Origin of the sequence: Pseudomonas sp. IT-P395 (assembly GCF_949767675.1) — a bacterium.
GTDB lineage: Bacteria > Pseudomonadota > Gammaproteobacteria > Pseudomonadales > Pseudomonadaceae > Aquipseudomonas.
Map to the genome: position 1 here is coordinate 57,094 of NZ_CATKPW010000060.1, position 115,343 is coordinate 172,436.

The 115,343-nt window shown below is 58.6% G+C and carries 93 protein-coding genes and 1 tRNA gene (2 of these 94 only partly in view); 62 read left to right on the plus strand and 32 right to left on the minus strand.

The window, feature by feature from the left end:
- Positions 1-820 carry the 5' portion of a nitric oxide reductase transcriptional regulator NorR gene (gene norR / locus ACM6IN_RS26950; RefSeq protein ID WP_414917012.1) on the minus strand. The gene continues 740 nt to the left of window position 1, outside the view, so 820 of the gene's 1,560 nt are visible here — the first part of the coding sequence; it begins with the start codon at positions 818-820; its stop codon lies off the left edge, out of view.
- A gap of 164 nt (positions 821-984) precedes the next feature.
- Here norR and hmpA point away from each other — a divergent pair, with 164 nt between their 5' ends.
- The 9 genes from hmpA (at position 985) to ACM6IN_RS26995 (ending at position 10,020) form a co-directional block, all read left to right on the plus strand.
- Positions 985-2,166: an NO-inducible flavohemoprotein gene (gene hmpA, locus ACM6IN_RS26955; protein ID WP_414917013.1), complete on the plus strand. Its 1,182-nt coding sequence runs from the start codon at positions 985-987 to the stop codon at positions 2,164-2,166.
- Between the two features lie 216 nt (positions 2,167-2,382).
- The gene (locus ACM6IN_RS26960) at positions 2,383-2,943 is read left to right on the plus strand and encodes an ester cyclase (protein ID WP_414917014.1); all 561 of its coding nucleotides are present in this window, start codon (positions 2,383-2,385) and stop codon (positions 2,941-2,943) included.
- Between the two features lie 25 nt (positions 2,944-2,968).
- Positions 2,969-3,478 carry a disulfide bond formation protein B gene (locus ACM6IN_RS26965; protein WP_123376543.1) on the plus strand — a complete coding sequence of 170 codons (510 nt, stop codon included), beginning with the start codon at positions 2,969-2,971 and terminating at the stop codon, positions 3,476-3,478.
- A gap of 825 nt (positions 3,479-4,303) precedes the next feature.
- On the plus strand, positions 4,304-5,245 hold the full coding sequence (gene cyoA, locus ACM6IN_RS26970) for a ubiquinol oxidase subunit II (RefSeq protein ID WP_007916947.1): 942 nt from the start codon (positions 4,304-4,306) through the stop codon (positions 5,243-5,245).
- A 3-nt stretch (positions 5,246-5,248) separates the two neighbouring features.
- A complete protein-coding gene (cyoB, locus tag ACM6IN_RS26975) occupies positions 5,249-7,279 on the plus strand; it encodes a cytochrome o ubiquinol oxidase subunit I (protein ID WP_007916945.1) in 2,031 nt (676 codons plus the stop codon).
- 3 nt (positions 7,280-7,282) lie between these two features.
- On the plus strand, positions 7,283-7,906 hold the full coding sequence (gene cyoC / locus ACM6IN_RS26980) for a cytochrome o ubiquinol oxidase subunit III (RefSeq protein ID WP_007916943.1): 624 nt from the start codon (positions 7,283-7,285) through the stop codon (positions 7,904-7,906).
- The gene (cyoD, locus tag ACM6IN_RS26985) at positions 7,906-8,241 is read left to right on the plus strand and encodes a cytochrome o ubiquinol oxidase subunit IV (protein WP_127929689.1); all 336 of its coding nucleotides are present in this window, start codon (positions 7,906-7,908) and stop codon (positions 8,239-8,241) included. The genes cyoC and cyoD overlap by 1 nt, the downstream gene beginning before the upstream one ends.
- Positions 8,242-8,252: 11 nt before the next feature.
- Positions 8,253-9,140 (plus strand): heme o synthase, encoded by an 888-nt coding sequence (gene cyoE / locus ACM6IN_RS26990; protein WP_007916939.1) that lies wholly within the window; start codon positions 8,253-8,255, stop codon positions 9,138-9,140.
- A 388-nt stretch (positions 9,141-9,528) separates the two neighbouring features.
- On the plus strand, positions 9,529-10,020 hold the full coding sequence (locus ACM6IN_RS26995) for a RidA family protein (RefSeq protein ID WP_034156086.1): 492 nt from the start codon (positions 9,529-9,531) through the stop codon (positions 10,018-10,020).
- A gap of 313 nt (positions 10,021-10,333) precedes the next feature.
- Here ACM6IN_RS26995 and ACM6IN_RS27000 read toward each other — a convergent pair whose 3' ends face one another.
- The 3 genes from ACM6IN_RS27000 to ACM6IN_RS27010 form a co-directional block, all read right to left on the minus strand.
- Positions 10,334-11,035 carry a hypothetical protein gene (locus ACM6IN_RS27000; protein ID WP_007949995.1) on the minus strand — a complete coding sequence of 234 codons (702 nt, stop codon included), beginning with the start codon at positions 11,033-11,035 and terminating at the stop codon, positions 10,334-10,336.
- Positions 11,036-11,169: 134 nt separating this feature from the next.
- Complete coding sequence (locus ACM6IN_RS27005; RefSeq protein WP_414917015.1) at positions 11,170-11,574, minus strand: GNAT family N-acetyltransferase; 405 nt, start codon at positions 11,572-11,574, stop codon at positions 11,170-11,172.
- 54 nt (positions 11,575-11,628) lie between these two features.
- Positions 11,629-12,534, minus strand: a complete 906-nt coding sequence (locus tag ACM6IN_RS27010) for a LysR family transcriptional regulator (protein WP_007916933.1) — start codon at positions 12,532-12,534, stop codon at positions 11,629-11,631.
- A gap of 102 nt (positions 12,535-12,636) precedes the next feature.
- Here ACM6IN_RS27010 and ACM6IN_RS27015 point away from each other — a divergent pair, with 102 nt between their 5' ends.
- Complete coding sequence (locus ACM6IN_RS27015; RefSeq protein ID WP_414917016.1) at positions 12,637-13,806, plus strand: aspartate aminotransferase family protein; 1,170 nt, start codon at positions 12,637-12,639, stop codon at positions 13,804-13,806.
- Between the two features lie 6 nt (positions 13,807-13,812).
- Here ACM6IN_RS27015 and ACM6IN_RS27020 read toward each other — a convergent pair whose 3' ends face one another.
- The 4 genes from ACM6IN_RS27020 to ACM6IN_RS27035 all read right to left on the minus strand — a co-directional run bounded on the left by ACM6IN_RS27020 (position 13,813) and on the right by ACM6IN_RS27035 (position 17,530).
- A complete protein-coding gene (locus tag ACM6IN_RS27020; protein WP_081498753.1) occupies positions 13,813-14,016 on the minus strand; it encodes a prevent-host-death protein in 204 nt (67 codons plus the stop codon).
- A 205-nt stretch (positions 14,017-14,221) separates the two neighbouring features.
- Complete coding sequence (locus ACM6IN_RS27025; protein ID WP_414917017.1) at positions 14,222-16,141, minus strand: alkaline phosphatase D family protein; 1,920 nt, start codon at positions 16,139-16,141, stop codon at positions 14,222-14,224.
- Between the two features lie 71 nt (positions 16,142-16,212).
- On the minus strand, positions 16,213-16,956 hold the full coding sequence (locus tag ACM6IN_RS27030; RefSeq protein ID WP_007916928.1) for a hypothetical protein: 744 nt from the start codon (positions 16,954-16,956) through the stop codon (positions 16,213-16,215).
- Between the two features lie 115 nt (positions 16,957-17,071).
- Positions 17,072-17,530 (minus strand): hypothetical protein, encoded by a 459-nt coding sequence (locus tag ACM6IN_RS27035; RefSeq protein WP_414917018.1) that lies wholly within the window; start codon positions 17,528-17,530, stop codon positions 17,072-17,074.
- A 25-nt stretch (positions 17,531-17,555) separates the two neighbouring features.
- On the opposite strand from ACM6IN_RS27035, the gene ACM6IN_RS27040 reads away from it, so the two are divergent.
- Positions 17,556-18,302, plus strand: a complete 747-nt coding sequence (locus tag ACM6IN_RS27040; protein WP_414917019.1) for a hypothetical protein — start codon at positions 17,556-17,558, stop codon at positions 18,300-18,302.
- Between the two features lie 45 nt (positions 18,303-18,347).
- Positions 18,348-18,716, plus strand: coding sequence for a PH domain-containing protein (locus tag ACM6IN_RS27045; protein WP_007916917.1), 369 nt, complete (start codon positions 18,348-18,350; stop codon positions 18,714-18,716).
- Between the two features lie 12 nt (positions 18,717-18,728).
- On the opposite strand, the gene ACM6IN_RS27050 is transcribed toward ACM6IN_RS27045, so the two are convergent.
- Entirely contained in the window at positions 18,729-19,058 is a 330-nt protein-coding gene (locus tag ACM6IN_RS27050) for a hypothetical protein (RefSeq protein WP_095048374.1), read from the minus strand.
- 92 nt (positions 19,059-19,150) lie between these two features.
- Positions 19,151-19,235: transfer RNA gene (locus tag ACM6IN_RS27055), tRNA-Leu, on the minus strand.
- A 107-nt stretch (positions 19,236-19,342) separates the two neighbouring features.
- Between ACM6IN_RS27055 and queA the strand changes: the two genes are divergently transcribed.
- The 6 genes from queA (at position 19,343) to ACM6IN_RS27085 (ending at position 25,446) form a co-directional block, all read left to right on the plus strand.
- Positions 19,343-20,407: a tRNA preQ1(34) S-adenosylmethionine ribosyltransferase-isomerase QueA gene (gene queA / locus ACM6IN_RS27060; protein WP_007916915.1), complete on the plus strand. Its 1,065-nt coding sequence runs from the start codon at positions 19,343-19,345 to the stop codon at positions 20,405-20,407.
- A 14-nt stretch (positions 20,408-20,421) separates the two neighbouring features.
- Entirely contained in the window at positions 20,422-21,537 is a 1,116-nt protein-coding gene (gene tgt, locus ACM6IN_RS27065) for a tRNA guanosine(34) transglycosylase Tgt (protein ID WP_162130185.1), read from the plus strand.
- Positions 21,538-21,580: 43 nt separating this feature from the next.
- Positions 21,581-21,919, plus strand: a complete 339-nt coding sequence (gene yajC / locus ACM6IN_RS27070) for a preprotein translocase subunit YajC (RefSeq protein ID WP_007916913.1) — start codon at positions 21,581-21,583, stop codon at positions 21,917-21,919.
- A 64-nt stretch (positions 21,920-21,983) separates the two neighbouring features.
- Complete coding sequence (secD, locus tag ACM6IN_RS27075) at positions 21,984-23,852, plus strand: protein translocase subunit SecD (RefSeq protein WP_077574432.1); 1,869 nt, start codon at positions 21,984-21,986, stop codon at positions 23,850-23,852.
- Between the two features lie 9 nt (positions 23,853-23,861).
- On the plus strand, positions 23,862-24,776 hold the full coding sequence (secF, locus tag ACM6IN_RS27080; RefSeq protein ID WP_038362953.1) for a protein translocase subunit SecF: 915 nt from the start codon (positions 23,862-23,864) through the stop codon (positions 24,774-24,776).
- Positions 24,777-24,897: 121 nt separating this feature from the next.
- Positions 24,898-25,446 (plus strand): glycine zipper 2TM domain-containing protein, encoded by a 549-nt coding sequence (locus ACM6IN_RS27085; RefSeq protein WP_007916907.1) that lies wholly within the window; start codon positions 24,898-24,900, stop codon positions 25,444-25,446.
- A 249-nt stretch (positions 25,447-25,695) separates the two neighbouring features.
- On the opposite strand, the gene suhB is transcribed toward ACM6IN_RS27085, so the two are convergent.
- Entirely contained in the window at positions 25,696-26,514 is an 819-nt protein-coding gene (gene suhB / locus ACM6IN_RS27090) for an inositol-phosphate phosphatase (protein ID WP_016773320.1), read from the minus strand.
- 145 nt (positions 26,515-26,659) lie between these two features.
- Between suhB and trmJ the strand changes: the two genes are divergently transcribed.
- The 21 genes from trmJ to ACM6IN_RS27195 all read left to right on the plus strand — a co-directional run bounded on the left by trmJ (position 26,660) and on the right by ACM6IN_RS27195 (position 45,599).
- Complete coding sequence (gene trmJ, locus ACM6IN_RS27095) at positions 26,660-27,430, plus strand: tRNA (cytosine(32)/uridine(32)-2'-O)-methyltransferase TrmJ (RefSeq protein WP_007916903.1); 771 nt, start codon at positions 26,660-26,662, stop codon at positions 27,428-27,430.
- 3 nt (positions 27,431-27,433) lie between these two features.
- Positions 27,434-28,210, plus strand: coding sequence for a serine O-acetyltransferase (gene cysE / locus ACM6IN_RS27100; RefSeq protein ID WP_007916901.1), 777 nt, complete (start codon positions 27,434-27,436; stop codon positions 28,208-28,210).
- A gap of 246 nt (positions 28,211-28,456) precedes the next feature.
- Complete coding sequence (gene iscR, locus ACM6IN_RS27105; protein WP_003227911.1) at positions 28,457-28,948, plus strand: Fe-S cluster assembly transcriptional regulator IscR; 492 nt, start codon at positions 28,457-28,459, stop codon at positions 28,946-28,948.
- Positions 28,949-28,995: 47 nt separating this feature from the next.
- Positions 28,996-30,210 (plus strand): IscS subfamily cysteine desulfurase, encoded by a 1,215-nt coding sequence (locus ACM6IN_RS27110; RefSeq protein ID WP_095048352.1) that lies wholly within the window; start codon positions 28,996-28,998, stop codon positions 30,208-30,210.
- A gap of 101 nt (positions 30,211-30,311) precedes the next feature.
- Positions 30,312-30,698, plus strand: a complete 387-nt coding sequence (gene iscU, locus ACM6IN_RS27115) for a Fe-S cluster assembly scaffold IscU (RefSeq protein WP_007916892.1) — start codon at positions 30,312-30,314, stop codon at positions 30,696-30,698.
- Positions 30,699-30,732: 34 nt separating this feature from the next.
- Positions 30,733-31,056, plus strand: a complete 324-nt coding sequence (gene iscA, locus ACM6IN_RS27120; RefSeq protein ID WP_003227904.1) for an iron-sulfur cluster assembly protein IscA — start codon at positions 30,733-30,735, stop codon at positions 31,054-31,056.
- 8 nt (positions 31,057-31,064) lie between these two features.
- Positions 31,065-31,586 (plus strand): co-chaperone HscB, encoded by a 522-nt coding sequence (hscB, locus tag ACM6IN_RS27125; RefSeq protein WP_007916889.1) that lies wholly within the window; start codon positions 31,065-31,067, stop codon positions 31,584-31,586.
- A gap of 51 nt (positions 31,587-31,637) precedes the next feature.
- Complete coding sequence (hscA, locus tag ACM6IN_RS27130; RefSeq protein WP_007916887.1) at positions 31,638-33,503, plus strand: Fe-S protein assembly chaperone HscA; 1,866 nt, start codon at positions 31,638-31,640, stop codon at positions 33,501-33,503.
- Positions 33,503-33,844 (plus strand): ISC system 2Fe-2S type ferredoxin, encoded by a 342-nt coding sequence (gene fdx, locus ACM6IN_RS27135; protein WP_007916885.1) that lies wholly within the window; start codon positions 33,503-33,505, stop codon positions 33,842-33,844. The genes hscA and fdx overlap by 1 nt, the downstream gene beginning before the upstream one ends.
- 14 nt (positions 33,845-33,858) lie before the next feature.
- Positions 33,859-34,059 carry a Fe-S cluster assembly protein IscX gene (gene iscX, locus ACM6IN_RS27140; RefSeq protein WP_047599296.1) on the plus strand — a complete coding sequence of 67 codons (201 nt, stop codon included), beginning with the start codon at positions 33,859-33,861 and terminating at the stop codon, positions 34,057-34,059.
- Between the two features lie 87 nt (positions 34,060-34,146).
- Entirely contained in the window at positions 34,147-34,572 is a 426-nt protein-coding gene (ndk, locus tag ACM6IN_RS27145; protein WP_007916882.1) for a nucleoside-diphosphate kinase, read from the plus strand.
- 28 nt (positions 34,573-34,600) lie between these two features.
- A complete protein-coding gene (gene rlmN, locus ACM6IN_RS27150) occupies positions 34,601-35,749 on the plus strand; it encodes a 23S rRNA (adenine(2503)-C(2))-methyltransferase RlmN (protein WP_414917020.1) in 1,149 nt (382 codons plus the stop codon).
- A gap of 12 nt (positions 35,750-35,761) precedes the next feature.
- Positions 35,762-36,520, plus strand: a complete 759-nt coding sequence (gene pilW, locus ACM6IN_RS27155) for a type IV pilus biogenesis/stability protein PilW (RefSeq protein ID WP_007916880.1) — start codon at positions 35,762-35,764, stop codon at positions 36,518-36,520.
- Positions 36,520-37,563: a helix-turn-helix domain-containing protein gene (locus ACM6IN_RS27160; RefSeq protein ID WP_007916871.1), complete on the plus strand. Its 1,044-nt coding sequence runs from the start codon at positions 36,520-36,522 to the stop codon at positions 37,561-37,563. Before pilW ends, ACM6IN_RS27160 begins: the two co-directional genes overlap by 1 nt.
- Positions 37,564-37,566: 3 nt before the next feature.
- Positions 37,567-38,676 carry a flavodoxin-dependent (E)-4-hydroxy-3-methylbut-2-enyl-diphosphate synthase gene (ispG, locus tag ACM6IN_RS27165; protein WP_003227888.1) on the plus strand — a complete coding sequence of 370 codons (1,110 nt, stop codon included), beginning with the start codon at positions 37,567-37,569 and terminating at the stop codon, positions 38,674-38,676.
- A 37-nt stretch (positions 38,677-38,713) separates the two neighbouring features.
- Complete coding sequence (gene hisS / locus ACM6IN_RS27170; protein ID WP_007916867.1) at positions 38,714-40,003, plus strand: histidine--tRNA ligase; 1,290 nt, start codon at positions 38,714-38,716, stop codon at positions 40,001-40,003.
- 41 nt (positions 40,004-40,044) lie between these two features.
- Positions 40,045-40,686: a YfgM family protein gene (locus ACM6IN_RS27175; protein ID WP_095112383.1), complete on the plus strand. Its 642-nt coding sequence runs from the start codon at positions 40,045-40,047 to the stop codon at positions 40,684-40,686.
- Entirely contained in the window at positions 40,679-41,830 is a 1,152-nt protein-coding gene (gene bamB, locus ACM6IN_RS27180) for an outer membrane protein assembly factor BamB (protein ID WP_038362973.1), read from the plus strand. Before ACM6IN_RS27175 ends, bamB begins: the two co-directional genes overlap by 8 nt.
- A 136-nt stretch (positions 41,831-41,966) precedes the next feature.
- Positions 41,967-43,436 carry a ribosome biogenesis GTPase Der gene (gene der, locus ACM6IN_RS27185; RefSeq protein WP_007950048.1) on the plus strand — a complete coding sequence of 490 codons (1,470 nt, stop codon included), beginning with the start codon at positions 41,967-41,969 and terminating at the stop codon, positions 43,434-43,436.
- A 235-nt stretch (positions 43,437-43,671) separates the two neighbouring features.
- Positions 43,672-44,820: a pyridoxal phosphate-dependent aminotransferase gene (locus ACM6IN_RS27190; protein ID WP_414917021.1), complete on the plus strand. Its 1,149-nt coding sequence runs from the start codon at positions 43,672-43,674 to the stop codon at positions 44,818-44,820.
- A complete protein-coding gene (locus ACM6IN_RS27195; RefSeq protein ID WP_007916858.1) occupies positions 44,808-45,599 on the plus strand; it encodes an amidohydrolase in 792 nt (263 codons plus the stop codon). Before ACM6IN_RS27190 ends, ACM6IN_RS27195 begins: the two co-directional genes overlap by 13 nt.
- A gap of 154 nt (positions 45,600-45,753) precedes the next feature.
- Here ACM6IN_RS27195 and leuA read toward each other — a convergent pair whose 3' ends face one another.
- The 4 genes from leuA to ACM6IN_RS27215 all read right to left on the minus strand — a co-directional run bounded on the left by leuA (position 45,754) and on the right by ACM6IN_RS27215 (position 51,129).
- Entirely contained in the window at positions 45,754-47,433 is a 1,680-nt protein-coding gene (gene leuA / locus ACM6IN_RS27200; protein WP_007916856.1) for a 2-isopropylmalate synthase, read from the minus strand.
- Positions 47,434-47,896: 463 nt separating this feature from the next.
- Positions 47,897-48,718, minus strand: coding sequence for a peptidoglycan DD-metalloendopeptidase family protein (locus ACM6IN_RS27205; protein WP_414917022.1), 822 nt, complete (start codon positions 48,716-48,718; stop codon positions 47,897-47,899).
- A gap of 3 nt (positions 48,719-48,721) precedes the next feature.
- A complete protein-coding gene (gene xseA / locus ACM6IN_RS27210) occupies positions 48,722-50,101 on the minus strand; it encodes an exodeoxyribonuclease VII large subunit (RefSeq protein ID WP_042704978.1) in 1,380 nt (459 codons plus the stop codon).
- Between the two features lie 140 nt (positions 50,102-50,241).
- Entirely contained in the window at positions 50,242-51,129 is an 888-nt protein-coding gene (locus tag ACM6IN_RS27215) for a LysR family transcriptional regulator (RefSeq protein ID WP_414917023.1), read from the minus strand.
- 100 nt (positions 51,130-51,229) lie between these two features.
- Between ACM6IN_RS27215 and ACM6IN_RS27220 the strand changes: the two genes are divergently transcribed.
- From ACM6IN_RS27220 to guaA, 4 genes are all read left to right on the plus strand, one after another.
- Entirely contained in the window at positions 51,230-51,997 is a 768-nt protein-coding gene (locus tag ACM6IN_RS27220; protein WP_414917024.1) for a sulfite exporter TauE/SafE family protein, read from the plus strand.
- A gap of 184 nt (positions 51,998-52,181) precedes the next feature.
- Positions 52,182-52,730 (plus strand): sugar ABC transporter ATPase, encoded by a 549-nt coding sequence (locus tag ACM6IN_RS27225; RefSeq protein ID WP_038363001.1) that lies wholly within the window; start codon positions 52,182-52,184, stop codon positions 52,728-52,730.
- Positions 52,731-52,847: 117 nt separating this feature from the next.
- The gene (gene guaB, locus ACM6IN_RS27230) at positions 52,848-54,317 is read left to right on the plus strand and encodes an IMP dehydrogenase (RefSeq protein ID WP_007916845.1); all 1,470 of its coding nucleotides are present in this window, start codon (positions 52,848-52,850) and stop codon (positions 54,315-54,317) included.
- A 99-nt stretch (positions 54,318-54,416) separates the two neighbouring features.
- Positions 54,417-55,994 carry a glutamine-hydrolyzing GMP synthase gene (gene guaA / locus ACM6IN_RS27235; protein ID WP_007916833.1) on the plus strand — a complete coding sequence of 526 codons (1,578 nt, stop codon included), beginning with the start codon at positions 54,417-54,419 and terminating at the stop codon, positions 55,992-55,994.
- A gap of 75 nt (positions 55,995-56,069) precedes the next feature.
- Here the strand turns inward: guaA and ACM6IN_RS27240 are convergent, their stop codons facing one another.
- The 4 genes from ACM6IN_RS27240 to treR all read right to left on the minus strand — a co-directional run bounded on the left by ACM6IN_RS27240 (position 56,070) and on the right by treR (position 65,578).
- Positions 56,070-59,207 (minus strand): membrane-targeted effector domain-containing toxin, encoded by a 3,138-nt coding sequence (locus ACM6IN_RS27240; protein ID WP_414917025.1) that lies wholly within the window; start codon positions 59,205-59,207, stop codon positions 56,070-56,072.
- A 157-nt stretch (positions 59,208-59,364) separates the two neighbouring features.
- On the minus strand, positions 59,365-61,437 hold the full coding sequence (locus ACM6IN_RS27245) for a TerD family protein (RefSeq protein WP_414917026.1): 2,073 nt from the start codon (positions 61,435-61,437) through the stop codon (positions 59,365-59,367).
- Between the two features lie 248 nt (positions 61,438-61,685).
- Complete coding sequence (locus ACM6IN_RS27250) at positions 61,686-64,772, minus strand: membrane-targeted effector domain-containing toxin (protein WP_414917027.1); 3,087 nt, start codon at positions 64,770-64,772, stop codon at positions 61,686-61,688.
- Between the two features lie 101 nt (positions 64,773-64,873).
- Positions 64,874-65,578: a trehalose operon repressor gene (gene treR, locus ACM6IN_RS27255; RefSeq protein ID WP_034156275.1), complete on the minus strand. Its 705-nt coding sequence runs from the start codon at positions 65,576-65,578 to the stop codon at positions 64,874-64,876.
- Between the two features lie 235 nt (positions 65,579-65,813).
- On the opposite strand from treR, the gene treP reads away from it, so the two are divergent.
- From treP to tadA, 7 genes are all read left to right on the plus strand, one after another.
- Positions 65,814-67,256 carry a PTS system trehalose-specific EIIBC component gene (gene treP, locus ACM6IN_RS27260; protein ID WP_123376530.1) on the plus strand — a complete coding sequence of 481 codons (1,443 nt, stop codon included), beginning with the start codon at positions 65,814-65,816 and terminating at the stop codon, positions 67,254-67,256.
- A 117-nt stretch (positions 67,257-67,373) separates the two neighbouring features.
- Positions 67,374-69,023 (plus strand): alpha,alpha-phosphotrehalase, encoded by a 1,650-nt coding sequence (gene treC / locus ACM6IN_RS27265; RefSeq protein WP_414917028.1) that lies wholly within the window; start codon positions 67,374-67,376, stop codon positions 69,021-69,023.
- Between the two features lie 106 nt (positions 69,024-69,129).
- On the plus strand, positions 69,130-70,353 hold the full coding sequence (locus ACM6IN_RS27270) for a maltoporin (protein WP_007916821.1): 1,224 nt from the start codon (positions 69,130-69,132) through the stop codon (positions 70,351-70,353).
- A gap of 63 nt (positions 70,354-70,416) precedes the next feature.
- Positions 70,417-72,945 (plus strand): phosphoenolpyruvate--protein phosphotransferase, encoded by a 2,529-nt coding sequence (gene ptsP / locus ACM6IN_RS27275; protein ID WP_414917029.1) that lies wholly within the window; start codon positions 70,417-70,419, stop codon positions 72,943-72,945.
- A gap of 2 nt (positions 72,946-72,947) precedes the next feature.
- Positions 72,948-73,238, plus strand: coding sequence for a PTS transporter subunit EIIB (locus ACM6IN_RS27280; RefSeq protein ID WP_007916817.1), 291 nt, complete (start codon positions 72,948-72,950; stop codon positions 73,236-73,238).
- Between the two features lie 117 nt (positions 73,239-73,355).
- Positions 73,356-74,732 (plus strand): multicopper oxidase family protein, encoded by a 1,377-nt coding sequence (locus ACM6IN_RS27285; RefSeq protein WP_007916816.1) that lies wholly within the window; start codon positions 73,356-73,358, stop codon positions 74,730-74,732.
- Positions 74,732-75,232, plus strand: coding sequence for a tRNA adenosine(34) deaminase TadA (gene tadA / locus ACM6IN_RS27290; RefSeq protein ID WP_095112372.1), 501 nt, complete (start codon positions 74,732-74,734; stop codon positions 75,230-75,232). Before ACM6IN_RS27285 ends, tadA begins: the two co-directional genes overlap by 1 nt.
- Positions 75,233-75,699: 467 nt before the next feature.
- On the opposite strand, the gene cmoB is transcribed toward tadA, so the two are convergent.
- The 6 genes from cmoB to ACM6IN_RS27320 form a co-directional block, all read right to left on the minus strand.
- Positions 75,700-76,656: a tRNA 5-methoxyuridine(34)/uridine 5-oxyacetic acid(34) synthase CmoB gene (cmoB, locus tag ACM6IN_RS27295; RefSeq protein ID WP_122599061.1), complete on the minus strand. Its 957-nt coding sequence runs from the start codon at positions 76,654-76,656 to the stop codon at positions 75,700-75,702.
- Positions 76,653-77,396, minus strand: coding sequence for a carboxy-S-adenosyl-L-methionine synthase CmoA (gene cmoA / locus ACM6IN_RS27300; protein ID WP_007916813.1), 744 nt, complete (start codon positions 77,394-77,396; stop codon positions 76,653-76,655). Before cmoA ends, cmoB begins: the two co-directional genes overlap by 4 nt.
- 206 nt (positions 77,397-77,602) lie before the next feature.
- A complete protein-coding gene (locus tag ACM6IN_RS27305) occupies positions 77,603-78,241 on the minus strand; it encodes a lysoplasmalogenase (RefSeq protein ID WP_177321078.1) in 639 nt (212 codons plus the stop codon).
- Positions 78,242-78,243: 2 nt separating this feature from the next.
- A complete protein-coding gene (locus ACM6IN_RS27310) occupies positions 78,244-78,636 on the minus strand; it encodes a protease inhibitor I42 family protein (RefSeq protein WP_007916811.1) in 393 nt (130 codons plus the stop codon).
- Positions 78,637-78,901: 265 nt separating this feature from the next.
- Positions 78,902-81,319, minus strand: coding sequence for an endopeptidase La (gene lon, locus ACM6IN_RS27315; RefSeq protein ID WP_007916809.1), 2,418 nt, complete (start codon positions 81,317-81,319; stop codon positions 78,902-78,904).
- A gap of 738 nt (positions 81,320-82,057) precedes the next feature.
- Entirely contained in the window at positions 82,058-82,510 is a 453-nt protein-coding gene (locus ACM6IN_RS27320; RefSeq protein WP_414917030.1) for a hypothetical protein, read from the minus strand.
- A gap of 539 nt (positions 82,511-83,049) precedes the next feature.
- Here ACM6IN_RS27320 and ACM6IN_RS27325 point away from each other — a divergent pair.
- Positions 83,050-83,238, plus strand: coding sequence for a hypothetical protein (locus tag ACM6IN_RS27325; protein ID WP_414917031.1), 189 nt, complete (start codon positions 83,050-83,052; stop codon positions 83,236-83,238).
- A gap of 65 nt (positions 83,239-83,303) precedes the next feature.
- Here ACM6IN_RS27325 and ACM6IN_RS27330 read toward each other — a convergent pair whose 3' ends face one another.
- From ACM6IN_RS27330 to ACM6IN_RS27340, 3 genes are all read right to left on the minus strand, one after another.
- Positions 83,304-83,669: a DUF6124 family protein gene (locus ACM6IN_RS27330; RefSeq protein ID WP_007950222.1), complete on the minus strand. Its 366-nt coding sequence runs from the start codon at positions 83,667-83,669 to the stop codon at positions 83,304-83,306.
- A gap of 523 nt (positions 83,670-84,192) precedes the next feature.
- Positions 84,193-86,604: a glucose/quinate/shikimate family membrane-bound PQQ-dependent dehydrogenase gene (locus tag ACM6IN_RS27335; protein WP_414917032.1), complete on the minus strand. Its 2,412-nt coding sequence runs from the start codon at positions 86,602-86,604 to the stop codon at positions 84,193-84,195.
- Between the two features lie 219 nt (positions 86,605-86,823).
- Complete coding sequence (locus tag ACM6IN_RS27340) at positions 86,824-88,185, minus strand: carbohydrate porin (protein ID WP_414917033.1); 1,362 nt, start codon at positions 88,183-88,185, stop codon at positions 86,824-86,826.
- Between the two features lie 300 nt (positions 88,186-88,485).
- Here ACM6IN_RS27340 and ACM6IN_RS27345 point away from each other — a divergent pair, with 300 nt between their 5' ends.
- Positions 88,486-88,716, plus strand: a complete 231-nt coding sequence (locus tag ACM6IN_RS27345; protein ID WP_007916799.1) for a VF530 family DNA-binding protein — start codon at positions 88,486-88,488, stop codon at positions 88,714-88,716.
- A gap of 1 nt (position 88,717) precedes the next feature.
- The gene (locus ACM6IN_RS27350) at positions 88,718-89,350 is read left to right on the plus strand and encodes a Pr6Pr family membrane protein (protein ID WP_414917034.1); all 633 of its coding nucleotides are present in this window, start codon (positions 88,718-88,720) and stop codon (positions 89,348-89,350) included.
- 92 nt (positions 89,351-89,442) lie between these two features.
- Here the strand turns inward: ACM6IN_RS27350 and ACM6IN_RS27355 are convergent, their stop codons facing one another.
- Positions 89,443-90,231, minus strand: a complete 789-nt coding sequence (locus ACM6IN_RS27355) for a siderophore-interacting protein (RefSeq protein ID WP_414917035.1) — start codon at positions 90,229-90,231, stop codon at positions 89,443-89,445.
- Entirely contained in the window at positions 90,228-90,803 is a 576-nt protein-coding gene (locus ACM6IN_RS27360; RefSeq protein ID WP_123376522.1) for a PadR family transcriptional regulator, read from the minus strand. Before ACM6IN_RS27360 ends, ACM6IN_RS27355 begins: the two co-directional genes overlap by 4 nt.
- A 509-nt stretch (positions 90,804-91,312) precedes the next feature.
- Between ACM6IN_RS27360 and ACM6IN_RS27365 the strand changes: the two genes are divergently transcribed.
- The 5 genes from ACM6IN_RS27365 (at position 91,313) to ACM6IN_RS27385 (ending at position 96,977) form a co-directional block, all read left to right on the plus strand.
- Positions 91,313-91,804 (plus strand): CS1 type fimbrial major subunit, encoded by a 492-nt coding sequence (locus ACM6IN_RS27365; RefSeq protein WP_007916792.1) that lies wholly within the window; start codon positions 91,313-91,315, stop codon positions 91,802-91,804.
- 112 nt (positions 91,805-91,916) lie between these two features.
- Positions 91,917-94,439 (plus strand): TcfC E-set like domain-containing protein, encoded by a 2,523-nt coding sequence (locus ACM6IN_RS27370; protein WP_414917036.1) that lies wholly within the window; start codon positions 91,917-91,919, stop codon positions 94,437-94,439.
- Positions 94,440-94,443: 4 nt separating this feature from the next.
- The gene (locus ACM6IN_RS27375) at positions 94,444-95,652 is read left to right on the plus strand and encodes a hypothetical protein (RefSeq protein WP_414917037.1); all 1,209 of its coding nucleotides are present in this window, start codon (positions 94,444-94,446) and stop codon (positions 95,650-95,652) included.
- Between the two features lie 44 nt (positions 95,653-95,696).
- A complete protein-coding gene (locus tag ACM6IN_RS27380) occupies positions 95,697-96,440 on the plus strand; it encodes a molecular chaperone (protein ID WP_414917078.1) in 744 nt (247 codons plus the stop codon).
- Between the two features lie 33 nt (positions 96,441-96,473).
- Entirely contained in the window at positions 96,474-96,977 is a 504-nt protein-coding gene (locus tag ACM6IN_RS27385; protein ID WP_042704860.1) for a CS1 type fimbrial major subunit, read from the plus strand.
- A gap of 218 nt (positions 96,978-97,195) precedes the next feature.
- Here ACM6IN_RS27385 and ACM6IN_RS27390 read toward each other — a convergent pair whose 3' ends face one another.
- Complete coding sequence (locus ACM6IN_RS27390) at positions 97,196-102,319, minus strand: dermonecrotic toxin domain-containing protein (RefSeq protein ID WP_414917038.1); 5,124 nt, start codon at positions 102,317-102,319, stop codon at positions 97,196-97,198.
- Between the two features lie 192 nt (positions 102,320-102,511).
- A complete protein-coding gene (locus tag ACM6IN_RS27395; protein WP_414917039.1) occupies positions 102,512-105,655 on the minus strand; it encodes a transglycosylase domain-containing protein in 3,144 nt (1,047 codons plus the stop codon).
- Between the two features lie 86 nt (positions 105,656-105,741).
- On the opposite strand from ACM6IN_RS27395, the gene ACM6IN_RS27400 reads away from it, so the two are divergent.
- The 4 genes from ACM6IN_RS27400 to ACM6IN_RS27415 form a co-directional block, all read left to right on the plus strand.
- Positions 105,742-105,897 (plus strand): hypothetical protein, encoded by a 156-nt coding sequence (locus ACM6IN_RS27400; RefSeq protein WP_414917040.1) that lies wholly within the window; start codon positions 105,742-105,744, stop codon positions 105,895-105,897.
- A gap of 283 nt (positions 105,898-106,180) precedes the next feature.
- Positions 106,181-109,780 (plus strand): hypothetical protein, encoded by a 3,600-nt coding sequence (locus ACM6IN_RS27405; protein WP_414917041.1) that lies wholly within the window; start codon positions 106,181-106,183, stop codon positions 109,778-109,780.
- A 643-nt stretch (positions 109,781-110,423) separates the two neighbouring features.
- Positions 110,424-114,017: a hypothetical protein gene (locus tag ACM6IN_RS27410; protein WP_414917042.1), complete on the plus strand. Its 3,594-nt coding sequence runs from the start codon at positions 110,424-110,426 to the stop codon at positions 114,015-114,017.
- Between the two features lie 305 nt (positions 114,018-114,322).
- Positions 114,323-115,343 carry the 5' portion of an amino acid permease gene (locus ACM6IN_RS27415; protein ID WP_414917043.1) on the plus strand. It continues 401 nt past the right edge of the window, so only the first 1,021 of its 1,422 coding nucleotides appear in the window; its start codon is at positions 114,323-114,325; the stop codon falls past the right edge of the window.

Genomic DNA, 115,343 nt, shown 5'->3' on the forward strand with positions numbered 1-115,343 from the left:
CGCCGGTGAAGGCGCCGCGCACGTGGCCGAACAGTTCGCTTTCTACCAGCGTATCCGGCAACGCGGCGCAGTTGAGGCTGATGATCGGTTTGTCGGCGCGCGGTGAGGCGGCGTGGATCGCTTGGGCGACCAGTTCTTTGCCGACGCCGGTTTCGCCGGTGATCAACACGGTCAGATCGCTGCCGCCGACCAGATTGATTTCCTCAACCAGTTTTTTCAGCGCCTTGCTCTGGCCGATCATCTCGCGGTTTTGCTGGCCGCTGGCCTGACGATAAACCTCGGCGCGCTGGTGTTCGTCTTCTGCGCGATTGGCCAAGCGTTGAATGCGTTCGGCGGCGTTGACCGTGGCCGAGGCGAGGCTGGCGAAAGCTTGCAAGGCGTCGAGTTCGATCGGTTCGAATCGCTCGGGGTCGAGGGCGTCGAGGGTGATCAACCCCCAGAGTTTTTCATCGACAAATAAAGGACAGCCGAGGCAATCGTGAACTTCGAGGTGTTCGTCGAGGCCGTCGACCAAACCGTCGTAAGGATCGGGCAAGTCGCTGTCGGCGGCGAACCGCGTCGGCCCGGCGCCGCTCAGCAGAATCTCGAAGCGCGGGTGCTCGCTGACTTTGAAGCGCCGGCCGAGGGTGTCGGTGCTTAAACCGTCCACCGCCAGCGGCACCAGGGCTTCGCCGTCGAGGCGCAACAACGCCGCCGCATCGCAGGGCAGCAAGGCGCGCATGGCTTCGAGCAGGCGTCGGTAGCGCTCGCCCTCGGGCAGTTCGCGAGACAGGTCGGAGACGAGAGGCAGCAGGGCGGTGAGCAGGGATTTGGCGGTCATGGTCTTGTAGTCAAAGAGACAAGATGTAGTCGGGATGACTATAAATGTAGTTGAGTCTTTATGACTACGATATTTTCAAGTTGTTGATTTATATAGATAAATAAGTTGGCACGGAACCTGATAACTCTAAAGTAACTTTTCAAGAAAGCTCAGGAGTCATGCTTATGCTTAGCGTCCAGGATCGTGCCATCGTCAAATCCACCGTGCCTCTGCTGGAAAGCGGCGGTGAAGCGCTGATCACGCACTTCTACCGCATGATGCTCTCTGAATACCCGGAAGTTCGCCCGCTGTTCAACCAGGCGCACCAGGCCAGCGGTGACCAGCCCCGCGCCTTGGCTAACGGCGTATTGATGTACGCGCGGCACATCGATCGGCTCGACCAGTTGGGCGATCTGGTGGCGAAAATCATCAACAAGCACGTCGCCCTGCAGATCCTTCCGGAACACTACCCGATTGTCGGTGCCTGCCTGCTTCGGGCGATTTCCGAAGTGCTCGGCGAAGAGATCGCCACACCGGAAGTGATGAGTGCCTGGGGCGCGGCGTATGGCCAGTTAGCTGACATCCTGATCGGCGCCGAAACCGCGATCTACGACCAGAAAGAACACGCCGTCGGCGGCTGGCGCGGGGCGCGGGAGTTCATCGTCGCGGCCAAGGTCGAGGAGAGTGCGGAAATCATTTCGTTCTACTTCGAACCGGCAGACAAAGGCTCGATTCTGGCCGCCGAACCGGGCCAGTACATCGGCATGAAGCTGATCCTCGATGGCGAAGAAATCCGCCGCAATTACTCGCTGTCGGCGTTGGCAAACAACGGTCAGTACCGCATCAGCGTCAAACGCGAACCGGGTGGCCGTGCGTCCAATCACTTGCACGATCAACTGCAGGTTGGCGCCAGCATCCAGTTGTTCCCGCCATCGGGTGAGTTCACCTTGGCTGCGAGCGACAAACCGTTGGTGCTGATCAGCGGCGGCGTTGGCATCACGCCGACTCTGGCGATGCTCGAAGCCGCGCTGGAAACCGAGCGGCCGGTGCACTTTATCCACTGCGCGCGCAATGGCCGCGTGCATGCGTTCCGTGACTGGATTGATGAGCTGGCGGCGCGTCATCCGCAACTCAAACGTTTTTACTGCTATGCCGAAGATGACGGTGTCAGCCCGGCGGCGGACAAGGTCGGGATGCTGGATCAGGCGTTGCTGGGCGAGTGGTTGCCGGCTCAGCGTGATGTGGATGCTTACTTCCTCGGGCCGAAGGGTTTTATGGCGGCGATCAAGCGGCATTTGAAAGCGCTGGGTGTACCGGAGCAGCAGAGCCGTTATGAGTTCTTCGGGCCTGCAGCGGCTTTGGAGTGATCTGAAACCGGGTTGCCTTCATTCGCGAGCAGGCTCGCTCCCACAGGATTTGTGTTCGGCGCAGATCAATGTGGGAGCGAGCCTGCTCGCGAAGGCCGTTACGCGGTGCTGATTCTTAAAAAGTGTTTAAAGGTTAATCATTTCTTAACCGGTTTATCGTTTATTCCCCGATGCTGATGATAGGCGCTCGTTCGTTTACATGATCAGGATTGCCCCATGTCGCACTTCGCCTTCGCTCGTCGTTTCAGTTTTGCAGCCATCGGTCTTTCGGCCGCGTTGCTGGCCAGCCCGTTTGCTTCTGCCGAATCTGCCTTGATAAAACCGCAGACCCTGATCGTCGATCAGAGCCTGCCCAAGGCGCAGGTCGAAGCCATGGAATTGGCCGCGCGGCGTTATGGCAGTTTCTGGAATTCCGGTGAGGAGGCGCTGGCCACGGCGGCGTTGTCGCCGCAGTTTGTCGACCAGACGCCACCCGAGGGCCGGGTGCAGGGGCCGACCGGGCCGTTGCTGGCGTCGAAGTTCTTTCGCACGGCGGTGCCGGACTTGAGTTGCGACATCGAGCAAATGATCATCGCCGGTGATCGCGTGGTGGTGCATCTGCACTTTCGCGGGCACTTCAGCGGTACGTTCAAGGCTCTCAAAGGGCGGGACCAGCGTGTAGACTTCCGGGCAACCGATATCTATCAGATTGATAACGGTCGCATTGCGGCCAATTGGCATATCGAAGACAACATCAGCTTGATGGCGCAACTGCACGCGCAGCCGCCGGCCAGCTGAACCATGGACTTACAAGGGAAACGCGATGAGCGAGGAAACGATTCGACTGGGACGTGAACGGCGCTTTCTGGTGCTGCTGGGCATTATCTGCCTGGCTCTGATCGGTGGTGCGCTGTACATGCAGATCGTGCTCGGTGAAGCACCGTGCCCACTGTGCATTTTGCAGCGCTATGCGTTGTTGTTGATCGCGTTGTTCGCGTTCATCGGCGCGGCCATGCGCAGCCGTCGCAGCATCACCGTATTCGAAGTGCTGGTGGTGCTTTGCGCGATTGCCGGGGCCGGTGTGGCCGGGCATCACGTGTACACCCAGTTCTATCCGGCGGTGAGCTGCGGCATCGATGTGCTGCAGCCGATTGTCGATGATCTGCCATTGGCGAAAATCTTCCCGCTGGGCTTTCAGGTCGACGGTTTCTGCTCCACGCCTTACCCGCCGATCCTCGGTCTGTCGCTGGCGCAATGGGCACTGCTGGCGTTCGTGCTGGTGGTCATTCTGGTGCCGCTGCTGACCTCGCGTAACCGAAAAGCACTGCGCTGAGTCAACTATTCGGCAGTCTGGCCGATACAGAAAACGCCCCGATTTGCGGATCAGCCAATCGGGGCGTTTTGCATTTCAGAGTGTTTGTGAAAACACCGTGACGGACGGCAAGGGAGGGTGCGGCAAGTGTGCGACATGTTGTCACACGCGCCGTGTCGCAGGGCTCCTCAGTGACGCGGAATCGGCCGTTGTTACAAAAAAGGATTGGTCTGATTCGGGGTTTTTCGGCTTTAGCACGCGAGTGCCAGAGCAGGCAGTTTTAACAAGCGCTGGCAGATGGCCAAAAGCCTTGGGTTATCGGGGCTTGCGCTGTTTCAGCGTTCGGAAAAAGCCTTCAGAGCTGTCTGAACTGACGCGGGTACACCTACAATTTTTGGTGTTTTTGTTGAGAATCTATTTCGATAACATGCGGAACTTTTGCAAAAATGGCGATGGATTGTTGCTCGAACGGATAAAAATTATTTCGGGATAAGACATGGTGTATAGGGCGCTACCTATCTACAATCGCCCGCACTGAATTCCCGGCACTGTTCAGCCTTTATTAAGGAGGCGAGCAGGAAGTCGGGTGTCGAGTGAGTCGCAAGGCTTTCAAGACACCCAGGTGTCGGTGCCTTCCAACTTTCCGCACCAAATGGAATTGGTCTGTAACAAGGCCTTTGACCACGAATTCGAATAAGAACTGACCGCTGTCCCAGGTTTTGTCGAGCGTCTGACGCGCGACGGGCGGCCCTTATTCAATCCAAAGAAAATGCCAACCCTTGGCAGGGTGAAGTGTTGGCGATCAAAACCCAACTGCATTGCGCAAGCTGCTTTAGAGGTCGTGAGATGAGTAAAAACAGGTACCCCAGATTACTAGGCCTAGTGCCGCTGCTCGGCACGTTGTTGCTGGGAGGCTGCAACATGACCTTGCTCAATCCAACGGGCCAGGTTGGCCTGGAACAGCGAAACCTGATCATCACCGCGACCCTGCTGATGCTGTTGGTCGTCGTGCCGGTTATCGTCATGACCTTCCTGTTCGCCTGGAAGTACCGCGCGTCGAACAAGAACGCCGTCTACACCCCGAAATGGTCGCACTCGACCAAAATCGAAGTGGCAGTCTGGACCATCCCGGTCCTGATCATCATTGCCCTGGGTTACATCACCTACATTTCGACCCACGAACTGGACCCGTATCGTCCGATTCAATCCGACGTCAAGCCAGTGACCATCGAAGTCGTTGCGCTGGACTGGAAGTGGCTGTTCATCTACCCGGAACAAGGCATTGCCACGGTCAACAAGATCGTGTTCCCGGCGCACACGCCAATCAACTTCAAGATCACCTCTGACGCTGTGATGAACTCGTTCTTCATCCCGGGTCTGGGCGGCCAGATCTACGCGATGGCGGGCATGCAGACCAAACTGCACCTGATCGCTGACCGCAACGCTGAGATGGACGGTATCTCCGCCAACTACAGCGGCGCGGGTTTCACCGGCATGAAGTTCAAAGCTATCTCCACCACTCAGGAAGATTTCGACGCCTGGGTAAGTGAAGTCAAGAAGTCACCTAAACAGCTTGATCAAGCTGAATACGCGGCCCTTGCCAAACCGAGCCAGAACAACCCAGTCGAGCTCTACTCCTCGGTCACGCCGAACCAGTTCCAGATCATCGTCGACAAGTACGAAGGTATGAAGCCGGGCAAGCCGCTGAAGCACGAGAAGAAAGAGAAAGAAGTGGCGGCCACGGAAATTGACTCGAGTTCGCATTCAGCTGCCGGGGCAGAGGAGTAAACGATGTTTGGTAAATTAAGTTGGGAAGCAGTCCCATTCCACGAGCCGATCGTGATGGTGACCATCGCCATGATCGCCCTCGGTGGTCTGGCGCTGTTCGCTGCAATCACCTACTTCAAGAAGTGGACGTACTTGTGGACCGAGTGGCTGACTTCGGTCGACCACAAGAAAATCGGCGTGATGTACATCATCGTCGCCATGGTCATGCTGTTGCGCGGCTTTGCCGACGCCATCATGATGCGTACCCAGTTGGCCATGGCCACCGAGGGTTCGCCTGGCTACCTGCCACCTGAACACTATGACCAGATCTTCACCGCTCACGGTGTGATCATGATCATCTTCATGGCGATGCCATTCTTCACCGGCCTGATGAACCTTGCAGTGCCGCTGCAGATCGGCGCGCGTGACGTTGCGTTCCCGTTCCTGAACTCCCTGAGCTTCTGGCTGCTGGTGTCCGGCGTTGTGCTGATCAACCTGTCCCTGGGCGTTGGCGAATTCGCCAAGACCGGTTGGGTTGCCTATCCACCATTGTCGGGTCTGCAATACAGCCCTGGCGTGGGCATGGACTACTACATCTGGGCGCTACAGCTATCCGGGTTAGGTACGACGTTAACGGGGGTTAACTTCCTCGCGACCGTACTGAAAATGCGTACCCCTGGCATGAAACTGATGGACATGCCGATCTTCACCTGGACCTGCACCTGGGCAAACGTTCTGATCGTGGCTTCGTTCCCGATCCTGACCGCTACCCTGGCACTGCTGACCCTTGACCGTTACATGGATTTCCACATTTTCACCAATGAACTTGGTGGCAATCCAATGATGTACGTCAACCTGTTCTGGGCCTGGGGCCACCCTGAGGTTTACATCCTGATCCTGCCGGCATTCGGCATCTTCTCGGAAGTGATCTCGGCCTTCACCGGCAAGAAACTGTTCGGCCACCACTCGATGATCTACGCTTCGGGCGCGATCTCGGTACTGGGCTTCATGGTTTGGCTGCACCACTTCTTCACCATGGGTTCGGGTGCCAGCGTCAACGCCTTCTTCGGTCTGGCGACGATGCTGATTTCCATCCCGACGGGTGTGAAGCTATTCAACTGGCTGTTCACCATCTACCAGGGCCGTCTGCGCTTCACCAGCCAGGTTCTGTGGACTCTGGGCTTCATGGTGACCTTCGCCATCGGCGGCATGACCGGCGTACTGCTGGCCATCCCGGGTGCTGACTTCGTTCTGCACAACAGCCTGTTCGTGATCGCGCACTTCCACAACGTGATCATCGGCGGTGCGGTATTCGGTTACATCGCTGGTTTCGCGTTCTACTTCCCGAAAGCGTTCGGCTTCAAGCTGCACGAAGGCTGGGGTAAAGCAGCGTTCTGGTTCTGGATCTCGGGCTTCTTCGTCGCGTTCATGCCGCTCTATGCACTGGGCTTCATGGGCATGACCCGTCGTCTGAACGCTACCACCAACCCTGAGTGGGTACCGTACCTGTACGTTGCCATGTTCGGTGCGGTGATGATCGCTGTGGGTATTGCCTGCCAGCTGATCCAGCTCTATGTGAGCGTGCGTGACCGTAACAAGCCAGAGAACGTTTGCGATCACGGTGACCCGTGGAATGCACACACCCTGGAATGGTCGACCTCGTCGCCACCGCCGTTCTACAACTTTGCTGTGCTGCCTAAGGCTGACTGCATCGACCCGTTCACTGAAGCCAAGGAAAACGGTACTGCGTACCAGCGTCCGGCCAAGTACGAGCCGATCCACATGCCGAACAACACCGCCACTGGCGTGGTGATGGGCGCACTGTTGACCGTCTTCGGTTTCGCGATGATCTGGCACATCTGGTGGTTGGCGATCGCCAGCCTGGCCGGCACCGTCATCTACTTCGTGATCCACGCTGCACGTGACGACCAGGGCTATATGGTTCCGGTTGAAACGATCGAGCGTATCGAAGCCGAGCAGCACAAGCGTCTGGTCGCGGCAGGGAAAATCCCGGCCGGTGCCACCCGTGTTGAAACCTCGTTGGAACAGGCTTAAACCATGTCGAACTTAGTGACCAATGTTGGACACGCCCATGGTGACCATGGGCACGATGACCATCACCACGATTCGGGCGAGATGACCGTATACGGTTTCTGGCTCTACCTGATGACCGACTGCATTCTGTTTGCGTCGATCTTCGCGGTGTACGCAGTACTGGTAAACAACGTCGCCGGTGGCCCGTCGGGCCACGACATCTTCGAACTGCCATACGTGCTGGGCGAAACCGCTCTGCTGTTGTTCAGTTCGATCACCTACGGCTTCGCCATGCTGGCGTTGTACAAAGGCAAGAAGCAGGCGGTCCTGGGTTGGTTGTTCATGACCTTCCTGCTCGGCGCAGGCTTTATCGCCATGGAGATCAACGAGTTCCACCTGCTGATCTCCGAGGGCTTCGGTCCTAGCCGTTCCGGCTTCCTGTCCGCGTTCTTCACCCTGGTCGGTACCCACGGTCTGCACGTGTCGGCGGGTCTGATCTGGATGGGCATCATGATGTACCAGGTCAACAAGCACGGCCTGACGGCGACCAACAAGACCCGTCTGAGCTGCCTGAGCCTGTTCTGGCACTTCCTGGACGTGGTGTGGATCTGCGTATTCACCGTTGTTTACCTGATGGGGACTCTGTAATGGCTAATGCACACTCCCATGACAGCCATGATGCTGGCCACGGCAGCGCAAAGTCGTACGCCATTGGCTTCATCCTGTCGGTGATCCTGACCGTCATCCCATTCGGTCTGGTGATGTACCCGAGCCTGCCGAAAGCCACCACGCTGGCAATCGTTCTGCTGTTCGCAGTAATCCAGGTGATTGTTCACCTGTATTACTTCCTGCACCTGGACCGTTCCATTGCTCAGCGTAACAACGTGATTGCATTCGTCTTTACGGCGATCGTGATCGTGCTGCTGGTTGGCCTGTCGTTGTGGATCATGTTCAGCATCCACACCTACATGATGGCGAAGTGAGGTAAGACCCGATGTCGCTCAAGCACTTTATCCAAATCACCAAACCGGGGATCATTTTCGGTAACGTGCTTTCTGTGGCAGGCGGGTTCTTCCTGGCCTCGAAAGGGCATGTCGATCTGGCGGTGTTTCTGGCTGCCATGATCGGTACATCCCTGGTTGTTGCCTCCGGTTGCGTGTTCAACAACTGCATCGACCGCGACATCGACCTGAAGATGGAACGCACCAAGAACCGGGTGCTGGTGCAGGGCTTGATCTCCCTGAAACTGGCCCTGGTCTACGCGACCATCCTTGGTGTTCTCGGCGTTGCGTTGTTGTACAAGGTGGCCAATCCGTTGGCCGCTTTGTTCGCGGTGATCGGCTTCATCATCTACGTCGGCTTCTACAGCCTGTACCTCAAGCGCAAGTCGGTTCACGGCACGCTGGTGGGCAGTCTGTCGGGCGCCATGCCGCCAGTGATCGGTTACGTCGCCGTAACCAACAGCTTCGACATGGCCGCGCTGACGTTGCTGGTGATGTTCAGCCTGTGGCAGATGCCGCATTCCTACGCCATCGCGATCTTCCGCTTCAACGATTACCTGGCCGCATCGATTCCGGTGCTGCCAGTGAAGCGCGGGATTCAAGTGGCCAAGAAGCACATCCTGCTCTACATCCTGGCGTTCCTCGTAGCGACCTTGATGCTGACCTTCAGCGGTTACGCCGGCATGAGCTACCTCGCCGTCGCCGCGGCCATGGGCATGTACTGGTTGTACATGGCCTGGACCGGCTACAAAGCGGTGGATGACACGGTCTGGGCACGCAAGCTGTTCGTGTTCTCGATCTTCACCATCACTGCGTTGAGCGTCATGATGTCCCTGGACTTCAAGGTGCCCGCAGAGCTGCTGCTGACGTACGCGCCGTAAGGCTCAAAGGCTTGAAGAAAAACCCCGCACATTGAAAGATGTGCGGGGTTTTTTGTTGCCTGGCGTAAAGCCCCTCATCGGAACGCCGCCCGCCCAGCCCTCTTCCAGAGGGAGAGGGGGCCGATCGAGTTGTCTCTAGTCCACCGCCGACCTGCAAAGTCGTGGCGATTATGGATTCGGTAAAGTGCGTTCAGGTCGGTGTATGTCGTCAATATCCTGCGTTCGGTTCCCTCTCCCTATGGGAGAGGGCTAGGGTGAGGGTTGCGAGTGGAGTTCAAAACCCCTAGATTTGGATCCAACCCCGACAGTGATAGCACCAAGCCATTTTTTCGGTGTTTTACTGCCGTGATTCGAGCTTCTTCATGCACTGATCAAAAGGCTGGGCGAAATGACTGAGAGGATGACCTGCGACGAGCGTTTTATTGCCCTGGCCCAAGAGCTGAACTACGACATCTATGGTGAGAACACCGCCGGCGGCAATTACGCGCCGCTGATCCGTCATCATGATGAGCTGTACATCAGCGGCATGGTGCCGCGCACCCACGGCAAGATTCAGTATCCCGGTCGGGTTGGGCTGGAGTTGACCCTCAAGGATGCCCAGGCCGCCGCCAGCATCAGTGCAATGCGTTGCCTGGCGCTGATCGTCGATGCGGTGGGTTCGCTGGACAAGATCAAGGCGTTGTTGCGGGTGACGGTGTATGTGAAGTCGACGCCGGACTTCGTTGATCTGAGCGAAGTCGCCAACGGTGCCTCGGACGTGTTCAGTCATGTGCTCGGCGATGCCGGCCGGCACACGCGCACCACGGTCGGTGTGTATCAGTTGCCGAAGAACGCAGCGATTGAAGTGGACATGATTGTAGCGTTGCATCCTTCGGCTTGAGGGTGGTTTAGCGGTTTGCCCTCACCCTCACCCTCACCCTAGCCCTCTCCCTCGGGAGAGGGGACTGGCCGAGGTGTCTTGCGCTATACATCGACCTGAGAGGCCGAGGCGATTGTGGATTCGGCACAGTACTTTCATTTCGGTATGCTTCTTCAATATCCCCAAATCAGCTCCCTCTCCCTCGGGAGAGGGCTGGGCGGGCGGCGTTCCGATGAGGGGCGAGGATTTTCGCCTTCTCACAAATCCCAAGCCGGACAACAAAAAGCCCCGCCTGAATCTCAGTGCGGGGCTTTTTCGTACAGCGGCTGCGCTATTACTGCGCGGCGATGCTGTAGCCATCAAACGCAGTCTGCTGCTGCAGTGCGGTAATGATGTTCTTGCGGTTCACTGCCTGTTCGGTACCCGCATTATCAACGAAGACTTCGCTTTCCAGCTCCGCTTCTTCGCCTTCACCAACGAAGGTGAAACCGAGGAACTCCAGCGCTGCACGGTCAACGTTCAGGCGCGAGCGTGGCGTGCGCAGTGGCAGGGTCACGCTGATGCCGTCCTTGCTGATGGTGAAGATTTCGACTTCTTTCTTCTTCGCAGCCTTGCTCTTGCCGCCGCTCGGATTGCTGATCGCCTGATGGGTCTGGTTCAGCACTTTCAGCGCGAGGCCGTAAACGATTTCCTGGAACGCCGGATCGTCCTTGAAGCTGGACAGGATGCGGCCGATCGAGAACTTGCTGCTGAGGTCTTCAAGGGCGGCGAGGTCGGCGGCTTCGGCGTCTTTCAGCGCCTTGAGTTCGCCCATCAGCTCGTAGGCCTTGTCGTCATCGAAACTGTCGTGAGCCTGACGGATCGCCGCGCGCAGCTCGCGGATCTGGTCGCTTTCGCGGGTCGACTGGAACGCGTCCAGGACCATCTCGCTGATGATTTTGGCTTGTGGCAGGTGTTGTGAAAGATTGATGGAGTTTTCGTATTCCGCTTTGGACGATTCGGTGACTACGGATTCAGCGGTGTTGAAATCGGACATTGAAATTTCACTACTTTTTTAACTTGAGTGGAGATGAGAAAACCGAGGGCTTTTTCAGGCCGACTAATTTAGGGGAGCGCGGCGGCGTTGTCACGGAGCAACGGTCTGCCGGTCGAGTTTTTTCCCGGCGTGCACTATTTCCGGCGCGGCCGTTCCATGGCAATCACCGAGGTCTCAAAACCCAGGCTGGCAAAAAAAGCCTCCGCGCCCTCGCGTCCGGCGCGCAGCACCCACGTAATATCGGGGTTGCCGCCCATGATGTGCTCGACCAGTGCGCGGCCAATCCCTTCACGCCGATGCTGGTCATCGACCACCACCATCGACAGGTAACCGTTGGACAAACCATCGCTGATCCCGCGAGCGAAGCCGATGATCTGCCCACCCTGGACGGCAACGGCGGTGCGCTGAGAGTTGTCGATCAACTGGGCGAAGTATTCAGCTGAACCGGTGCGATGGCTCCAGCCATGCTGCCCGAGAAACTGCCTTACCGATTGCGTTTCGGCGGGCAGCAAATCACGTACGTTGGGTGTGTTGTTCATCTGCTGTTCGAGTCCTTGTCAGCAATTTTTCATGGAAGAGCAGCGTAGGCAGCGTCAGGATTTCCCCCACGTCTGCATCGCAAACTCCACGAACCGGCGCAATTTCGGCAAACGATAACGATCTGGCGCGTAGAGCAGATGCATCGGTCTGCTGGGTGGCTGGAAATCGGCCACGACCTTCACCAGTCGGCCTTCGCGCAGGTCTTGTTCCACCAGCGCATCCGGAAGCATCACGATGCCCATGCCGGTGCGGGCCGCCTGGTGCAGCCCGGCGGAGCTGTTGATCAGCATAGGCCCGCTGACGTCGACCATGATCTCCCCATCGGGACCACTGAGACGCCAGCGCTTTTCCACCGATTGCCAGTCGTCGCCCGCGGGATAGGCGAACGACAGGCAGTCGTGTTGTTGCAGGTCTTCCGGGGTTTTCGGCATGCCCCGCCGGGCGACATAGTGCGGCGAGGCGCACACGGTCAGGGTGTAATCGATCAAAGGCCGGGCGATCAGGTTGGACTGCTCGAAATTGCCCAGCCGGAACGCCACATCCAGGCCACTCTCCAGTAGATCGGGACGGCTGTTGGTCAGCACCACGTCGAGTTTGACCTGCGGGTACAGCAAGGAAAATTCACTGAGCGCCGGGGCCAGCCGTTCAACGCCGAACGTCAGCGGCGCGGTGAGGCGCAGCATGCCCCGGGGTTGATCGAGGGTCTGCTCGGCGAGGCGTTCGGAATCGGCGACCAATCCCAACACTTCCAGACAACGCTGGTAGTAAACGCTGCCGAATTCAGTGAGCCGCTGACGGCGGGTCGTGCGTTGCAGCAGTTGCACGCCCAGCCGTTGCTCCAGCGCGCGCAGATGATTGCCGACCATGGTCGTCGACAGGTCGCACTGCAACGCGGCCGCCGTCATGCTCCCGGCTTCGACGACTTTGACGTACACGCTCATCGACTGGAACAGGTCCATTATCAAGCTCAGCTTTTAAATGAATGAAGTTTTCCCGAGTTTATCCAGTTTCGCTGGCTAACCATACTGCCAGCACACCGACCTGCACTGGAGTTTGAAGTCATGACCGCCGCCCTGATGAACACCTACCAACCACTGGCCTTGAGCTTCACCAAGGGCCTGGGCACTCGCCTGTGGGATCAGGCCGGTCGCGAATATCTGGATGCGGTGGCCGGTGTGGCGGTGACCAACGTCGGCCACTCACACCCGCGGATCGTTTCGGCGATCAGCGAGCAGGCCGGGTTGCTGCTGCACACGTCGAATCTGTACAGCATCGACTGGCAGCAACAACTGGCCAAACGGCTGACTGAGCTGTCGGGCATGGAGCGCGCGTTTTTCAATAATTCCGGTGCCGAGGCCAATGAAACAGCGCTGAAACTCGCGCGTTTATACGGCTGGCGCAAAGGCATCGAACAGCCGCTGGTGGTGGTCATGGCCAACGCGTTCCACGGCCGCACACTCGGCACCTTGTCGGCCAGCGATGGTCCGGCGGTGCGTCTGGGGTTCAATGAATTGCCGGGGGATTTCCTCAAAGTGCCATTCGGTGATCTCGCAGCGCTGCAGCAACTGCAGCAAAAACACGGCGAGCGCATCGTGGCGATTCTGGTCGAGCCAATCCAGGGCGAAAGCGGTGTGCAGATCGCGCCACCCGGTTACCTTAAAGCCCTGCGCGAACTGTGTAATCGCCATGCGTGGCTATTGATGCTCGATGAAATCCAGACCGGCATCGGCCGCACCGGGCGCTGGTTTGCGTTTCAACATGAAGGCATCGTCCCGGATGTCATGACCCTGGCAAAAGGGCTGGGGAATGGCGTGCCGATCGGCGCTTGCCTGGCTCGGGGCAGGGCGGCGGATCTGTTTACGCCCGGCAGCCATGGCAGCACCTTCGGCGGCAATCCACTGGCGTGTCGGGTCGGTTGCACGGTGCTGGACATCATCGAAGAACAGGGCCTGCTGGAAAATGCCAGGATTCAGGGGGAACGGCTATTAACTCGCCTGCGCGCAGAGCTGGCGGACAATCCCAATGTGCTGGCGATTCGTGGTCAGGGTTTGATGATTGGCATCGAACTGAAACAACCGGTGCGTGATCTGACCCTGATCGCCGCGCGGGATTATGGACTGTTGATCAACGTCACGCGGGGCAAGACGATACGGCTGCTGCCACCGTTGACGATTGATGAGCGTGAGGTGGAGATGATTGTCAGAGGTGTGGGATGTGTCGTTCAGTCGTGACGATTTTCACTCTTCGATCAAATGTCTGACTTTGGCTTTTCCTGCGCGCATTTCGCCGATCGATCTGATCAACCGCTCGGCGTTTGCGGGTGAGCGCATCAAGTAGGCTGTTTCTTCGAGTGTGCTGTTCTCGCCAGGAGGCATCATCACGACAGGCTCAGATTCTTGCCGGGATTGCGAAGTTAGCTCTCGATCCTCGCTGGATGCCAAGAACGTATGGAGGTGAGTACAGGATGACAAGGCGACACCTACTAGTGGTTGTTTCGCAGAAGGGTTGCTGCGAGCACGTTCAGTATCACTTAAGAACCCTGGAGACGTTTCTGAGACGTCTGTAATCCTTGTCCACTGTCTCGGGCAGTGAGAAACCGCCGCGTTGTCGGGATCTGGTATTTCCAATGTAGGAAAAAACTTGTGGCTAGTCCGGATAATCCGCCAGATCCGGCGCCAGCATCCGCGTCTTCGCCTTGCCATTCGAATTGTGCTGAATGATCTCGCGCGGCTGCCCCTGTTCATTGAAAAACACCTGACCGATCCCCGCCGAATTCCATAAGCGTTCACCTGCCTCAGCATGTTCCGGCGTGTAGGGCACGATGCGCATGCTGCGGCGTTTGGTAAACCAGTTCAGCGGGGAGCGTGGCGAATAGAGCCAGCGGTTGAGGCGGTCGAACCATTCCAGCAGGCTTTTCGGAAACTCGTTCTTGATCCCGCTGCTGGTGATCTGCCAGATCCGCGGCCCGGCCTTGCGGTGTCGGATAAGCACTTCGTAGACGAAGGAATAATGCACGTCGCCGGACAGCACCACGTAGTTACCGGGTGTGCGCGAGTGGCGGAAAATATTCAGGATCACTTGCGCGGCGCCGCGATGGGCCATCCAGTTTTCCGCGTCGACCAGCAGCGGATAACCGCACCAACTGAAGACCTTCTGCACGGTTTCAATCAGCTTCACGCCGAAGATCGGCGCCGGAGAAACGATGATCGCTGACGGATGATCAAGCAGCTCCTGTTGCAGTTCGCTCAGCGCCTCCCAATCGAGCAGGCCCGACGGTTGCTTGAGCGCCATCTCACTGCGCCAGCGGCGGGTACGGGTGTCGATGACCACCAGCGCCGGACTGGTTGGCAGTACGAAATGCCAATGCTGAAAGCGCAGCAGGTCATCGATCAAATCGTCCTGCACCGGTCTGTCGAGATACTGATCATCACCGCTGGCGCTAAGGCTCAGGGTTTTCTCCAATACCTCTTTGAACGCATCGGGATTATTGCCCCAGCCCTGACACAACATATAGGCGATCAACGCGTTGCCTATAATGCGTTTGGAGAACGGATGGCCGTAGGCCGTTTCCTCCCATTGCGCGGACAGGTTCCAGTCATCGGTGATGTCGTGATCATCGAAAATCATCAGGCTCGGCAAATGCGCCAGCGCGCGGGCGACCTTGCCCAATCCAGTCTTGAAGGCATCAATGCGAGTCTGTTCGAGGGTGTAACGCTTGAGGCGTTCCGGCGTCAGTTCGGGTGCTTGCGGATCGATCAGCGACCAGGCGGTCGGCGACCACACCAGCAGGTACATCGCCATGACTTCGGCGAACGTCACCAGATGATTGTCAGCACTGCTGCTGGTGAAAATCGGCTTACGCGCACCGCCGAAAAATCGCTCGCGCAATGTCTCGTTGCTTTCCAGCGCCGGTAACAAATCCGCACGGTGGTAGTAACTGGCCGGGTGTTTGTAGAGCTTGGCGCTGTCGCTGACCACGGCACCTTCGAGGTGTTCGTCGAACAGGCCAAGGCGTTCGATCAAGGCATGAATCGCTCGCAACATCGGGCCGGCCACGTCGTCGGCGTAGACCTGATCGCCGCTCATCATCAACAGGGCGGGGCGTTGTTGCGGATCGGTTTCCGTCGCCAGCAATTGGTCGACGCAAAGCAATCCATCCGTCGCCGGGTGATGCGGCTTGCGGCAAGAGCCATGCAGCAGTTGATCGATCCGCGAGCGCATGACGAAGTTCGGGCTGGTTGCATCGCCGTACAGCAAATGCGCCGCCCAGTCGGCGATGCCCTCTGCATTGTCGATCAGCAGGTCGTAGTCGATACGTGTGTCGCAGGGCAGGGCGTTGTCGAGAGCAACATCGATGAGATGGACAAATGCCTGACGACCTACCGGAATGACGGTGCATTTCCCGGCGTCGAGAGGAATGTCTCCTACACCTTGCAGGCGCAAGGTCAGCGCCAGTGGCCGCGTGCCGACCAGCCACATGACCACGCGCGTCGGCTCCAGCCGTCGCAACAGCGGGCCGGCCAGGACAGGAGGCAGCGGGATCAGGTCAGCGGGTGTCGAAAACATCGAGGGCAAAGCTCAAGGCGCACAGGCCGGCGATGATAGCGCAGCCGGCGCCTTGATCCCTTAAATGAGGCTTAAGAATCGATCTTCTTCAGCTTCAGATCGAGCAGTCGCCACGCGGCTTTGTCAGTATCTCTGCCGTCTACTTGCTGAACGGAACAGTCAGAACTGTAGCTGACATGGTCGCCCAACATGTTCAGAGCGGTGACGGTGCTGCTGATGGTATAGGTCTGATCCTTGAACCGTTGGCTGCTCGCGCTCTTGGCGCTGGCGATCGCTGTCGACGCTGAAAAACGCATGGCACTTTTGATAATAGGGTCGCAAATCATGAACGCCATCAGGGATCTGTCCGCGTCCGGATGGTTGCCGGCCAGTCGGCGCGAAACTTCAAAATCGTTGCGCACGTTGTCCTTGAAGTTCTTCTCCTGGATTAATGCGGTCAGGCGCTGGCTGTAGTTCGGTAGAAGTGCGGACTCGGGCGGCGAAGGCTCGTTCTGTGGTTCGCTGGCGACATAGGTCGTAAGGTTGTCGGAGTTCTCAGGTGAGGACGCGATCGCAGCCATGGGCTCCATTGCCTTTTCTAATTCAGGCATGAGTGCCGCCGCGGCGCTCTGCGTCTCGCTGCTCTGCGTTGTCCTCGGCGCGGCCGACGGAAACAGCGACAACGTGATCGACAGCACCACCATCGCGACAATGAAGCCGCCCGCTGCGCCAACGATGTTGCCGTAGAAGATATTCCAGCTGCCACGGTTCTTGACCACCCAGCGCCACATGAACCCCCAAACCGCGACAATCGCCAGAAAACGCAGAAACTCCATTTGATCCTTTCCTTAAACCTTCCAAACCTGAAATCAACGCACGCCCAAGGTGAACGCTGAGAATGGCCGGCAAGATAACAAAACAGACGTGAAATGGCAGTGACGATAGCGGTGCTCAGTGAAAATTAAGCGCGAAAAACGCCAGCGTCGTCACACCCGCAGCCAGCCCACAGATACCGGCGAAAAGTTGCCGGGCAAACGGATGCTCTGGCCGAGGACGCCTGACCAGCCACATCCAGACACCCGCCAGCACACCGAACGTGGTGATTATTTGCAACACGCTACTGGCCAGGTTCTCAGTTGCAGGAGGCACGTGCGCCGGGAAAAGTCCTGCACAGACCACCGAAAAAATCATTGCGACGATGAAGCCGCTGGCGGCACCCGCCAGGTTGGCAAGGATCAGGTTCCAGGCACCACGGGTCTGCACGACCCAAGCCCAAACGGCTCCCCAGACGAAAAAGTACAACACGGCCATCAAGGTGTTTCTCCCTCTGAAAATCGATTCCATCGAGGCGCTGGCGACCTCGTTACTGGCAGTGGACGGCAAGATAGCAAAATAGTAGCGTCGCGCCACTGCCCATCTCCGTAACGGACTACCCATGCCAGTCAGTACCCACTGTTTGCGCCTGCTCTGCGCAATCACACTCACCGCTGCAATGGCCCCAGCATTCGCCGCCGTGCAAGAGCATCCGGAAAACAGCTGGAAGTACTACGCCGGTAACTGCCAGCGCGTGCTGGAGAAAATGGCCGACGTGCAAAGCGGCCGCACCACCGCCTACGACGTGATGTTCGCGCTGGAAAGCAACCTGCAGACCATGAATGAACACCGCTCCAACCTGACGCCCAATCACTTGGGCTCGCGAGAATTCGCCGAATGCGAAAACTTCGCGGGCCAGGCTGAATCAATCATTGCCCAAGGCAAAGCCGAGTTCGCCGCAAAAATGCAAGGTGCTGCGGAGGAAGGCCGCATCGCCCACCAGAATTCCCCCGCCTACCAACGCGCCCGCGCCCTCGGCTACAGCGACGTCGGTGATATATCTTTCCTGAAACTGCACGAAGACACCGACGGCGAAGCACGCCTGAAAACCATGTTGATCACCGTCGACGAAATCTGCGGCCAATACTTCCGCGCCACGCAATATGTGAAGCCGTATGTGATCTATACCGTCGGGCCTTCGGACGGCGGCTGTGGCGAAGTTAAACGTGTCGCTGTGGTTGGCGGCCGATCAGTGGATAAGGGCGATTACATTGATGAGAGGGGCGAGTTTCAGTATCTGGGCTGGAAAAAACTTGTCGGCGCCGACGGGTTCCCAACCGATATCCGCGTGCTGAAAGCCCGTCGTTGAAACTAAGAAATACCGGGATGTTTTCTTGAAGATGAGGATGGACAGATGATCGACTTCAACAACAAAGGCTTCTTCAAACTCAAGCAGAACGATGAGTACGCCGAACGCGTAACCGCGCTGTTGCTGGACGGTGAAGAAGTGATCGACTCTTACAAGGCCATGCGTGACGGCGTGGTGTTTACCAACAAACGCATCATCGCCGTCAACGTTCAGGGCATTACCGGCAGCAAGAAGGATTTCACTTCCTTGCCGTACAAGAACATCGTCGCCTACTCCGTGGAAACCTCTGGCACCTTCGATCTGGATTCGGAGCTGGAGATTTACTTTTCGTCACTGGGGAAGGTGAAGTTCGAATTCACCGGGAAGACGTCGATGGTGGAGATCTCCAAGTACATCTCGAAGCATCTGCTGTAACGCCTCAGCCCATTACAAGATGTCTTTCAAATAGCCCTTGAGCGCGAGGAGCGGCTGATCCAGCTGCTCCAGCGAACGCGCCTCGCTGAACTCGGCTGACAACTTCTGCAACTCCCGCCCCAGCGGTTTCTCGACACCGCCCAAGGCGTCCATCGCCAAGCTTAGGCATTCGTTCATCTTGAACTGAATGGTCTCGACATCCCCACGCCGCACCAATAGTTCGAAAATGTCTTTCTGGTAATCACCCATGACCATGTCGTCCCGCAAAATCGGGCTAAGGCCTTCTTCCTCGTAAGCGAGTTTGAGGGAGAAAAGGGCGACTGTTTCCAGTGACGTTTCCATGGGGTGACCTTTGTGGGATCTCGCGGGACGGCCAGCGGCACTTTCCGGCAGACGAAAAAAAAGGCCTTGCTAAGCAAGACCTTTCTTAATTTTGGTGCCCCGAGGGAGACTCGAACTCCCACTCCTTTCGAAAACGGATTTTGAATCCGCCGCGTCTACCAATTCCGCCATCAGGGCTCAATGGCGGCGAAGTATAGAGATGAGATTACCGTCGGTCAATCAGGTACATAGAGAATTTTCGATATTTCCGCTAGACTTTCCGGCCCTGCTAGACGAACCCCATCATGCGCGTTGCTGACTTTACTTTCGAGCTCCCTGATTCGCTGATCGCCCGCCACCCTTTGGCCGAGCGTCGCGGTAGTCGCCTGCTGACCCTTGACGGGCCGAGCGGCGCCCTCGCACACCGTCAATTCACTGATTTGCTTGAGCATTTGCGCCCGGGCGATTTGATGGTGTTCAACAATACCCGGGTGATTCCGGCGCGGCTGTTCGGGCAGAAAGCGTCCGGCGGCAAGCTGGAAATCCTCGTTGAGCGGGTGCTCGATACGCACCGCGTGCTGGCCCATGTGCGTTCCAGCAAGTCGCCGAAGCCGGGTTCGAAGATCCTTATCGACGGTGGTGGCGAGGCAGAAATGCTTGCGCGTCACGATGCGTTGTTCGAACTCGGCTTCGCTGAAGAAGTGTTGCCGCTGCTCGATCGCGTCGGGCACATGCCGTTGCCTCCTTATATAGACCGCCCGGACGAAGGCTCGGATCGCGAGCGTTATCAGACCGTGTACGCCGAGAAACTCGGTGCGGTGGCGGCACCGACGGCGGGGCTGCATTTCGATCAGTCGCTGATGGAGGCGATTGCCGCCAAGGGCGTCGAGACCACGTTCGTTACGCTGCACGTGGGCGCGGGGACGTTCCAGCCGGTGCGCGTCGAGAAGCTTGAAGATCACCACATGCACACCGAGTGGCTGGAAGTCGGCCAGGATGTGGTCGATGCGGTCGCGGCGTGCCGTGCGCGTGGTGGTCGCGTGATTGCCGTCGGCACCACCAGCGTGCGCTCGCTGGAAAGCGCCGCGCGCGATGGCGTGCTCAAGCCGTTCAGTGGCGATACCGATATCTTTATCTTCCCGGGCCGACCGTTCCATGTGGTCGATGCCCTGGTGACGAATTTCCATTTGCCGGAATCGACGCTGCTGATGCTGGTTTCGGCATTTGCCGGTTATCCCGAGACCATGGCTGCCTACAAGGCTGCCGTCGACAACGGTTACCGCTTTTTCAGCTACGGTGATGCGATGTTCATCACCCGTAATCCCGCACCTACTGCCCCTAAAGAAACCGGCCCAGAGGAAACAGAATGAGTCGCGAATGTCGCATGTCCTTTGAACTTCTGGCCACCGATGGCAAGGCCCGACGTGGTCGTCTGACCTTCCCGCGTGGCACCGTCGAGACCCCGGCGTTCATGCCGGTGGGCACTTACGGCACGGTCAAGGGCATGTTGCCGCGTGACATCGTTGCCACCGGCGCAGAAATCATTCTCGGCAACACCTTCCACCTGTGGCTGCGCCCTGGCACCCAGGTGATCAAGGAACACGGCGACCTGCACGATTTCATGCAGTGGAAAGGCCCGATCCTCACCGACTCCGGTGGTTTCCAGGTCTTCAGCCTCGGCGCGATGCGCAAGATCAAGGAGGAGGGCGTGACCTTCGCCTCTCCGGTCGACGGTGCCAAAGTGTTCATGGGCCCGGAAGAATCGATGCAGGTGCAGCGCGACCTCGGCTCCGACATCGTGATGATTTTCGACGAATGCACGCCGTACCCGGCCGACGAAGACGTCGCGCGCGTATCGATGGAACTGTCGCTGCGCTGGGCTCAGCGTTCGAAAAATGCTCACGGTGACAACACCGCCGCATTGTTCGGCATCGTTCAGGGTGGCATGCACCAGGATCTGCGCATGCGCTCGCTCGAAGGCCTCGACAAGATCGGTTTCGATGGCCTGGCCATTGGCGGTCTGTCGGTGGGCGAGCCGAAGCACGAGATGATCAAAGTACTGGATTATCTGCCGGGCATGATGCCGGCTGACAAACCTCGTTACCTTATGGGCGTTGGCAAACCGGAAGATCTGGTTGAGGGTGTGCGCCGCGGTGTGGACATGTTCGATTGCGTGATGCCAACCCGTAATGCCCGCAATGGGCATCTGTTCATTGATACAGGCGTGCTGAAGATCCGTAACGCGTTCCATCGCCATGATGAATCGCCGCTGGATCCGACCTGCGATTGCTATACCTGCCAGAACTTCTCCCGCGCTTATCTGCATCACCTGGACAAGTGCGGCGAAATGCTGGGAAGCATGCTCAATACCATCCATAACTTGCGCCATTATCAGGTGCTGATGGCTGGTTTGCGCGAGGCTATTCAACAGGGTACATTGGCCGCCTTTGTCGATGCCTTCTACGCCAAACGCGGGCTCCCCGTTCCGCCTTTGGACTGAGTTTTCTGACCCCAAGATTCAACATTTGCAACTGGAGTGCTAAATGAGCTTTTTTATCTCTAACGCCATGGCTGACGCGGCTGCACCGGCTGCTGCCGGCCCAATGGGCGGCGGTTTCGAGTGGATTTTCCTGGTCGGCTTCCTGGTCATCTTCTACCTGATGATCTGGCGTCCACAGGCCAAGCGCGCCAAAGAGCAGAAGAACCTGCTGAGCAGCCTGCAGAAGGGCGACGAAGTGGTCACCACCGGCGGCATCGCTGGCAAGATCACCAAAGTGGCCGATGACTTCGTGGTTCTGGAAGTTTCCGACACCGTGGAAATGAAGTTCCAGAAAGGCGCCATCGCCGCCACGCTGCCAAAAGGCACGCTGAAAGCGATCTGAAGCAACAACTTCTACTCAATCGACGGGGCGCGCAAGGCGCCCCGCGTTCATAACGGGCGGCGTGATGCTGAACAAATATCCTCTGTGGAAATACATTCTGATCCTGGCGGTGCTGGCGATCGGTCTGATTTATTCCGCTCCGAATCTATACCCCGATGACCCGGCCATTCAGGTCAGCGGTGCAAGCACTGCGCTGCAAGTCAATCAGGCTGATCTGGATCGTGTGAGCACTGCGCTCAAGGAGTCCGGGATCAACGTCAAGGCAGCCACGCTGGCCGCCAACGGCAAGGGCGGTCTGATCCGTCTGAGCAAGGCTGAAGATCAGCTGCCGGCCAAAGACGTTGTGCGCAAGGCATTGGGTGACGACTACGTTGTCGCGCTGAACCTGGCACAGACCACCCCGCAATGGCTGCGCAACCTGGGCGCGCACCCGATGAAGCTGGGTCTGGACTTGTCCGGTGGTGTGCACTTCCTGCTGGAAGTGGACATGGACAAAGCCCTCGATGCACGCCTGAAAGTTTACGAAGGCGACGTCAAGAGCCTGCTGCGTAAAGAGAAGCTGCGCTATCGCAGTCTGCCGCAACTGGGCGGTGCCATTCAGTTGGGCTTCAGTGATGAAGACTCCCGCGAACAGGCCCGTGCACTGATCCGCAAGAACTTCAACGATTTCGACATTGTTCCGGCCGACCTCAACGGTCAACCGGTGCTGCGTCTGGCGATGACCCCGGCCAAGCTGGCGGAAATCCGTGAATACTCCATCAAGCAGAACTTGACCACGGTACGTAACCGCGTCAACGAGCTGGGTGTTGCCGAACCGATCGTTCAGCGTCAGGGCGCCAACCGCATCGTGGTTGAGCTGCCGGGCGTGCAGGACACTGCCGAAGCCAAGCGTATTCTCGGCAAGACGGCCAACCTTGAGTTCCGTCTGGCTGCTGAGCCGGGTGCTTCGAAAGCCACCTCCGAAACCTTCGAGTTCCGTGAGGGCAATCGTCCGCCAGCACAGATCGAACGTGGTCTGATCATCACCGGTGACCAGGTCACCGACGCCAAGGCCGGCTTCGGCGAGCACGGCACGCCTGAAGTGAACATCCGTCTGGATGGTCACGGTGGTGAGCTGATGAGCCGCGCTACTCGTTCGAACGTTGGTCGCAGCATGGCGGTGATCTTCATCGAACAGCGCCCGATCACCACTTACACCAAGCAAGTGGTCGATGGCGTCGAGAAAGACGTTGCGGTGCAAACGTTCAAAGAAGAGAAGAAGATCATCAGCCTGGCGACCATCCAGTCGCCGCTAGGTGCTCAGTTCCGCATCACTGGCCTGAACGGTCAGGGCGAATCGTCTGAACTGGCGCTGCTGCTGCGTGCCGGTGGTCTGGCCGCACCGATGTACTTCGCTGAAGAGCGCACCATCGGCCCGAGCCTGGGTGCTGACAACATCACCAAAGGTATCGATGCGTCGCTGTGGGGCATGCTGTTCGTGTCGCTGTTCATCATCGCCATCTACCGCTTCTTCGGCATCATCGCCACTGTCGCACTGGCGGTGAACATGGTGCTGCTGCTGGCCTTGATGTCGCTGCTGGGTGCAACGCTGACCCTGCCGGGTATCGCCGGTATCGTGCTGACCATGGGTATGGCGGTCGACGCCAACGTGCTGATCTTCTCGCGGATTCGTGAAGAGATCGCCGCCGGCATGACCGTGCAGCGTGCAATCAACGAAGGCTTCGGCCGGGCATTCACCGCGATTCTCGACGCCAACCTGACCACGTTGTTGGTCGGCGGGATTCTCTTTGCCATGGGCACCGGCCCGGTCAAAGGTTTCGCAGTGACCATGTCCCTCGGGATCTTTACCTCGATGTTCACGGCCATCATGGTGACCCGCGCAATGGTCAACCTGATCTTCGGCGGACGTGACTTCAAGAAGTTGTGGATTTAAGGGGCTGCCATGTTACGTACAATCAACTTCATGGGCGTTCGCAACTTCGCGTTCGGCGTCACAGTGTTTCTCACGTTGCTGGCTATGTTCAGTGTCGTGACCAAGGGTATGAACTGGGGTCTGGACTTCACCGGCGGTACGCTCATCGAGCTGACCTACGAGCGTCCGGCCGATGTCACCAAGGTGCGTGAGGAGCTGGTGACTTCGGGTTACCACGAAGCCATCGTGCAAAGCTTCGGTGCAACCACCGATCTGCTGGTGCGCATGCCGGGTGAAGACCCGCAGCTGGGTCATCAGGTCGCGCAAGCGCTGCAGAAGCTTGGCGGTGACAACCCGGCGACGGTCAAGCGTGTCGAGTTCGTCGGCCCGCAGGTCGGTGAAGAGCTGCGCGATCAGGGCGGCCTCGGCATGCTGCTGGCGCTTGGCGGCATCCTGATCTATCTGGCTTTCCGCTTTCAGTGGAAGTTCGCGGTCGGCGCCATCGTTTCGCTGATTCACGACGTGATCGTCACCATTGGTATCCTGTCGTACTTCCAGATCACTTTCGATCTGACTGTACTGGCGGCGGTGCTGGCGATCATCGGCTACTCGCTGAACGACACCATCGTGGTATTCGACCGGGTTCGTGAGAACTTCCGTGTCCTGCGCAAGGCAACGCTGATCGAGAACATCAATATCTCGACCACGCAAACCCTGCTGCGGACCATGGCGACGTCGATCTCCACCTTGCTGGCGATTGCGGCACTGCTGTTCTTCGGCGGTGACAACCTGTTCGGCTTCTCGATCGCGCTGTTTATCGGTGTTCTGGCGGGTACCTACTCGTCGATCTACATCGCTAACGTGGTGCTGATCTGGCTGAACCTGACCACCGAGGATCTGATTCCTCCGGCCAACACCGAGAAGGAAGTCGACGACCGTCCATAACGGCCATCGTTTTCCCGGCTGTCAGCCCAAGAAAGGCGCGAGTTGAACTCGCGCCTTTTTTTATGCTCCAAGGCTGGGAGAAGCGCGGGCGCGTCCCGCATGTGATGGTCAGGAGGTTCATGTGAACAAGTCGTTGCTGGTTGGTGCGGTATTGGGTGCTGTCGGTGTGACTGCCGGGGGTGCTGTTGCCACCTACAGCCTGGTTAAAAGCGGCCCTGAGTATGCGCAAGTATTGGCCGTTGAACCGGTTAAAACACAGATCAAGACTCCACGTGAAGTGTGCAAGGACGTGACAGTGACTCGTCAGGCACCGGTAAAAGATCAACACCAGATTGCCGGTACCGTCGTCGGTGCGCTGGCAGGTGGTTTGCTGGGTAATCAGATTGGCGGCGGCACCGGCAAGAAAATTGCCACGGTAGCCGGTGCGGTCGGTGGCGGTTATGCGGGTAACAAGGTGCAGGAAGGCATGCAGGAGCGTGACACCTACACCACCACGCAAACCCGCTGCAACACAGTCAATGACATCAGCGACAAAGTCGTCGGTTACGACGTGCGTTACTCGCTCGATGGCAAGGAAGGCAAAGTGCGGATGGATCGCGATCCGGGCAACCAGATTCCGGTCGACAAGGAAGGCAAGCTGATTCTGTCGCAGAATGAGCCGGCTCAGTAAAGAGCGACTGTTTTAACAAGAAGCACCCTGCGGGGTGCTTTTTTGTGCCCGCCATTTAGGCTGCACAACAAATCCCCTGTAGGAGTGAGCCTGCTCGCGATAGCTATTCATCATTCAATGCAGGTGGTGGCTGATACACCGCTATCGCGAGCAGGCTCACTCCTGCATTGGTCCCGTGGTGTGGCAGGTGACGAATTCCAGGCATAAAAAAAGCACCCCGACGGGTGCTTTTTTCGTTTCGCGTGAAGCTTAGCGCTTCAGCGAAGCCGGCAGGTGCGGCTGGATCGCCGTCAGGACTGCCTTGAAGCATTTGGTGTTGCCGGCAACGATATGGCCTTTTTCAAGGAAGTCGTGACCGCCGGTGAAGTCGCTCACCAGGCCGCCAGCTTCTTGAATCAGCAGGGCGCCTGCAGCCATGTCCCACTCGGACAGACCCGATTCCCAGAACGCGTCGAAACGACCGGCAGCAACATACGCCAGGTCCAGGCTGGCCGAACCGGCGCGGCGGATGCCGGCAGTCTGGCCAACCAGGGCGCGGAACATGCCCAGGTAGTTGTCGAGGTTGTCCATCTGATCGTCACGGAACGGGAAACCGGTACCCAGCAGGGCGCCGTCGAGGCTGGTGCGACCGCTGACGCGCAGGCGACGACCGTTCAGTTGAGCGCCGCGACCACGGCTGGCGGTGAATTCTTCCTGACGAACCGGGTCCAGAACCACTGCGTGTTCCAGGCGACCGCGGTATTTGCAGGCAATGCTGACAGCGAAGTGCGGAATGCCGCGCAGGAAGTTAGTGGTGCCGTCCAGTGGATCGATGATCCACAGGTACTCTTCGCCTTCGATGCCGGTACCGGCGTGCAGGCCGGTCTCTTCACCTTGGATCGAGTGATTCGGGTAAGCCTTGCGCAGGGCGTCGATGATTTTCTGTTCAGCGGCGCGATCGACCTCGGATACATAATCCTTGGCGTCTTTTTCGTCGACCTTGATGGTATCCAGGCGCTCGATGGAGCGGAAGATCAGTTCACTGGCGCTGCGGGCGGCGCGCAGCGCGATATTCAGCATGGGCTGCATGGATGTGTCACCTAAGGTTGTTAAAGAAAGCCGCGCATTCTATCAGAACTTTTCTTCAGGTGAAGGACGCTGTTCGCTTTCATAGCTTAACGGTAGGCTGTTCTGTAAGATTTGCACCCCTTTCCTGTGTCCGAGAGCGCCTCCCTTGCTGCAGAACATTCGTGTCGTCCTGGTCAATACCAGCCACCCCGGCAACATCGGCGGGGCCGCGCGCGCCATGAAAAACATGGGTCTGTCGCGACTGGTGCTGGTCGAACCGCGGGTCTTCCCGCACCACGAAGCCGACGCTCGTGCTTCCGGTGCCGGTGACATCCTTGAAAATGCGCAAGTCGTCGCCACTTTGGAAGACGCCTTGGTCGGCTGCAATCTGGTGCTCGGCACCAGCGCCCGTGACCGGCGTATTCCTTGGCCGCTGCTGGATCCGCGCGAGTGCGGCACCAAAGTGGTCGAGGAAGCCGGGCAGGGCGCTGAAATCGCCCTGGTGTTCGGTCGCGAAGATTCCGGCCTGACCAATGAGGAGCTGCAGCGATGTCACTTTCACGTGCACATCCCCTCCGACCCTGAGTTCAGTTCGCTGAACCTTGGCGCGGCGGTGCAGGTGTTGAGCTACGAAGTGCGCATGGCTTGGCTGGCCGCCCAAGGTCAGCCGAGCAAGATCGAGAAAGAAGAAGTGGCTTCGGTGAAAAGTGCCGAGCTGGCGACCATGGATGAGCTGGAGCGATTCTATGAGCATCTGGAGCAGACGCTGGTCGCCATCGAATTTCTCGATCCGGAAAAACCACGGCACTTGATGGCGCGCCTGCGCCGGTTGTACGGACGCAGCTCGGTGAGTCGGGCGGAAATGAATATTTTGCGTGGCATCCTCACGGAAACCCAGAAGGCGGCCCGTGGCGAGCTTCTTAAGCGGAAGGACTAAATGATGTTTGAGCGTTTGCGTGAAGATATCCAGAGCGTATTCCATCGAGACCCGGCGGCGCGTAACGCTTTTGAAGTCCTGACCTGCTACCCCGGCATGCATGCGATCTGGATTCATCGATTGGCCGGCATGCTGTGGCGCAACGAACTGAAATGGCTGGCGCGGCTGGTGTCGAACTTCGGCCGCTGGCTGACCGGGATCGAGATTCATCCGGGGGCCAAAGTCGGTCGTCGCTTCTTTATCGACCATGGCATGGGCATCGTTATTGGTGAAACCGCCGAGATTGGCGATGACGTGACCATTTATCAGGGCGTGACCCTGGGTGGCACAAGCTGGAACAAAGGCAAACGCCACCCGACGTTGGGTGATGGTGTGGTTGTCGGTGCGGGCGCCAAGGTGCTTGGTCCGTTCACCGTCGGCGCCGGTGCCAAGGTTGGTTCCAATGCCGTGGTGACCAAGGAAGTACCGCCGGGCGCCACTGTTGTCGGTATTCCTGGACGCATCATCGTCAAGTCCGACGAAGAGCAGGATGCCAAGCGCAAGGCCATGGCCGAGAAGATCGGTTTCGATGCCTACGGCGTCAGCGAAGACATGCCTGACCCGGTGGCGCGCGCCATCGGTCAGTTGCTCGATCACCTGCAAGCGGTGGACGGACGGCTGGAAGGGATGTGCGGCGCGCTGAAGGATCTGGGCAGCAATTACTGTGCGAAAGATCTGCCTGAGCTGCGTGAAGAAGACTTCGCCTGCGTCAAAGGCAAAGACGAGTCCAAGGCCAGCTAACGCCCCCTGTAGGAGCTGCCGAAGGCTGCGATCTTCTGATCTTGCCTTTCATAAGATCAAAAGATCGCAGCCTTCGGCAGCTCCTACACAGGCATCCGTCAACCGGTGTGCCATTAGGCCGCAGAGCCTGCTATCATTCGCGCGCTCTTTTGCGGGTAATCCTGACTAAAGTACTAGGTCTTAAAGTTGACTTAAATACTCGGGAATTGCATACTCGCCCCATTCTGAACTCCGTGGTAACTGTCCATGCGACTGACTACAAAAGGCCGATACGCCGTGACCGCCATGCTTGACCTGGCGTTGCACGCGCAGCACGGGCCCGTGTCCCTGGCCGATATCTCCGAGCGCCAAGGCATCTCCCTGTCCTACCTCGAACAGCTGTTCGCCAAGCTGCGCCGCAGCAATCTGGTTTCCAGCGTTCGCGGCCCGGGTGGCGGCTACCAGTTGTCCCGCGACATGCAGGGCATCCAGGTCGCCCAGGTGATCGATGCAGTAAACGAATCGGTCGATGCCACCAAATGCCAGGGCCAAGGCGATTGCCATTCCGGCGACACGTGCCTGACCCATCATCTGTGGTGCGATTTGAGCCTGCAGATTCACGAATTTCTAAGTGGTATCAGCTTGGCTGATCTTGTGACTCGCCGTGAGGTGCAAGAAGTAGCCCAGCGTCAGGACCAGCGCCGTTGCAACAGCAAGGCGCCACGCCTGGACAAGATTGAAGCGTCCGCCGTCGAATGACAGCCAAAGAGCTAGCGGCACGCCAGCCCTGATTTAGGAGATAGTCCATGAAATTGCCGATTTACCTTGATTACTCTGCGACCACCCCGGTTGATCCGCGTGTTGCGCAAAAGATGAGTGAATGCCTGCTGGTCGACGGAAACTTCGGTAACCCGGCGTCCCGTTCCCACGTGTTCGGCTGGAAGGCTGAAGAATCGGTGGAAAATGCGCGTCGTCAGGTGGCTGATCTGGTCAACGCCGACCCGCGCGAAATCGTCTGGACTTCCGGTGCCACCGAATCCGACAACCTGGCAATCAAGGGTGCGGCGCATTTCTACGGTTCCAAGGGCAAGCACCTGATCACCTCCAAGATCGAGCACAAGGCTGTCCTCGACACCATGCGCCAACTGGAGCGTGAAGGTTTCGAGGTCACCTACCTCGAGCCGACCGAAGACGGTCTCATCACTCCGTCCATGATTGAAGCTGCACTGCGCGAAGACACCATTCTGGTCTCCGTGATGCACGTGAACAACGAAATCGGCACCGTCAACGACATCGCAGCGATCGGCGAAATGCTCCGCGCCAAGGGCGTTCTGTTCCACGTCGACGCCGCTCAGTCCACTGGCAAGGTCGAGATCGACCTGCAGAAGCTGAAGGTCGACATGATGTCGTTCTCTGCCCACAAAACCTACGGCCCTAAAGGCATCGGCGCGCTGTACGTCAGCCGCAAGCCGCGTGTGCGCATCGAAGCGACCATGCACGGCGGCGGTCACGAGCGTGGCATGCGTTCCGGCACCCTGGCGACCCACCAGATCGTCGGCATGGGTGAAGCGTTCCGCGTAGCCAAAGAAGACATGGCGGCCGAAAACGTCCGTATCAAAGCCTTAAGCGACCGTTTCTACAAGCAGGTCGAGCATCTGGAAGAGCTGTACGTCAACGGCAGCCTGACCGCCCGCGTTCCGCACAACCTGAACCTGAGCTTCAACTACGTTGAAGGCGAGTCGCTGATCATGGCGCTCAAGGATCTGGCGGTATCGTCCGGTTCGGCGTGCACCTCGGCGTCGCTGGAGCCTTCGTACGTACTGCGCGCCTTGGGCCGCAACGACGAACTGGCACACAGCTCGATCCGCTTCACCTTCGGCCGTTTCACCACCGAAGAAGAAATCGACTACGCCGCGCAGAAAGTCTGCGAGGCCGTTACCAAGCTGCGCGCTCTGTCGCCGCTGTGGGACATGTACAAAGACGGCGTCGATATCTCGAAAATCGAGTGGGCGGCACACTAAATATAGAAGCCGCCAGATACAGATCCTGTAGCGACGCGGCAGTTTACGCAGCGCAGTTGCAGGGTCTCAAGAGCGGCCCTGATGAGTGAGGATTGAGAATCATGGCTTACAGCGAAAAGGTCATCGACCACTACGAAAACCCGCGCAACGTCGGCAAGATGAACGCGGAAGATCCTGATGTCGGCACCGGCATGGTCGGCGCTCCGGCGTGCGGCGACGTGATGCGTCTGCAAATCAAGGTCAACGACGCCGGCATCATCGAAGATGCCAAGTTCAAGACCTACGGCTGCGGTTCGGCTATCGCTTCCAGCTCCCTCGCCACCGAGTGGATGAAGGGCAAGACCCTGGACGAAGCAGAAACCATCAAGAACACTCAGCTGGCCGAAGAACTGGCCCTGCCGCCAGTGAAGATTCACTGCTCGGTACTGGCTGAAGACGCTATCAAAGCGGCTGTTCGCGATTACAAGCAGAAGAAAGGCTTGATCTGACTTTCTGGATTTGGCGACGAGTAAGGAGTCACCGATGGCTATCAGCATGACAGAAGCGGCTGCTCGACACGTGCGGCGCTCCCTCGACGGGCGCGGCAAAGGTGAAGGGATTCGTCTGGGTGTTCGCACCACAGGCTGTTCCGGCCTTGCCTACGTGCTGGAGTTTGTCGACGAGGTGGTTGCAGAGGATCAGGTGTTCGAGAGTCACGGCGAAAAAGTGATCATCGACCCGAAAAGCCTGGCTTACCTGGACGGCACCGAGCTCGATTTCGTCAAGGAAGGGTTGAACGAAGGCTTCAAGTTCAACAACCCCAACGTACGCGGTGAATGTGGCTGCGGCGAAAGCTTCAACATCTGAGGCTTGTCGTGGGTATTCCTTGTCATTTCGCTTTATTCGAGCTGCAACCGGGTTTCCGTCTGGATCTCGAGCAGTTGGCCACGCGCTATCGTGAGTTGGCGCGCGGCGTTCATCCTGACCGCTTTGCCGACGCTTCCGAGCGTGAGCAGCGGTCGGCACTCGAGCAGTCTGCGCGGCTCAACGACGCCTATCAGACGCTCAAGAGTCCGGCCCAGCGCGCACGCTACCTGCTGACCATCAGCGGGCATGAAGTGCCGATGGAAGTCACGGTCCACGACCCCGAGTTTCTTCTGCAGCAGATGCAATGGCGCGAAGAGCTCGAAGACCTCCAGGACAGTGCCGATCTCGACGGCGTCGCAGTGTTCAAGCGGCGCCTGAAAGTGGCTCAGGAAGAACTCAATGAAAGCTTCGCAGCCTGTTGGGATGATGCAGCGCAACGTGAGCAGGCCGAGCGCCTGATGCGGCGCATGCAGTTCCTCGACAAGCTCACCTACGAAGTGCGCCAGTTAGAAGAGCGCCTCGACGATTAACCCAGTGCCGCTCCGGTCGCACGCCTGATATACAGATAAGTCCTGATCACGATGGCCCTACTGCAGATCGCCGAACCCGGCCAAAGTCCTCAACCGCACCAGCGTCGTCTGGCTGTGGGGATCGACTTGGGCACTACCAATTCGCTGGTCGCTGCGTTGCGCAGTGGTCTTTCCGAGCCGTTGGCTGACGCAAACGGGCAGGTCATCCTGCCGTCCGCTGTGCGTTACCACGCCGATCGCGTCGAAGTTGGCGAGTCAGCCAAGCTGGCCGCCGCTTCCGATCCTTTGAACACCGTGCTGTCGGTCAAGCGCTTGATGGGTCGTGGTCTGTCCGACGTCAAGCAATTGGGCGAGCAACTGCCATACCGCTTTGTCGGTGGCGAATCGCACATGCCGTTCATCGACACCGTGCAAGGCCCGAAAAGCCCGGTCGAAGTCTCCGCCGATATCCTCAAGGTCCTGCGTCAGCGCGCTGAAGCAACCTTGGGTGGCGAGCTGGTGGGTGCGGTGATCACCGTTCCTGCTTACTTCGACGATGCTCAGCGCCAAGCCACCAAGGATGCGGCGAAACTCGCCGGTCTGAACGTGCTGCGTCTGCTCAATGAGCCGACCGCTGCCGCTGTGGCGTACGGTCTGGATCAACACGCTGAAGGCCTGGTCGCTATTTATGACCTGGGCGGCGGCACCTTCGATATTTCCATTCTGCGTCTGACTGGCGGTGTTTTTGAAGTGCTGGCCACTGGCGGCGACAGCGCGCTGGGCGGCGATGACTTCGATCACGCGATTGCCGGCTGGATCATCGAGAGCGCGGGCTTGTCCGCCGATCTCGATCCGGGCGCACAACGCAATCTGCTGCAAACCGCTTGCGCGGCCAAAGAAGCCCTGACCGATGCGTCCAGCGTTGAAGTGGCCTATGGCGACTGGAAAGCACCGCTGACCCGCGAAGCCTTCGATGCGCTGATCGAGCCAATGGTCGCGCGCAGTCTGAAAGCCTGCCGCCGCGCCGTTCGCGACTCCGGCATCGAGCTGGAAGACGTGCACGCCGTGGTCATGGTCGGTGGTTCGACTCGCGTGCCGCGTGTTCGCGAAGCCGTTGCCGAAGCCTTCGGTCGTCAGCCTTTGACCGAAATCGATCCGGATCAAGTGGTGGCCATCGGTGCCGCGATCCAGGCCGATACCTTGGCTGGCAACAAGCGCGATGGCGGTGAACTGCTGCTGCTCGACGTGATTCCGCTGTCCCTGGGGCTGGAAACCATGGGCGGTCTGATGGAAAAGGTGATTCCACGTAACACCACCATTCCCGTCGCTCGCGCACAAGATTTTACGACTTATAAAGACGGCCAGTCGGCCATGGCGATCCACGTCCTGCAGGGTGAGCGCGAGCTGATCAGCGACTGCCGCTCGCTGGCGCGCTTCGAATTGCGCGGTATCCCGGCGATGGTCGCCGGTGCAGCGAAGATTCGCGTGACCTTCCAGGTCGATGCCGACGGTCTGCTCAGCGTTTCCGCCCGTGAACTGGGTTCAGGCGTTGAGGCAAGCATTCAGGTCAAACCGTCCTACGGTCTGACCGACGGCGAAATCGCCAAAATGCTCAAGGATTCGTTCCAGCACGCCAATGACGACAAGGTCGCCCGCGTTCTGCGTGAGCAGCAGGTCGATGCCCAGCGTCTGATCGAAGCGGTGCAGGGCGCTCTGGAGGCGGATGGCGAGCGTTTGCTCGACGCCGAAGAGCGCATGGTTATCGACTTGCAGCTGCAGGAATTGGCCGAACTGATGAAAGGTACCGATGGTTATGCCATCGAGCAGCAGACCAAGCGTCTGTCGCAAGTGACCGATGCTTTTGCTGCCCGCCGCATGGATCTGACGGTGAAAGCTGCTCTGTCGGGGCGCAATCTGAATGAAATCGAGGATATCTGATGCCGCAGGTCATTTTTCTGCCCCACGAGAAGTTCTGCCCTGAAGGCATGGTTGTAGAGGCTGCGCCCGGCACATCGATTCTCGAACTGGCCCACGAACACCACATCGAGATGGAAAGCGCTTGCGGCGGTGTCTGCGCTTGCACCACCTGCCACTGCATCATCCGCGAGGGTTTCGACTCGATGGAAGAGGCCGACGAGCTGGAAGAAGATTTCCTCGATCGTGCCTGGGGTCTGGAAGCGCAATCGCGTCTGGCTTGCCAGGCTATCGTTGGTGAAGAAGACATCACCGTCGAAATTCCGAAATATTCGCTTAACCATGCGGCCGAAGCGCCGCACTGACTGGTAAGACTGTCATGAGCTACGGTTGGAATGATGTTCAACGTATTGCAGAAGAATTGGCTGAAGCCAAGCCGGGTGTAGATCCGTTTTCTGTCAATTTCGTCGATCTGCAGCAATGGATCAAAGAGCTGCCGGATTTCGACAACACCTCTGGCCGTGTCGGCGAGAAGGTGTTGGAAGCGGTTCAGACGCTCTGGGCCAAAGAATTGGACTGATCGTCTCGCAGGTTAGGCAATACCCAAGAACCCGCGTATAATTCGCGGGTTTAATTTTTCGCAAATTACCGTTTCTGGAGTTACACCATGGCTGTTCAACGCACTTTCTCCATCATCAAGCCTGACGCTGTTGCAAAAAACGTCATCGGCGAAATCACCACTCGTTTCGAAAAAGCCGGCCTGCGCGTTGTAGCTTCGAAACTGAAGCAACTGTCCAAAGCTGAAGCTGAAGGCTTCTACGCTGAGCACAGCGCTCGTGGTTTCTTCGGCGACCTGGTTGCTTTCATGATCTCCGGTCCTGTTGTTGTTCAGGTTCTGGAAGGCGAAAACGCTATCGCTCTGAACCGTGAGCTGATGGGCGCTACCAACCCTAAAGAAGCTGCTGCCGGCACCATCCGCGCTGATTTCGCTGATTCCATCGACGCCAACGCTGTTCACGGTTCGGACTCCGAAGCCGCAGCTGCTCGTGAAATCTCGTACTTCTTCGCAGCTACTGAAGTAACCACTCGCTAAGCATTGGCTTAAGAGTGAAGGTGAATCCATGACTACATCGACTGTAAAAACCAACCTGCTGGGTCTGACTCAACAGGAAATGGAAAAATTCTTCGACTCAATCGGGGAGAAGCGTTTCCGTGCCGGTCAGGTAATGAAATGGATTCACCACTTTGGCGTCGATGATTTCGACGCCATGACGAACGTCAGCAAGGCCTTGCGCGACAAGCTCAAGGCTATTGCTGAGGTCCGTGGTCCGGAAGTGGTCAGCGAGGACATCTCCAGCGACGGCACCCGTAAGTGGGTGGTGCGCGTGGCGTCCGGCAGTTGCGTCGAGACCGTATACATTCCCCAGGGCAAACGCGGCACTCTGTGCGTTTCGTCCCAGGCAGGCTGTGCCCTGGATTGCAGTTTCTGCTCCACCGGCAAGCAAGGCTTCAATAGCAACCTCACCGCCGCCGAAGTCATCGGCCAGGTGTGGATTGCCAACAAATCTTTTGGCAGTGTCCCGGCAACCGTCGACCGTGCCATCACCAACGTGGTGATGATGGGCATGGGTGAGCCATTGCTGAACTTCGACAACGTCGTCGCCGCCATGCATCTGATGATGGATGACCTCGGCTACGGGATCTCCAAGCGCCGCGTGACCCTGTCCACGTCGGGTGTGGTGCCGATGATCGATGAGCTGGCCAAGCACATCGACGTGTCCCTGGCGTTGTCCCTGCACGCACCAAATGACGCATTGCGTAACCAATTGGTGCCGATCAACAAGAAATATCCGCTTAAGATGCTGCTCGAGTCGTGCCAGCGCTACATGTCGTCTCTGGGCGAGAAACGTGTGCTGACCATCGAGTACACCTTGCTCAAGGACATCAACGACAAGGTCGAGCACGCGGTGGAAATGATCGCGCTGCTGAAAGATATCCCGTGCAAGATCAACCTGATTCCGTTCAACCCGTTCCCGCATTCCGGGTACGAGCGGCCGAGCAACAACGCGATCCGTCGTTTCCAGGATCAGTTGCATCAGGCCGGTTTCAACGTCACTGTGCGCACCACCCGTGGTGAAGACATCGACGCTGCATGTGGTCAATTGGTAGGGCAGGTGCTGGATCGCACCCGTCGCAGCGAACGTTACATCGCCGTGCGTGAGTTGAGCGCCGACAGCGATCTGGCACAGAACGCCGCGAATACTAACTAAGAGAGGATCTCTATGTCCCTGCGCTTTGCGCTGCTGTTGCTGTTGGCCAGCCTGTGTGCTGGTTGTGTCCTGTCGGGTGACTACAACCCGATGAAGACCAGCAAGGGCCGCGATGAAGCGCGGGCTGCCTACGTGCAGTTGGGGCTGGGGTACTTGCAGCAAGGCATGACCGAACGGGCCAAGGTGCCGCTGAAGAAGGCGCTGGAAATCGACGGTTCCGATCCTGACGCCAACGCGGCCCTCGGGCTGGTGTTTCAGTCCGAAATGGAGCCTGAGCTGGCCGACGAACACTTCCGCAAGGCTTTGTCCTCCCGTCCCGCCGATGCGCGCATCCTCAACAACTACGGCAGTTTTCTCTACGAACAACAGCGTTATAAAGAAGCCTACGAGCGTTTTGAACAGGCCGCCGCCGATACCCTGTATCCTGAGCGCTCGCGTGTGTTCGAAAACCTCGGCATGACGGCGGCGAAGCTCGGGCAGCGTGATCTGGCGCAGCAGCAGCTGGAAAAAGCGCTGCGTTTGAACCGCCAACAACCACGCGCATTGCTGGAAATGGCTGAGTTGTCCTTCGAAGACAGGCATTATGTGCCCGCGCGTGACTATTACGACCGTTTCAGCCTGCTGACCGAACAAAATGCACGTAGTCTATTGCTCGGCGTTCGGCTGGCAAAAGTGTTTGAAGATCGCGACAAGGCCGCCAGTTATGGCCTGCAATTAAAACGACTCTATCCCGGTACGCCGGAATATCAGCAATACCTGTCGGAGCAATGATGAAAGCGGCGCATCCCGAAGTTGTAGCAGCGAATCGCGTTAACCCCGGTGAGACCCTGCGCCAGGCCCGCGAAAGCAATGGCTGGTCGCTGGCCGAAGTAGCCCTCAAGCTCAACCTCACTGTGACTTCCCTGAGCAATCTTGAAGCCGGCGCTTTCGACAAGTTGCCGGGGCATACCTTCGCTCGCGGTTACATTCGCGCCTATGCCAAATTGCTCGGCATGGACCAGACCGTCCTGGTTCAGCAGTTCGACCAGTCCACCGGCACCGACTCCCAGGGCAGCAATGTTCACGCCCTTGGCCGTATCGAAGAACCTGTACGGGTCTCCCACACTATTTTGCGTATTGTCAGCCTGCTGTTGCTGATTGCGGTCATCGGCGGCGGTTTCGTCTGGTGGCAGGATCAGACGTCGCTGCGCACCAAGGACCTGACGTCTCTGGCGCCTGAGCACGTTGAAGTCGAAGGTGCTGACGGCACCACCCAGATTCACCCGATCGACGAGCCGGAAGACCAGGCTGTCGAGGAGAACCAGTCCGACAGCTCGACTGCGTTGGCATTGCCTCAGTCTGAAACCACTGCTGAATCGACTGGCGCAGAAGCTGCTGCCCCGGCAACTGCTCCAGCGGCACCGGTTGCACCGGCTGTAACGCCGACCGCTCCGGTTCATACGCCAGCCCCGGTTGTCGCCAATCCGGCCACTCCTGCGCCAACCGTTCCAGCTACCCCAGCACCAACCGTTACCGCTCCAGTCGTTGCTGCTACACCGGCACCAGCCGCAGAAGCGGCCGCTCCGGTGGCCGGCGATGGTCAGGTACAACTGCAGTTCAGCGCCGATTGCTGGGCGCAAGTCACCGATGGCCGTGGCAAAGTACTGTTCAGTGGTCTGAAGCATAAAGGCGATAATGTGACCGTCAGCGGCAAGCCGCCGCTCGCCGTGCGTCTGGGCGTTGCCCGTGCTGCACAGGTCAGCTACAACGGCCAGCCGGTCGATATCGCTCCGTTCACCAGTGGCGAGACTGCTCGCCTGAAGTTGGGTCAATAAGTCATGCACGGCGAATCTCCAATCAAACGTCGCGTTTCGCGCAAGATCTGGGTCGGCAACGTACCGGTGGGCGGCGACGCGCCGATCGCGGTGCAGAGCATGACCAACAGCGACACCAATGACGTCGCCGCCACTGTTGCGCAAATCAACCGTCTTGAAGCTGCTGGCGTCGACATCGTCCGCGTCTCGGTGCCGGACATGGACGCCGCCGAGGCGTTCGGCAAGATCAAGCAACTGGTCAAAGTGCCGCTGGTTGCCGACATCCACTTCGATTACAAGATCGCCTTGCGCGTAGCCGAGTTGGGCGTGGACTGCCTGCGCATCAACCCGGGCAACATCGGTCGTGAAGACCGTGTTCGCGCGGTCGTCGATGCAGCGCGTGATCGCGGCATTCCGATCCGCATCGGCGTCAACGCCGGTTCCCTGGAAAAAGACCTGCAAAAGAAATACGGCGAGCCGACCCCGGCTGCGCTGGTCGAATCTGCTTTGCGTCACGTTGAACACCTCGAACGCCTGAATTTCCAGGACTTCAAGGTCAGCGTGAAAGCCTCCGACGTGTTCATGGCCGTCGAAGCCTACCGCTTGCTGGCGAAAGAAATCGTTCAACCGCTGCACCTGGGCATCACCGAAGCCGGTGGATTGCGTTCGGGCACAGTGAAATCCGCCGTGGGCCTAGGTATGCTGCTCGCCGAGGGGATTGGCGATACTATCCGCATCTCGCTGGCGGCCGACCCGGTCGAGGAAGTGAAGGTCGGTTACGACATTCTCAAGTCTTTGCATCTGCGTTCCCGTGGCATCAACTTCATCGCCTGCCCGAGCTGCTCGCGGCAGAACTTCGATGTGGTGAAAACCATGAACGAGCTGGAAGGGCGTCTTGAAGACCTGCTGGTGCCGCTGGATGTCGCGGTGATCGGTTGTGTGGTCAACGGCCCCGGCGAAGCCAAGGAAGCCCATATCGGCTTGACCGGCGGCACGCCAAACCTGATTTACATCGACGGCAAGCCGTCGCAGAAACTGACGAATGACAATCTGGTGGACGAGCTGGAAAAGCTGATCCGCCAGAAAGCGGCCGAAAAGGTCGAAGCTGACGCTGCGGTTATTGCGCGCGGCTGAGCCTGACTGAAGCGCCGAACGAATTTAAGGATTTAAAGTGAGCAAGTCTCTGCAAGCCATTCGTGGCATGAACGACATCCTGCCCGAACAGACCCCGCTGTGGCGTTATTTCGAGGGCACTGTTGCGCGTCTGCTGGATAACTACGGTTACAAGCAGATCCGCATGCCGATCGTCGAGTTCACCGAGCTGTTCAAGCGCTCGATCGGTGAAGTGACCGATATCGTCGAAAAAGAGATGTACACCTTCGAAGACCGCAACGGCGACTCTCTGACCTTGCGTCCGGAAGGCACCGCTGCATGCGTGCGTGCAGTGCTTGAGCACGGCATCACCGGCGGCGGCCAGGTGCAGAAACTCTGGTACATCGGCCCGATGTTCCGCCACGAGCGTCCGCAGAAAGGTCGTTATCGCCAGTTCCACCAGATCGGCCTGGAGGTATTCAACCTCGACGGTCCGGACATCGACGCCGAGCTGATCATCATGACCTGGCGCCTGTGGGGCGAGCTGGGTATTCGTGATGCGGTCAAACTCGAACTCAACAGTCTGGGCACCAGCGAGTCCCGTGGGCGTTATCGTGAAGCGCTGGTCGAGTACCTCTCGGCGCATCATGACAAGCTCGATGAAGACAGCCAGCGTCGCCTGAAAACCAACCCGCTGCGCGTGCTCGACACGAAAAATGCCGACACTCAAGCGGTGCTGGTCGATGCGCCGAAGATGGCCGACTACCTCGATGACGAATCCCGTACGCACTTCGAAGGTTTGAAAGCGCGTCTGGATGCTGTCGGCATTCCATATGTGCTCAACCCGAAGCTGGTGCGTGGCCTCGACTACTACAGCAAAACCGTTTTCGAATGGGTCACCGACAAGCTCGGCGCCCAGGGCACTGTCTGCGCTGGCGGCCGTTACGACGGGCTGGTCGAGCAGATGGGCGGCAAGCCGACCACCGGTGTTGGTTTCGCCATGGGCATCGAGCGTCTGGTGCTGATGCTGGAAACCCTGGAGCAGATCCCGGAAGAAATCTCCCGTCAGGTTGATGTCTATCTGTGTGCCTTCGGTGAAGAAGCCGAGCTGGCTGGTCTGGCTCTGGCTGAACGTGTTCGCGATCAACTTCCAAACCTGCGTCTGCAAGTCAATGCCGGCGCTGGCAGCTTCAAAAGCCAATTCAAGAAGGCCGACAAGAGCGGTGCGCTGTACGCACTGATCCTCGGTGACGACGAAATGGCCCAGCAAGTGGTAGGTTTCAAACCCCTGCGTGGCCAGGGCGAACAACAAAGCATTGCCTGGGATGCGCTCGCCGCTCACCTGGCCACCTGCGTCGTGCAGGGTTGAAGCTGTCCAAACAGCCGATTTAGCGATTAAGGAGTATTGGGGTGTCGAGTACCGAAGACGAACAGTTGGCGGATTTGAAGGACTGGTGGACACGCAACGGCAAACCTCTGGTCACCGGCGGCCTGTTGGCGCTGGTCATCGTGTTCGGCTGGCAGGCTTATCACAAGTATCAGAGCAACCAGTCGCAAGGCGCCTCGGTGCTCTATCAGCAACTGCTGGAAACCACGCTGACGCCTGATGGCAAGCCTGATGCCGCCCGCGTTGCGGACCTGGCCGGCAAGCTCAACAGCGAATTCGGCGGTTCTGCCTACGCGCAGTACGGCAGCCTGTTCGTCGCCAAAGTGGCGGTCGACAGCGGCAAGCTGGACGACGCCGCGACCGAACTGAAAGCCATCGTCGACAAACCGGCCAACCCGGCGCTGGGCGAAATCGCCCGTCAGCGTCTGGCGCAGGTACTCGGCGCGCAAAACAAGGCTGACGATGCCCTGAAACTGCTCGACGGCGATGCCGACCAAGCGTTCCTGGCCACTCGCGAAGAACTCAAGGGCGACCTGCTGGTGCAGCTGGGCCGCACCGATGACGCGAACAAGGCGTATCAAAAAGCCAAGGCGGCACTGTCGGATGAAGCGGCGGTCGGTGGCCTTCAAATCAAGCTCGACGACCTGGCCAAAGGGGATGCGTGACGTGATCCGTTGGAAGCATGCAGCATTGCTGGCTCTGGCCCTTCTGGCCGCGGGTTGCAGCAGCAACAGCAAGAAAGAATTGCCACCGGCTGAACTGACCGACTTCAAAGAAGAAGTGGTTCTGCACAAGCAGTGGAGTCGTTCGATCGGTGACGGTCAGGGCGAAACCTACAACATGCTGGTGCCGGCGATCGACGGTGACACCATCTACGCGGCCGATGTGACCGGCGTGGTGATGGCCATGGATCGCGGCAATGGCGATGTGAAGTGGAAACAGGATCTTGAACTGCCGGTCTCCGGCGCCGTGGGCGTGGGTTACGGTCTGGTTCTGATCGGTACGCTGCGTGGCGAAGTCGTTGCTCTGGACACCAGCAATGGTGAAGAGAAGTGGCGTGCACGCGTCAACAGCGAAGTGCTCGCGCCGCCGGCCAACAACGGCGACGTAGTGGTGGTGCAGACTCAGGACGATCGTCTGATCGGTCTGGATGCCTCCACCGGTACTCAGCGCTGGGTGTACGACAGCACTCCGGCCGTTCTGACCCTGCGTGGCACCAGTGCACCGCTGGTCACCAACCGCCTCGCGGTGGCTGGCCTGTCGACCGGTAAAGTGGTCGCTCTGGACATTTCCAACGGCGTGCCGGTCTGGGAACAACGGATCGCAATTCCACAGGGTCGTTCGGAACTGGAGCGCGTGGTCGACATCGACGGCGGTCTGCTGCTGTCCGGCGGCACCCTGTACGTTGCCAGCTACCAGGGTCGCGTTGCGGCACTGGACCTGGAAAGCGGTCGTCAACTCTGGCAGCGCGATGCGTCGAGCTACGCCGGTATCGCTCAGGGTTTCGGCAGCGTTTACGTGAGCCTGTCCTCGGGCACCGTTGAAGGCGTCGACGAACGTTCGACCACAGCATTGTGGAGCAACGATTCGCTGGCCCGCCGTCAACTGTCGGCTCCGGAAGTGTTCTCCAGCTATGTTGCAGTGGGTGACCTGGAAGGTTATCTGCACCTGCTGAGTCAGGTTGACGGTCGTTTCGTCGGCCGCGAGCGCATCGACAGCGACGGCCTGCGTGCCCGTCCGCTGGTGGTGGGTGACACGATTTATGTATATGGCAACAGCGGCAAACTGGAAGCCCTGACCATCAAGTAACAACTATGCTTGGGGTTAAACCCCCAGGCGGCCCCGGATTCATGGGGCTTGCAGCGCTAACAGGCGTTGCCCCGAGCACCAGCCGCTGCCTCGCAGCGGCTTTTGTATTTTCTGAAATAACGAAGTGGAGAGCCGCATGGTTCCCGTAATCGCCCTGGTGGGCCGACCGAACGTCGGCAAGTCCACCTTGTTCAACCGCCTGACCAGGACTCGTGACGCCATCGTCGGCGACTTGTCCGGTCTGACCCGTGATCGCCAGTACGGTGAGGCCAAGTGGCAAGGGCGTTCCTACATTCTGGTCGACACCGGCGGTATCTCCGGTGACGAGCACGGTATGGACGAAAAAATGGCCGAGCAGTCGCTGCTGGCCATTGAAGAAGCAGACGTTGTACTGTTCCTGGTAGATGCCAAGGCCGGTTTCACCGCCGCCGACCAGATGATCGCCGAACACCTGCGCAAACGTAACAAGCGTTCCTACGTGGTTGCCAACAAGGTCGACAACATCGACCCGGAAATGGCCCGCGCTGAATTCGCTCCGCTGGGTATGGGCCACGCGATCCCGATCGCCGGTGCTCACGGCCGTGGCATCACCCAGATGCTGGAAATCGCCCTCGGTGATTTCCCGAGAGACGAAGAAGAGCCGGAAGAAGGCGAAGAAGAGATCGTTGCCGAAGGCGAGGAAGCCAAGCGCATTCCTGGCCCAAGCGAAAAAGACGGGATCAAGATCGCCATCATCGGTCGTCCGAACGTCGGCAAGTCGACCTTGGTCAACCGCATGCTCGGTGAAGACCGGGTTATCGTTTATGACCAGCCCGGCACCACGCGTGACAGTATCTACATTCCGTTCGAGCGCAATGAAGAGAAGTACACGCTGATCGACACCGCTGGTGTGCGCAAGCGCGGCAAGATCCACGAAGAAGTCGAAAAATTCTCCGTGGTCAAAACCCTGCAAGCGATCAAAGACGCCAACGTAGTGATCTTCGTGATGGACGCCCGCGAAGGTGTGGTCGATCACGACCTCAACCTGCTCGGTTTTGCCATCGAATCGGGTCGCGCGCTGGTGATCGCGATCAACAAGTGGGACGGCATGACGCCGAGCGAGCGCGACTATGTGAAGGTCGAGCTGCAGCGTCGTCTGTTCTTCGTTGATTACGCAGACATCCACTTCATCTCGGCCCTGCACGGCACTGGCGTGGGCAACCTCTACGCTTCGGTGCAGAACTCGTTCAAGTCGGCGGTCACCCGCTGGCCGACCAACCGTCTGACCCAGATTCTCGAAGACGCGGTTGGCGAGCACGCGCCGCCGATGGTCAACAACCGCCGGATCAAGCTGCGTTACGCTCACTTGGGTGGTGCGAACCCGCCGATCATCGTGATCCACGGTAACCAGATCGAGAAAGTGCCGAAGTCGTATGTGCGCTATCTGGAGAACACCTACCGTCGTGTGCTGAAGCTGGTCGGTACGCCGATCCGCATCGAGTTCAAGGGCGGCGAGAACCCGTACGAAGGCAACAAGACCACGCTGACCGACCGCCAGGTCAACAAGAAGCGTCGTTTGATGTCGCACCACAAGAAAGCTGACAAGAAGCGCCGCGACAAGAAATAAGGTCGCTGGCTGTTGATCGTTCCCATGCTCCGCGTGGGAATGTATTCCGTGACGCTCTGCGTCACATAAGCGGCGGACGCAGAGCGTCCAAGGCTGCATTCCCACGCAGAGCGTGGGAACGATCAACGTGAGAGAAGGGTGCCATCCGGCGCCCTTTTTTTATGGGCGCCGGATGGGCTATCCTCGGGCTCTCCCGCGCCGTCGTCAGAGCCGGGTGTTGAGCAGGGAACCCCCGATGATCACCAGTAAGCTGCCGAATGTCGGCATCACGATTTTCACGCAGATGTCTCAGCTCGCGGCGCAAACCGGCGCGATCAACCTGTCCCAGGGTTTTCCTGATTTTGACGGCCCGCAGGCGTTGCGTGATGCGGTCGGTAGACACATTGCCAGTGGCCACAATCAGTATTCGCCGATGACTGGCCTGCCGGCACTGCGCGAACAGATTGCAGCGAAAATCGCTCGCAGCTATGGCGTGCAGGTCAATGCCGACAGCGAAGTGACCGTGACGCCGGGCGCGACCCAGGCGATCTTCTGTGCGATTCAGGCGGTTATCCACAGCGGCGACGAAGTCATCGTGTTCGATCCGTGCTACGACAGCTACGAGCCGGCCACAGAGTTGGCGGGCGGTCGTTGCGTGCATGTGCAGCTGAACCCGGACGACTTCTCCATCGATTTCGACAAACTCGCAGCGGCCCTGAGCCCGCGCACGAAAATGATCGTCATCAACACCCCGCAGAACCCGAGCGGCGCATTGATCAGCCGTGCCGAGCTGGATCAACTGGCGGCATTGATCCGTGGTCGCGACATTTATCTGATCAGCGACGAAGTCTACGAACACCTGGTATTTGACGGCGTACCGCACGTTAGCGTGCTCGCCCATGAAGAGTTGTATCAACGCGCCTTCGTGGTCAGTTCGTTCGGCAAGACCTACCACGTCACTGGCTGGAAAACCGGTTACGTCGTCGCGCCACCAGCGCTGACGGCCGAGCTGCGCAAGGTGCACCAGTACGTCAGTTTCTGCGGCGTTACGCCGTTGCAATACGCGCTAGCCGATTACATGGCTGAACACCCGGAGCACGTCGAAGAATTGCCGGGTTTCTATCAGGCCAAGCGCGATCTGTTCTGCGATCTGCTGGCGCCGTCGCGCTTCAGTTTTACCCGAGTCACCGGCACCTATTTTCAACTGGTCGATTATTCGCAGATTCGCCCCGACCTGAACGACGTCGAGATGGCGATGTGGATGACCCGCGAGCACGGCGTGGCGAGTATTCCGGTGTCGGTCTTCTATCAGAATCCACCCGAAGGCCAGCGCCTGGTGCGTCTGTGCTTCGCCAAACGCGAGGAGACGCTGCGAGAAGCGGCGGCGAAACTATGCGTGATCTGAGTGCGTTACCCGATCTCAACCTGGCGCTGATCCAGACCAGCCTTGCCTGGCATGACCGCCAGGCGAACCTCGAGCATTTCGAGCTGTTGCTGGAGCAGGCGCGCGGGGCGGATCTGATCATCCTGCCGGAAATGTTCACCACCGGATTCTCCATGGAATCCGAAACCCTCGCGGAAGCCGAGAACGGCCCGACCAGCAAATGGCTGCGGGTTCAGGCGGCGAAGCTTAATGCAGTCATTACCGGCAGCGTGATCATTCAGGCCGGCGACGGCAGCCATCGCAATCGCCTGCTGTGGGCGCGGCCGGACGGTGAAGTGCTGCATTACGACAAGCGTCACCTGTTCCGCATGGCCGGCGAGCACAACCATTACACCCCTGGCGAACGTCAGGTGCAGTTCGAACTCAAGGGCTGGCGTATCCGTCCGCTGATTTGTTACGACCTGCGCTTTCCGGTGTGGAGCCGCGATGCGCAGGACACTGATCTGCTGCTGTACACCGCCAATTGGCCGGGGGCGCGACGGTTGCACTGGAACCGACTGTTGCCTGCTCGGGCGATCGAGAACCTTTGCTATGTGGCGGCGGTGAACCGCGTTGGCACCGACGGCAAGGGCTTCGCGTATACCGGAGACAGTCAGGTGCTGGATTTCCAGGGGGAAACCTTGCTGGCGGCGGGGGAGGCGGATGGTGTGTTCAAGGTGGTTTTGGAAGCGGCGCCACTGGCGGCGTATCGCGAGCGCTTTCCGGCGAATCTGGATGCTGACACGTTCGAGTTCACCTGAGGCAGCCGATCGTTCCCACGCTCCGCGTGGGAATGCAGCCCGTGACGCTCCGCGTCCCTTGAGGCATTCCCACGCGGAGCATGGGAACGAGCGCATCAGGCAAAAAAAGGCCCCGGAGTTCGCACTCCGGGGCCTTTTACATTTCAGCGGTCGATTACGCTGCTTTCGCCTCAGGCTGGCTCAGCGAGCGGTTCAACGCGCTGAACAGCGCCTTGAAGCTCGCGGTGGTGATGTTTTCATCGATACCCACGCCGTGCACTGCACGTTCGCCGTTCACACGCAGTTCGATGTACGCCGCTGCCTTGGCGTTGGTGCCCGCGCCGATGGCGTGTTCGTTGTAGTCCATGATCTCCACCGGAATCGGCAGGCCGGCGACCAGTGCTTCCAGTGCACCGTTGCCTTTGCCGCGCCAGTGCAGGTTGGTTTCGCCCTGACCTTTGCTGGCCACTTCCACTTCGACGGCGCTGTTGCCGTTTTCTTCCTGCAGGCGATGGCTGACCAGCGCGTAAGGGGTGTTGGCTTGCAGGTATTCGCTGATCAACAGCGAGTGGATCTGCTTGGCGGTCATCTCCAGACCGAGACGGTCGGTTTCACGCTGCACGACCTGGCTGAATTCGATCTGCATGCGACGTGGCAGGCTGATGCCGTATTCCTGCTCCAGCAAGTAGGCGATGCCCCCCTTGCCCGATTGGCTGTTGACGCGAATCACTGCCTCGTAGCTGCGACCGATATCGGCCGGGTCGATCGGCAAGTACGGGACTTCCCAAAGCGCGTCTGGTTTCTGCTGGGAGAAGCCCTTGCGGATCGCATCCTGGTGCGAGCCGGAGAACGCGGTGTGCACCAGGTCGCCAACGTACGGGTGACGCGGGTGAACCTGAATCTGGTTGCACTCCTCGACCACTTTGCGCACGCCGTCGATGTCGGAGAAGTCCAGCTGCGGGTCGAGACCCTGGGTGTACATGTTCAGTGCGACGGTGACGAGGTCGACGTTACCGGTACGCTCGCCGTTGCCGAACAGGCAGCCTTCGACGCGATCGGCGCCGGCCATCAGGCCCAGTTCGGTAGCCGCAACGCCAGTGCCACGGTCGTTGTGGGTGTGCAGGCTGATGATCACGCTGTCACGGCGGTTGATGTTGCGGCCGAACCACTCGATCTGGTCGGCGTAGACATTCGGCGTTGCGCACTCAACGGTGGCGGGCAGGTTGAGGATCATCTTGTGCTCAGGCGTCGGGTTCCACACCTCGATCACCGCGTCACAGACTTCCTTGGCGAATTCCAGCTCGGTGGCGCTGAAAGTTTCCGGCGAGTATTCGAAAGTCCATTCGGTGTCCGGCTGCATCGCCGCGTATTTGACGAACAGCTTGGCCGCGTTCACCGCGATTGCCTTGATGCCGTCCTTGTCCTGGTTGAAGACGATGCGACGGAAAGAAGGCGAAGTGGCGTTGTACAGGTGAACGATGGCTTTCTTCGCGCCGCGCAGCGATTCGAAGGTGCGCTCGATCAAGTCTTCACGGCCCTGGGTCAGCACCTGAATGGTGGTGTCGTCCGGGATGTGGCCTTCTTCGATCAGGGTACGCACGAAGTCGAAGTCGGTTTGCGAAGCGGCCGGGAACGACGCTTCGATTTCCTTCACGCCGACTTGCACGAGGGTTTTCCAGAAGCGCAGCTTCTTCACCGCGTCCATCGGCTCGATCAGCGACTGGTTGCCGTCGCGCAGGTCGGAGCTGCACCAGATCGGCGCGGTGTCGATGGTTTTCGACGGCCAGGTGCGATCCGGCAGATTGATGACAGGAAACGCGCGGTATTTCGAAGACGGATCTTTGAGCATGCTCATCGGGAAATTCCTTATTGTCTGGGCCGAAAAGAGGCGGCCTGCCGGTGTTACGAATGTTCTGGGAAAAGCGTGGGACGAGGCGCAGCGATTCAGCCTGGCAGTCGTGCGCTGACAAGGCACAGGCTGCGGTGCTGGCGAAGCTGAATGAGGGTGTGAGAGGTTTTCATGCCTTCAACCCTAACCGCGAGGGGAGAGGATGGCAAGCAGTCGGAAAAAATTGAGAGGAATACTCGGAAAGAGAGTTTTGGCGGGATTTTATTGCGCTGGAGATCGCTGATCGTTGTGATATTTGCGCGAGGTTTGATTGGGGCGCAATCGGGGGTGATGGGGCTCAGGGGTGTTTGAATACAGCATAAGCCGCCATCGCGAGCAGGCTCACTCCTACAGTTGATCGTGTTCACAACACCAGTCCAATGTAGGAGTGAGCCTGCTCGCGATGAGGCCTTAAGCTTCGCTCTATTTTTTAAGGTTGAAACGCACCAATGAAAATCGCCGGATCCACCCGCGCATCATTCAGGCTGACATTCCAGTGCATGTGCGGCCCGGTCGCCCGGCCAGTCGCGCCGACTTTGCCGACCACGGCTCCGCGCGCCAGTTGATCGCCAACCTTCACATCAATCTTCGACATATGGCAGAACATGCTGATAAAGCCTTGGCCATGGTCGACAAACACCGTGTTGCCGTTGAAGAAGTAGTTGCCCGTGAGGATCACCTTGCCCGCCGCCGGGGTCTTGATCGGCGTACCCGCCGGCACGGCAAAGTCGAGGCCGGCGTGGGGATTGCGCTCTTCACCATTAAAGAAGCGGCGCACGCCAAACTTGCTCGACAACGGCCCATTAACCGGTTTGTCCAACAGCAGATTACTCGGCGTGTTCGGGCTGAAGCTGCGGTAAGCCTTGATCTGTTCAGCCAGTTCACCCTCGATGCGCTTGAGGTTCGACTGATCCGGATTGACCTGCTGCTTGTTCTTCAGAGTAATGCGCTGTTCCGGGTACTTCTTGCTACCCACGGTGAACGGCAGATTACGCCCGCCACTGCTGATCTGTTGCGCACCCGGCTTTACCGTCAACGGCACGCCGACAATCGCCAGCCAGTTGTTCTGTTCCTTGACCACCAGCACCGGTTTGCCCTGATAGGTGGCTTTCGGCGCCTGCGCGGCCGCGCCCAGATCAACCACCGCGACGCCGCCCGGCACCGGTTTGTTCAGCAGCCGGGTGATGTAACTGTCTGCGTGGGCGTTAAAGGTCAGACAGAGCAAAAACAGTGGAGCCAGAAAACGCGACATTGATCAGTCCAGTAAAGAGAGGGTGACAGGCGTCAGGTGATTGTCCTCGACGCGCACTTGCAGTTCGCCTTCGCCGAGTTTGGCTTTGAGACGCTGGCCGGTGTGGGTTTGCGCGGCGTTGCGGATCGCCTGGCCGCGCTCATCCAGCAGAATGCTGTAACCACGCCCGAGCGTTGCCAGCGGGCTGACCACATGCAGCGTCTGCATTTGGCTGTGCAGTTGCAGGCGACGGTTTTTCAGGCCTTCGCGCATGGCCCGGGGCAGACGTTCGGCGAGGCTGTCGAGGCGCTGACGCAACATCGCCAGTTGCCGTCCCGGATGTTGCCCGGCGAGACGGGTTTCCAGGCGGATCAAGCGTTCGCGGCGAGTGTTGAGATGACGCTCGAAAGCGCGGCGCATGCGCATGTCCAGATCATCCAGACGCTGAGCCTGCTGGCGCAGACGTTCGCCGGGATGACGCAAGCGACGGGCCATACCTTCCAGGCGCAGGCGATCACGCATCAAGCGATCGCGCATACGCATCACCAAGCGGCGATGCAGGCTTTCGACCTGACGGATCAAGTGACTGGAATCGGGCGCGAGCAACTCAGCGGCGGCGGACGGCGTCGGTGCGCGCACGTCAGCGACAAAGTCACTGATCGACACATCGGTTTCGTGACCGACGGCGCTGACAATTGGCGTCACGCAGGCATCGACGGCGCGGGCCACGGCTTCTTCGTTGAAGCACCAGAGATCCTCCAACGAGCCGCCGCCACGGGCGAGGATCAGTGCGTCGAAACCACGGGCATCGGCCATTTTCAGCGCGCGGACGATTTGCGCGGTGGCTTCGCGGCCCTGTACGGCAGTCGGAATCAGCGTCAGTTGCACCTGCGGCGCACGCCGGCGGAATACGCTGATGATGTCGCGAATCACCGCGCCGGTGGGTGAACTGATGATACCGATGCGCTGCGGATGCGCGGGCAGCGGCACTTTGCGTTCGGCACTGAACAGGCCTTCGGCGCTGAGCTTTTCTTTCAAGGCATCGAAGGCCAGACGTAGCGCACCGTCACCGGCAGGTTCGACGGTGTCGAGGATCAGTTGATAGTCGCCACGGCCTTCAAACAACGAAACCTTGCCACGCACCTTCACCGCCAGGCCGTCCTTCAACGCCTGACGCACTCGCGCGGCGTTCTGCCGGAACAGCGCGCAACGCACCTGCGCGCCGCTGTCCTTGAGGGTGAAGTAGATGTGACCGGACGCCGGGCGGGCGAGGTTGGAAATTTCGCCTTCGACCCAGATGTTGCTGAACACGTCTTCGAGCAACACCCGCGCGCGGCCGTTGAGTTGGCTGACGGTCAGGACTTCACGGTCCAGGCCAAGTCTTGCAAAGGGATCTTTAATCATGGGGCGCAGTTTAAAGGCATTTGCTGATCAATCTCCATGAATCACCACAAATCCCCTGTAGGAGTGAGCCTGCTCGCGATAGCGGTATGTCAGGCAATAAGGAGGTGATGGACAGATTGCTATCGCGAGCAGGCTCACTCCTACAAGGGATTGGTGAAAGTCTGGAGGAAGTGTTGGATCAGCGGGGTGGGATCCTGTCGATAGGCGAGGGCGACGGTGCTGTGGCAGTCGGGATCGGTCAGCGGCAGAAATCGTACGCCGCTCGGGGCGATGTCCTGCATCGATTCCGGCAGCAGGGCGATGCCGAAACCGGCCTGGATCAACTGCAATTGCGTGGTCTTGCGCGACATCACCCGCGCCGCTTTCGGGAAGAAACCCTGACGCATACACAGGTCGGCACACAGGTAACTCAAGCCGCCGCGTTGCGGGTGCGGAATGGAGATGAACGCTTCGTCCTTCAGTTGTGCCAAATCGACACGTTCAGTGTCGGCCAATCGATGATCCATCGGTACCGCCAGCAGCAACCGTTCAGTAAACAGCGGGACAATCTGAATACCTTCGCGCTGGCGCAACACGGGCAGGCGCAGCAGGCCGATATCGAGGCGTCCTTCGGCCAACTCTTTCAGTTGCGCCTCGGAAGACAACTTGCCGATATCCAGTGACACGCCAGGCTGTTGCTGCAGATACGCACCGATTTCACCGAGCAAACGTCCGCTGATCGACACGGTGCTGGAGTGGCTGAGGCGCAATGTGCCGAGCTGACCGTTACCGACTTCAGTGGCCATGGCACTGGCCTTGCTCAACTCATTGAGCAGATTTCTGGCGCGCGGCAAAAACGCCTCGCCTGCCGCTGTCAGGCGAGGCTGGCGCGCGGTTCGTTCGAACAGTGGTGTTTGCAGCCGCGTCTCCATGTCCTTGATCTGCCGGCTCAGCGCCGATTGCGCAACAAACAACCGTTCGGCTGCCGAACTGAAGCTGCCGCACTCAGCGATTTCGACGAAGTAACGCAGTTGACGGGTTGAAAGCATCAGGCATGCCTTTTTGAGATGGGTGGGCGATTTTTAAGATATTAGTCGCAACCCTCGGCGCTGGCTAAAGTCATCACAGGCTTATTAAGGAAGCAGATCAATGAGCGTGGCCGGGTTGTTGAGTGAGTGGGCGTGGGGCCCCGGCGGTTGGGCGGTGATCGGGCTGGGGATCGCCCTGGCCTATATCGTGTTCGGCATTGCCGGGTTTGGCACGGCGCTGGTGGCGGGGCCGATTCTGATTCTGTTCATGCCGTTGTCGAAAATCGTGCCGTTGCTGGTGCTGCTGGATTTTGTTGCGGCGTTCGGCAATCTGCTGCCGTCGCGGCGGGATGTGGCCAAACCCGAGTTGCTGCGGCTGCTGCCGTGTATGGCAGTCGGTTGCACGTTGGGGGTGATTTTTCTGCTCAACCTCAAATCCGATGTGTTGCTGTTGTTGATGGGGTTGTTTATCAGCGCCTATGCGATTTACAGCTTGTGGGTGAAGGCGCGGCCAACGCAATTGTCGACGGCATGGGCGGTGCCGATGGGGACGGTGGGCGGGTTGTTTGGGGCGCTGTTTGGCAGTGGCGGGTTTCTTTATGCGATCTATCTGAATAGTCGGCTGCCGAAGGATGCGGCGCGGGCCACGCAAAGTGCGTTGATCAGTTGCAGCACGGTGGTGCGTTTGAGCCTGTTTGCTATCGCCGGTGTATATGCCGAGCTACCCTTGTTGATGCTGGCGCTGTGTCTGTTGCCGGCCATGGCGCTGGGGTTGTGGATCGGGCGGCGATTGACCATGCGCCTGTCGCGCGAGGCGTTTGTGCGATTGGTGACGTGGCTGGTGCTGGCGAGCGGGCTGGCGTTGATCGGGCGCTACCTCAGCACTTGACCGGATTTTGTCAGGGATTAAGCTGCCGGCCGCACTGACGCCATCGCGGGCAAGCCCGCTCCCACAGGTTTCTCTGGTGTACACAACATTTGTGACCGAACGAGATCCCTGTGGGAGCGGGCTTGCCCGCGATGGCGGCGGAGTGAGCACCGCAGAATTTCCATTTGACGTCGCAGGCTGCACCATGAATTCGCAAAGCATCATCGTCCCGAAAATCTCCACCCTGCCGGTCCACGAACCCCGGGCGCGGGCGATCGTGCGCTGGCTGGTGCGCAAGAACATCATCAAAGAAGAGCTGACCACCTGTGGCCGCACCGGCAACCGCATGGCTTACGCGATTGCCGATGGCGCCCGTGCTGTGGTCCTGCACCCGCAAGCCTTGCCATTCGGTGAGCCGATCAACGGGCTGGAGATCGTCACCAAGCGCTGCATCTACACGCCGGCCAAGGGCTTCCTCGAAGAAGCTGGTTGCGCCGAGTGCCGTCGTGAAGTCGGCGAAGCACTGTTCGAAAGCCTTGAAGACTGGTTCCCGGGCCGCACCGACAACTTCACTTGCCCGGAATGCGGGCACGAAGATGACATCAACGGTTTTCTGTTTTTGCAGGAATGCGCGTTCTCCAACCTTGGTTTCATCTTCAATAACTGGCTGGAGGCGGGCTTCAAGCAAAGCTTTATCGATGAGTTCGCCGATTGGCTCGATCAACCTGTCTCTTGGGTCAAGGTGGAGCTGTAGGGGCGGGGATTTCCCGTACATCAGCAACATTGATATTAAGCTGAGTTTTACATTGAACAGCAGGGGGTGTCTGACTATAATGGCGCGCTTCCATTTTCCCGCTCGGGAGCCCCCGCGATGCTGCGTATCAGCCAAGAAGCTCTGACATTCGACGACATTCTCTTAGTGCCTGGTTATTCCGAGGTACTTCCTAACGAAGTCAGTCTCAAGACCCGCCTTACCCGTGGCATCGAGCTGAACATTCCTCTGGTTTCTGCTGCAATGGACACCGTCACTGAAGCCCGTCTGGCAATCGCCATGGCTCAGGAAGGTGGCATCGGCATTATCCACAAGAACATGACCATCGAGCAGCAAGCTGCCGAAGTGCGTAAGGTCAAGAAGTTCGAAGCCGGCGTCGTCAAGGATCCGATCACCATCGAGGCTGATGCCACGGTTCGTGATCTGTTCGAATTGACCCGCATGCACAACATTTCCGGCGTTCCGGTTCTGCACGATGGCGACCTGGTCGGCATCGTCACTTCCCGTGACGTACGTTTCGAAAGCCGTCTGGAAGCCACCGTCCGTGAAGTGATGACGCCCAAAGAGCGTCTGGTCACGATCAAGGAAGGCGCGAGCAAGGACGAAGCACGCGAACTGCTGCACAAGCACCGCATCGAGCGCGTGCTGATCGTCGACGACAAATTCGCCCTCAAAGGCATGATGACCGTCAACGATATCGAAAAAGCCAAAGCCTACCCGCTGGCCAGCAAGGACGATCAAGGTCGTCTGCGCGTGGGCGCTGCTGTCGGTACCGGTAAAGACACCGGTGACCGCGTCGCAGCCTTGGTCAACGCTGGTGTGGACGTCGTGGTAGTCGATACCGCACACGGTCACTCCAAAGGCGTGATCGACCGTGTTCGCTGGGTCAAAGAGAACTTCCCTGAAGTGCAGGTGATCGGCGGCAACATCGCCACCGGCGCCGCTGCCAAGGCTCTGGCCGAAGCAGGCGCTGACGCAGTCAAGGTCGGTATCGGCCCTGGCTCGATCTGCACCACCCGTATCGTCGCCGGTGTCGGCGTCCCACAAATCAGTGCTATCGCCAACGTTGCCGCTGCCCTTGAAGGCACTGGCGTTCCGTTGATCGCCGACGGCGGCATCCGTTTCTCCGGTGACCTGTCCAAGGCCATCGTCGCCGGTGCTTCCTGCGTGATGATGGGCTCGATGTTCGCCGGTACTGAAGAAGCGCCGGGCGAGATCGAACTGTTCCAGGGCCGTTCGTACAAGGCGTATCGCGGCATGGGTTCGCTGGGCGCCATGTCCCAGGCTCAAGGCTCCTCCGACCGTTACTTCCAGGACTCCTCGGCAGGCGCCGAGAAACTCGTTCCGGAAGGCATCGAAGGCCGTGTTCCTTACAAAGGCACCCTGAGCGCGATCATTCACCAGTTGATGGGCGGTCTGCGTTCCTCGATGGGTTACACCGGCAGCGCCAACATCGAAGAAATGCGCACCAAGCCTGAATTCGTGCGGATCACCGGCGCGGGCATGGCCGAATCCCACGTTCACGACGTGCAGATCACCAAAGAAGCGCCAAACTACCGCGTAGGTTGAGCCTTCAAGCAATAAAGTAAGCAACCGGGGCTGTTTGATTCAGCCCCGAGTTGTTTCTGAATCACGACTGTTTCTGAACGACTTAAACGAGACTGAATCATGGCCCTCGATATTCACGCTCACCGCATCCTGATCCTCGACTTCGGTTCGCAATACACCCAACTGATTGCCCGCCGCGTGCGTGAAATCGGTGTGTACTGCGAACTGCACCCGTTCGACATGGACGAAGATGCGATCCGCGAATTCGCTCCTAAAGGCGTCATCCTCGCCGGCGGCCCCGAGTCCGTGCACGTCGCCGACAGCCCGCGTTGCCCACAGGCCGTGTTTGACCTGGGCGTACCGGTTTTCGGTATCTGCTACGGCATGCAGACCATGGCCGAGCAACTGGGCGGCAAGGTTGAAGGTTCCGAACTGCGTGAGTTCGGTTACGCCCGCGTTGACGTGGTTGGCAAGAGCCGCCTGCTCGACGGCATCGAAGACCACATCGACGCTGACGGCCTGTTCGGCCTCGACGTGTGGATGAGCCACGGTGACAAGGTCACCCGGATGCCGGAAGACTTCCACATCCTCGCCAGCACCCCAAGCTGCCCGATCGCCGGTATGTTCAACGACGACCGTGGCTACTACGGCGTGCAGTTCCACCCGGAAGTGACCCACACCAAACAGGGCGGTCGTATCCTGTCGCGCTTCGTCCTCGACATCTGCGGCTGTGAAGCCCTGTGGACGCCGTCGAAGATCGCTGAAGACGCCATCGCCAACATCCGCGCACAAGTCGGCACCGACAACGTGCTGCTGGGTCTGTCCGGCGGCGTTGACTCCTCGGTTGTTGCTGCGCTGCTGCACAAAGCCATCGGCGACCAACTGACCTGCGTCTTCGTCGACAACGGCCTGCTGCGTCTGCACGAAGGCGAGCAAGTGATGGCCATGTTCGCCGAGAACATGGGCGTCAAAGTGATCCGCGCCAACGCTGAAGAGCAGTTCCTCAACAACCTGGCCGGCGAAGCCGACCCGGAGAAGAAGCGCAAGATCATCGGTCGCACCTTCATCGACGTCTTTGATGCCCAGTCGAACAAACTGGAAAACATCAAGTACCTCGCTCAGGGCACCATCTACCCGGACGTGATCGAGTCGGCTGGCGCGAAAAGCGGCAAGGCCCACGTGATCAAGTCGCACCACAATGTGGGCGGCCTGCCGGAAGAGATGAACCTGAAACTGGTCGAGCCACTGCGCGAACTGTTCAAGGACGAAGTCCGTCGTCTGGGTCTGGAACTGGGCCTGCCGTACGACATGGTCTACCGTCACCCGTTCCCGGGCCCGGGCCTGGGCGTGCGTATCCTCGGTGAAGTGAAAAAGGAATACGCCGACCTGCTGCGTCGTGCCGACCACATCTTCATCGAAGAACTGCGCAAAGCCGACTGGTACCACAAAGTCAGCCAGGCGTTCGTGGTGTTCCAGCCAGTGAAATCGGTTGGCGTTGTTGGCGATGGCCGTCGTTACGCTTGGGTGGTTGCCCTGCGTGCCGTGGAAACCATCGACTTCATGACCGCGCGTTGGGCTCACCTGCCTTACGAACTGCTGGAAACCGTCTCCGGCCGTATCATCAATGAAATCGAAGGCATCTCCCGCGTCACTTACGACGTGTCGAGCAAGCCGCCGGCGACCATTGAGTGGGAGTGATCCCGCTGCAGGTTGATTAACGAAAAACCCTTGGCCTGAAGCCAAGGGTTTTTTCGTTTCATACCCTGAAAACAGTCAGCTGGGCAAGCGACTTTGCAGGGTCAAGCCGATCTCTATCAAGCGCTGGGATAACGCGCCGAGGTCACGGAACATGATGCCGCTGATCCGCGGCATCGTCTGTGCCCAGATGTAAACCTGACCGTCCCTTCTGCGATTCACCATTGTTCGAACAATATTGCTGGCACTGTCGCGACGCACGAGTGTGTATGCATTTTGCGTTTTTTCGAACATGAACATGCCGTTGCGATTCAGCAGTGTGTTCACTGTTGCCTCAGTCCATTGCGGTTCAGGTGCTGCGATCTGCAAGCGCAGATCAGCGTATAAGACGTCGGAGGAGTTGCGCGTCGTTGCCCCGTTATCAAACGGACCTCGAGCGACTTCCAGTCCCGGGTCGACTCTGATGTCAGCCACTTCGGTGGACGCCACTTCTTCGATCCGTAAACCGATGCCGCCTCTGAGTTCGCTGATGCCTGGCAGATTTCTGAAGGTATTGGTGTTCGTTGCGTCGACCAGGGCAACCCATTTCCCTGGTTTGTTGAGGAGATCGTCACCCCACATGATTTGATTGGCGAGCCGGGCGTGGATCATCTGCTCTTCGATCGAAGTCAGCGGTACCTTCAACTTGTAACTGTGCGCGACTTCAAGCCCATGGGGCCGGATGCCATTGGCCTGAGCAGCCTTGATCAGTTCAAGGATGTTGAATCGTTCATCAGGGTCGGTACCCAGGCTGGACAAGTAGCCTCGAAGATCCTCTGACATCTCTCCCGAGCGGTAAAAGTCATTGAGATCTTCCTGGGCAAAATCACTCAGCAAACCACGTACGTATAGTGTGCGGATATGCCGTGAAAACGTCGGCATGTTTTCGATCATGAAACGCATACTGGCGATGCGATCAAGTGTTTCGCCGACGACCAGCCCATCGGTATTGGCAAAGATGCGATCAATCAACTCAGCGGCCTGCATCTCGGCGTCGATTTGCGGGATGACTGGTCGTGCGGGCAGGTTGGTCCAGTTCAGTTCTGAGTAATACTCTTTGGCCTCGTTTAGCATGGACGTGCGTCTGTCGCGGAAATAGGCTGCATACGTATCGGTAGTTGATGATTTACCCTGGTTTGCACTGGCAAGCTCGACGGAAGTCTCGGGCAAGTTCATTGCCCATCTTTTCATTTTCGCCAGGTCCATTCCGATGATGTCGTTGAGAGGAGTAACCAGGCGCAACGGCCGCGCAACCGGTGAAACCGGTTCGACGAGGGGAAGCTCCGCGGACGGCGTGGCCGGATCCGGGGCCGAGGACGAGGTCAGGTCAGTGTCCAGGAAACACGCCTTGCCCACGCATTGGCCTCCTCCCCTGAGACGCAGCGCGGGTATGCGTTCCCACTTGCCGCTACTACCGAAGCGTACTGGCAACGAGTAAGCGAACTGATTGGGCCGCTCGGGATTGACGATGGCCCAGTTGCCGGCGTCTTCGGAGTCGGCAAAATAGCGCACGTAGTACGCGGCACCCTCCATTTCGATGGCATGGCCCGGCTCCTTGTCCAGGCGGTAAATACCCTCATATTTGCCTGGCGCTGCTTCTACAGAACGCTGTGCCAGTAACTCGTTGCATCGATATTTGGCAGGAATCTTTGGAAAAGACGAACCCTGGCGCGCAGCAGCCGTGGCCAACTGCTGGCTGGATGCGAGGGTCGTCTCGATGGGGATTTCGTTTGCCAGCTCAACGGCCGCCTCTGGATCAACCGCCGTGACTGGCGGTAGATCCCGAGGCGGCAAGAATGGTGGTTCAGGCGAAGTGAGCTCGATCAACCCGCGCATTTCTTCAGCTTCAGCAAACTCCACCTGTGGGCCCACTTCAAGTTGTGGGCCAGTGCTGATCAGAAACGGAATGTTGAACACAATGTCGATCGCGTTGAGCACTGCGCCGGTGACACCGGCTTTGCGTTCGGTTGGCGTAGTGCCGTTGACGGCCTGATCGATGTTCAATCCCATGTTCGCGATGCTCGCGCCAATCAAAGGCAACGCCACAGGCCAGCCCACTGCTGCCATCGGACCGAATACTTTCAGACCGGCACTCAAATAACCGATCCAGAGTTTTTTGCGCAGGGCACTGTTGGAAGTGAGCGCCAGATGCGCCTCGGCAACCATGCTCGTGCGTGTCGACTCGCTCAACCAAGTGAATGCGTCACCGCTGATCGCGACGTTGCTGCTATTGATCATTCGGTGATCGCTGTGGCCCCAGGTGCTCACCAGACGGTTCATCAGGTCGGTGAGGTTTTCGGTCATGTGATTGCGCTCAGCCAGCGGGAAATGCTTGAGAAAGGCCGTGCGCTTGTCCTCTGAATTCATCTGCTCAAGCATCCACCAGTGCAGATCCGTTTCATTGTCCATCAAGAGGAATGACTGGGCTTCGCCTGGCAAGTAAAGGGTCTGCCTGCCACTGTCTTCCACCAGACGCAGCGCATTGGAGGCTACCTGGCCATCGAGATCCAGCGCCCGCACTTCAGCACCGACCGGGTGCAACGCTTGCAGCATTTGCAAGGTAACGGGCCAGGTGACGGGCCCGATAACCGAGGCGACGACGCGCTGAAAATCAGTCCCGTCAAGGTCACCCTGTTGCAGCGCCTGCACCGCCAGGCTGAGAAAGTTGCACTTTGCCAAGGCGCGGAAGTTATCCGACGAGGTTTGCCAGAATGTCGTCAGTTGACCTGTGTAGCGCGCGCTGAAGTCGACGTCCCAGAACGCTTTCAGAACATCGCTGCCAAGCAACCGTACTTCATTGCTCTGATTGAAGTTTTCCGCCTCCGGGCCATCCGAATAGAAGCCGCAGTAAAGGCCAAGCAGGTCTGCGTTGTCTTGATCAGTCGCACGAAAGCGATGGATCACCAACTGCGTGAGGGTGAGCGTTTCGTAAGGCTTTTCGAGCAAATGTTCCCAACCCGTGAAGGTCAGCGCGCTGCTCTGCGCCGTTTTGAAACGGTGGAAGTAAACCCGGTCGGGATCGAGGCCGAACAGGCCTTTGTCCGCCAGGAGTTCGTTGGCGACTTGCCGGGCTGCATCGAGCAGACTCGGGCAAGTCTGCACGATCGTCGTGGCAATCGCTTTGAGGGCAGTTTTGTCCGCTGCGTTTGGCAGGAGACGTCGTTCGGGGGAGGTCATGCGTTCTTCATCCTTGAGAAACAAAGACCGAGCATGACCGATTCGCTCAAGGGGAGTGCACTAGCCGGCTACCGCATATTGCCCACTATTGATAATTGAGTGGGGGTGATGGAGGAGGACTGTTTGTCCGGCGTCCTCCAGGCACTTGTCGCCGGTATCAAAGATATTGGGATCGAATGAGATCTGTATCGAACGGCGTCAGCCCTTGATCTGGCGCAAACACTGCCTCTGCCTGCTGCGGCGAATCCACTCGTTCTCCCCGCGCTCGAGCATGTAAGTCGAAAAGTGTTTCCAGATCCGGGCGTGGTGTATGCACCAAGGCCCGCAGCATCAACGATACCCCGCTGAGGTTTTTGTCGACGTTGTTCCACCGGGGAGATGAAGTAAGCCCCAGATCGGCCCAAATCATGCGTCGTTCCTGCAAGTCCATCACGAATGGCAGACAAATCACTGTATCGGAGGCGATATCGATGCGATCGACCACGGAGCGCGGTTCGAATACTTCACCCGACGCCGTATCAGTGCGCGCCATCCAGCCAGCGAAGCATTCCGGAAGATCGCAATACGGCTGCTGAGTAAAAGAGTTGATGGACGTGACGACATAGCGGATACCTTTCTCGACCAGAACATCAAGGTCGAGGTCGATGAACTCCGAAGCCCCGTCGGGCGCATCGACGATGTCGCCGCTGTGGTAGCCGCCGTAACCCTTCAGGTTGTAGTACGCGACCGTATCTTTGAATACGAAATTGGCGTCGAAAAATGCGGCGGACAAGTCGATGTCCGTACGGGCACGACCGTTCTTCCACCACAGGAACAGGCGAATGAAACGTGTGTCGGGCATTGGCAGCCGACAGCCCCGAACCAGCGTACGTAGCGATTTCGATGCGGCGCGCTGCGCCAGCGGAACCTTGTATTCGTGTAGTGCTGGATCGATGTAACAGCGGCCTAGCGGCGGCAATGACGCAAAACGTTGTACGAGCGCGTCCTCACAGATGCGGGCTGCACGCGCCAATACTTCAGGTGTGAGAGGTTCGCGTCGATCCTTGATGGCATAGACTTTTGCGAATGAACCTTTCGGTGTGAACGCCCGCAGGGGCAAGGGGCGCGGGGCGCGAACCTGGACCAGTACCTGCAACAGGACAGGCGAGGACACCTGTTCTGCAACCGCCTCGAACGCGTCGAGTATCGAGTCTGCTTCCGTCGCGCGGCGCAGGGTCACGTCTAGTCTTCGTGCGAACTCACCGGGACGGCTTTGTAACAGGAGCGTGAGCGCGGTGATGTCACGCTGGGCCAGCAATCTTTCGACACGTGAATTAAATGTGATGGGCGGTTCGTTACGGCGCGCTGCCGTGATAACGGCTAGAGCTTGTGGGTACTTATCGCCGTAATCGCCGGGATGCAGTACTTCAGCCAGACGTTTCCAGCGCTCAGCATGGCGCATCACGTCTTCTGCTGCGTTGGGTATGTTATCGAGCAGGCGCAATAATAGACGGCGCATCGAGCGCTTCATTGCTTTGAAGCGTGTCGTAGCTGTCGTCAGCGACACGTCTCCGCCACTCAACGCGACCGCCAGTCGTAGCACATCAGTTGCTGTTTCGACGTTTCGCTGCAGGAATGCGTCCACACGTGCATCGCTGGCGACATACCGAATCAGCGCGCCGCCAACCTGTGCACGGATTTCCCGGAACGCAATGGTCTCTGGCAGCAGACGGAACACATCGCTTTTGTACTCTCGGATAAACCAGACGACATCGGCCGTTTCCTCCTCAGAGAGCGAGGTGCGCGATGAAACCAGCGGCTCAAGCAGTGACTCGAATTCAGCGACGCCTCCCGGTTCGATAACGCGGGAAATGAAGTTGCCTTCCAGCATCGGAGGTCGAGCGTGTTCAGTCGCTGGTAATCGCCAAAGCGTGAGGTAGTGGATGACGGCGTTAAGGTACAGCTCCGCCTCGGAGGCCGCTAGAACATGCTCTGGAAAGTCTGGATAAAACGGCCGGTGGTGCACGTGAGCACCAGTCTGCCGGCGAAGCACTCTGATAATATCGCGCAGCCAGTACTTGAGTTCTGTGGCTGACAACATGCCGGTTTGCTCGATCAGAGGCTCTGACAGTACGCATCGGAACGCCGCGACTTCCTGGACAGCCGACGCGACCTGGGCGCGCGTAGCACCGCCAGAACCCATCGGGACGTGAACTTTGCTGCGGCGACGCAGGAACAGCTCCTGATTCATACTTGAATTTCTCCTTTGATCGCCGTCATGGACGAGCTGCAGCATCGTGTCTACAGCAGATGTAAAAACGCCTGCAAGAAGCAGGCGCAGTGTGGAGAGCGAAACCCCTAGGTCATAGGAGGTTTAGAAGGAAGGTGTTCCATAGCCACGCCGGCATTCTACGTAAGGTTGTCTTTGTTTGGCAGGTGGTTGCCTGTTTCAACGGTAACAAGCTGCTTCGGCAGAAGATTGGTTAATACCGATCAGCCTCAATCAGGAATCCGGCTACGCAATATCAGCCCGGTATCGGACAACCGTTGCGACATGTCTTTAAGGTCGGCGAACTCAATGTCATTCACCCGCTGCCACGCAGGTCGGTGGAGAGAGACCTTGCCGTCACTCAATCGAGATATCGGAGTGCGCTGGAGCATGCCCTGTTTGCTGCGGTGGATCAGGGTGTAGCTGTCGCCCGCTTTTTCGAACAGATACATGCCGCGCCGGTACAAAAGATTCTCCAACGTCTCCTCGCTCCAGACCAGCTCGGGTGCCTGAACTTTCAAGCGCAAGTCGGCGCGAAGCAGATCCGGATTTCCTTGCCTGACAGTGCCACCGGGCGAGCTGCCGCGTGGCACTTCAATACCCGGATCGACATCCACACCCAGCTCTTCACCAATGCCGACTTCATCGATTCGCAGACCGATTGCTCCTTTCAATTCACTGATGCCCAGCAGTCCTCTGAAGGTATTGGTGTTGTGAGCATCCGTCACTACGATCCATTTTCCCGGGCTGTTGAGGTAGACGTCGCCGGTCATGATGTCGTTTGTCAGATAGGTGCTCATCATCTGCTCGTCGACGGAGGGCAGCGGGGTTTTCATTTTGTAGCTGGCGGCGCAGTCGATCGCCTGGACCCGAACGCCGTTCGCTCGCGCGACCTGGACCAGTTCCAGTGGGTTGAATCGACTGGCGGGATCGGTGCCCAGGCTGCTCAGGTAAGTGCGCAAATCAACGGTCATGTTGCCGCTGGTGAAGTAGCGGTTCAGCTCAACCTGAGCGAAGTCACTGAGCAGCCCACGCATGTAGAGGGTTTTCGCGTGGCGGGCCAGTGCCGGCATGCTTTCAATCAGAAAACGCAGGCTGGCGATGCGATCAAGGGTTTCTCCCACCACTAGCCCTGAAGCACTTTCAAAAATGCCATCGACAAGATCGGCCAGCGGCATCAGACGGCTGATTTCGGGGATTGCCGGACGCGCAGGCTGGATGATCCACGGCAGATTCTTGAAAAAGCCTCGGGCCGAACCTTGCAGCAGCTTGCGTTTGCCGGCGGCATACAATTCGAACGGGTCATCCATGCCAAAACCGCCTTCTCCGTCGGGCTGCAACTGGGCATGGGTTTCGTTGAGGTTCAACGCCCAGCTTTTAATGGAACGGCGCACCGGCGGATCGATGTCGTAGGCGCTGGTTACAGGACGCGGGGGGCGCGATGTCGAGGGTTGCAGTTCTTCCGCCGGTGGAGCGGCCGCCTCGGGTGATACAGGTTCGAAGGTGTCGAGTTCGAGATCCGGGGTGCATTGTTTGCCCATGCACTGGCCGCCACCTTTGAGGCCCAGGGCTGGCATCCGCTCCCACTGCCCTTCGCCATTGAGGCGGATCGGCAAGGCGTGAACAAGCTGGTTGGGACGCTCCGGGTCAACGATTGCCCAGTCGCCACCGCCGCGAGAGTTGGCGAAGTAGCGGACATAGTACGGAGTGTCATTCATCAGAACGGCATAGGGCGGATCAGAGTCGAGACGGTACACGCCGTGGAATTTCCCGTATCCCTCGCCGAGTGCCGCGCCATCGAGCAGTTCGTTGCATTGATAGCGTTCGGGCACCGGGGGCCGTGGGGCGTTCTGCGCCGGAATCAGCGTCGTTTCATCGATATTTGGCACGGTGATGTCGAGATCGTCCGGCACCATGATCTGCAATGGGGGGGCGGCTTCGGCGGAGGGATTCAAGGCTTCGCTGTACTCGGCCATTTCTGCGGCCTCTGCCGCTTCTACCTCGGCGCCCACCTCCAGCATCGGCCCGGTGCCGATCAGCAATGGAAGATTGAATAACAGATTGATGCCACTCAATACCGCACCCAATACGCCCGCCTTGCGTTCGGCGTTGCTCTTGCCGTTCTGCGCCTGATCGATATTCAGGCCCATGCTGGCGATGGTCGCGCCTATGACCGGCAACGCCAGCGGCCAACCGACAGTGGCCATCGGTCCAAACACCTTGAGGCCTGCACTCAAGTAGCCGATCCACAGTTTTTTGCGCAGATCACCATTGGACGTCAGCGACAGGTGAGCTTCAGCAAACATCGCCTGACGTGTGGTGTCGCGCAGCCAGCTGAATGCATCATCGCTCAGCACCTGGTTTGTGCGGTTGATCAGGTGATGGTCGGCCCGGCCCCAGGTGGCCACCAGGCGATTCATCAGATCGGTAATGTTCTCGCTCATGTGCTGACGATCGGCGAGGGCAAAATGATTCAGGAAGGTCGCGCGGCGTTTTGCGTCGTTCAGCTGATCCAGAACCCACCAATGCAGGTCCGCCGGCGTTTCCTTGACCACGAAGGCTTCGGCTTCACTGGGCAGATAGATAATCTGCCGGCCGGCGGGGTCGACGATGCGCAGCAGCTGCGTGGCGACGTGCCCGTCAATGTCGAAGGCGCGTACCTCCCCCGTTGCCGTGTGGCTCGTGTGCAGCATGCTCAGGGTGACCGGCCAGCTTACAGGCCCCACCACCGAGTCCATCAGCCATTGAAAGTCACTGCCGGTGAGCTGCCCAAGATCCAGGGCCTGTACCGCACGGCTAAGGAAATTGCACTTGGCCAATGTGCGGAAGTCGTCAGCGTGGCTGTTCCAGAAGTCCGTCAGAGTGGCGGTGTAGTGACCACTGAAATCGAGGCTCCAGAACGCGTTCAAGACCTCGTTGCCGTGCAGGCGCACCTGATTTTTCTCGTCGAAATTCTCGCCCTGCGGACCTTCGGTGTAGAAGCCGCCGTACAGATCGAGAAGATCAGCGTTGTCCTGGTCGGTGGTGCGAAAACGATGAATCACCAACTGTGTCAGGGTCATCGATTCGTAGGGTTTTTCGCGGATGTGCTCCCAGCCGGTAAACGAGCGGGTGCTGCTTTGGGCGGTCTTGAAACGGTGGAAATAAACCTGATCCGGATCAAGGCTCGACAAGCCTTTGGCTTCCAGCAGATCACGGGCCGCTTGATGGGCGGCGTCCTGCAGACCGGGGCAGTTCTGCACGACGGTATAGGCGATTCGCTTCAGCGCCGCTTTGTCTACCGCGTTTGGCAGAGGACGTGGTTGGGTGGCGTACATGCTTTCTCCATCCTTGAGAAATGAGAGCCGAGCATGGCCGATTCGCTCAAGGGGAGTGCACTACATATGTACCGCACACGATCGTTGGAAATGTGCCGGGGTCAGCGCCGAGCCACGTCGGAAAAGTAGAACTTGTCGAGGGTGTGCCGTGATTCGGTGTACTCGAACTGCCGACCGTCCTGAAGAAAGGTCTGGTTGCTGACCACGATCACATGGCTCTGGCCGTCGAGATCCAGGTGCAGTTGATCGTCCTTGCTGCGCGGCACGGCTTCGATGGTGCGTTGGGCGTAGGCAATCTGTAACTGCAATGTCTGTTCGATATGCGCATAGATCGACTGTTCGGCGATGTCGAGGGACAGGCCGGGAATCACTTCGCTGACAAAGTGGTTGATGTCGAGGATGACCCGTTTGCCGTCGATCCGCCGCACACGCTTGATACGGGTGATGAGGCTGCCGGGTTCGGCGTGGATGTGCTCGAGCAGGGCGCCTTCGAGCGGGATCTGGCTCAGCTCGACCACTTCGGTGCTGACATCGTTGCCCAGGCGCGGGTAGGTCTCTTGAAAGCTGACGATGCCACCGAGCTGAAACTCGATCGGGTTGGTCGAAAGCACGAAGGTGCCTTTGCCGTGGATTTTCTGCGCAAAGCCACGCTCTTGAAGTAATTCGATGGCCTTGCGCACCGTGCCACGGCTGGCCTGATAGCTGTCCATCAGTTCGGTTTCGGAAGGCAGGCGGGCGCCGCGCTCCAGGCGTTCAGTCGTGATGCTGGCCAGCAGATCGCTATAGATCTGGTTGTATTTGCTCATGGGTAGGCTCGGTGCCGACTGTGCTCAAAGCTTCGAACCTTAAGGCCAGGGTAGGGCTTTGTCCATGTGGACGATGGAAATCACCTTAGGGCTGAGTAGGAAAATTCGTCTTCGGTCTGGCAGGAACATACATAAACAAACTCGTCTGTACGAGTTGTTGCATTAACTCGTACAGACGAGTATTTTTCGCTTCGGCGTGCTGCCAATAACAACAATCCATAGCGGAAGAACTAGCATGAGCCACGACTACCCGAATATCGCCAGGCAATTGCTGCAAAGCCTCGGCGGCAGCGACAACCTCGAACAGGCCGCCCATTGCGTCACGCGGTTGCGACTGGCCCTGAAGGACCCGAGCCTGGTCGACACTGCCACGCTCAATCAGATCGATCTGGTCAAGGGCTCGTTCTTCACCGGTGGTTTGTATCAGGTGGTGATCGGTCCGGGCGAAGTGGAAAAGGTCTATGCCGAACTGCGTCGCCAGACCGGTCTCGCGGCCTCGACCATCGCTGACGTCAAACAGAAAAGCGCCGAAAAGATCAACGCCATGCAGCGTCTGGTGCGGGTGTTCTCCGACGTATTCATGCCGATCCTGCCAGCACTGATCATTGCCGGCCTGCTGATGGGCATCAACAATCTGCTCGGTGCCAAAGGCATGTTCATCGAAGGGCAGACCCTGCTCGATGCCTACCCGAAACTCGACGGGCTGTGGAGCCTGATCAATCTGATGGCCAACACCTCGTTCGTGTTTTTGCCGGCGCTGGTGGGCTGGTCGGCGGCCAAACGTTTTGGCGGCAGCGAGATCCTCGGCATCGTGCTCGGCCTGATGCTGGTGCATCCGGATCTGCTCAACGCCTGGAACTATGGCAAGGCCGTGGCCGGGCTCGACGGGCAGCAGTTGCCGTACTTCGACATTCTCGGGCTGTTTCAGGTGGAAAAAGTCGGTTATCAGGGGCAGATCCTGCCGATTCTGCTGGCCGCCTACGTGATGAGCGTCATCGAAAAATGGCTGCGGGCGCGCGTGCCCAACGCCATTCAATTGCTCGTGGTGCCGATCACCACCATCGTCGTCACCGGCGTGCTGGCGCTGGCAGTGATCGGCCCGGTGACCCGCCACATCGGCATCTTCATCACCGAAGGGCTGGTCATGCTGTTTGATCTGGCGCCGATGGTGGGTGGAGCGATTTTCGGTCTGCTGTATGCGCCGCTGGTGATCACCGGCATGCACCACATGTTTCTCGCGGTCGATCTGCAATTGATCTCGACCCAAGGCGGCACCTTCATCTGGCCGATGATCGTCATGTCCAATCTCGCCCAAGGCAGCGCCGCCCTAGCGGTGTTCTGGATGACCCGTAATGCGCGGGACAAGAGCATGGCGTCGACCTCGGCGATTTCCGCCTACTTCGGGATCACCGAGCCGGCGATGTTCGGCGTCAACCTGCGCTACAAGTTTCCGTTCTACGCCGCGCTCACCGGCTCGGCGCTGGGCTGTGTGTTCCTGTCGCTGAACAAGGTTCAGGCCTCGGCCATCGGCGTCGGTGGCCTGCCGGGATTCATCTCGATCATTCCGCAGTACATCCCGATGTTTGTGCTCGGGATGCTGATTGCCATGCTCGTGCCGTTTGTTCTGACCTGTGCACTGAGCATGAAGATTGTCCGCCCCGGTTATCGGGTTGCCTGAATCGATCTGTAGGAGCTGCCGAAGGCTGCGATCTTTTGATCTTGCCTCTCAAAATCAAAAGATCGCAGCCTTCGGCAGCTCCTACAGAGCTCGTAAAATTCAAGAGGGAAATGTGCCATGCAAGACTGGCAACGTTCGGTGATCTACCAGATCTATCCGAAGAGCTTTCATAGCCACGCCGGCAACCCGACAGGTGATCTGCTCGGTATCGTCGCCAAGCTCGATTACCTGCAGTGGCTGGGTGTCGACTGCTTGTGGATCACGCCATTCCTGCGTTCGCCGCAACGCGACAACGGCTATGACATCAGCGATTACTACGCCATCGATCCGAGCTACGGCAGCATGGCCGACTGCGAATTGCTGATCGCCGAAGCGGGCAAGCGCGGAATCAAGCTGATGCTCGACATCGTGGTCAATCACACCTCGATCGAACACGTATGGTTCCAGCAGGCGCGCAGCAGCCTCGACAACCCTTACCGTGATTTCTACATCTGGCGCGATCAGCCGAACAACTGGGAATCCAAATTCGGTGGTTCGGCCTGGGAGTACGAAGCCCAGACCGGTCAGTATTACCTGCACCTGTTCGACCACACCCAGGCCGACCTCAATTGGGACAACCCCAAGGTGCGCGCTGAAGTGTTCCGGATGATGCAGTTCTGGCGGGACAAGGGCGTGGGTGGTTTTCGTCTGGACGTGATCAATCTGATCTCCAAGCCGGAGGACTTTCCCGAAGACCGCAGCGATGGCCGGCGCTTTTATACCGACGGGCCGAATGTCCACGCGTACTTGCAGCAGATGCACCGCGAAGTCTTCGAGGGGCACGACCTGATCAATGTCGGCGAGATGTCATCGACCAGCCTCGAACACTGCATTCGTTATTCGAATCCGCAGTCTAAAGAGCTGTCGATGACCTTCAACTTTCATCACCTGAAAGTCGATTATCCGAACCTGCAAAAGTGGGTGCGCGCCGACTTCGATTTCCTTCAGCTCAAGCAAATCCTGTCCGACTGGCAGACCGGCATGCAGGCCGGTGGCGGCTGGAACGCGCTGTTCTGGTGTAACCACGATCAACCGCGAGTGGTCTCGCGTTTCGGCAATGACGGCGAGCACCGCGAACGCTCGGCGAAGATGCTCGGCACCGCGCTGCATTTTCTCCAGGGCACGCCGTTCGTGTATCAGGGCGAAGAGTTGGGCATGACCAATCCGGGGTTCGAATCGATCGAGCATTATCGCGATGTCGAGACGCTGAACATCTTTCGCCTCAAGCGCGAAGCCGGCAGCAGTGATGCCGACAACATGGCGGCAATCAAGCAGAAATCCCGTGATAACGGCCGTACGCCGATGCACTGGGACGCCGGGCCGAACGCCGGTTTCAGCAGTGTCGAGCCATGGATCGGAGTGCCGGCCAATGCCGCGCAGATCAACGTCGCCAGGCAGCTCGATGACCCCGATTCGGTACTCCATCACTACCGCAATCTGATTGCACTGCGTCGCCGCGAATCGTTGATGACCGAGGGGGTGTACCGACAATTACTGCCCGAACATCCACAAGTCTGGGCCTATGTACGTGAAGGCAGCGCCGAGCGTTTGTTGGTGGTGAACAACTTCTACGGGACAACCTGTGAAGTGGAATTGCCGGCGACGGTCATCAGCGAGTCAATGAGCCAGCGCCCGTTGATCAGTAACTATCCGGACGGGCCGTTGCGCAAACGCCAGGTGACGTTACGGCCTTACGAGTCCTTCGTTCTGCACCTGATCGATCCCTGATCCTTAACTAAAAAAACAGCTTTCAAAAAAACACGCAGAGCATTGCGCGGGGGATTTCTGCGCGCCGAATTCATGCAACCAGACAATAAAAACAATGGGGTGGCTTATGAAAACAACAATAAATCGCAGCCTTGCAGTCGCAGGTTTTTGCCTGGCCTTACCGCCGACTTCACAAGCGCTGGAGTTTGGCGGCTATTTGCGCAGCGGCGTCGGCACGTCGGTCAACAGCAGCGGTCAGTCGTGCTTCCAGTTACCGGGGGCGCAGACCAAATATCGTCTGGGTAACGAATGCGAGCAATACGGTGAGTTGGAGTTGCGTCAGGATCTGTACACCCTCGACGACGGTTCGGTCCTGAGTGTCGATGGCATGGCTTCGCTGTATAACCGTTACGACCGCAGTCCCACATTCAAAGATGACAACGGCTCGATACGCTTGCCGCAGGCCTACGCACAGTGGTCGGCGATGCCCGCGCTCAATGGCGGTTCTCTGTGGGCCGGGCGCCGTTACTACAAGCGCAATGACATCCATATTTCCGACTTCTACTACTGGAACCAGAGCGCCACCGGGGGCGGGATCGAGGACGTATTGATCGGCGACCTGAAGTACAGCTACGCCTTTTCGCGCAAGGACAACCTGTACCAAAAGGACTACATCAATCGGCACGACTTCAACGTCGCCGGGTTCAAGACCAACCCTGGCGGTGAGCTGGAGTTCGGCTTGAGTTATATCGACAAACCCGACAGCCGCGATGCCCACCGGGGCTGGGCGATCACCACGCAACATGTGCAGACGGATTTCCTCGGCGGCAAGAACAAACTCGCGCTGCAATACGGTGAGGGGCCGGGCACCGGGCTGGGTTATACCGGCAACGTCAAACTGGACGACAGCAACAAGAGTTACCGGATCGTCGAATTTTTCGACTGGCAAGTGACGCCGCGTTTCGGTGGCCAGATTGCGGCGGTGTACCAGAAAGACATTCGTCCGGACGGTGTCGACCAGAACTGGATCTCTCTGGGTGTGCGTCCCGCCTACGCGCTCAGCGAACACTTCAAACTGGTCACCGAACTGGGCCACGATCAAGTTGAAGCCCCGGGTGGCACGCGCAAACTGAGCAAGTTCACGTTTGCCCCGACCTGGTCGCCCAAAGGCCCGGAGTTCTGGGCGCGACCCGAGGTGCGTCTGTATTACACGTACGCCACTTGGAACGAGGCGGCGAAACGTGCGGCCAACCAACTGGCCAAAGGCTCGGCACTCTCCGATACCGGCGCCTTCGGCAGTGCTCGTCACGGTGCGAATGTCGGATTGCAGGTCGAATACTGGTGGAAATAAGCGATGCTGATGGAGCGTCGCGCTCCATGGGCACTTCAAAGCATAAAAACTGCAGGTGACGTCATGGCCACACCCCAACCATTGCAACTGCTGGCTCCCTTGTCCGGTGTCCTGATGGCGCTTGAGCAAGTGCCCGATCCAGTGTTTTCCGGGCGCGTGATCGGCGACGGTCTGTGCATCGATCCGACCTCATCGACCTTGTGCGCGCCTTTGGCCGGGGTCATCAGCAACGTGCAGGTCAGCGGGCATGCGGTGAGCATCACCGATGAGCATGGCGTACAGGTGTTGATGCATATCGGCCTGGATACGGTGAACCTCGGCGGGCAAGGCTTCACCCGTCTGGTCGAAGAGGGGCAACGGGTTGCCGCCGGGCAGGCGCTGATCGAGTTCGACGCCGACTACATTGCCCGACATGCGCGCAGCCTGATGACGTTGATGTTGGTGGTCAGCGGTGAGCCGTTTACCTGGCTGGTCGCGTCGAGCGGGCGGGTCGAAACAGGTCAGCCGTTGCTTGAGCTTGTCAGCGCACAGGCGATCAGTGAAGAGACAGTCGCGGCAGACAGTCCAGCGCGGTTTTCACAGCCGTTGAAACTGCCCAATCCCAACGGTCTGCATGCGCGCCCGGCAGCGGTGTTCGCGCAAGCGGCAAAGGCTTTCGCGGCAAAGATTTACCTGCATAAACAGCAGGCTCAGGCCAACGCCAAGTCTCTGGTGGCGATCATGGCGTTGCAGACCGCGTTCGGCGACAGCGTGCAGCTCAGTGCGGTGGGCGAAGACGCTGACGCGGCAATCGATGCGCTGACCCGGTTGTTGGCCGCAGGCTGCGGTGAAACGGTGACGGCGGCGGCGCCTGTCGAGGTGGTGGAAACCGAGGTTCTGGCTCTTCTGCGTGGCGTCTGCGCGTCACCCGGTTCGGCGTTGGGCCAAGTGGTGCAGATCAGCGAACCGGTGTTCGACGTCAGCGAGTTCGGCGGCGGAGCAGACCTGGAGCGTGTGGCTCTCGCCAATGCCCTGATCGAAGCGGATCTGGCCTTGCAGCATTTGCGCGACACCGCGACGGGTGAGGCTGAAGCCGAGATCTTCAAGGCGCATCAGGAACTGCTCGAAGACCCGGGCCTGCTCGATCAGGCCCAGGCATTGATCAGTGAGGGCAAAAGTGCGGCGTTCGCCTGGCGCGCGGCCACTGAAGAAACTGCGGCGATGTTTCGCCAACTGGGCAGTGCGTTGCTGGCCGAACGGGCGGCGGACCTGACCGATGTCGGACGTCGCGTCCTCAAGTTGCTACTGGGTATTGGCGAGCAGGCGCTGGAGTTGCCGCAAGGATGCATTCTGATCGCCGATCAACTGACGCCGTCGCAGACCGCCGGCATCGATACCAGCAAGGTGCTGGGCTTCGCTACGGTCGGGGGCGGCGCGACCAGTCACGTGGCGATTCTCGCCCGTGCCTGTGGTCTGCCATCGATCTGCGGGGTGCCGGTGCAGATGCTCGCGCTGAGTAACGGCACTCCAATATTGCTCGATGCCGACAAGGGTGAATTACATATACATCCCGACCCTGGGGTCGTCGGGCAGTGGCAGGCTCGATACGCACAACAGCGTCAACGCCATGAGCATGAACTGGCCAGCGCAACGCTTGCGGCACGGACCCGTGACGGCCATCACGTCGAGGTGTCGGCCAACGTCGCCTCGTTATTGGAAACCGAGCAGGCCATGGCCCTCGGCGGTGCGGGCGTCGGCCTGCTGCGTTCGGAGTTTCTCTATCTGGGCCGCAACCACGCGCCGAGCCATGACGAACAGGTCGCCACTTACAGCGCTATCGCTCGCTGTGTCGGGCCTGCGCACAATCTGGTGGTGCGCACCCTCGATGTCGGCGGCGACAAACCGCTGGCCTATGTGCCGATGGACAGCGAAACCAACCCTTTCCTTGGCGTGCGCGGCATTCGTTTGTGTCTGCAGCGTCCGCAGCTACTGCGGGAGCAGTTCCGGGCCATGCTCGGCTGCTGCGATCTGACGCGTTTGCACATCATGTTGCCGATGGTCACGCAACTGTCGGAGCTGCGTCTGGCGCGGCAGATGCTCGACGAGGAAATCCTCGCGCTAGGCCTGACGCAACGGCCGAAACTGGGGATCATGATCGAAGTGCCGGCGGCGGCGTTGATGGCGGATCTGTTTGCACCGCTGGTGGATTTCTTCTCGATTGGCACCAATGACCTGACGCAGTACACCCTGGCGATGGATCGCGATCACCCGCGTCTGGCCAGTCAGGCGGACAGTTTTCATCCCTCGATATTGCGCCTGATCGCCACGACCGTGAAGGCGGCACACGCCCATGGCAAATGGGTCGGCGTGTGCGGGGCGATGGCTTCGGAACGTCTGGCGGTGCCGCTGTTGCTGGGGTTGGGTGTGGATGAACTGTCGGTGAGTGTGCCGATGATTGCACCGGTCAAGGCAACGGTGCGCGAGCTGGAACTGGCGGATTGTCAGGTCATCGCGCAGCAGGTGCTCGGTCTGGAAAGTGCCGGGCAGGTGCGTGAGGCGTTGCAGCTGTTTCATGAGGCAACCGTCGATACTTTACGGGTTCTGGAGAACTGAACATGTTCGATCAATTGCAGAAGGCATTCTGGAAAGCCCTGACCCCGGATCTGGTGGTGGATACACCCGCAGCGGCGGCCGAACCGAGTGACGGATTGAGCAGCGACATTGTCGCGGCGCTGGGGGGGGTGGATAACCTCCAGTCCCAGCAACCGCTGGCGTTGACGCGGGTACGGGTGGTGTTGCGTGATGTGTCGCACATGGACCCGAACGCGTTGAGCGCCGCCGGTGTCGCGGGCGTGATGCCTTTGGCGGACGGCGTGGTGCACCTGATTACCGGGCTGCGATCTTAAGCCGGCAGGTGATGTGCGGCCTCAGGTCGCCCTTACTGTTTCTCAACCGCAGGTGTATCGTATTCGCCTTTTGCAGGCTTTCAGGGCCTGCTGCTGATACGTGAGGTAGTTGAGTTCATGTCCTTTACCCGTCGCCAAATCCTCGGTGGCCTGGCCGGTCTTGTTGTCGTTGGTGTCGGGGCGGGGGGCGCGTCGCGTTATTGGCTCGGCAAAATGGCCGACGCCGAGGCGGGCCATGACTATGAACTGATCGCCGCACCGCTGGACGTCGAATTGGTGCCGGGGCACAAGACCGAGGCCTGGGCATTCGGCCCGTCGGCGCCTGGCACCGAGTTGCGTGTGCGCCAGGGTGAATGGCTGCGGGTACGTTTCATCAACCACTTGCCGGTGGCGACGACCATTCACTGGCACGGCATTCGTCTGCCGCTGGAAATGGACGGCGTGCCGTACGTGTCGCAGCTGCCGGTGTTGCCGGGCGAGTACTTCGACTATAAGTTCCGCGTGCCGGATGCCGGCAGTTACTGGTATCACCCGCACGTCAGCAGCAGCGAAGAGCTCGGGCGCGGGCTGGTCGGGCCGTTGATCATCGAAGAGCGCGAGCCGACCGGTTTCAAGTACGAAAAGACCTTGAGCCTGAAGAACTGGCACATCGATGACGAAGGCAATTTTGTCGAATTCAGTATTCCCCGTGAAGCGGCGCGTGGCGGTACGGCGGGGCGCTTGTCGACCATCAACGGTGTGCCGACCCCGGTGATCGAACTGCCGGCCGGGCAGATCACCCGGGTGCGCTTGCTCAACCTCGACAACACGCTGACTTATCGCATCAACATTCCCGGCGTCGAAGCGCAGATCTATGCGCTGGACGGCAACCCGGTCGAACCGCGCCCGTTGGGCAAGGAATACTGGCTCGGCCCGGGGATGCGTATTTGTCTGGCGATCAAGGCGCCGGCGGCGGGCGAAGAATTGTCGCTGCGCAACGGTCCGGTACGTCTGGGCACCCTGCGTTCGGTGGCCAATACCGACGCGCCGAGCGACTGGCCAAAAGCGCTGCCGGCCAATCCGGTGGCAGAACCGGACCTGGCCAATGCCGAGAAACTCAACTTCAATTTCGAATGGGTCGGCTCAGTGTCGGTCAACGTCGACAATGGTCGGCCGCCGAGCCTGTGGCAGATCAACGGCAAGGCCTGGGACATCACCGACAAGACCTGCGCTGACCGACCGATTGCCAGCCTGAAACTGGGGCAGAGTTACATCTTCGAATTGAAGAACATGACCCAGTATCAGCACCCGATCCACCTGCACGGCATGAGTTTCAAGGTGATCGCGTCGAACCGGCACAAGATTATTCCATACTTCACCGACACCTATCTGCTGGGCAAGAACGAGCGCGCGCAAGTGGCGCTGGTGGCCGATAATCCGGGGGTGTGGATGTTCCATTGCCACGTGATCGACCACATGGAAACCGGCCTGATGGCCGCCATCGAGGTGAAGTGATGCGCCAGATTCGCCCCGCGGCCATCATCGACCGCAGCCGTGACCAAGACTTCATGCGTGAAGCGCTGACCCTCGCTGCACAAGGCGCAGCGATCGGCGAAGTGCCGGTGGGGGCAGTGTTGGTGCAGGACGGCGAGATTATCGGGCGCGGCTTCAATTGCCCGATCAGCACCAGCGACCCGAGTGCCCATGCAGAAATGGTCGCGATCCGTGCGGCGGCGCAGGCGGTGGATAACTATCGCCTGCCGGGCAGCACGCTGTATGTGACGCTGGAGCCGTGCAGCATGTGTGCAGGCTTGATCGTGCATTCGCGGGTGGCGCGGGTGGTGTATGGCGCGCTGGAGCCGAAGGCGGGGATTGTGCAGAGTCAGGGGCAGTTTTTTACCCAGGGTTTTCTCAACCATCGAGTGCTATATGAAGGCGGGGTTTTGGCCGAAGAGTGTGGCGCCGTGCTGACCGAATTCTTCCGTGCTCGCCGAGCAAAAAGCCCCTCACCCTAACCCTCTCCCAGAGGGAGAGGGGACTGACCGAGCTGGATGGGCGAGGTCCGTCGACCTGAGATTCCGAGTCGAACTCACGTCTTGAAAAGCTCAACGATCAGCCCCCTCTCCTTGGGAAGAGGGGACTGACCGAGTTGGATGGGCGAGGTCCGTCGACCTGAGATTCCGAGTCGAACTCAAGTCTTGAAAAGCTCAACGATCAGCCCCCTCTCCTTGGGAAGAGGGGACTGACCGAGCTGGATGGGCGAGGTCCGTCGACCTGAGATTCCGAGTCGAACTCAAGTCTTGAAAAGCTCAACGATCAGCCCCCTCTCCTTGGGAAGAGGGGACTGCCGAGTTGGCTGGGCTAAGTCCGTCGACCTGAGATTCCGAGTCGAACTCAAGTGTTGAAAAGCTCAATGATCAGCTCCCTCTCCTTGGGGAGAGGGCTGGGGTGAGGGGTGGGCTCACCGCGGTGATTGGTCGGATTACTTCTTCGCGACAATCACCGCGCGCATCGGCGCCGGCAATCCTTCGATGGTTTTGCTGTGGTCCTCGGGATCAAGGAAATCACTCAGCGACTGATACTTCATCCACTCAGTCCCGCGCTGTTCTTCCACCGTTGTCGTGCTCACATCCACGCAGCGAATATCGCTGAACCCGGCACGACGCAACCACAACTCCAGCGCCGGCACCGACGGCAGGAACCACACGTTACGCATCTGCGCGTAACGGTCTTCCGGCACCAGCACTTGATGCTTGTCGCCTTCCACCACCAACGTTTCCAGCACCAGTTCACCGCCCTTGACCAGGCAATCCTTCAGCGCCAGCAAGTGCTCGATCGGCGAGCGACGGTGATAGAACACGCCCATCGAAAACACGGTGTCGAAGCCTTCCAGGTTCGGCGGCAGGTCTTCAAACGGGAACGGCAAGTGCCAGGCATTCGGCTCGGACAGGTAACGCTGCACCGCCTGGAACTGGCAGAAGAACAACCAGTTCGGATCGACCCCAATCACACTGTTCGCGCCAGCACCGAGCATGCGCCACATGTAGTAGCCGTTGCCGCAACCGACGTCGAGGATGCGTTTGCCTTTCAAATCCAGATGCGGGGCGACGCGCGACCATTTCCAGTCCGAACGCCATTCGGTGTCGACGTGCACACCAAACAAGTCGAACGGCCCTTTGCGCCACGGCGACAAACCCATCAATGCAGTACGCATCTGCGCACGGGTTTCGTCGTCGCAATCGGTGTCGAGTTTCAGGCCATTGAGCAGATCGATTTCGCTCGGCTGAATTTTCGGCAAGGCATCCAGCGCACTTTGCCAGCGCTCCAGATCGCCGTGACCTTTCTCCATTTTCTTGTCGAGTTGCGCCTGCAGGGTGTTGGCCCATTCGGCCAGCGGTGTGCCGGCCAGACGACGGGCGAGGGGGGACAGATCAATCATGGCAAGGCAATCAACGAGGCAAAGTTAAGACACTGGAACCACGGCACGACTTTCGAGAACCCGGCGGCCAACAGGCGTTCGCGGTGTTCTTCGAGGCTGTCGGGCTTCATGACGTTTTCGATGGCGCTGCGTTTCTGGGCAATCTCCAGTTCGCTGTAGCCGTTGGCGCGTTTGAAGGCGACGTGCAGATCGGTGAGCAGCGCGTGTTCTTCGGCATCGTTGAAGCGCAGCTTCTCCGAGAGGATCAGCGCGCCGCCCGGCAGCAGCGATTGGCGAATGCGCGAGAGCAACGCGGTACGCTGATCCGGGGCGATAAATTGCAGGGTGAAGTTCAGCGCCACCACCGAAGCAGGCTGAAAGTCGAGGGCGAGGATGTCGCCTTCAATCACTTCGACCGGCAGCAACTCTTGGAACATCGAATCCTGACCGTTGAGGTATTCGCGGCAGCGTTCGACCATCGCGGCAGAGTTATCCACAGCGATCACCCGGCAGCCGTCGGTGCGCACGTGACGGCGCAAGGCCTGAGTCACTGCACCTAGCGATGAACCGAGGTCGTAGAGCACGCTGTTCGGCTGGGCGAACTGTGCGGCGAGCACACCGAGGTTTTCGACGATGGTCGGGTAACCCGGCACCGAGCGCTTGATCATGTCCGGGAACACCCGCACCACGTCTTCATTGAAGGCGAAGTCAGGCACCTGGGCCAAAGGCTTGGCGAAAATACGATCGGGTTCTTTGCTCACGGCGGTTCCGGCGGTGTAAATGGAAAGGCCGGCATTTTAGCCAAAGTGGCGCGCGGATGCTTGGGTTGTCTGATAAAACGCGGGGATATTGCTCTGGTTGATCGTTCCCACGCTCTGCGTGGGAATGCCGCCCCGGACGCTCCGCGTCCCTGCGCAAATGACGCAGAGCGTCACAGGATGCATTCCTACGCGGAGCGTGGGAACGATCAGATCCGTTTGGTCTGGGAGAACGCCGAGGCGGCGATGCCCCACTGGCCCAGCCAGTAGCTGAGGATGATGACGTATGGCGCGGCGTGGAATGGCGATACGAAGCGATCAATACCGATCACGCTGTCCGAGAACACAAACGCCAGCGCACCGCCCGCCGCTAGCAACGCCGAGCGTTTCGGCACATCGGTGCCCAAACGGGCCAGTGCGCGCCAGAGCATCGCGCTGATCGCCGTGCCATAAACAATCACCGGCACCAGCAATGGCCCAAGACCGCTGGAAATCAGAAGACCTAGCAGCATCGCGCCAACACCGAGGGCGAGCACCAGCGGCAACACCGCCAGACGCTTGCAGTCACTCAGATAAGCCTTCAGATAAGCCAGATGCGCAACCAGAAACGCGCCGAGGCCAAACACGAACAGATCGCCCGGCCACGCCAGCAACACATCACCCAGCAACGAGAAAATCAGACCGAGACTGATCCAGCGCCGATAGTCACTGGGTGGCGCGTCGTGCAGCCAGCCGAGCAATGCCAGCACCGGCAACGGTTTGACCAACAGGCACAGCAACGCCGCATGGGTGCTGACACCGTAGAGAAACGTCACCGCGCCCATCAGCGCCAGAATCAGCCAGCCCACGATCAATTTACCGAAATGGCGCAGTCAAAGGTTTCCACCGGGAGCACTTCCGGTGCCCACGGTTGTTGTGAAGTCAGGCGCAGGCGCCCGGTGCCGGGGGCGAAGGCCTGGAAGCGCCAGGTCGACAGACCTGCTGCGCCGACCACGCCAGCGTCTTCCGGATTGCTGTAGACCTCGGGGCTAAGTGCACGCAGTACGCCGCCAGCGGAATCCTGAATCGCCCAGCGATAACCCGTGGTCGGGTTGCTTGGCAGCATGATGATGAGGTTTTGCCCGTTAGTGAGCCGCACCGGGCATTCGCTTTGTTTTTCCACGGTCACGTTGTGTTTCGGTTGCGTGGCGCAGGCGGCCAGCAATGAAAGGGCGAGGGGGAGAAACAGGCGAGTGGGGGACATGAGGTCAGTGGCTCCGGGTGTTCACGACGAACGGCGAGCATAACTTAAGATGAGACAAAGTGTGACAGTGCCAAGCCCTCACCCTAGCCCTCTCCCAGGGGGAGAGGGGACTGACCGGGGGATATTGGTGAGGTACGCCGACCTGAACGTGCGTCAGCGAATCCATAATCGACCCGGTGTTTCAGGTCGGCGCATAGCGCAAGACCGCTCGGTTGGCTCCCTCTCCTGGGGGAGAGGGCTGGGGTGAGGGGCTACAGGCTACCGGTCAGAACAGGATCTTCGCCACATCGGCAAACTTCTTCGCAAAGTGCACCGTAATCCCTTCCTTCAGATAATCCGGCAATTCCTCAAAATTCCCCCGATTCGGCTCCGGCAAAATCAATTCGAAAATCTTCTGCCGCCGCGCCGCAATCACCTTCTCACGCACCCCGCCAATCGGCAGCACATGCCCGGTCAACGTCAGTTCACCAGTCATTGCCACACCTTTTTTTGGTGGCTGGTTTCGCGCAAGCGAGAGCAGGGCGCTGGCCATGGTCACGCCGGCGCTCGGGCCGTCCTTCGGTGTCGCGCCTTCCGGTACGTGCAGGTGGACGAAGGCTTCGTCGAAGAACTTCGCGTCACCGCCAAACTGTTTCAGGTGCGAGCTGACGTAGCTGTAGGCGATCTCTGCCGATTCCTTCATCACATCGCCCAGTTGCCCGGTGAGCTTGAAGCCACGGTTAAGCGTGTGAATCCGCGTCGCTTCGATCGGCAAGGTCGCGCCGCCCATGCTGGTCCACGCCAGACCGGTGATGACGCCGGTGCCGGACAGCACTTGTTCGTTGCGGAACACTGGATGGCCGAGTGACGCTTCGAGGTCTTTCGGCCCGAGTTTGATCACCGCTTTCGGCTCGTCAATCAGCTTCATCACCGCTTTGCGCACCAGTTTGCCCATTTGTTTCTCGAGCTGGCGCACCCCGGCTTCACGGGCGTAACCGTCGATCAAGGCTTTGAGCGCGCTGTCGCTGATGCTCAGGCTGCCCTTGGACACACCGGCCTTTTCCAGCAGTTTCGGCCACAGGTGACGCTTGGCGATGGCGACTTTTTCTTCGGTGATGTAGCCCGACAGACGAATCACTTCCATGCGGTCCAGCAACGGGCCGGGGATCGAATCGAGGGTGTTGGCGGTGCAGACGAAGAGGACTTTCGACAGGTCCATGCGCAGGTCGAGGTAGTGGTCGAGGAATTCGACGTTCTGCTCCGGGTCGAGGGTTTCCAGCAGTGCCGAGGCCGGGTCGCCCTGGTAGCTCTGGCCCATCTTGTCGATCTCGTCGAGCATGATCACCGGGTTCATCACTTCGACGTCTTTCAACGCCTGCACCAGTTTGCCCGGCTGTGCGCCGATGTAGGTGCGGCGGTGTCCCTTGATCTCGGCTTCGTCGCGCATACCGCCGAGGCTGAAGCGGTAGAACGGCCGGCCGAGGGATTCGGCGATGGATTTGCCGACGCTGGTTTTACCTACGCCCGGCGGGCCGACCAGCAGCACGATGGAGCCGCTGATCTCACCTTTATAGGCACCGACGGCGAGGAATTCGAGGATGCGGTCCTTGATGTCGTCCAGGCCCGCGTGGTGTTTGTCGAGAATTTTGCGCGCGTGCTTGAGGTCGAGTTTGTCCTCGCCGTACACGCCCCACGGCACCGAGGTCGCCCAGTCGAGGTAGTTGCGGGTGACCGCGTATTCCGGCGAACCGGTCTCAAGGATCGACAGCTTGTTCATTTCTTCTTCGAGGCGCTTCTGCACCTGCGCCGGCAGGACTTTGCCTTCGAGGCGTTGCTCGAACTGTTCGAGGTCGGCGCTGCGGTCGTCCTTGGTCAGGCCGAGTTCCTGCTGGATAACCTTGAGTTGTTCCTTGAGGAAGAACTCGCGCTGATGCTCGCCGATCTTGCGGTTAACTTCTGCCGAGATCTCTTTTTGCAGGCGCGCGACTTCGACTTCCTTGCGCAGCATCGGCAGGACTTTTTCCATGCGCTTGAGCATCGGTACGCAGTCGAGCACGCCTTGCAGTTCGGGGCCGGTGGCGGAGGTCAGGGCGGCGGCGAAGTCGGTCAGCGGCGACGGGTCGTTGGGGCTGAAGCGGTTGAGGTAGTTTTTCAGCTCTTCGCTGTACAGCGGGTTGAGCGGCAACAGCTCTTTGATCGCGTTGATCAGCGCCATGCCGTAGGCCTTGACCTCGTCGGTCGGCTCGGTGGGCTGGTGCGGGTATTCGACTTCGACCAGATACGGTGGGCGATGGTGTTTCAGCCAGGTCTTGATGCGTACGCGGCTGAGGCCTTGGGCGACGAATTGCAGTTTGCCGTTCTCGCGGCTGGCGTGGTGGACTTTGACCAGGGTGCCGTATTGCGGCAGGGCGCCGGTGTCGAAGTGGCGCGGGTCTTCCTGGGGCGTGTCCATGAAGAACAGGGCCAGGGAATGGTGTTCGGATTTACTGACCAGTTCGAGGGTTTCGGCCCAGGGTTCTTCGTTGACGATGACCGGCAGGACTTGGGCCGGGAAGAACGGGCGGTTGTGGATCGGGATGATGTAGACCTTGTCCGGCAGGTTCTGGCCGGGCAGGGCGAGGCCTTTGCCGCTGGAGGTGTGTTCGATGTGTTCGGCTTCGGTGTAGTCGTCGGGGTTTTCCGGGAATTCTTGCTGGTCGCTCATGGGGCACCTGCGCGATGGGGTATGGGTCTTAGATGGGGCAGGGTTTGGGTGGTTTCAATGGCGGGGGATGTTTCTGCTTGTGTGTTCAGGGTTTTGACAGGGTTCACGCTTTTGACTTGGCGGCCTTTGGGCCGACCATGCTCTTTGGGGTTTTGGGTGTATATCCGTTTCTTCGGTAACGGCGGCTTAGGGTTTCGCCCTGACGGCGACTCACTTTTTTGACAAACGCCTCAAAAAAGTAAGCAAAAAAACGCTTGCTCCTACGTGCGGCCCGCTCGCTGGGGCTCGGGGTTCCTTCGCTGCGGGATCGATCCGGGCGCAGCGCCTACGGTTTGCTTCGCTGCACCTCCTCTCGCTGTGTTTGGCTGCGCCAAACGGTCGCTGCGCTCCCACGCCCGGATCAATCCCTCCGCTCAGCCTTCCGACGTCGCCTGTGGATCAAGATCAAGATCAAGATCAAGAGCAGGCGAGCTGACACTCGGCCTATTGAGTGGTGAAGAGCACGGCGCGCATGGCTTTGGTTTTTGTGGTGCTCTTGCCCCTCACCCCAGCCCTCTCCCGAGGGAGAGGGGGCCGATTTGTGGGCATTTCAGAATCTGAGTTCGACTCGATATTTCACGTCGGCGTAGCTCGCCCAAACACCTCCGTCAGTCCCCTCTCCCTCCGGGAGAGGGTTAGGGTGAGGGGCTTTTGATTTTACGTTCTGCATTTGGGTACGGGGTTACCTGACCAAGGTCGTTACAAAGGCCACGTCAGTTCCTGGAGCAGAAAGAACCCGTTGCAGGTGAGTTCACGTGTGTCATCCGTGTAGCGTGCCTTGCCGAAAAGTTCGAAGTCGTTGAAGTCATATCGGTAGAGGTTGGGGTTGAGCTTGGTGACTGCGATAGTTGAAGAGGACTCTGTTTTAAATTCATAAAACTGGATACCCCGGCCTGTAACGACTCTTTCAGAGTAGGCAGGTGTAGATGGCTTTAGCAGGTCGCGAAGTGAAACGGAAAAAGTTCGTTCGCTCGATAAGCCTTTTTTGTGACCGAAATCAAAGTAATACCCCCCTAACGGGTTGAATGACACAGAAGTGGCTTTGGTCCTGTAGCTGGTCAGATCTAAATACGTACCGCTGATAGTGCCTTTCACATCAATATCAAGAACACCGACGGCGAAGACTGCTGGGAATGCTTTTGAAGTTGTCATAGGGGGCTTCCTCGATTGATTGAGTTGGAGAAGGAAGTCTGAGAGAAACGGCATAACCTGTTAACTGTCATATCTGACAGGTTTTTATGCCTATTCGTGATGATGGCCTATGAGACGAGTTATATAGGACGCGCAAGATAATCCGGTGGCGGGGAGGGCCGCTTGCGAAAGTGACCTGACAGCCGACCCTTTTCTAGCTAAATGCGCTCAATCCGACTATGGGCGAGCCTGCTCGCGGACGCGGTGTGTCAGGCACTGTAGATGTTGAATATGCTGACGCCTTCGCGAGCAAGCTCGCTCCCACAGGTTATTTGGGGGTGTTTTTGAAATAGCGTGCACAAATAAGGCGATGCCTCTCGACAGTCATCTGCAATCTGGCGGTTAACTCATAGATCAAAATTCATTGCGGTTTATTTCGAAGCGGTCTTGGGCCCCTGTAATTTCTGACAGTAGACACATTGCCCGGTCGATCCGAGATTAACCAGGCGTCCTCAGGCAGGGCGGCGCATGCCGATTTACGGACTTAAAGGAATCCAGCCATGAGTTATACCGATACGAGTTACGAGGGCTGCACTATTCGCGAATACTCCCCCGACACCCCGGGTCTGCGTTATCGGGTGATCTATAACGCGACGGATGAGAGTTTGTTGCTTGAGACTCGCAAACAGGCCGAGCAATTGATCATTGAGCGATCGCGGTTGATGAAAAACGGAGGGAAAGCTTCTTGAGTCAGCCGGGCTAACGCTCACCTGTGCAGGAGCAGCCTGCGGCAGCTCCTGCACCGGGTGGTTTGTCAGGTATTTGCGGGGATTTCGTGGTTATCCAGCACGCGGTTCACCGCCAGTTCGGCGAGCATGATGATCTGCTGAATGGCCAGGATCGTGCGCCGCTGTGGCAGGTCGATGTAGGCGGCGATGTCGCTGGTCATGAGGCTGGCCTGGGCCAGTGATTCGCAGGCGTGGACCAGCAGGCTTTCGCTGTCCTGCTCGGGGGCGACCTGGAACATGGTGCTGGGTTTGTGGAAGCGCAGGGTTAAGGCGTTGGGTTTGAGGTAGTGGTCGAGGGCGCGTTCGGCGGCTTCGTGGAATTTCTTGGAATCGGGGGATTCGTAGGGCGAGGTGTCGTCGGTTTCGGGGGGATTGGGTGTTGGCTTTTTCATAGTGACGCTCCGAATGATAAGTGGGGCTGTCACTCTCAATCACCGCGACGCGACAGAGGGTGGCAGCTGTACGCGGGGTCGCGGACCGAGCCATTCGGCAATCTCGGCATACCCGAAGGTATCCCGCGCACAGCCACCATCAAACCAAACTAAAAGCACCTGAGCGCTCCAGTTTGGGCCGGCGATTATGCATCAAATCGAATGAACTGCTCGGGCCGCGACGCCCGTTCGCTGAATTTGCAGCGACCCCCCGAGCCTATCCAGCCGATTTCCGAGGCACAACCGACGCGACTTGTCGGAAAACTCCGCGCCACTTTCAACGTCTGTAGGACGAGTACCTTTCCCACAGATCAACGCATTTCAACCTGTAGGAGCTGCCGAAGGCTGCGATCTTTTGATCTGGCTTTTAAAACATGAAGTCAAAAGATCGCAGCCTTCGGCAGCTCCTACATGGGTGTTTGGCGTGCACAAAAAAGGCGATGTCCTCACGAGACATCGCCTTCATTTTTACCGCCGCTAAAACTTATTCCGGCAGTTTGTACGCAATCACATAGTCACCCATTTTGGTGCCCAGCGAACCGTGACCGCCGACAACCAGCAGCACGTATTGCTTGCCGTCCTTGCCGGTGTAGGTCATCGGAGTCGCTTGGCCACCTGCCGGCAGACGCGATTTCCACAGCTCTTTACCGCTGTTCACGTCGTACGCGCGCAGGTACTGGTCGAGGGTGCCGCTGAGGAAGCCGACGCCGCCAGCCGTGACCATCGAGCCGCCCATGCTAGGCACGCCCAAGGTGAAGCCGATCGGGATTGGCGAGCTGTCGCGGCTGGTGCCGTTTTTGCGTTTCCACACGACTTTGCTGGTGGTCAGGTCGATACCGGCAACGTAGCCCCAGGCCGGGGCCTGGCACGGTACGCCGAATGGCGACATGAACGGGTGCATGATCACCGCGTATGGCGCGCCGGTGTTCGGTTGCACGCCAGCGGTTTCGCTTTCGCGTTTGCTGCCGGCGGCGACTTGCTCGCGTGGCACCATTTTCGAAACGAAAGCCATGTAGTTCGGGCTGGTGAACAGCATTTGGCGAACCGGGTCGACCGAGACGCCGCCCCAGTTGAACACACCAACGTTACCCGGATAGATCAGGCTGCCCTGTTCCGACGGTGGGGTGTACTGGCCTTCGTAACGCAGTTCTTTGAACTGGATGCGGCACAGCATCTGGTCGAACGGGCTCGCGCCCCACATGGCTTTTTCGGTCAGTTCCGGGGCCAGCAGGTTGAGGTCCGAACGGGCCTGGGTCGGTGCGGTGTGGTCGCCTTTCACGGCGCCTTGCGGTACCGGGATTTCCTTGATCGGAATGATCGGCGTGCCGTCACGACGGTCGAGGACGTACAGGCTGCCCTGCTTGGTCGGGGCGATCAGCGCAGGTTTCACGCCATCGGCGGTTTTCATGTCGAGCAGGGTTGGCTGGCTGCCAACGTCCATGTCCCACAGGTCGTGGTGAGTGAACTGGTAGTTCCAGCGCACTTTACCGGTGGCCAGGTCCAGGGCTACAACGCCGGCGCTGAATTTCTCGGCGCCCGGGGTGCGGTCTGCGCCCCACTGGTCTGGGGTCTGGTTGCCCAGTGGCAGGTAAACCATGCCGAGTTTTTCGTCGACACTGGCCAGCGACCACATGTTCGCCGAGTTGCGGCTGTAGGTTTCACCCGGTGCCAAAGGCTCGGTGGCGTCTGGCTTGTCGCTGTCCCAGTTCCATACGAGGTGACCGTCGCGCACGTCGAAAGCGCGGATCACGCCCGATGGCTCGTTGGTCGATTCGTTGTCGGTGACGTGACCGCCCATGATCACCAGATCACGAGTGATCGCGGCCGGCGAGGTGGAGTAGTAGCCGCCAGCGGTGAACGGGCCGATGCCTTGGGTCAGGTCAACCACGCCTTTGTTGCCGAAGCCTTCGCAGATTTTGCCGGTGTCGGCATTCAGGGCGATCAGACGGGCATCAGCGGTTGGCAGGTACAGACGACGCGGGCAGGCCTGAGCAACGGCTTTGCCGGCTTCGGAAATCACCGCGGAGGCGGCGTTTTCAGACTTGGCGTAAGCGGCTTCGTCGTAGTACGACACGCCACGGCAGGTCATGTGGGCGAAGCCTTTGAAGCCGACCGGGCTCTTGATCTGTGGGTCGAAGCGCCACAGTTCTTTGCCGGTGTCCGGGTCCAGGGCCAACACTTTGCTGTGCGCGGTGCAGGCGTAGATCATGCCGTTGGCTTTCAGCGGGGTGTTTTCGTTGGTCAGCTCGACCGGGTCATCCGCGGTCGGCAGGTCGCCGGTCTGGATGCGCCAGGCTTCTTGCAGCTTGCCGACGTTGGCCGGGGTGATCTGCTTCAGCGGCGAGTAACGGTCACCGAACTCGGTGCGGCCATAGGCCTGCCAGTCGCCATCAGGCATGGCTGGCGCGGTGCTGGTGGTGTCCGCGGTGTCGCGGCCCAGTTCGCCGAAGGTTTCGCCCGGGTGGGTGAACAGGCTGGCCAGAGCGGTAACGCCGGCCAGCACCACAGCGACGGTCAGACCGCCAGTGCCCATTGGCGCCGGGCCGTTCAGCAGCAGTGGACGACGGAACCACGGCAGCAACATCACGAAGCCGAGGGCGAACCACAGGGCCAGACGTGGCACCAGCTGCCACCAGTCCAGACCGACTTCCCACAGCGCCCAAACGGTGCTGGCAAACAGAACGATGGCGTACAGGCCCAGCGCCGCGCGACGACGCATCAGCATCAAAATGCCGGACAGCGCGATGCCGATACCGGCCAGCAGGTAGTACAGCGAGCCGCCGAGCATGCTCAGCTTGACCCCACCGGCCAACATGGCCAGGCCCATCAGTAGAAGCAGAATGCCGAGCAGGCTCGGTAGCAAACGGCCCCGACTCGAAGCACTTTCGGTGCTCATAGTGTGATTCTCCGTGACGTTTATGTAGTCCCGCGCTGTAGTCACTTTAGATGACGATTTGGCACAGGCATGGTTCAGATAAAAACTTGTCTAGCTAACGAAATTCATTTGTGTAGGAGTGAGCCTGCTCGCGATGGCGGTGCGTCAGTCTCTGGAGATGTCGCCTGAAACACCGCTATCGCGAGCAGGCTCACTCCTACAATGGATTTGCGTATTGCTTTAGAACGAGGACTGGATCTTGATCCCGCCGATCAGGGCGTCGTCGACGTCGTTCACGCCACCGGGGTGGCGGATGTATTGCAGGTTCGGGCGTACGGTCAGCCAGTTGGTTACATGCACGCCGTAATACAACTCGGCGCTGTATTCGGTGTCTTGCGGCGGCAGGAATGACGGATCGTCGTAGTCGTACACGGCGTTGGCCTGATTGCTGGCTTCAGCATTTTTGCGGAAGGCCGGGTTGACGTGTACGCGGGCGAGGGCGAAACCGATGTCGTCCTTGGCGCGCGCATCGAACGGGCCTTTGTAGGTGATGCCGGCCTGGACGTAGTTGTCGATTGCGTTGGTTTTCTTGTCGTGCATCGTGCCGTTGGCGAACACGCTCAAGCCGCGACTGTTATCGCTGGCGACGCTGGTGATCTGCTGCTGAATACCCAGCCACACGCCGTGTTTGCTCGACGCGCTGCGGTAGGCTTCGCCGCTGATAGCCGCCGGTTGGCCGTGGCTGTCTTTATAGACGTCGCTGGCATTGGCGTTGCTGTAGTAGTAACCGGCGCGGTATTCGCCCGGCAGGCCGTTGAGCTTCGGCGTCCACACCAGTTCGATCGGCAGGATCGCGCCCTGGGTGCCGCTGCCGCTGAGTTTGAAGCCGTTGCCGCGATCGAGGTTCGACGGGTTCTGCTCGTAGGCGCCGACCTGTGCGTACAGCTCCGGGGTCAGGTGATATTTGACGCGCAGCGCCCATTGGCTGACCGGCCAGTTGTACCAGATGCCGCCGACCCAGTTGCCGACCTGCGAGCCGCAGAACGCCAGGTTCTGGAAGTCGCACGGAAAGCTGTTGAAGTCTTCGCCTTCGCCGAAACGGCCGACCTTGATGTCGAGTTTCTGATCGAAGAATTTCTGCTGGTACCACATCTGCGTCAGGCGCGTGGTCTGGCCACGGCCCCAGACTTCCTGGGCCGAGGTGAAACCACCGACGCGCGGATCGTTGATGCGGTCGTTGCTGATGTTGTTGCCGCTGCGTTTGGTGATGGTCAGTTGAAACTCGGCATCGTCCCAGCCGAGGATCTTTTGCAGGTCCAGGTGTGTGCCCAGGCCAAACTGATCGCTGTAACGCGCGGTGCGGTCGTGGTCGTAGCCACCGTGCAGGTTGCTGCCCATTTCGCCGGTGTAATCGAGCTTGAAGTCGTAGCCTTTTTCCGAGAGTTCGGTGCGCGTGCCGTTCCAGTCACCGAGCATGTACGGTGATTCACTGTCGAACGCGGGCGCCGCTTGCACGCAGCTGGCGAGGCCGAGGGCGGTACAGCCGCCAAGGGTGCGCAGGGTTAAGATAGCGCTGTCTCGGGAGAAGGAAAAATCGGGCATGGCTAAGTCTTTTTTTGGTGTTTTCGGGGTGCGAGCTGAGTGCTTCAATAAGTCGCAGGCAGTGAAGCGATTCAGCGGAAGGGCGGCAGGATAATGATCTGTTACAAAAACACAAAGGCCTTTTGTGAACATGCAGCGTTTCAGATTCGGTAACAGTGCGGCAAACGGGCGCATTGTCGGCCGGTTCGCAGCCTGCGATCTTTTCAGGTTGGCCTACATTTGAAGGTAGGCCTTCCACCCGATCACCCCCTCGGCTAAGGTGCGCGGCTTCTGCATTTTCACTTCGCCCAAAGGCCTGGCATGAACGAACAAACCCCCGATCCGCTGCACGGCGTCACCCTCGAACAGATTCTCAATGCGCTGGTGAGCCATTACGAATGGTCGGGGCTGGCCGAGCGCATCGATATTCGCTGCTTCAAGAGTGATCCGAGCATCAAGTCGAGCCTGACGTTTCTGCGCAAAACCCCGTGGGCGCGGGAGAAGGTCGAGCGCCTGTACGTGAAGTTGATGCGCACCAAGCGACCGCTTTGAGATGGACGCCGGTTGTTGGCGTCGTCGCCTGATCACCTGCGCAGCCGTGTTGGGCTGGGCGGGATTGGGCATTCAGCTTTACCTGATTTTCTTCGCGCGTTTAAGCGTTGGCGCAAGCCTGTTGGGCGGCGTGGTGAGCTTTTTCAGCTATTTCACGATTTTGACCAATACGCTGGTGGCGACGGTGTTGACCTGCGCGGTGACCGAGCGTGAATCCGCTGCGCGCCGCTGGTTTTTGCTGCCGTGGGTCAGCAGTGGGATTGCCGTTAGCATCGCTGTGGTGGGTCTCGCCTACAGCATTTTGCTGCGGCATTTGTGGCACCCGGAAGGTTGGCAATTTATTGCCGATGAACTGCTGCACGACGTGATGCCGTTGCTGTTTCTGGGGTATTGGTGGGTGTGCGTTCCGAAAGGCTCGTTGCGCTGGTGGCATCTGCCGGTGTGGCTGATTTATCCGCTGGTGTATTTCATCTATGCGCTGCTGCGCGGGCATTTGCTCGGTGCGTATGCGTATCCGTTCATTGATGTGGCGGTGTTGGGTTATCCACAGGTGCTGATCAATGCCGGGGGGATTTTGGTGGGATTTGTGGTGATTGGGTTGTTGGTCATTGGCATGGACCGATTACGGCGATGAAAATCAAAAGATCGCAGCCTTCGGCAGCTCCTACAGGTGTACGCATTCCAATGTAGGAGCTGCCGAAGGCTGCGATCTTTTGATCTGGGGATTTACTCCTCTTCGGAGGTGCCTTCGGCGCGCCAGTAGCCGACGGCTTTGATCAGTTGCTCATCCAGCCCGTGCTCATCGATCAGCACCCGGCGGATCTGCCGTGAAACTTTCGTTTCGGTGGCTACCCACGCATACAGATTGCCCTTGGGCACCTGCAACTGCTTCACCGTACTCAGCAGGTTGTCCTTGCCACCTTCACGCAACACCCAGATCACATTGACCTGCGCTGCGCTTTCCAGCACTTGCTGCTCGGCGCCGTTTTCCACTTCGATCACCACCAACGCCTTGCGATTGGCCGCCAGGCCTTCGAGGCGGCGGGCGATGGCGGGCAGGGCGGTTTCATCGCCGATCAGCAGGTAGCTGTCGAAAATGTCCGGCACGATCATCGAGCCGCGCGGCCCGCCGATGTGCAGGAACTGCCCCGGTGTGGCTTGCTCCGCCCAGGTCGACGCAGGGCCGTCACCGTGCAGAACGAAATCGACGTCCAACTCCAGCGCGTCGAGGTCATAGCGACGCGGTGTGTAGTCGCGCATTTCCGGTTTCGGCCCATCGTCCTTGCCGGCGCCGAGCACCATCGTCTCCAGCGCGGCGGCTTGTTCGGCGTTCTGCGGGAACAGCAGTTTGACGTGATCGTCGGTGCCCAGGCTGATGAACCCGGCCAGCTCCGGTCCGCCGAGGGTGATGCGGCGCATACGCGGCGTCAGGTCGACCACGCGCAGGACTTCCAGCTTGCGGCGTTTGATTTCGTGCATCACGCGGTGAATGGTTTGGGTATCGACTGCAGTCATTCGGCTTTCTCCGGGGCAGGTTGAACGGCAGGGCCGTCGACGATGGCTTTGGCGGTGTCGTTGAGCAGGTCACGCACGCGCAGGACTTCTTCGGCGCTCCAGCGGCCGTGGTGCATCTGCAGGGCATGGCGCAGGTTGTGCACGGCTTCATGGATTTCCGGCGGCCGATCATGGCCGCGCAGCGAGCGTTTGCTCACATCGATGCGCATACGCACACCGTCCAGCGCCACGGCTTGCTCGCTTAAAGACAAACGACCGGCGTCGGTGGCGCTGTAGCGTTTTTTGCCGCCCTCGGCGTCGCCGGTGATCAACTCGCTTTCTTCGAGAAAGGTCAGGGTCGGGTAGATCACGCCGGGACTGGGGCTGTAGGCGCCGTCGAACATGCCTTCGATCTGGCGGATCAGGTCGTAGCCGTGGCACGGCTGTTCGGCGACCAGCGCCAGCAGCAGCAATTTCAGGTCACCGGGGGCGAACACCCGAGGGCCACGGCCGCCGCGCTCGCGCCCGGGGCGCTTTTCGAAGCCGTCACGGCCGTCGCCGTGTTCGCGATGGGGGGAATGATGGTCTCTCATTTCTGTCTTCTCTCGTCGTGTTTAGATACAACTTAAGATATATCTTGGAGAGTGTGCAAGACGTTTTTCCCCGAGAAAGGGCGTCGCCTGACGAGCGGCAGATCCGATTCGGGCGCAAGCAGCGAATCTCGGCCGGTTGTCGGAAACGATAACTTGAAAGTTAAAGTCATCGCTCTATTGTGTGTAGAGTATATGTTCTAAATTGCACTAAGTTGCCGTGCTGTCAGGGTGAAGTTGCTGTATGGTTTTTTTACTGAAACTGTCTGTAGGGTGAAACTTACAGTCAATGTTTTGAATATCTGTTTTATGTTCTTTTTTCTTGCGGGTCATGGGGTTGTTTAACTACGCGGTTGTCGGAAGTTGCCTGCTTACTTCCAAGAGTTAACAGTCGATGATGCTTCGGCATTGAAAGTTCAAGTTGACCTGGCTCAACTCGGGCAGCGACTCGGGCAGTGATTGTCTTGAACTTTCAATGTTCATCCCCCTATCAAGAAAACAGGTACATAACGATGTTCAAGAAACTCGCAATCGCCGCTCCACTGGCTCTCCTGGCACTGGGTTCGACTGGCGCATTCGCCGCTGGTGAAGCGTCGCACTCGATCAGCCTTGTCGCGCATGTGCCGACCAACGGTTTCTATGTAGTGCCGACCGATCCGGACCTGGTCAACAAAGACCAGGACATGAGCTACCAGCCGAGCACCGGGAAAATGCGCGACGTCAATGGGTTCTTCGATGTGCGCAACAACAACGGTTCGGTACACGCCAGCCTGGAAAGCCAGCCGAAGCTGGTCGCTGGCAATACCTCGATCGACCTGCAAGTCATGCTTAACAACAAGGAACTGACCCTCACCCCGCAAATGGTTGTGGGTGAATCGGAGTCGGACGTCAACTACCGCGCACCGCTGAAAATCAGCGCGGTGGGCAGCAACTTCGTGCCGGGGGATTACACCGGCTCCGTGGCGATGATCTTTGATGCCGTGCCACCGGTTGCTGGCAACTGATCGCATTGATCAGGCACTAAGGCGCGCTTTTACCAGTGGCGCTAACCGACGGGGCAGATAGCAGTGTTTGTCCCGTCGGACTTTCCTTGTTTGTAAATCAGAGTACGAGTTCATGTTCCCGATGACACCCATCGCGGCTGCGCTTGCGCTGTTGTTTTGTGCCAGCGCAGCCGTGGCGTCCAACTCCACCGGTACCACGCCCCGCAGTCTGCTGGCGCAGGCCAAGGGTTTGCCGGCGGATTTCGAAGAGCATTTCTTTGATGTGCCTCTGGCGGTACGGGTCGAAGTCGATCAGCAACCGCTGGGTGAGGCCATGGTGGTGTTGTCGCACGATGATCGCATCACCCTGCTCGAATTCACTGACACCAGCGATAACCGTCTCGGTCCGGCCGAGCGGGAAAAATGGGCGAGCTATCTCAAGCCCGGCGTGCCCTTGGGCGCGTGCAGCGGTTCCTGTCCGGACCAGTTTCTGGCGGTGCACTACAACCTGGAAAACTCCCTGGTCTCGATCCTTACCGAAAATGCCGAGCGCGACGTTGAGGCCAAGCGCTATTACGAGCAGCCCGACAGTGGCAGTCACGGCCTGATGGTGCGTAACCAGCTCAACCTCAACGGTGGTCAGGAGCAGGATCTGGGCGGACGCTTCGGCCTCGAAGCCAGTTCAAGCCTGGGCAACTGGAGCCAGACGCTGAACCTGCAAGTTGCCCGTCTTGGTGGCCCGGACGACAAGCTTTATCACGCCATCCAGGAGCTGCACACCCAGCGCGAACTGCAAGGCAGTTTTTTCCGTCTGGGCTATTTCACCCCCAATTCCGAAGGGCTGATGCGCCAGCCGCGCACGTTCGGCACCAGCCCCGACACCGCCGTTGGTGTGATGTACGGCAGCTCCGACAGCCTGGCCATCAACAGCGCGATGCCCAGCGTTTATCCGATCTATGTCACCGCCAACCGTCAGGGTTCGGTGGAGATTTGGCGCGATGGTCTGCTGATCAATACCCAATCGGTGCCGGCCGGCTTGCAGACCCTCGATACCCGACCGCTGCCCGGCGGCATTTATGAAGTGGAAGTACGGCTGATCGAAGATGGTCAGATCACCTCCACCACCCAGGAGCTGGTGTACAAGCCCAACAACTGGCGCAACCTCGACGAGCGCTGGCGCTATAACGTCTTTGCCGGCGAAGAACAGAAACTGCTGAGCAATTGGGACACCCAGGCCAGCGGCAGTCCGACGGCGGGCGCGTCGGTGAATTACCTGCTGCATCCGCGGGTGATCCTCGGGCTGTCGGCGCGGCAGATTCGCGAAAAACTGCAATACGGCACGTCCATCGACTGGACTCTGGCCAATCACCTCAGCCTCTACGCCAACGTCTACAAGACCGAGGATTACGGCACTGGTCTCGACTTGCAAAGCCTCTACAACTATGGCGCCGGCAGCATCGTCGTCAGTCACAGTCGTAGTTGGCTCGACACCACCTATACCTACGACACCCTGCCCGATGGCACTCGGGTTCGTCCGCGCAACGTGTTCATCGGCCAGACCAGCAATTCTTCGCTGGCGCTCAACCATCGCGTCAGCAGCAAGAGTTCAGTCAATGCGCGAGTGTCGCACAGCGAAGGCAATGTCGAAGGCATGGGTATGGATCTGGGCTGGACGCAGCGCACCACCCTGCTGGGCAGTGACGCCAGTTGGCGGCTTTCGTTGTTTGATCGGCCCGGCAGTTTCAGCAGCGGCGATGCGCGCAATCGCGGGGTCGACCTGAGCATCAACATGGCGCTTGGCGCACCCGGCCAGCAGATCACCGGCAGCATCGGCTCACGCACGGCCCGCGACGGCACGCGTGACAACAACGCCTCGCTCGGCTGGCGCAAGGATTTTCAGGATCACGTCCTGCAAAACGTGTCGCTCACGGCACTCACCGATACTTACGGGGTGGGCGTCGCCAGCCTCGCCAACTTCCGCACCGACGCGGTCAATGGCGATGGCTTCATTCAGCGCTCCTCCTACAACGGCAACTTCACCGGCGGCCTCAACGTTGACAGCACCTTGGTGGTCGGCGGGCAACAGATGCTCATGACCAGCCAGAGCGATGTGCGCGGCGCCGGGATGATCGTCGATGTCGAGTCGGATATCGAGGACATCGTCCTGCGGGCTGACGATTACAGCGGTGGCGGGGCGGCGTTGAAACCGGGGCGCAACTTCATCCCGATCACCGCGTACCGGAACAGCTCAGTGAGTTTTGACTTCGAGGGTACCCACGTGCCGGCGGCGAGCATTGAACCGGCACGCACCCGTTATCACCTGAACAAGGGCGGGGTCGAGTATCGCAAAGTCCGCGTGATGAAAACCCTGACCGTGCTCGGTCGACTGGTGGACGCACAAGGACGGCCGCTCAAGGGCCATCACGTGATCAACCACGCCAGTCGCGGTGTAACGGAAGTCGACGGCTTCTTCTCGATGGAAATGAACGCTGGCTCACCGACCCTCGAAGTGCGTCAGGGCAGCCAGTTGCTATGCCAGTTCCGCCTCGATGCCGGCAGCCATCGCAGCGAAAACGATGTGTTGATGATCGGCGACCTGCGTTGCACGCCGGACACCCTCGCAGACGCCACCTCCACCGAACAGAAGGCAGGTTGATCTTATGAAGATAATTACAGGTGGTTGTGCATTGGTGCTGGCGCTGAGTATGTCCACGGCACAAGCGATTAATCAGGAAATTCGTGCGCTGTTTCAGCCTGATCCTTCGCAGCCAAGCAAGAACCTGTTCGTTAACCAGACGCCCAATAGTGGTTATTGCGTGAACTTCCCCGCGCAATGCGCCAGCAACAATATGTTCAGCATCGAGTTGCCCGTCCGCTACAGCTCAGGCGAGCTTAGGCCGGGTGACGATGTCTCGCTGCAGGTCCCGGCTGGCTGGAGACGGTTGACGGTGACTAATCAGGAGACTCAGGAAACGGAAACCGTAGAGGTGCGTATTACTGGCATCGGCTCCCGATTTGTCCTCAGCGATAGCGTGGATGACCTGACCGGAGTAGCAGCCCCCACAGGCCATGACATCCTCTGGACGTCCCTTAGCGGTTGGCTCTATGCCCCGGCGCCTTGCCAAGGCACAGGCATGGCCGGGTATAGCGATCGCACCTATCGCTTTTTCTGGCAGACGCCTGTGCAAGCGCCCTGCACCAAGACCGCGGCTTTCCGCATCCCCTCGATGTACTTCGAGAAGTTTGATTTTGCTTATGAGCTGAAAACCCCTAACCCGTTGAGTATGTCGAGCGGTCTGTATACCGGATCCATCGCCTACTCGATGGGGCCCGGCGGCGATTTCGACATGGGCGCGACGTTTCAGCCGGACGACGGCAACCTCACCCTGGACTTCGTGCTGGACGTACAGCACACCCTCAAGGTCGATCTGCCGCCGGGTGGTAACCAGGTGTCGCTGGAACCCCAAGGTGGCTGGGCGCGCTGGATCGACAGCGGGCGCAAGCCGACGCGGATTTTTCGCGATCAGTTGTTTTACCTGTCCGCCTCGTCGCGCTTCAAAGTCAAGATGGTGTGCAATTCCACTGGCGGCCCGGCGTGCAAGCTCGGCAGCCCCAAGGGCAATACCACCGAGGTCGAAGTATCCCTCAGCTTGCCGACAGGAATCACCGGTCCCAGCGGCAATGTCATCCGGCATCCATTAAAACACGACGAGTGGGCGGGGCCGTTCCTGCCAAGCCTGTACGTGGATCGCAAGCCCGGCACGCTGCATTTCGACATGACCCCGTTTGCCATCGAATTCCTGTTGCGCCCCGGCCTGAGTGACCGGCTGCGCGGCAACATCACCATTATCTGGGACTCGGAAGCATGAGCGGTCCCGCCTGGCCATTCTCGACATTCATGGAGTTGAAAACGATGAACCGTGGTTTTCTGCTGGGCCTGCTCAGCGTGTTTTGCCTGACGGCGCAGGCCGGTCCGCAGATCAATGTCGGCACCGTTTACGACTATCTCGACGCGGATAAAAGTACTTATCTGAAACGCGTGTTCAATAGCGGCGATGCGACGGCATTCGTCAAGATCAATGTGCTGGAAATCATCTACGACACCGAGGGCAAGCCCCAGGAAATTGCGATCGAGAACGCTGCCGACGGCGCCTCACGCAATGGTTTGATGGCCAGTCCGGCGCGGCTGATCGTCCCGGCTCAGGGCATGCAGGGCACGCGTTTGCTGTACATGGGCGAGCGTGATCGTGAACGTTATTTTCGCGTGCGTTTTGTCCCGGTAGTCCCGGAAAAGGAAGACGACTTTGTGGTCAGTGGCGAAGAGCGGGATGAGTACAAAAAATCGCTTTCGGCCGGGGTCAATGTCATGACCGGATTCGGCACGATCTTTTTCGTGCGGCCCAAGGACGTTCGTTTCGCCACCGTGGTCAATGAAACCGAGAGCCGCTATGAGCTGCGCAATGACGGTAACACCGTGGTGATTGTCGATGAGTTCAAGAGCTGTTCGCTGAGCAAGGAAACCGACTGTGGTGCGACCACCAAACACCATGTGCTGGCGGGCAAGACTTTCGCGTTCGACAAGGACAAGGGGCGCGAGTACCGCTTCTTCCTGATCGAGGGCAGCGCCAGAAAAACCATAAAGACCGCCAGTCGCTAGGTCTGTTTTCCAATGACGCATCGGGTAAACCACATGATCAAGCAATGCATCCTCGGCACGCTGATGGCCACTGCCGTGTTGGCCAGCGTTGGGGCCTGGGCCGCTCGCGAAGAACACACCTTTGAAGTGTCCCTGACCATTCCCAGCCGGCCGTTCTACATTATTCCCGCAGAGCCGGACTGGATTCACCGGACCCAGCGGCTTGCCTGGGATTACCCGCGTGCGACGCTTGGTGGCCTGGAGAAAAATTTCGACCTGCGCCACGACAGCGGCGCGATCGAGGCGCGCCTTGGCTCCGACCCTTATCTGGAAAACGGCCGCCCCGGCGAGGTGATCGAGTTACAGGTCACGTTCAATGCCGTGGAGTTGAGTTCACACATCACGCCGCGCCAGGTGCTGTCTCAGGAAGAGGCGGCGGCCGGCAAACGCGTGGCCCTGAAGATCAGCCCTGTCGAACCGGCGGGCGGGTATCGCTCTGGCGATTACAGCGGCAACGTCGTGTTGTTGTTCAACGCCAGGGCGCCGGGTGTCGAATGAGGCTGTTGCGTAGTCATCTTCGCGCCTGGCCCGATCCTGTGGCGGTCTGTTGCTGGCGCTCAACGTCAGCGCCGCAACGGCCGAAGTGCATCACATCGAAGCCCGGCGTGGCGTGAAGTTACTCAGGCCACGTCACCGTGATTCGGGATTCGGAAGTGGCGCAGGCGCGATGAAGCTCTGCCAGCTTTGACCGGGCTGGCAGAGCAACAGCGTTGTCGTCAGAAACCCGCTCTGGCCAATGCTTCACGAGTCAACTGCCTGGACAGTTCATCGCGCTCATAGCCAATGTTGTCCGACAGCCGTCTGTGGCGTGCGGCGCTCATGGCTTCGCCGCTGAAGACCTCTGCCTGCGGTATGCCCAGTTGATCGGCAAGGCTTTCCATTTTTCGCGCCAGTTGATTGAGTGGCGTTTGTGGCGTGGCGTTGGCCCATTCAGCCTGCGCATCACGCAGCTCATCGAGCCGTCCCAGTTTTTCCGCGTAAAAATCATCATTGGTTTCATAGCGGTCCGGGTGGTTCTTGCGCAAATGAGTCTCCCAGAACTTCTTCGAATAGAGGTGGATCATTCCGTTGACCAGACCATCGCCCTGTTCGCGTTTGATGATCGTGTTATAGGCCGCGTCGAGTTGTTCGGTACTGACGCCGGAGCGAGGTCGGTAGAGCATACCCTCGGCCTGCCAGGGCAGCCCCAGTCTTTCGGCCAGCCCGGTCTCATAGGCCAGATGGATTTCTACCTCATCGGGAGCGGGGATGCTGTTATCGATCTTGTTTTGCTGTTTCTGACGCTGGTATTCAAAATCTGCCTCATCGGTCACTCGGTTCAGTCGGGCGGCACTGCGGGCGAGGCGTACGAGTCTGTCATCCAGAGCGCTGGCTGATGTCGACTCTTCGTAGGCTTTGGATACCAGTACTTTCATCCCCAGTGAATTGAACAACTGAGTACCCAGATCGCCGCAATCATCGGGGGACACAATCTGTTTGAACAGTTCTGCGCGCAGTTGTGAATCGATTGCCGCCGCTTCGACCATTTCCCATACGCGCCGGGTCAGATTCTGTCGACCGCGACTCGTCCGGTAATCTGCACTTTCCCTTTGCTTGCGGATAACGCTGAAAAAACCGGCGGAGTCTGGTTCGGCCATCAGGTCATGCCAGGATTCTTCGCGATATTTTTGCAACGCTGCGGACGGTCCGAACCCGCCAGGCTCAACGGGAAACATTTGCCAATGGCTGAGCTCGTTGCTGGCTGCCGGCAAATAGCTTTGCACCAGACCCAGGCCTGAAGATTGCCGATACAGGCCATAACGCACCCTGTCCTCATTGGTCAGTTTTGCCAGGTCAAAGCGCGCGCGGCTGAGGACAAACGCCTGATCGGAGCCGGGCGTGACCTGGGGCAGGGTATTGATCGGCGCCCGCCGCATGTCGAGCATGAAACCGCGCCGTCGCGGCCAGTCGCCGCTGCCGGGTTCGAACAACCCCTCGGGCCAGGTTTTAATGTCGGTATTGGCCAGGCCCAGTTCATACAACTGGGACATCCGCCCGACATCGGGTGGCACGCCCAATGGATTACCGTTCAGGTTCAGCGTGCGCAGACGCACCAGTGCGTTGAGGTGTTCGCCGGACTGTGGCGTCAAGTGAATCCGGTTGTCGCTCAGATCCAGATACTCGAGCCGGCGCATTTGGCCGAGGGTGGAAGGTATCTCTTTCAGACCGCACTGGCGGGCGCTCAATTGCCGCAGCTGCGGCAGGCTGCCGAGTAGTCCTTCGGCGGTAGGCGAGAGGGGCATTTTGTTGACTCTCAGCGAGGTGATCTGCTCAAGGTGTTTCTGCAGGTCAGGTTGTTCGCGTAAATCTTTCCACCACCTTTCGAGCTCAAAGCTCAGGAAATCGGACGTCAGGTCCAGCGTATAGCCTTGTTCGGGATGATTGCTGCCACCTTCGAACAGATCGCTTTTACGCTCGAAACATTCAATCAACTTGTCTTCGATGTGCCTGCCGCCGTTGTGCATGTAATCCAGGGATGCTCCGTAGGCCGGATCTCCCGAGTCGTCCATGCCGGCGGGGTAATTGTCACGCCATTTCTGCAGTGCCTGGTGCAGATCCTCGCGTTCGTTTTCCAGCTGTTTGATCGCGTTTTCGGGGTTAGCACTCTTGCGCTGCAACACTTCGATGAAGGTGGTCACCTCGCTTTCCTTCATGTACGGGTAGAGCTGCCTGATTCGTTGTTCCGGTGTCTGTTTGGCAAACGGCCACGGCCAGCCGCGCAGCAGCGTTTCGGTTTCAATCGTCGCCACCGGGCGGATGGGTGGCTCTGCCAGCGCGGTTCGGCGCTGTGCAGGGGACGCGGCCTGTTCCATGATCCATAGCTTCAGCGGGCGTCCCTGACCGCGTTGATAACCCACTTCAGGCAAGGTCTGGACAGGCACCGCATGAAGAATCGACTCGTAGAAATCATCGCCTTCATGCAGTTGGCGGTTATTGGCGTCGAGCACTTCATAACGCCCCCGTTCGTCGCGGATCAGACGTCTGACGGTGGTTGCGTCAGCCGGCCCGACACCGCAGCGCAGCGGTCCGTCATAGCTGCCATCGCGAACCTCCAGGCGCAGGTCGGCGAAGGTGTCGGTATTGACTCTGAGGGTGTTGAGCGCGAGGCGTTCAGTCTCCGCGGTGATCAGCTCATCGTGATAAAAACCATCGTAAGCCCGGGTAGCGGATGCTTCGAAATCCAGTTCTCGGGCTTGGTTCTTGAGGCGCAGCGGCAGGCGTTGTTCATCGGCGATGCGTTGCAGTTCGGCGGGTTTGGCCTGCGCCACGACTTTTTCTGCAAGCTCGAGTGGAAGATCCGGGAACGTCTGTCGGACGCGCTGGATATCGGCTTTGCCTGATCGTTCCCCGGCTTGATAAACATGCCGGGATACGGCGCCGCTGCGTTTGTCGACGTCATCGGCGAGCTGATTGCGCAAGGCTGCAACACGCTCACCAGGAGGAACCTCGCGCCCCAGCAGACTGTTGAACTCTGCCTCGGTAAGAAAACCTGCCACCCGATCCGGCAACTTGCCCGCGTTCAGATCGTCGAGACTGATGCTCAAGGTATCGGCCTCCAACGCTTGGGGGTTGCCGTACTTGCGCGAATAGCCGGCCAGGTCGGTGTCGGCAAACACCTCCAGCGCCCGATTGTACGGCCAGCCTGGCAGGCTGGTCAGCACCGGTTCCAGCCACACCGATTCAGCGGCAATCGGCTGCCCGTTACGGATGTTGGCGGTGGCGATGCGAATATCGTCGTAGGCACTGAACCGCTTGACCGTGTCGGCCAGCAGCGGTGGTGGTGGACGGGTGTCCACATACATCTGGCGCAGAGCGTTGTGGTCGGTACCGCTGCTGATGCGGATCTGCTCCAGTTCCCTGGGGGAAAATCGCTCGACGCGATGGCCCAGGCGCCGCATCAGTGCTTCATTTGGCCAGTCTTGCGGGGTTTCCGCTTCATGCACCCAGGCGCCGTGGCCATTGTGTTCGATCCGTGGCTGGTAGGCGTTGGCGCGGTTCGGGTGTTTGATGCGGTGGGTGGTGGACGTCGCGTCAGTCGAGGCTCTTTCGACGAAGTACAGCTTGCCCTCCAGTGGCAGGACCTTTTCGTTGCCGTACTGATGCAGTCCATGGTGGTCAGGTTTGGCGTCTGGCGAGAGCATCAGTTCATTGCGTGCGTAAGGGCTCAGATCCGGGTGCCATAAACTGTTTTTGCCATCGGGCAGCTTGACCGGTTTCATACCGTCGACCAACGGCGACAGCTTCACGCGAAAGGCTTCGCCGATCTGCGCGCCCGCAGTGAAGGCGGCCAACTGGATGATGTCGGTCACCACGCTGATGACATGCCCGGCGGCTTCCTGCCAAAGCCCTTCGGCCAGATCGACGATGCCTTCGATGACGTCGCTGGTCAGTTGGTAAGCGGTGTAGGCCATCATCAGTTCGCCCAGACCCGGGACGAAGGGAGTGGCGATCAACAAGGCGACATTGGCAATGTCCGAGAGGATTTTCTTGAAGTTGTCCCACCACGCCCAGCGCGCCTTGCTGTCGGTGTCGGCGGTGGAGACGGCGATTTCCCGGGCATCGTTGAGAATCTTGTTGAGCTTTTGCTGATAGGCGTGGCGCCAGTAATCACCCTGTAATTTCAACCGGCTGAATTGCAGGTTGGGATTGTCCACCGGGTCCTTGCGCCACGCCGGTCGCTGGTCGGCCGGATCCTGACGCGGGTGATACCTGACAATGAACAGTCGCTGTTCGAGTTCAGCGAAGAAGTGTCCGCGCTGCTGCTGGTCGACAAACTGGCTGAAGAATTGACGATAGGTCTGTTGGCTTGAGGCACTGAACCGGTCTTCGCGAAACTGCCGCGTCAATTCATCGCGCAATGCTGTCAGAGAGTCGTACTCCTTGAGCGGGTGATCCGGATCGTGAGGAATGTAGGCGATCACCCGTCGAACACCGCGGTTGTCCGATACCGCATGCGTCAGTAGCAGGATCCCGGTCAGGCGGGTGCCGAGCAGTGACAGGTCAGAGCACTGCATTGAACGGCCATTGAGCCGCAGTTGCGGTTTGCCTTCGGCCAGGGTCAACAGCATTTTGTAGGCGTCGTACTGGATATCGTCCTTGATCAGTGCCAGGTGCGCCGCGACGGCGAGGGCGTCTTTCTGACTCTCGTTCACCTTGTGTTGCAGCACGCCTTCAGCCAGCGGTTCACCCGGTAGCAGATAGCTTTCCAGATGCTTTTTATACTGGGCGCCGATATCCAGGTCGCGGCACAGCGTTTGAAACTGGCCGATGGGCATGGCGCTTTTGATCGGCACGACATCGAACAGACCGCGCTCATCGGGTTGGCTGATGTAGTCCGAGCCAGGAGCGACCGTTTCACTGTTGGCGAAGTTGTGCAGGGCGGCGTCCAGCAAGGAGACGGTGCGGGTCACGACGCCTGCGGAGAAATCGATGGCGTACCACGGTTTTTCTTTCGGCAGGTACAGGCGTAGAAAGGTGCTTTTGACGTCCGGCTCGATGCCGTGACGTTGTTTGATTTTTGCCTTGAGCAGCGGTTCGGCGAAAGCGTACAGATCGGTTTTCGCCAGCAGGTGGTCAACCTGGTTCTGCGAACCCCAGGCCTTGAGGTTGGCGTCGGCGAGTTTGTTCAGATAGGCGGCGGGCGCGGTGGTGTACCAGGCTTCATTCTTCAGTGGCGCGGCTGCCAGGGCGAGGCCCCGGCTGACGGTAGCGGTCTTGAAATTGTCGTCGACGGCGGATTTGATGAATTCGTAGTGCCGTCCTTTGTCCGCGTTTACCGCAGGCTGGGGAGAGAGAGACATGGCCAATCATCCTTGATTGTTGAGGAGTGATCAGCCTACTCAGGGCAGGGCAAAACAAAAGTTCAAAGATCGGGAGGCAAACGGCGTTGCGCAGCACCAACCCGACGAAAATTCGAATCTGAAAAATACATGAATACCACCCGCCGAATCGAAAATTCGTCACTCTGATGCAGAAAAAACCGACACGATTTGTTACCTCGCTGTAGGGCGCGGCGCTTCGAGCATCGCCACGCTGGCGGTTTTCGTTGGCGTGCATTGCGAGTCGCTGCCCGGTTGCAGATACGGCGTCAGAATCGGCGCCATGCCCTTGAGCACCTGCACTGGCAGGGCCGAGGTGAACTTGAAGTTCTCCGCCGAGCGCCCCGGGACGAACGCGGTGAGGGTGCCGAAATGGTGATCGCCGATGTAGAACACGAACGTCGCCGTGCGGTTGATCGACTTCGAACTGAGGATGCGCCCGCCCGAACCGATGGCTTCGATGCGGTTGTCACCGGTCCCCGTTTTGCCACCCATGGCCAGTGGGCTGCCATCAGCCAGTTTGAAACTGCCGGAAACACGTTTTGCCGTACCGGCGTCGACCACTTGCGACAGCGCCTCGCGCATGGCCGTGGCGACTTCGGACGGCATCACCCGTTTGCCGACATGCGGGTCATTGACCAGTTGCGTTTCGTAAGGTGTGCCGGCGGCGAAATGCAGGCTGTCGATGCGCAGGGTCGGCATGCGCACGCCGTCATTGAGGATGGTGCCGATCAGCTCGGCCAGTGCGGCCGGGCGGTCACCGGAACTGCCAATGGCGGTGGCCAGCGAAGGCACCAGATGGTCGAACGGGTAGCCGACTTTCTGCCAGCGCTGGTGAATTTCCAGGAACGCTTCGATCTCGAGCATGGTGCGAATACGGCTGTCACGAGCGCCCTTGTGCTTGCTCTTGAACAGCCAGCTATAGACTTCCTGACGTTCGAAATGGCTGGCCTTGACGATCTCGCTGAAGGTCGCGTCCGGGTGGTTCAACAGGTAGCCCATCATCCACAGGTCCAGCGGATGCACCTTGGCGATGAAGCCTTGATCGGGCAAATCGTAACTGCCAGGTCCATAGGAATCGTAGAGGCGGATCAGGCGATCATCGGTGAGTTTTTCGCTGAGCTTGGCGCCTTTGAGGTGTGAGCGCACGAAGCTATTGAAGTCCTCCTGACTCGCCTCCGGCAGCAAGTAACGATGCACGGCGGCCAGGCGAATCGGCGTCGGGCGCATGCTGTCGAGAAAGGTGTCGAGGCGCGCTTGAGTGTCTTTGTTTTTGTACTTTTTCCAGAACTTGAGCTGGAACGAGGTGCCTTCGCGGTCGGCGAAGCTCGCCAGGTATTCCTGCCGGCGCGGGTCACGATCATCCTTGAGCAACTCGGCACTGCTGTTGGGCCCCGAATAAGTGACATAACGCACCACGTCGCGCATCAGCCGAATGAACGGCAGGTTGATCGACTCGCGCAGGGAATCGCGCAAGGTCGGCAGGCGGCCGTTGTCTTCCTTGCGGAAGTTATGGAACGTGTGCAGACCGCCGCCGGTGAAAAACGCCTCGCCGGGGCTGGCCGAGTATTTGCGGTCGAGGGCTGCGCCGAGCATCTTTGAAAGGTCGTGGTCTTTGTTCTGGATCAGGTAGTCGATGACCCACTGGCTCAAGCGGTCCTGATCGGGGACTTCGACTTTCTTCAGTTCCGGCACGCCCATTGCGCCGTACTTGTCGTGGAGTTCGGCGATGATTTGCAGGTAAGTGGTGAGCACGCGCATTTTCGCCGTTGAGCCGAGTTCGAGTTTGCTGCCTTCGTTGATGTCGAACGGCTGGTCGGTGCTGTCGGTCTGTACCCGCACGCGGGAACCGTCCGGGGTCAGCTCGAAGAGGGTGAAACTGTAGCGCACTTGGGTGGTGCTGGTCGGCGTCAGCAAGCGTTCACCGAGCAGGCCGATTTCGGCGGCGTAGGCCGGGTCGGCGAGTTTTTTCAGGTAGGCGGTGGCCTGGGTTTGCAGGTCGCCTTGCAGCGTGCTGGTGGCGGACAGATCCAGGCGATCGAGATCGTACAGCGGCCGGTTGAGCATGCTCGCCAGGCGACTGCGGGCGACGCTGATGCCTTTGTTGGTTTCGATCGGTTGCATGGTCGGCTGGGTCTGCCAGTCGCGGTAGGTGACCTTGCTGGCGAGAGCGGCATCGGCCAACGCGCTGTCGATCACCGCGTTCTGCTTGAGCAGGCGCAAGTGGCTGTCAGTGAGGTTGGCGAGTTCCTCGCGGCCCTTGGTCAGGTAATGCGAAGGGCGACGCTGGGCGATCATCAGCGAGAGCATTTCCCGCAGGACCAAGCCTTTGGCCGCCATGGTTTTCGGATCCGTGGCCGGACTGTTCAGCTGTGCATTGGCCTGGTTGAAATCACTGCCGTACCAGACGCGCAACCCCTCCGCCATGCCATGCACTTCACCATGCCCCGGCACCGCCGAGAGCGGCACGCTGTTGAGGTAATCGCGCACGATGTTCTGCCGTGCCCCCAGAGTTTGCGGGCCGGGCTGATAGGCGCGTACGCTGGCGGACATCATCTGCCGCAGCTTTTCGGCACCGGAGACTGTCAGGCCATCCGGTGAGTGCCGGTACTTTTCCAATTGCGTCGCCAGCGTACTGCCGCCTGCCGATTGGCCCGGCAATCGCAGCAGTTTCGCCACTTGCGACCAGGCGGCCATGCCGAAGCGCGGCCAGTCCACTGCCGGGTTGGCCAGCGGCTGTTTCGGGTCGAGCAGGAAGCGGTTTTCGATAAACAACAGGCTGCTGACCACCACTGGCGGGATGGATTCGAAGCTTGAATACAGCTGCTGCGGGTAGTTGTACTTGTACAGCGGCGCAGCCCGGCAATCAGTGATCGACAGCCCGGCCTGGATCTTTTCCGAATACGGCACGAACAGGCCTTTGTCGGTGTAGCTGAGCAGCGCCGGGGAAAAACGCGTCTGCTCGGTGATGACGTAATTGCGTTTGAGCAGGCGTGGCAGAAATTCATCCAGCGAGCTGTAGCCCAGGCGCAGATCGAATGGCCCATTGCCCGGATAGCGAATCGCTTCGCTGGGGCCGGGTTCGAGATGGTAAGTCAGCGTCGCGGCGTACTGGCTGAGCTCGCGCGACTGGAAGCGCGAGGTGCGCATTTCCTTGGACGCGGCCAGTCCCACGACAATCGCGATAATCACCAGTAACAACCAGAAAGCCTTCCACCCATGCCGGTTGCGGCGGGGTTTTTCAGGGACAGGCGCTTCATCCACACGGTCGGTCGGAACCACGGCTTTACTCGAATCGGTTTGCCACAAAGCGCCCATAGTCGATTGATCCATTCACGCAGATTGATCGGACTTGTCTGAAGCTTAGACGGTGGTTGGCGAGGGGCGAGGGAATTGTGAGATGGATGCGCCTCGAAGCACTGAGCCGTCTCGACCACTCGATGAGTGGCCGGGGCTTTATCGGTTTCTACCGCGTGATCGTCACCCGCCACACGATCACGCGGTTCGCTCAAACTTCGGTTGCCGGGGTGGCCGGTTTGATCGTTTTGACAGGCTCCTGACGGCTAAAAAGCATGACTGCCTGTATATGTTTCACAGCGAGCGAGGAGAGGGGGAACAAAACTTGCTAAGGTTTTTATCGACTTGTGTTTTCTGGCTGTTTTTTTCTTCGAATTATTTATTTTGATAATGTTGAGTGTGATTGCGCATTGTTTGTTAGAGGGAGTCGTTGGTTGGATTTTACATACAGTTGGTAAAACACTTAATTGGTAATGGTTGTCGGCTTTTTCTTTAAGGGTATTGGAGGTTTACTTTTTCCTTGTTTTAATCCTGAAGGAGAAGTGTATGTCTGAGTTTGAAGGTTCTACTTCGAATGTTGTTTCGGTAACTGACAGTGATACAAATAATATTGATTCCATAAAGCGTGAAGCCGAAAAGGTTTTGCCTTGCGCACTGGCAGATTTTGCCGGCGCTTTATCCTGGCAAATTCCTTTGAGTGTCGAGCAGAAGAAACAGGTGCTGGAAGCCGTTCGGCTTTTTATCGCCGGTCTTGATGACACGCCGCAGCCGGATCAAGGGCTGCTGGAACTAATGAACATAGAGCAACCGCTCGCCGCCGAAGCCTTGCGCGATCCAGCCACGGCACTGGAAACCCTGATTGCCGGAACTCGCGGTCAGGCATTGGGGCTGGCAGTGCAAACTCACTTGAAAGGTTTTGCCTCGGATGTCAGCGTCAACGACTACGCGCTGGCCGCACTTCAACTTGACCTTGATCCGCAGTCGATTGAAAACCATCAACGTAATACGGTCGCCGGGTTCGATCTGGGCAATAAGCAACATTGGGGGGAGCCGGTTGCAACAGTGTTCAACAAGCTGCGCGAACATTTGATCGAAGAGCGTGTCTGCAACTCCGAAATGGCTGGATTGGGCGCTTACTTGCTGCTGGCCAGGCATGCGCCATTATTTCTGATCAAAGACTTGCCGGCCGCAGTTAAATACGGTGGGCCGGCATGGTTCAACCTGTCCGTTGCCGCCGCAACCCTCGAAGCTGAATCGCCGGGCAAGGTTGCAAAGATGAAGTTCGCACAGGTCATGGTCTGCGCCGAAAGTGCAGCATTGCTCGACCCGGCCGTTACTCAGTACGCGCAGACCGTTACGCTGATTGATTGGGGCGTTGTTCACGGGCTGGTGGAAAGGAAAAACGATGGGCATTACACCCCGGCTGAACTGGATGTACTGAAAACACGTTTCAATGAGGCGTTGGCCGACCGGCTCAACACGCCAATTCTGTTGAGCAGTGTGTTCCCTAGTCGCAAGGAAATAGCCCGGGCCGGCCTTAAAAAGGAGTTTGGCGAGGACTATCCGATTGAAGAACGCGTACTTGAATGGGACCGCTCGGTGGGGGCAACAATAGTGGGCGCACTCTCCCCGGTACCCAGTGCAATCCAAGGGCCGGTCGGGATGCACACGTTGCAGGAGATTGCAATGATGGACGGGACGTACAAGTGGAAAACCAGCCATCCACTGCTTAAATACCGTATTCACGACATCAACGAACTGGATCTGCGTGTACGAAGGACCTTCAACCGTGAGTTTGAAACGACGCTCAATCATCTCAAGGAAGGTACCCGGTTAACCATACGCCATCTGATTTCCGAGTTACCGCTGGAAGACCGAGAGAACATTGAATACGGCAAGATCAATTTTTATCAGGACAAGACCATCAAAGCCGGTTTGCAGTTTCATGACAAGTTCGTGCGTGCCAGCAACCAGAATTTGACACTGAGAGTGGAGCAGGGCATCGATAAAAAAGTCTCGGTGTATTACATCGATCTGAAAGCGGGCTCAATCACCAAAAAAGACGTTGATCCCGTCACGCAGAAAGACAGGGTCAGCGTGCATATCCCCAGCGTTTCGTATGGTGTGAGGCCGTTCTATCTTGCTGATACGGACATCGCCCAAAAACTGGAGCGAAGACCCTCCCCGTCATGGACATTTCCCGTTCCCGACAGTTATTCCAGTGAGAGAACCCGCATCATTGCCGATGCCTTTGTCGAACATCTTGATTACGACAGTGAGGATATTCTCAAAGCCGCTGAAGGCCTGACCACGTGGGATCAGGAAATGGAGTTGCTGGAATCGCGCGTGAAGTTTCTTCTCAATCTGATTCCCTTCAAATCGGCCATCAGCAATTTTATCGAAGGCAAATACCTGGACGGTGCAATTGACCTGTTTCTCGACGTGTTGGGATTCGTTACCGCTGGCGTGAGTGCCACGGCAAAGTTGGCACAATTGGGCGCCAGGACGGCATCGGCACTCAGCAAGGCGCTCAAGGCCGCGAAAATCATCGGCGCACTGGTTATCGGCGAACTCAATCCGTTCGGTGCCGTGGTGGCGGGAGGGAAGCTTTTAGGTATGGGCGCCAAGTATTTAGGTGTCAAAGGCTTGCAACAGTTCGATAAGTTTCGAGACGCCTTGTTTGCGTACGACTTGCTGATTGGCGTCAGCAAACAGCACGGGCCGGCAGCGCTGGGTACCTTCAAAGTGGGAGAACACAGTATTGAAAGCGTGGGCGTATTGAAAGGCAGTAGCTGGTATCCATATAGCCCCCAGACCAAACGGCTGTATGGTCCACCGGGCAACTTTCGGCCCTCCGGACCTGGCGGGTTTGGCAACGATGAACTGCGTGCTTTCGCTGTTAAACCATCGGTTATTGCCGGTCTGGAACCCAACGCCAAAGGCATTTTTCGAAGTGCCGACGGCCAGAGCTTTTACATTCGCAACATTGATACGACAGGCCAACACGCTTTTTACCAGATCAAAAATGATTTCTCCCTGAGCGCAGATCTGACGGATGTCATCATTGTCGATCGCGCAACCAATCGGGCGCACGGCAGTCGGCTCTGGCAAGTGGCGCCCGATCAATGGCAGCCGGTGTCGCTGCGCGGTGGCGACCTCCCGGCGGGTGCGGCAGACGTGCCGGCTGGCGCAATCGTTGATGAAAGCGCCAGTCTGGCGAATCCGCTCGTGCACACCTCAACCAACCCTTTGAATCCCGATGCGGCATTTGTGCGCGATCGGTTGCCAAACGGTTTATGGGAGCCCGTCATGGAAACGGTTTCCAGCGCACAAACAGCGCATCTGCCGATCAAATCGAGCCGTGGGTTCAGTGTGCCTTTTACGTTGCAGAGCACCAGCATTCAAGAGGCGCTGGCAGCAGCGGAACTGAGTCGGTTTCCGCTCGTGACAGAGTTGATGGAGCCGTACAAATTCGAATACAGCGACTTGATCATTTCGCAATTGGAAAACAAAAAGGGCGGTGCGAAATTCACATTTGTCATGGAGCGTGTCCACCCTGCAGATAACATCGGGGCCGAATTCAATGCCTTGAGAATCCATGACACCCACACCAAAGGACTTGTCAAACAGGCGAATGCAAATGCCGTGGATGGCTATTGGGCGCCTCAGGGCGGCTACGTCGATATACCCGTTCATCCCGAATGGACAGAACCGGGCTATGTGTTCACGCCAGGCTTCAGTGGCTGCTCGATGGTGGTTGATCAGATTGGACTCGATCGACTGCGGGTCAGACATGTAGAAGCAGGGCACGAATTCCCTCAGTACAACGGCCTTGCCAGGGAAGAACATGGTGGGGGACTCAGTGCGGCCATGGAGTTTCACGACTATGGGTTGCGAGTCGATCAAAACGGTAACGCAGATGCAATCCTTACGGGGTTTGCATTCATGAAATACGATCGCACGACGCGATCCTGGACGCTTCACTTCCAGTCCAGTTACGAGGCCCCTCGCATCGGCAGCTATTCATCACCGTTGCCAAAGGGGAGAAGGGAGATCAAGCCGCTCGTGGAGCTTCAATCCGGGTCCAGAGTGGTCAAAGTGGAGACGAGACAGGTGTCGACAATGGTCGGTGCAATAGCCCCGTGATGTGACGCTGCACCATCCTTGTGCAATGCTCACCGCCATTTCGGTGGCGAGTTTTCCTACATGTGCCAGTTGATCCGACGGGGCTGCTGGCACTCTTGCGACGACTCCCGCTGAATCTTGTGGTTTATAGAGTAAAAAATCCTGCCTCAGGTTTTTTATTCCGCTGATCTTGCAGATTCTCTGCAGGACGCGTCTGCCCACTAGGCATACGCGGTTCACAGCAGCCAAGGCTTATCGGCCGACGCTTCGATACTCGGTGGTCATATCCAATAACCAGACGAGGTTGTCCCCCGACGCCAACTGGCAATCACGTTCAATCATGTAGATATTGTTTCAGGAAGCGATTTTTTTTTGTTGTAACAGTAATCTAAAAAATTTCATTTGTTATGTTAAGAAGCATTTTTAGATGTGCTTCTGGGCGGGTTAAGTGAATGTCTGTCTTTGCAGTGCGTCAAGTTATGGTGGTCGGTGTCTGTTGTTTATAATGTTCTGTGATATTCACTAAGTAACAGTTTTTCATGGTTGTTGATTGAATTGTTGTCTGTCGGTGCTGGCTCGTTATATCGGTAATGGTTCTTTGGTTTATGTTCTGCCGAATTCATTATCTACTTTGGACTCTATTAATCCCGTCAAGGAAGAACAGATGTCTGAATCCAATGTAGACGTTGTTGCTGAAGTATCGTTATCCGAAAGTGATCAGCTGGAAAAAATTGCAACTTTTCTGGAAGTCGAAAAAGTCACTGCCCATCCGTTTGCTGACTTTGCCGGAGCATTATCCTGGCCGATTCCATTGATGGTCGCGCAGCAAAAAGAGGCCTTGCACGCCACGAGTGTTTATCTGGACAGCCTCGATATTGTGTCGATACCCGGTGCCGGAGTACTGGACTACCTGGACGCTGACGAGCCGCTTTCAAATGCGGCACTGAGTGATCCGCACTCGGCATTGGCTCGCCTTATTACCAGTCCTCGCGGGCAGGCGCTGGGGCAGGCGATCCAGACCCGCTTGAACGGAATCGCCACGGATGTCAGCGCCAGGGAATACGCAATGGCTGGCATCCATTTGAGCCTGCATGAGGGGGATATTGATCAACCGTCGCCTCGCAAAGTTGCCGGTTTCGACCTCGCCGGGGAGAAACTTTGGGGCAGACCTGTTTCGGCGGTTTTTGGCAATCTGACTGATTACCTGATCAAGGAACGTCTTAGTAGCCGGAAACTGGCTGGATTGACGGCGGCACTTTTGCTGGTTCGCAAGGCGCCCGAGTTTCTCGTCAAGCAGTTGCCTGCCAGTTTGAAATACGGCACGACGGCATGGTTCAACCTGAGAGTCGCTGCGCGAACGATTGAGGCTCACACACCCGGAAAAGTGGCGTATATGACGTTTGCCCAAGTCATGGCCAGTGCAGAAAGCGCTGCGCGGATCGACTCGCAAGTTGCGCCGCAAGTCAATGCCGCCGCCCTGGCAGATTGGGGCGTGGTCAGCGGTGTATTGCAGAAGAATAACGATGAACATTACCCCCAGGACGAGTTGGAAAACATCAAGACACACTACAATCGGCAACTCGCTGACCGCCTCAATGCTTCGATCCTGTTGAACAGCGAACTTCCGAGCCGCAAAGCCATCGCGAAGCACAGACTCAAGCAAAAATTCAAAGGCGACATTCCTTTGGAAGAGCGGCTGCTGCAACAGCCCACTGTGGCGGCTGTTGACGGTGCCTTCTTGTACCCGACCCTGAACGGTCGATATTCGCTGCTCGACATCGCCATGATGGGAGGCCCTCCCTACTATCAATGGACGACCCGCGATCCTCGCTTGCAGCCGCTGCTTGACCAGATCAATGCGCCGCTGGAACTCGGCGTGGTCGACGCCTTCCAGACTCAATTCGAGAGTGCCGTCAGTAACATCAAGCAAGGTTCCCGGCTGCTGGTTAAACATCTGCTCGCCGAGTTGCCTCTGGAAGACAGGAAAAATCTCGAATACGGCCAAGTCTCTTTTTACCAATACAAGACTTACCGTTTGAGTATGGGCTTTTTCGGCAAAAACCTGACATCCACACACGGCACCCTGCGAGTGAAAGTTGATCTGGGCCATGAGTCGAAGCTTTATGAGATCGATCTCAAGCAAGGCGTTATTCATACCCGCAGCTACGATCCAGAGGAGGTGACGGAACGCGCCGATGCTTTTGTTCCGAGCATCCAGTACACCATCGAACCGTTCAAGCTGGCTGACGGGTCGAAGGTCGGGAAGCTCCTGCCACAGACCGCAAACAGAACTTCGGTGCCCGCCAGTTACTCGAGCGAGAGGACCGAGCTGATTGCCGACGCCTTTGTTGAACATCTCGATCTGGACAGCGAGGCCATTCTGAAGGCTGCCAGTGGCCAGACTACGCAAGACCGGGAAAACGCAGCGGTGCAGAAGGTTATTGATTTCGTGGTCGACCTGATCCCGTTCAAGTCGGCGATCACCAATTTCGTCAAAGGCAACTATTTCGACGGTGCGATGGATCTGTTTTTCGATGTATTGGGATTCGTGACTGCCGGTGCGAGTGTTGCCGCGAAATTGGCCAGGATAGGCGTTTCCACGGCATCAGCCATCAGCAAGACACTCAAGGCTGCGAGAATAGTTGGCGCGGTGGTGATTACCGAACTCAACCCGTTGACCGCTCTGCGCGACGTGGGGGTGGGAGTTACCCGGCTTGTCGGTCACGGGCTCCAATTCATCGGAAGGCACGGTCTGCAGCAAATCATGAAATTACGCAAGGCGATGGACCCCAGCGAATTGGTGCAGATGTTGCGTAAAGAACACGGGCCGACGCTGATCGGTGCCTGGAAAATAAACGGACTAAGTATCGATGGCCTCGGTGTGCTGAAAAACGAGCAGTGGTATCACTACAATCCGCTGAGCAATCGTCTTTATGGCTCGCCGGGTGATTTCCGGCCCAAGCCTGGCCGCTTCGCACTGGTCGGATTCGACAATAACGACTTCAAGCGCTTCACCTTTAAGCCTGCGGAACTCAGCGGACTTGAAGCCAATGCCCAAGGTATTTATCGCAGTGCCGATGGCCAGCGCTTCTATATCCGCAACATCGATGCCACCGGCAAGGAAGCGGTGTATGGCATCAAGAATGATTTCAATCTGAAAGGTGATTTAACGGACGTGGTGATTGTTGATCCTTTGAACAATCGCCCCCACGGTCCCAGACACTGGCAAGTCGCGCCGGATCAATGGCAGCCAGTTTCACTGCGCGGCGGCGATCTTCCGCCGGATGCGGCAGACGTCCCGGCTGGCGCGATTATTGATGAAAGTGCCAGTGTCACCCATCAGCTCGTATACACCTCAAGCAATCCGCTGCGTCCGGACTCGCCATTTGTGCGCGAGCGGCTGCCCAACGGTTTATGGGAGCCCGTTATCGAAATCGTTCCTAAAAGTGAGGTTGCGCACTTGGCGTACGATTGGGGTCAGCCTTCCCTGATGCATTATTCGTTTCAGCTCACCAGCATCCATGAAGCGTTGTCGCCAGCGCAGTTGAGCCGGTTTACGGTGGCAACAGAGTTGTTGCAGCCGGGTCGAGTCAACTACAGCGACGAGATCGCGTTACAACTGGTCAATAAGGAGGGCGGTGCGAGTTTCGCCTTTGTCATGGAACGCGTTCAGCCCGCCAATGCGCCCCGGGCTGAATTCAATGCGCTGAAAATTCATGACCCCACATTCGGCAAACTTCCGCAACCATCGAATGCCGTGGTGGGTTATTGGGCAGCGCAGGGAGGCTATGTCGATATCCCGATCCATCCCAAGTGGGGCGAGCCCGATCATGTATTTACGCCAGGCTTCAGTGGCTGTTCGTTGGTGGTCGATCAGTTGGACGCCAGTCGCCTGCGGGTACGGCATGTCGAGGGCGGAAAGGAACTCGCTCAATACAACGCCCTCGCCACTCACGAACATGGCTTGGGTCTCAGCGCGTCCATGGAATATCCCGACTATGGATTGCGAGTGAATGCAAGCGGACAGGTAGACTCGAGGATGCTGGGTTTCGCCTTCATGAAGTATGACCACTCGGTGCAATCCTGGAAGTTGCATTTCCAGAGCAGCGAAGGTGCTGCAACGATCATGAAATATTCATCGGCGAAACCTGGCTGGATAACGCGGCCGGACACATTGGTCGGCGTCTACCCCAATTCCAGAGTTACCAAAGTGGTGACCAGACCGTTGCTGACCATCGATACGGTGGGCGCCGGGTAATGTGACGCTGCACCATCCTTGTGCAATACTCGCCGCCATTTTCGGTGGCGAGTTTTCCTACATGTGCCAGTTGATCCGACGGGTCTGCTGGCATTCTCGCGACAACTCCCGCTGAATCTTGTGGTTTATAGAGTGAAAAATCCTGCCTCAGGCTTTTTATACTGCACGCCCCGCTGATCTTGCAGGTTGCCCTGCAAGACGCGTCTGCCCACGAGGCAGGCGCGGTTTCACGGCAGCCAAGGCTTATCGGCCGACGCTTCGACACTCGGTGGTCATATCCAATAACAAGACGAGGTTGTCCCCCTATGCCAACTGGCAATCACCTGCCTCACGGCGACACCGCTCAGGGCGGTCCGCTCAAACGCGAACTCGGCGAACGGCATATTCGCCTGATGGCACTCGGTGCCTGTATTGGCGTCGGTCTGTTTTTAGGTTCCGCCAAGGCCATCGAAATGGCCGGCCCGGCGATCATGCTGTCCTACATTCTGGGTGGTCTGGCGATCCTGGTGATCATGCGCGCCCTCGGCGAAATGGCCGTGCACAACCCGGTCGCCGGCTCGTTCAGCCGTTATGCACAAGACTATCTCGGCCCGTTGGCGGGCTTTCTCACTGGCTGGAACTACTGGTTTCTGTGGCTGGTGACCTGTGTCGCGGAAATCACCGCGGTGGCCGTGTACATGGGCATCTGGTTCCCCGATGTACCGCGCTGGATCTGGGCGCTGGCCGCGTTGGTCAGCATGGGCTCGGTCAACCTGATCGCGGTGAAGGCCTTCGGTGAATTCGAATTCTGGTTCGCCCTGATCAAGATTGTCACCATCATCGCCATGGTCATCGGCGGCGTCGGCATCATCGCCTTCGGGTTCGGCAATGACGGCGTGGCGCTGGGGATTTCCAACCTGTGGGCCCACGGCGGCTTCATGCCCAACGGCGTGACCGGCGTGCTGATGTCCCTGCAAATGGTCATGTTCGCCTACCTCGGCGTGGAGATGATCGGCCTGACCGCCGGTGAAGCGAAGAACCCGCAGAAGACCATTCCTGATGCGATCGGCTCGGTGTTCTGGCGCATTCTGCTGTTCTATGTCGGCGCGCTGTTCGTGATTCTGTCGATCTACCCGTGGAACGAAATCGGCACCCAGGGCAGCCCGTTCGTGATGACCTTCGAGCGTCTGGGCATCAAGACCGCCGCCGGCATCATCAACTTCGTGGTGATCACCGCCGCGCTGTCGTCGTGCAACGGTGGCATCTTCAGCACCGGGCGCATGCTCTACAGCCTGGCGCAGAATGGCCAGGCGCCGGCCGGTTTTGCCAAGACGTCGAATAACGGCG

Bases quoted from the DNA above. Each gene is read 5' to 3' on its own strand.
- hmpA (WP_414917013.1), top strand. From the start codon at position 985: ATGCTTAGCGTCCAGGATCGTGCCATCGTCAAATCCACCGTGCCTCTG.
- ACM6IN_RS26960 (WP_414917014.1), top strand. From the start codon at position 2,383: ATGTCGCACTTCGCCTTCGCTCGTCGTTTCAGTTTTGCAGCCATCGGT.
- ACM6IN_RS26965 (WP_123376543.1), top strand. From the start codon at position 2,969: ATGAGCGAGGAAACGATTCGACTGGGACGTGAACGGCGCTTTCTGGTG.
- cyoA (WP_007916947.1), top strand. From the start codon at position 4,304: ATGAGTAAAAACAGGTACCCCAGATTACTAGGCCTAGTGCCGCTGCTC.
- cyoB (WP_007916945.1), top strand. From the start codon at position 5,249: ATGTTTGGTAAATTAAGTTGGGAAGCAGTCCCATTCCACGAGCCGATC.
- cyoC (WP_007916943.1), top strand. From the start codon at position 7,283: ATGTCGAACTTAGTGACCAATGTTGGACACGCCCATGGTGACCATGGG.
- cyoD (WP_127929689.1), top strand. From the start codon at position 7,906: ATGGCTAATGCACACTCCCATGACAGCCATGATGCTGGCCACGGCAGC.
- cyoE (WP_007916939.1), top strand. From the start codon at position 8,253: ATGTCGCTCAAGCACTTTATCCAAATCACCAAACCGGGGATCATTTTC.
- ACM6IN_RS26995 (WP_034156086.1), top strand. From the start codon at position 9,529: ATGACTGAGAGGATGACCTGCGACGAGCGTTTTATTGCCCTGGCCCAA.
- ACM6IN_RS27000 (WP_007949995.1), bottom strand. From the start codon at position 11,035: ATGTCCGATTTCAACACCGCTGAATCCGTAGTCACCGAATCGTCCAAA.
- ACM6IN_RS27005 (WP_414917015.1), bottom strand. From the start codon at position 11,574: ATGAACAACACACCCAACGTACGTGATTTGCTGCCCGCCGAAACGCAA.
- ACM6IN_RS27010 (WP_007916933.1), bottom strand. From the start codon at position 12,534: ATGGACCTGTTCCAGTCGATGAGCGTGTACGTCAAAGTCGTCGAAGCC.
- ACM6IN_RS27015 (WP_414917016.1), top strand. From the start codon at position 12,637: ATGACCGCCGCCCTGATGAACACCTACCAACCACTGGCCTTGAGCTTC.
- ACM6IN_RS27025 (WP_414917017.1), bottom strand. From the start codon at position 16,141: ATGTTTTCGACACCCGCTGACCTGATCCCGCTGCCTCCTGTCCTGGCC.
- ACM6IN_RS27030 (WP_007916928.1), bottom strand. From the start codon at position 16,956: ATGGAGTTTCTGCGTTTTCTGGCGATTGTCGCGGTTTGGGGGTTCATG.
- ACM6IN_RS27040 (WP_414917019.1), top strand. From the start codon at position 17,556: ATGCCAGTCAGTACCCACTGTTTGCGCCTGCTCTGCGCAATCACACTC.
- ACM6IN_RS27045 (WP_007916917.1), top strand. From the start codon at position 18,348: ATGATCGACTTCAACAACAAAGGCTTCTTCAAACTCAAGCAGAACGAT.
- ACM6IN_RS27050 (WP_095048374.1), bottom strand. From the start codon at position 19,058: ATGGAAACGTCACTGGAAACAGTCGCCCTTTTCTCCCTCAAACTCGCT.
- queA (WP_007916915.1), top strand. From the start codon at position 19,343: ATGCGCGTTGCTGACTTTACTTTCGAGCTCCCTGATTCGCTGATCGCC.
- tgt (WP_162130185.1), top strand. From the start codon at position 20,422: ATGTCCTTTGAACTTCTGGCCACCGATGGCAAGGCCCGACGTGGTCGT.
- yajC (WP_007916913.1), top strand. From the start codon at position 21,581: ATGAGCTTTTTTATCTCTAACGCCATGGCTGACGCGGCTGCACCGGCT.
- secD (WP_077574432.1), top strand. From the start codon at position 21,984: ATGCTGAACAAATATCCTCTGTGGAAATACATTCTGATCCTGGCGGTG.
- secF (WP_038362953.1), top strand. From the start codon at position 23,862: ATGTTACGTACAATCAACTTCATGGGCGTTCGCAACTTCGCGTTCGGC.
- suhB (WP_016773320.1), bottom strand. From the start codon at position 26,514: ATGCAGCCCATGCTGAATATCGCGCTGCGCGCCGCCCGCAGCGCCAGT.
- cysE (WP_007916901.1), top strand. From the start codon at position 27,434: ATGTTTGAGCGTTTGCGTGAAGATATCCAGAGCGTATTCCATCGAGAC.
- iscR (WP_003227911.1), top strand. From the start codon at position 28,457: ATGCGACTGACTACAAAAGGCCGATACGCCGTGACCGCCATGCTTGAC.
- ACM6IN_RS27110 (WP_095048352.1), top strand. From the start codon at position 28,996: ATGAAATTGCCGATTTACCTTGATTACTCTGCGACCACCCCGGTTGAT.
- iscU (WP_007916892.1), top strand. From the start codon at position 30,312: ATGGCTTACAGCGAAAAGGTCATCGACCACTACGAAAACCCGCGCAAC.
- iscA (WP_003227904.1), top strand. From the start codon at position 30,733: ATGGCTATCAGCATGACAGAAGCGGCTGCTCGACACGTGCGGCGCTCC.
- hscA (WP_007916887.1), top strand. From the start codon at position 31,638: ATGGCCCTACTGCAGATCGCCGAACCCGGCCAAAGTCCTCAACCGCAC.
- fdx (WP_007916885.1), top strand. From the start codon at position 33,503: ATGCCGCAGGTCATTTTTCTGCCCCACGAGAAGTTCTGCCCTGAAGGC.
- iscX (WP_047599296.1), top strand. From the start codon at position 33,859: ATGAGCTACGGTTGGAATGATGTTCAACGTATTGCAGAAGAATTGGCT.
- ndk (WP_007916882.1), top strand. From the start codon at position 34,147: ATGGCTGTTCAACGCACTTTCTCCATCATCAAGCCTGACGCTGTTGCA.
- rlmN (WP_414917020.1), top strand. From the start codon at position 34,601: ATGACTACATCGACTGTAAAAACCAACCTGCTGGGTCTGACTCAACAG.
- pilW (WP_007916880.1), top strand. From the start codon at position 35,762: ATGTCCCTGCGCTTTGCGCTGCTGTTGCTGTTGGCCAGCCTGTGTGCT.
- ACM6IN_RS27160 (WP_007916871.1), top strand. From the start codon at position 36,520: ATGAAAGCGGCGCATCCCGAAGTTGTAGCAGCGAATCGCGTTAACCCC.
- ispG (WP_003227888.1), top strand. From the start codon at position 37,567: ATGCACGGCGAATCTCCAATCAAACGTCGCGTTTCGCGCAAGATCTGG.
- bamB (WP_038362973.1), top strand. From the start codon at position 40,679: ATGCGTGACGTGATCCGTTGGAAGCATGCAGCATTGCTGGCTCTGGCC.
- der (WP_007950048.1), top strand. From the start codon at position 41,967: ATGGTTCCCGTAATCGCCCTGGTGGGCCGACCGAACGTCGGCAAGTCC.
- ACM6IN_RS27190 (WP_414917021.1), top strand. From the start codon at position 43,672: ATGATCACCAGTAAGCTGCCGAATGTCGGCATCACGATTTTCACGCAG.
- ACM6IN_RS27195 (WP_007916858.1), top strand. From the start codon at position 44,808: ATGCGTGATCTGAGTGCGTTACCCGATCTCAACCTGGCGCTGATCCAG.
- leuA (WP_007916856.1), bottom strand. From the start codon at position 47,433: ATGAGCATGCTCAAAGATCCGTCTTCGAAATACCGCGCGTTTCCTGTC.
- ACM6IN_RS27205 (WP_414917022.1), bottom strand. From the start codon at position 48,718: ATGTCGCGTTTTCTGGCTCCACTGTTTTTGCTCTGTCTGACCTTTAAC.
- xseA (WP_042704978.1), bottom strand. From the start codon at position 50,101: ATGATTAAAGATCCCTTTGCAAGACTTGGCCTGGACCGTGAAGTCCTG.
- ACM6IN_RS27215 (WP_414917023.1), bottom strand. From the start codon at position 51,129: ATGCTTTCAACCCGTCAACTGCGTTACTTCGTCGAAATCGCTGAGTGC.
- ACM6IN_RS27220 (WP_414917024.1), top strand. From the start codon at position 51,230: ATGAGCGTGGCCGGGTTGTTGAGTGAGTGGGCGTGGGGCCCCGGCGGT.
- ACM6IN_RS27225 (WP_038363001.1), top strand. From the start codon at position 52,182: ATGAATTCGCAAAGCATCATCGTCCCGAAAATCTCCACCCTGCCGGTC.
- guaB (WP_007916845.1), top strand. From the start codon at position 52,848: ATGCTGCGTATCAGCCAAGAAGCTCTGACATTCGACGACATTCTCTTA.
- guaA (WP_007916833.1), top strand. From the start codon at position 54,417: ATGGCCCTCGATATTCACGCTCACCGCATCCTGATCCTCGACTTCGGT.
- ACM6IN_RS27240 (WP_414917025.1), bottom strand. From the start codon at position 59,207: ATGACCTCCCCCGAACGACGTCTCCTGCCAAACGCAGCGGACAAAACT.
- ACM6IN_RS27245 (WP_414917026.1), bottom strand. From the start codon at position 61,437: ATGAATCAGGAGCTGTTCCTGCGTCGCCGCAGCAAAGTTCACGTCCCG.
- ACM6IN_RS27250 (WP_414917027.1), bottom strand. From the start codon at position 64,772: ATGTACGCCACCCAACCACGTCCTCTGCCAAACGCGGTAGACAAAGCG.
- treR (WP_034156275.1), bottom strand. From the start codon at position 65,578: ATGAGCAAATACAACCAGATCTATAGCGATCTGCTGGCCAGCATCACG.
- treP (WP_123376530.1), top strand. From the start codon at position 65,814: ATGAGCCACGACTACCCGAATATCGCCAGGCAATTGCTGCAAAGCCTC.
- treC (WP_414917028.1), top strand. From the start codon at position 67,374: ATGCAAGACTGGCAACGTTCGGTGATCTACCAGATCTATCCGAAGAGC.
- ACM6IN_RS27270 (WP_007916821.1), top strand. From the start codon at position 69,130: ATGAAAACAACAATAAATCGCAGCCTTGCAGTCGCAGGTTTTTGCCTG.
- ptsP (WP_414917029.1), top strand. From the start codon at position 70,417: ATGGCCACACCCCAACCATTGCAACTGCTGGCTCCCTTGTCCGGTGTC.
- ACM6IN_RS27280 (WP_007916817.1), top strand. From the start codon at position 72,948: ATGTTCGATCAATTGCAGAAGGCATTCTGGAAAGCCCTGACCCCGGAT.
- ACM6IN_RS27285 (WP_007916816.1), top strand. From the start codon at position 73,356: ATGTCCTTTACCCGTCGCCAAATCCTCGGTGGCCTGGCCGGTCTTGTT.
- tadA (WP_095112372.1), top strand. From the start codon at position 74,732: ATGCGCCAGATTCGCCCCGCGGCCATCATCGACCGCAGCCGTGACCAA.
- cmoB (WP_122599061.1), bottom strand. From the start codon at position 76,656: ATGATTGATCTGTCCCCCCTCGCCCGTCGTCTGGCCGGCACACCGCTG.
- ACM6IN_RS27310 (WP_007916811.1), bottom strand. From the start codon at position 78,636: ATGTCCCCCACTCGCCTGTTTCTCCCCCTCGCCCTTTCATTGCTGGCC.
- lon (WP_007916809.1), bottom strand. From the start codon at position 81,319: ATGAGCGACCAGCAAGAATTCCCGGAAAACCCCGACGACTACACCGAA.
- ACM6IN_RS27320 (WP_414917030.1), bottom strand. From the start codon at position 82,510: ATGACAACTTCAAAAGCATTCCCAGCAGTCTTCGCCGTCGGTGTTCTT.
- ACM6IN_RS27325 (WP_414917031.1), top strand. From the start codon at position 83,050: ATGAGTTATACCGATACGAGTTACGAGGGCTGCACTATTCGCGAATAC.
- ACM6IN_RS27330 (WP_007950222.1), bottom strand. From the start codon at position 83,669: ATGAAAAAGCCAACACCCAATCCCCCCGAAACCGACGACACCTCGCCC.
- ACM6IN_RS27335 (WP_414917032.1), bottom strand. From the start codon at position 86,604: ATGAGCACCGAAAGTGCTTCGAGTCGGGGCCGTTTGCTACCGAGCCTG.
- ACM6IN_RS27340 (WP_414917033.1), bottom strand. From the start codon at position 88,185: ATGCCCGATTTTTCCTTCTCCCGAGACAGCGCTATCTTAACCCTGCGC.
- ACM6IN_RS27345 (WP_007916799.1), top strand. From the start codon at position 88,486: ATGAACGAACAAACCCCCGATCCGCTGCACGGCGTCACCCTCGAACAG.
- ACM6IN_RS27350 (WP_414917034.1), top strand. From the start codon at position 88,718: ATGGACGCCGGTTGTTGGCGTCGTCGCCTGATCACCTGCGCAGCCGTG.
- ACM6IN_RS27355 (WP_414917035.1), bottom strand. From the start codon at position 90,231: ATGACTGCAGTCGATACCCAAACCATTCACCGCGTGATGCACGAAATC.
- ACM6IN_RS27360 (WP_123376522.1), bottom strand. From the start codon at position 90,803: ATGAGAGACCATCATTCCCCCCATCGCGAACACGGCGACGGCCGTGAC.
- ACM6IN_RS27365 (WP_007916792.1), top strand. From the start codon at position 91,313: ATGTTCAAGAAACTCGCAATCGCCGCTCCACTGGCTCTCCTGGCACTG.
- ACM6IN_RS27370 (WP_414917036.1), top strand. From the start codon at position 91,917: ATGTTCCCGATGACACCCATCGCGGCTGCGCTTGCGCTGTTGTTTTGT.
- ACM6IN_RS27375 (WP_414917037.1), top strand. From the start codon at position 94,444: ATGAAGATAATTACAGGTGGTTGTGCATTGGTGCTGGCGCTGAGTATG.
- ACM6IN_RS27380 (WP_414917078.1), top strand. From the start codon at position 95,697: ATGAACCGTGGTTTTCTGCTGGGCCTGCTCAGCGTGTTTTGCCTGACG.
- ACM6IN_RS27385 (WP_042704860.1), top strand. From the start codon at position 96,474: ATGATCAAGCAATGCATCCTCGGCACGCTGATGGCCACTGCCGTGTTG.
- ACM6IN_RS27390 (WP_414917038.1), bottom strand. From the start codon at position 102,319: ATGTCTCTCTCTCCCCAGCCTGCGGTAAACGCGGACAAAGGACGGCAC.
- ACM6IN_RS27395 (WP_414917039.1), bottom strand. From the start codon at position 105,655: ATGGGCGCTTTGTGGCAAACCGATTCGAGTAAAGCCGTGGTTCCGACC.
- ACM6IN_RS27400 (WP_414917040.1), top strand. From the start codon at position 105,742: ATGCGCCTCGAAGCACTGAGCCGTCTCGACCACTCGATGAGTGGCCGG.
- ACM6IN_RS27405 (WP_414917041.1), top strand. From the start codon at position 106,181: ATGTCTGAGTTTGAAGGTTCTACTTCGAATGTTGTTTCGGTAACTGAC.
- ACM6IN_RS27410 (WP_414917042.1), top strand. From the start codon at position 110,424: ATGTCTGAATCCAATGTAGACGTTGTTGCTGAAGTATCGTTATCCGAA.